Annotated in this window: 99 protein-coding genes, 9 pseudogenes and 2 riboswitches (2 of these 110 only partly in view); of the genes and pseudogenes, 52 read left to right on the top strand and 56 right to left on the bottom strand. The window is 70.0% G+C overall.

Features of this window, described 5'->3' with window-relative positions; translation table 11 throughout:
- The 4 genes in view from ABT114_RS28435 to ABT114_RS28420 are tightly spaced (each overlapping or abutting the next) and all read right to left on the bottom strand, a layout consistent with a single transcriptional unit that may run on beyond the window.
- On the bottom strand, nt 1-543 hold the 5' portion of the coding sequence (locus tag ABT114_RS28435; protein WP_351145723.1) for an NAD-dependent epimerase/dehydratase family protein. Its footprint begins 504 nt before the window's first position; 543 of the gene's 1,047 nt are visible here — the first part of the coding sequence; it begins with the start codon at nt 541-543; its stop codon lies off the left edge, out of view.
- Nucleotides 540-2,138 carry an AMP-binding protein gene (locus tag ABT114_RS28430; protein WP_351145722.1) on the bottom strand — a complete coding sequence of 533 codons (1,599 nt, stop codon included), beginning with the start codon at nt 2,136-2,138 and terminating at the stop codon, nt 540-542. Before ABT114_RS28430 ends, ABT114_RS28435 begins: the two co-directional genes overlap by 4 nt.
- Nucleotides 2,135-3,094 (bottom strand): alpha/beta fold hydrolase, encoded by a 960-nt coding sequence (locus ABT114_RS28425; RefSeq protein WP_351145721.1) that lies wholly within the window; start codon nt 3,092-3,094, stop codon nt 2,135-2,137. Before ABT114_RS28425 ends, ABT114_RS28430 begins: the two co-directional genes overlap by 4 nt.
- Entirely contained in the window at nt 3,088-4,110 is a 1,023-nt protein-coding gene (locus tag ABT114_RS28420; protein ID WP_351145720.1) for a 3-oxoacyl-ACP synthase III family protein, read from the bottom strand. The genes ABT114_RS28425 and ABT114_RS28420 overlap by 7 nt, the downstream gene beginning before the upstream one ends.
- A 160-nt stretch (nt 4,111-4,270) precedes the next feature.
- Here ABT114_RS28420 and ABT114_RS28415 point away from each other — a divergent pair, with 160 nt between their 5' ends.
- The 7 genes from ABT114_RS28415 to ABT114_RS28385 all read left to right on the top strand — a co-directional run bounded on the left by ABT114_RS28415 (nt 4,271) and on the right by ABT114_RS28385 (nt 16,883).
- Nucleotides 4,271-11,647, top strand: coding sequence for an SDR family NAD(P)-dependent oxidoreductase (locus tag ABT114_RS28415; RefSeq protein ID WP_351145719.1), 7,377 nt, complete (start codon nt 4,271-4,273; stop codon nt 11,645-11,647).
- Between the two features lie 509 nt (nt 11,648-12,156).
- Nucleotides 12,157-12,390, top strand: a complete 234-nt coding sequence (locus tag ABT114_RS28410; protein WP_351145718.1) for a hypothetical protein — start codon at nt 12,157-12,159, stop codon at nt 12,388-12,390.
- A gap of 122 nt (nt 12,391-12,512) precedes the next feature.
- The gene (locus ABT114_RS28405; protein WP_351145717.1) at nt 12,513-12,695 is read left to right on the top strand and encodes a hypothetical protein; all 183 of its coding nucleotides are present in this window, start codon (nt 12,513-12,515) and stop codon (nt 12,693-12,695) included.
- Between the two features lie 2 nt (nt 12,696-12,697).
- The gene (locus tag ABT114_RS28400; RefSeq protein ID WP_351145716.1) at nt 12,698-13,150 is read left to right on the top strand and encodes a transposase; all 453 of its coding nucleotides are present in this window, start codon (nt 12,698-12,700) and stop codon (nt 13,148-13,150) included.
- A gap of 853 nt (nt 13,151-14,003) precedes the next feature.
- Complete coding sequence (locus tag ABT114_RS28395; protein WP_351145715.1) at nt 14,004-15,407, top strand: sulfatase family protein; 1,404 nt, start codon at nt 14,004-14,006, stop codon at nt 15,405-15,407.
- A gap of 65 nt (nt 15,408-15,472) precedes the next feature.
- Nucleotides 15,473-16,435, top strand: coding sequence for a formylglycine-generating enzyme family protein (locus tag ABT114_RS28390; protein WP_351145714.1), 963 nt, complete (start codon nt 15,473-15,475; stop codon nt 16,433-16,435).
- Between the two features lie 211 nt (nt 16,436-16,646).
- The gene (locus ABT114_RS28385) at nt 16,647-16,883 is read left to right on the top strand and encodes an aldolase/citrate lyase/malate synthase family protein (protein WP_351145713.1); all 237 of its coding nucleotides are present in this window, start codon (nt 16,647-16,649) and stop codon (nt 16,881-16,883) included.
- 8 nt (nt 16,884-16,891) lie between these two features.
- Here the strand turns inward: ABT114_RS28385 and ABT114_RS28380 are convergent.
- Nucleotides 16,892-17,182, bottom strand: a pseudogene (locus ABT114_RS28380) (MmyB family transcriptional regulator); the annotation flags it as partial.
- Nucleotides 17,183-17,291: 109 nt separating this feature from the next.
- On the opposite strand from ABT114_RS28380, the pseudogene ABT114_RS28375 reads away from it, so the two are divergent.
- The 5 genes and pseudogenes from ABT114_RS28375 to ABT114_RS28355 all read left to right on the top strand — a co-directional run bounded on the left by ABT114_RS28375 (nt 17,292) and on the right by ABT114_RS28355 (nt 21,595).
- Nucleotides 17,292-18,426 (top strand): annotated as a pseudogene (locus ABT114_RS28375) (RNA-guided endonuclease InsQ/TnpB family protein).
- A gap of 304 nt (nt 18,427-18,730) precedes the next feature.
- Entirely contained in the window at nt 18,731-18,916 is a 186-nt protein-coding gene (locus tag ABT114_RS28370; RefSeq protein ID WP_351145712.1) for a hypothetical protein, read from the top strand.
- On the top strand, nt 18,913-19,659 hold the full coding sequence (locus ABT114_RS28365; protein WP_351145711.1) for a hypothetical protein: 747 nt from the start codon (nt 18,913-18,915) through the stop codon (nt 19,657-19,659). The genes ABT114_RS28370 and ABT114_RS28365 overlap by 4 nt, the downstream gene beginning before the upstream one ends.
- On the top strand, nt 19,656-20,573 hold the full coding sequence (locus tag ABT114_RS28360) for a DUF6895 family protein (RefSeq protein ID WP_351145710.1): 918 nt from the start codon (nt 19,656-19,658) through the stop codon (nt 20,571-20,573). Before ABT114_RS28365 ends, ABT114_RS28360 begins: the two co-directional genes overlap by 4 nt.
- Nucleotides 20,570-21,595 (top strand): serine hydrolase domain-containing protein, encoded by a 1,026-nt coding sequence (locus ABT114_RS28355; RefSeq protein WP_351145709.1) that lies wholly within the window; start codon nt 20,570-20,572, stop codon nt 21,593-21,595. Before ABT114_RS28360 ends, ABT114_RS28355 begins: the two co-directional genes overlap by 4 nt.
- A gap of 221 nt (nt 21,596-21,816) precedes the next feature.
- On the opposite strand, the gene ABT114_RS28350 is transcribed toward ABT114_RS28355, so the two are convergent.
- A complete protein-coding gene (locus tag ABT114_RS28350; RefSeq protein ID WP_351145708.1) occupies nt 21,817-22,611 on the bottom strand; it encodes an SDR family NAD(P)-dependent oxidoreductase in 795 nt (264 codons plus the stop codon).
- Between the two features lie 164 nt (nt 22,612-22,775).
- On the opposite strand from ABT114_RS28350, the pseudogene ABT114_RS28345 reads away from it, so the two are divergent.
- Nucleotides 22,776-23,036, top strand: a pseudogene (locus ABT114_RS28345) (RNA polymerase subunit sigma-24); the annotation flags it as partial.
- 242 nt (nt 23,037-23,278) lie between these two features.
- Here ABT114_RS28345 and ABT114_RS28340 read toward each other — a convergent pair.
- From ABT114_RS28340 to ABT114_RS28330, 3 genes are read right to left on the bottom strand one after another with little or no spacing between them, the layout of a single operon-like run.
- The gene (locus tag ABT114_RS28340) at nt 23,279-25,678 is read right to left on the bottom strand and encodes a glycoside hydrolase family 65 protein (RefSeq protein WP_351145707.1); all 2,400 of its coding nucleotides are present in this window, start codon (nt 25,676-25,678) and stop codon (nt 23,279-23,281) included.
- Nucleotides 25,675-26,418: an HAD family hydrolase gene (locus ABT114_RS28335; protein ID WP_351145706.1), complete on the bottom strand. Its 744-nt coding sequence runs from the start codon at nt 26,416-26,418 to the stop codon at nt 25,675-25,677. The genes ABT114_RS28340 and ABT114_RS28335 overlap by 4 nt, the downstream gene beginning before the upstream one ends.
- Nucleotides 26,419-26,427: 9 nt before the next feature.
- On the bottom strand, nt 26,428-26,664 hold the full coding sequence (locus ABT114_RS28330) for a hypothetical protein (RefSeq protein ID WP_351145705.1): 237 nt from the start codon (nt 26,662-26,664) through the stop codon (nt 26,428-26,430).
- Nucleotides 26,665-27,385: 721 nt separating this feature from the next.
- Between ABT114_RS28330 and ABT114_RS28325 the strand changes: the two genes are divergently transcribed.
- On the top strand, nt 27,386-28,054 hold the full coding sequence (locus ABT114_RS28325) for a shikimate kinase (protein ID WP_351145704.1): 669 nt from the start codon (nt 27,386-27,388) through the stop codon (nt 28,052-28,054).
- 559 nt (nt 28,055-28,613) lie between these two features.
- Entirely contained in the window at nt 28,614-29,477 is an 864-nt protein-coding gene (locus ABT114_RS28320) for an alpha/beta fold hydrolase (RefSeq protein ID WP_351145703.1), read from the top strand.
- On the opposite strand, the pseudogene ABT114_RS28315 reads toward ABT114_RS28320, so the two are convergent.
- Nucleotides 29,472-29,962 (bottom strand): annotated as a pseudogene (locus tag ABT114_RS28315) (IS5 family transposase); the annotation flags it as partial. The gene ABT114_RS28320 and the pseudogene ABT114_RS28315 sit on opposite strands and share 6 nt — an antisense overlap.
- A gap of 330 nt (nt 29,963-30,292) precedes the next feature.
- On the opposite strand from ABT114_RS28315, the gene ABT114_RS28310 reads away from it, so the two are divergent.
- Entirely contained in the window at nt 30,293-30,838 is a 546-nt protein-coding gene (locus tag ABT114_RS28310) for a hypothetical protein (RefSeq protein ID WP_351145702.1), read from the top strand.
- Between the two features lie 208 nt (nt 30,839-31,046).
- Here the strand turns inward: ABT114_RS28310 and ABT114_RS28300 are convergent, their stop codons facing one another.
- From ABT114_RS28300 to ABT114_RS28275, 6 genes are all read right to left on the bottom strand, one after another.
- Nucleotides 31,047-31,676: an NADP-dependent oxidoreductase gene (locus ABT114_RS28300; RefSeq protein ID WP_351145701.1), complete on the bottom strand. Its 630-nt coding sequence runs from the start codon at nt 31,674-31,676 to the stop codon at nt 31,047-31,049.
- 224 nt (nt 31,677-31,900) lie between these two features.
- Nucleotides 31,901-32,710: an NADPH-dependent FMN reductase gene (locus ABT114_RS28295; RefSeq protein WP_351145700.1), complete on the bottom strand. Its 810-nt coding sequence runs from the start codon at nt 32,708-32,710 to the stop codon at nt 31,901-31,903.
- A 298-nt stretch (nt 32,711-33,008) separates the two neighbouring features.
- Nucleotides 33,009-34,337, bottom strand: a complete 1,329-nt coding sequence (locus ABT114_RS28290) for an NtaA/DmoA family FMN-dependent monooxygenase (RefSeq protein ID WP_351145699.1) — start codon at nt 34,335-34,337, stop codon at nt 33,009-33,011.
- Between the two features lie 10 nt (nt 34,338-34,347).
- Entirely contained in the window at nt 34,348-35,433 is a 1,086-nt protein-coding gene (locus tag ABT114_RS28285; RefSeq protein WP_351145698.1) for an LLM class flavin-dependent oxidoreductase, read from the bottom strand.
- Nucleotides 35,426-36,760, bottom strand: a complete 1,335-nt coding sequence (locus tag ABT114_RS28280) for an MFS transporter (RefSeq protein ID WP_351145697.1) — start codon at nt 36,758-36,760, stop codon at nt 35,426-35,428. Before ABT114_RS28280 ends, ABT114_RS28285 begins: the two co-directional genes overlap by 8 nt.
- Nucleotides 36,761-36,954: 194 nt before the next feature.
- Entirely contained in the window at nt 36,955-37,197 is a 243-nt protein-coding gene (locus ABT114_RS28275; protein ID WP_351145696.1) for a hypothetical protein, read from the bottom strand.
- Nucleotides 37,177-37,289: riboswitch (SAM riboswitch) on the top strand. (Overlaps the previous gene by 21 nt.)
- 19 nt (nt 37,290-37,308) lie before the next feature.
- On the opposite strand from ABT114_RS28275, the gene ABT114_RS28270 reads away from it, so the two are divergent.
- The 8 genes and pseudogenes from ABT114_RS28270 to ABT114_RS28235 all read left to right on the top strand — a co-directional run.
- Nucleotides 37,309-37,440 (top strand): putative leader peptide, encoded by a 132-nt coding sequence (locus ABT114_RS28270; protein ID WP_351145695.1) that lies wholly within the window; start codon nt 37,309-37,311, stop codon nt 37,438-37,440.
- A 215-nt stretch (nt 37,441-37,655) separates the two neighbouring features.
- Nucleotides 37,656-39,275: an ABC transporter substrate-binding protein gene (locus ABT114_RS28265; RefSeq protein ID WP_351145694.1), complete on the top strand. Its 1,620-nt coding sequence runs from the start codon at nt 37,656-37,658 to the stop codon at nt 39,273-39,275.
- A 3-nt stretch (nt 39,276-39,278) separates the two neighbouring features.
- Entirely contained in the window at nt 39,279-40,238 is a 960-nt protein-coding gene (locus tag ABT114_RS28260; RefSeq protein ID WP_351145693.1) for an ABC transporter permease, read from the top strand.
- Complete coding sequence (locus tag ABT114_RS28255; RefSeq protein WP_351145692.1) at nt 40,235-41,158, top strand: ABC transporter permease; 924 nt, start codon at nt 40,235-40,237, stop codon at nt 41,156-41,158. Before ABT114_RS28260 ends, ABT114_RS28255 begins: the two co-directional genes overlap by 4 nt.
- The gene (locus tag ABT114_RS28250) at nt 41,155-42,843 is read left to right on the top strand and encodes a dipeptide ABC transporter ATP-binding protein (protein ID WP_351145691.1); all 1,689 of its coding nucleotides are present in this window, start codon (nt 41,155-41,157) and stop codon (nt 42,841-42,843) included. The genes ABT114_RS28255 and ABT114_RS28250 overlap by 4 nt, the downstream gene beginning before the upstream one ends.
- Nucleotides 42,840-43,880 carry an LLM class flavin-dependent oxidoreductase gene (locus ABT114_RS28245; protein WP_351145690.1) on the top strand — a complete coding sequence of 347 codons (1,041 nt, stop codon included), beginning with the start codon at nt 42,840-42,842 and terminating at the stop codon, nt 43,878-43,880. Before ABT114_RS28250 ends, ABT114_RS28245 begins: the two co-directional genes overlap by 4 nt.
- Nucleotides 43,877-43,999, top strand: a complete 123-nt coding sequence (locus tag ABT114_RS28240) for a hypothetical protein (protein WP_351145689.1) — start codon at nt 43,877-43,879, stop codon at nt 43,997-43,999. Before ABT114_RS28245 ends, ABT114_RS28240 begins: the two co-directional genes overlap by 4 nt.
- A pseudogene (locus ABT114_RS28235) lies at nt 43,978-44,298 on the top strand (beta-class carbonic anhydrase); the annotation flags it as partial. The gene ABT114_RS28240 and the pseudogene ABT114_RS28235, both read left to right, overlap by 22 nt.
- A gap of 42 nt (nt 44,299-44,340) precedes the next feature.
- Here ABT114_RS28235 and ABT114_RS28230 read toward each other — a convergent pair.
- Entirely contained in the window at nt 44,341-44,847 is a 507-nt protein-coding gene (locus ABT114_RS28230; RefSeq protein ID WP_351145688.1) for a cupin domain-containing protein, read from the bottom strand.
- A 138-nt stretch (nt 44,848-44,985) separates the two neighbouring features.
- Here ABT114_RS28230 and ABT114_RS28225 point away from each other — a divergent pair, with 138 nt between their 5' ends.
- The 13 genes from ABT114_RS28225 to ABT114_RS28165 all read left to right on the top strand — a co-directional run bounded on the left by ABT114_RS28225 (nt 44,986) and on the right by ABT114_RS28165 (nt 57,041).
- Complete coding sequence (locus ABT114_RS28225) at nt 44,986-45,420, top strand: RrF2 family transcriptional regulator (RefSeq protein ID WP_351145687.1); 435 nt, start codon at nt 44,986-44,988, stop codon at nt 45,418-45,420.
- A complete protein-coding gene (locus tag ABT114_RS28220; protein WP_351145686.1) occupies nt 45,417-46,337 on the top strand; it encodes a DsbA family oxidoreductase in 921 nt (306 codons plus the stop codon). Before ABT114_RS28225 ends, ABT114_RS28220 begins: the two co-directional genes overlap by 4 nt.
- A 478-nt stretch (nt 46,338-46,815) precedes the next feature.
- The gene (locus ABT114_RS28215; RefSeq protein ID WP_351145685.1) at nt 46,816-48,384 is read left to right on the top strand and encodes an ABC transporter substrate-binding protein; all 1,569 of its coding nucleotides are present in this window, start codon (nt 46,816-46,818) and stop codon (nt 48,382-48,384) included.
- A 33-nt stretch (nt 48,385-48,417) separates the two neighbouring features.
- Entirely contained in the window at nt 48,418-49,446 is a 1,029-nt protein-coding gene (locus ABT114_RS28210) for an ABC transporter permease (RefSeq protein WP_351145684.1), read from the top strand.
- Nucleotides 49,447-49,449: 3 nt separating this feature from the next.
- Entirely contained in the window at nt 49,450-50,337 is an 888-nt protein-coding gene (locus tag ABT114_RS28205) for an ABC transporter permease (RefSeq protein WP_351145683.1), read from the top strand.
- Complete coding sequence (locus ABT114_RS28200) at nt 50,337-51,215, top strand: ABC transporter ATP-binding protein (RefSeq protein WP_351145682.1); 879 nt, start codon at nt 50,337-50,339, stop codon at nt 51,213-51,215. Before ABT114_RS28205 ends, ABT114_RS28200 begins: the two co-directional genes overlap by 1 nt.
- Nucleotides 51,212-52,060, top strand: coding sequence for an ABC transporter ATP-binding protein (locus ABT114_RS28195; RefSeq protein ID WP_351145681.1), 849 nt, complete (start codon nt 51,212-51,214; stop codon nt 52,058-52,060). The genes ABT114_RS28200 and ABT114_RS28195 overlap by 4 nt, the downstream gene beginning before the upstream one ends.
- 23 nt (nt 52,061-52,083) lie before the next feature.
- On the top strand, nt 52,084-53,424 hold the full coding sequence (locus ABT114_RS28190) for an LLM class flavin-dependent oxidoreductase (RefSeq protein WP_351145680.1): 1,341 nt from the start codon (nt 52,084-52,086) through the stop codon (nt 53,422-53,424).
- A 187-nt stretch (nt 53,425-53,611) separates the two neighbouring features.
- The gene (locus tag ABT114_RS28185; RefSeq protein ID WP_351145679.1) at nt 53,612-54,652 is read left to right on the top strand and encodes an LLM class flavin-dependent oxidoreductase; all 1,041 of its coding nucleotides are present in this window, start codon (nt 53,612-53,614) and stop codon (nt 54,650-54,652) included.
- A 1-nt stretch (nt 54,653) separates the two neighbouring features.
- Nucleotides 54,654-55,421: an alpha/beta hydrolase gene (locus ABT114_RS28180; protein WP_351145678.1), complete on the top strand. Its 768-nt coding sequence runs from the start codon at nt 54,654-54,656 to the stop codon at nt 55,419-55,421.
- Between the two features lie 62 nt (nt 55,422-55,483).
- A complete protein-coding gene (gene ssuE / locus ABT114_RS28175) occupies nt 55,484-56,038 on the top strand; it encodes an NADPH-dependent FMN reductase (protein ID WP_351145677.1) in 555 nt (184 codons plus the stop codon).
- A gap of 332 nt (nt 56,039-56,370) precedes the next feature.
- Nucleotides 56,371-56,619 carry a hypothetical protein gene (locus ABT114_RS28170; RefSeq protein ID WP_351145676.1) on the top strand — a complete coding sequence of 83 codons (249 nt, stop codon included), beginning with the start codon at nt 56,371-56,373 and terminating at the stop codon, nt 56,617-56,619.
- A complete protein-coding gene (locus ABT114_RS28165; protein WP_351145675.1) occupies nt 56,616-57,041 on the top strand; it encodes a DUF6262 family protein in 426 nt (141 codons plus the stop codon). The genes ABT114_RS28170 and ABT114_RS28165 overlap by 4 nt, the downstream gene beginning before the upstream one ends.
- Here ABT114_RS28165 and ABT114_RS28160 read toward each other — a convergent pair.
- From ABT114_RS28160 to ABT114_RS28145, 4 genes are all read right to left on the bottom strand, one after another.
- Nucleotides 57,035-57,547 (bottom strand): NUDIX domain-containing protein, encoded by a 513-nt coding sequence (locus ABT114_RS28160; protein ID WP_502988403.1) that lies wholly within the window; start codon nt 57,545-57,547, stop codon nt 57,035-57,037. The genes ABT114_RS28165 and ABT114_RS28160 overlap by 7 nt on opposite strands.
- A gap of 96 nt (nt 57,548-57,643) precedes the next feature.
- Nucleotides 57,644-59,044, bottom strand: a complete 1,401-nt coding sequence (locus ABT114_RS28155; protein WP_351145674.1) for an ABC transporter substrate-binding protein — start codon at nt 59,042-59,044, stop codon at nt 57,644-57,646.
- A gap of 56 nt (nt 59,045-59,100) precedes the next feature.
- A complete protein-coding gene (locus ABT114_RS28150) occupies nt 59,101-60,399 on the bottom strand; it encodes an O-acetylhomoserine aminocarboxypropyltransferase/cysteine synthase family protein (protein ID WP_351145673.1) in 1,299 nt (432 codons plus the stop codon).
- Complete coding sequence (locus tag ABT114_RS28145) at nt 60,396-61,421, bottom strand: isopenicillin N synthase family dioxygenase (protein WP_351145672.1); 1,026 nt, start codon at nt 61,419-61,421, stop codon at nt 60,396-60,398. The genes ABT114_RS28150 and ABT114_RS28145 overlap by 4 nt, the downstream gene beginning before the upstream one ends.
- A 577-nt stretch (nt 61,422-61,998) precedes the next feature.
- Here ABT114_RS28145 and ABT114_RS28140 point away from each other — a divergent pair.
- Nucleotides 61,999-63,360 carry a bifunctional o-acetylhomoserine/o-acetylserine sulfhydrylase gene (locus ABT114_RS28140; protein WP_351145671.1) on the top strand — a complete coding sequence of 454 codons (1,362 nt, stop codon included), beginning with the start codon at nt 61,999-62,001 and terminating at the stop codon, nt 63,358-63,360.
- Nucleotides 63,357-64,502 (top strand): homoserine O-acetyltransferase MetX, encoded by a 1,146-nt coding sequence (metX, locus tag ABT114_RS28135; protein WP_351145736.1) that lies wholly within the window; start codon nt 63,357-63,359, stop codon nt 64,500-64,502. The genes ABT114_RS28140 and metX overlap by 4 nt, the downstream gene beginning before the upstream one ends.
- Before the next feature lie 36 nt (nt 64,503-64,538).
- On the opposite strand, the gene ABT114_RS28130 is transcribed toward metX, so the two are convergent.
- The 6 genes from ABT114_RS28130 to ABT114_RS28105 form a co-directional block, all read right to left on the bottom strand.
- On the bottom strand, nt 64,539-65,813 hold the full coding sequence (locus ABT114_RS28130; protein ID WP_351145670.1) for a sulfite oxidase: 1,275 nt from the start codon (nt 65,811-65,813) through the stop codon (nt 64,539-64,541).
- A gap of 801 nt (nt 65,814-66,614) precedes the next feature.
- Nucleotides 66,615-67,841, bottom strand: coding sequence for a dipeptidase (locus ABT114_RS28125; protein WP_351145669.1), 1,227 nt, complete (start codon nt 67,839-67,841; stop codon nt 66,615-66,617).
- On the bottom strand, nt 67,838-69,514 hold the full coding sequence (locus tag ABT114_RS28120; RefSeq protein WP_351145668.1) for a dipeptide ABC transporter ATP-binding protein: 1,677 nt from the start codon (nt 69,512-69,514) through the stop codon (nt 67,838-67,840). The genes ABT114_RS28125 and ABT114_RS28120 overlap by 4 nt, the downstream gene beginning before the upstream one ends.
- Nucleotides 69,507-70,469 (bottom strand): ABC transporter permease, encoded by a 963-nt coding sequence (locus tag ABT114_RS28115; RefSeq protein ID WP_351145667.1) that lies wholly within the window; start codon nt 70,467-70,469, stop codon nt 69,507-69,509. Before ABT114_RS28115 ends, ABT114_RS28120 begins: the two co-directional genes overlap by 8 nt.
- 3 nt (nt 70,470-70,472) lie before the next feature.
- Entirely contained in the window at nt 70,473-71,558 is a 1,086-nt protein-coding gene (locus tag ABT114_RS28110; RefSeq protein ID WP_351145666.1) for an ABC transporter permease, read from the bottom strand.
- Nucleotides 71,555-73,195 carry an ABC transporter substrate-binding protein gene (locus ABT114_RS28105; protein ID WP_351145665.1) on the bottom strand — a complete coding sequence of 547 codons (1,641 nt, stop codon included), beginning with the start codon at nt 73,193-73,195 and terminating at the stop codon, nt 71,555-71,557. The genes ABT114_RS28110 and ABT114_RS28105 overlap by 4 nt, the downstream gene beginning before the upstream one ends.
- Before the next feature lie 257 nt (nt 73,196-73,452).
- Nucleotides 73,453-73,562: riboswitch (SAM riboswitch) on the bottom strand.
- 115 nt (nt 73,563-73,677) lie between these two features.
- On the opposite strand from ABT114_RS28105, the gene ABT114_RS28100 reads away from it, so the two are divergent.
- Nucleotides 73,678-74,499, top strand: coding sequence for a DUF1684 domain-containing protein (locus ABT114_RS28100; protein ID WP_351145664.1), 822 nt, complete (start codon nt 73,678-73,680; stop codon nt 74,497-74,499).
- A gap of 213 nt (nt 74,500-74,712) precedes the next feature.
- Here the strand turns inward: ABT114_RS28100 and ABT114_RS28095 are convergent, their stop codons facing one another.
- The 8 genes from ABT114_RS28095 to ABT114_RS28060 all read right to left on the bottom strand — a co-directional run bounded on the left by ABT114_RS28095 (nt 74,713) and on the right by ABT114_RS28060 (nt 83,084).
- Nucleotides 74,713-75,528: a DUF427 domain-containing protein gene (locus ABT114_RS28095; protein ID WP_351145663.1), complete on the bottom strand. Its 816-nt coding sequence runs from the start codon at nt 75,526-75,528 to the stop codon at nt 74,713-74,715.
- A 22-nt stretch (nt 75,529-75,550) separates the two neighbouring features.
- Nucleotides 75,551-76,564 carry a 2-oxoglutarate and iron-dependent oxygenase domain-containing protein gene (locus ABT114_RS28090; RefSeq protein WP_351145662.1) on the bottom strand — a complete coding sequence of 338 codons (1,014 nt, stop codon included), beginning with the start codon at nt 76,562-76,564 and terminating at the stop codon, nt 75,551-75,553.
- 25 nt (nt 76,565-76,589) lie between these two features.
- Complete coding sequence (locus ABT114_RS28085) at nt 76,590-77,408, bottom strand: alpha/beta fold hydrolase (protein WP_351145661.1); 819 nt, start codon at nt 77,406-77,408, stop codon at nt 76,590-76,592.
- Nucleotides 77,409-77,439: 31 nt separating this feature from the next.
- Complete coding sequence (locus ABT114_RS28080; RefSeq protein WP_351145660.1) at nt 77,440-79,419, bottom strand: dipeptide ABC transporter ATP-binding protein; 1,980 nt, start codon at nt 79,417-79,419, stop codon at nt 77,440-77,442.
- Nucleotides 79,416-80,264, bottom strand: a complete 849-nt coding sequence (locus tag ABT114_RS28075; RefSeq protein ID WP_351145659.1) for an ABC transporter permease — start codon at nt 80,262-80,264, stop codon at nt 79,416-79,418. The genes ABT114_RS28080 and ABT114_RS28075 overlap by 4 nt, the downstream gene beginning before the upstream one ends.
- On the bottom strand, nt 80,261-81,217 hold the full coding sequence (locus ABT114_RS28070; RefSeq protein WP_351145658.1) for an ABC transporter permease: 957 nt from the start codon (nt 81,215-81,217) through the stop codon (nt 80,261-80,263). The genes ABT114_RS28075 and ABT114_RS28070 overlap by 4 nt, the downstream gene beginning before the upstream one ends.
- A 3-nt stretch (nt 81,218-81,220) precedes the next feature.
- Entirely contained in the window at nt 81,221-82,858 is a 1,638-nt protein-coding gene (locus tag ABT114_RS28065) for an ABC transporter substrate-binding protein (protein ID WP_351145657.1), read from the bottom strand.
- Nucleotides 82,859-83,003: 145 nt separating this feature from the next.
- The gene (locus ABT114_RS28060; protein WP_351145735.1) at nt 83,004-83,084 is read right to left on the bottom strand and encodes a putative leader peptide; all 81 of its coding nucleotides are present in this window, start codon (nt 83,082-83,084) and stop codon (nt 83,004-83,006) included.
- A gap of 191 nt (nt 83,085-83,275) precedes the next feature.
- On the opposite strand from ABT114_RS28060, the gene ABT114_RS28055 reads away from it, so the two are divergent.
- Nucleotides 83,276-84,061: a winged helix-turn-helix domain-containing protein gene (locus ABT114_RS28055; RefSeq protein WP_351145656.1), complete on the top strand. Its 786-nt coding sequence runs from the start codon at nt 83,276-83,278 to the stop codon at nt 84,059-84,061.
- Between the two features lie 365 nt (nt 84,062-84,426).
- A pseudogene (locus ABT114_RS28050) lies at nt 84,427-84,543 on the top strand (IS630 family transposase); the annotation flags it as partial.
- Between the two features lie 13 nt (nt 84,544-84,556).
- On the opposite strand, the gene ABT114_RS28045 reads toward ABT114_RS28050, so the two are convergent.
- On the bottom strand, nt 84,557-84,994 hold the full coding sequence (locus ABT114_RS28045) for a nucleoside deaminase (protein WP_351145655.1): 438 nt from the start codon (nt 84,992-84,994) through the stop codon (nt 84,557-84,559).
- Nucleotides 84,991-85,809: an LLM class flavin-dependent oxidoreductase gene (locus ABT114_RS28040; RefSeq protein ID WP_351145654.1), complete on the bottom strand. Its 819-nt coding sequence runs from the start codon at nt 85,807-85,809 to the stop codon at nt 84,991-84,993. The genes ABT114_RS28045 and ABT114_RS28040 overlap by 4 nt, the downstream gene beginning before the upstream one ends.
- Nucleotides 85,810-85,902: 93 nt before the next feature.
- Between ABT114_RS28040 and ABT114_RS28035 the strand changes: the two genes are divergently transcribed.
- On the top strand, nt 85,903-86,388 hold the full coding sequence (locus ABT114_RS28035) for an Lrp/AsnC family transcriptional regulator (RefSeq protein ID WP_351145653.1): 486 nt from the start codon (nt 85,903-85,905) through the stop codon (nt 86,386-86,388).
- Nucleotides 86,389-86,511: 123 nt separating this feature from the next.
- Nucleotides 86,512-86,804, top strand: a pseudogene (locus ABT114_RS28030) (transposase); the annotation flags it as partial.
- Nucleotides 86,805-87,200: 396 nt separating this feature from the next.
- Here ABT114_RS28030 and ABT114_RS28025 read toward each other — a convergent pair.
- Genes ABT114_RS28025 through ABT114_RS28000 form a run of 6 tightly spaced genes read right to left on the bottom strand, consistent with a single transcriptional unit; the run spans nt 87,201 to nt 94,003 of the window.
- The gene (locus ABT114_RS28025; protein WP_351145652.1) at nt 87,201-88,940 is read right to left on the bottom strand and encodes a CocE/NonD family hydrolase; all 1,740 of its coding nucleotides are present in this window, start codon (nt 88,938-88,940) and stop codon (nt 87,201-87,203) included.
- Nucleotides 88,937-89,932, bottom strand: a complete 996-nt coding sequence (locus ABT114_RS28020) for an MBL fold metallo-hydrolase (RefSeq protein ID WP_351145651.1) — start codon at nt 89,930-89,932, stop codon at nt 88,937-88,939. The genes ABT114_RS28025 and ABT114_RS28020 overlap by 4 nt, the downstream gene beginning before the upstream one ends.
- A gap of 37 nt (nt 89,933-89,969) precedes the next feature.
- Nucleotides 89,970-90,893, bottom strand: coding sequence for an alpha/beta hydrolase (locus ABT114_RS28015; RefSeq protein ID WP_351145650.1), 924 nt, complete (start codon nt 90,891-90,893; stop codon nt 89,970-89,972).
- A gap of 4 nt (nt 90,894-90,897) precedes the next feature.
- Complete coding sequence (locus ABT114_RS28010) at nt 90,898-92,013, bottom strand: FAD-dependent oxidoreductase (RefSeq protein WP_351145649.1); 1,116 nt, start codon at nt 92,011-92,013, stop codon at nt 90,898-90,900.
- 11 nt (nt 92,014-92,024) lie between these two features.
- Nucleotides 92,025-92,978, bottom strand: a complete 954-nt coding sequence (locus ABT114_RS28005) for a phosphotriesterase family protein (RefSeq protein WP_351145648.1) — start codon at nt 92,976-92,978, stop codon at nt 92,025-92,027.
- A 50-nt stretch (nt 92,979-93,028) separates the two neighbouring features.
- Nucleotides 93,029-94,003 carry a phosphotriesterase family protein gene (locus tag ABT114_RS28000; RefSeq protein ID WP_351145647.1) on the bottom strand — a complete coding sequence of 325 codons (975 nt, stop codon included), beginning with the start codon at nt 94,001-94,003 and terminating at the stop codon, nt 93,029-93,031.
- A 302-nt stretch (nt 94,004-94,305) separates the two neighbouring features.
- On the opposite strand from ABT114_RS28000, the gene ABT114_RS27995 reads away from it, so the two are divergent.
- From ABT114_RS27995 to ABT114_RS27980, 4 genes are read left to right on the top strand one after another with little or no spacing between them, the layout of a single operon-like run.
- Nucleotides 94,306-95,478, top strand: a complete 1,173-nt coding sequence (locus ABT114_RS27995; RefSeq protein ID WP_351145646.1) for a cytochrome P450 — start codon at nt 94,306-94,308, stop codon at nt 95,476-95,478.
- Nucleotides 95,475-95,663, top strand: coding sequence for a ferredoxin (locus ABT114_RS27990; protein WP_351145645.1), 189 nt, complete (start codon nt 95,475-95,477; stop codon nt 95,661-95,663). The genes ABT114_RS27995 and ABT114_RS27990 overlap by 4 nt, the downstream gene beginning before the upstream one ends.
- The gene (locus tag ABT114_RS27985) at nt 95,660-96,802 is read left to right on the top strand and encodes an NAD(P)/FAD-dependent oxidoreductase (RefSeq protein ID WP_351145644.1); all 1,143 of its coding nucleotides are present in this window, start codon (nt 95,660-95,662) and stop codon (nt 96,800-96,802) included. Before ABT114_RS27990 ends, ABT114_RS27985 begins: the two co-directional genes overlap by 4 nt.
- A gap of 11 nt (nt 96,803-96,813) precedes the next feature.
- Entirely contained in the window at nt 96,814-97,737 is a 924-nt protein-coding gene (locus tag ABT114_RS27980) for a LysR family transcriptional regulator (protein ID WP_351145643.1), read from the top strand.
- Nucleotides 97,738-97,839: 102 nt separating this feature from the next.
- Here the strand turns inward: ABT114_RS27980 and ABT114_RS27975 are convergent, their stop codons facing one another.
- From ABT114_RS27975 to ABT114_RS27955, 5 genes are all read right to left on the bottom strand, one after another.
- Nucleotides 97,840-98,448 carry a TetR/AcrR family transcriptional regulator gene (locus tag ABT114_RS27975; RefSeq protein ID WP_351145642.1) on the bottom strand — a complete coding sequence of 203 codons (609 nt, stop codon included), beginning with the start codon at nt 98,446-98,448 and terminating at the stop codon, nt 97,840-97,842.
- A gap of 180 nt (nt 98,449-98,628) precedes the next feature.
- Nucleotides 98,629-99,945, bottom strand: coding sequence for an FAD-dependent oxidoreductase (locus ABT114_RS27970; protein WP_351145641.1), 1,317 nt, complete (start codon nt 99,943-99,945; stop codon nt 98,629-98,631).
- Between the two features lie 34 nt (nt 99,946-99,979).
- Nucleotides 99,980-100,699 carry a maleylpyruvate isomerase family mycothiol-dependent enzyme gene (locus ABT114_RS27965; protein ID WP_351145640.1) on the bottom strand — a complete coding sequence of 240 codons (720 nt, stop codon included), beginning with the start codon at nt 100,697-100,699 and terminating at the stop codon, nt 99,980-99,982.
- Nucleotides 100,696-101,523, bottom strand: coding sequence for a fumarylacetoacetate hydrolase family protein (locus ABT114_RS27960; protein ID WP_351145639.1), 828 nt, complete (start codon nt 101,521-101,523; stop codon nt 100,696-100,698). Before ABT114_RS27960 ends, ABT114_RS27965 begins: the two co-directional genes overlap by 4 nt.
- A 2-nt stretch (nt 101,524-101,525) precedes the next feature.
- A complete protein-coding gene (locus ABT114_RS27955; RefSeq protein WP_351145638.1) occupies nt 101,526-102,686 on the bottom strand; it encodes a cupin domain-containing protein in 1,161 nt (386 codons plus the stop codon).
- 71 nt (nt 102,687-102,757) lie between these two features.
- Here ABT114_RS27955 and ABT114_RS27950 point away from each other — a divergent pair, with 71 nt between their 5' ends.
- Nucleotides 102,758-103,534 carry an IclR family transcriptional regulator gene (locus ABT114_RS27950; RefSeq protein ID WP_351145637.1) on the top strand — a complete coding sequence of 259 codons (777 nt, stop codon included), beginning with the start codon at nt 102,758-102,760 and terminating at the stop codon, nt 103,532-103,534.
- A gap of 224 nt (nt 103,535-103,758) precedes the next feature.
- Nucleotides 103,759-105,393 carry an MFS transporter gene (locus tag ABT114_RS27945; protein WP_351145636.1) on the top strand — a complete coding sequence of 545 codons (1,635 nt, stop codon included), beginning with the start codon at nt 103,759-103,761 and terminating at the stop codon, nt 105,391-105,393.
- 103 nt (nt 105,394-105,496) lie between these two features.
- Here the strand turns inward: ABT114_RS27945 and ABT114_RS27940 are convergent, their stop codons facing one another.
- On the bottom strand, nt 105,497-105,649 hold the full coding sequence (locus ABT114_RS27940; RefSeq protein ID WP_351145739.1) for a hypothetical protein: 153 nt from the start codon (nt 105,647-105,649) through the stop codon (nt 105,497-105,499).
- Here ABT114_RS27940 and ABT114_RS27935 point away from each other — a divergent pair.
- A pseudogene (locus tag ABT114_RS27935) lies at nt 105,605-105,748 on the top strand (DUF397 domain-containing protein); the annotation flags it as partial. The gene ABT114_RS27940 and the pseudogene ABT114_RS27935 sit on opposite strands and share 45 nt — an antisense overlap.
- Before the next feature lie 175 nt (nt 105,749-105,923).
- Here the strand turns inward: ABT114_RS27935 and ABT114_RS27930 are convergent.
- The 4 genes and pseudogenes from ABT114_RS27930 to ABT114_RS27915 all read right to left on the bottom strand — a co-directional run.
- Nucleotides 105,924-106,217 carry a zf-HC2 domain-containing protein gene (locus tag ABT114_RS27930; protein ID WP_351145635.1) on the bottom strand — a complete coding sequence of 98 codons (294 nt, stop codon included), beginning with the start codon at nt 106,215-106,217 and terminating at the stop codon, nt 105,924-105,926.
- A 290-nt stretch (nt 106,218-106,507) separates the two neighbouring features.
- Entirely contained in the window at nt 106,508-107,197 is a 690-nt protein-coding gene (locus ABT114_RS27925; RefSeq protein WP_351145734.1) for a response regulator, read from the bottom strand.
- Nucleotides 107,169-108,422 (bottom strand): sensor histidine kinase, encoded by a 1,254-nt coding sequence (locus ABT114_RS27920; protein WP_351145634.1) that lies wholly within the window; start codon nt 108,420-108,422, stop codon nt 107,169-107,171. Before ABT114_RS27920 ends, ABT114_RS27925 begins: the two co-directional genes overlap by 29 nt.
- A gap of 184 nt (nt 108,423-108,606) precedes the next feature.
- Nucleotides 108,607-108,774, bottom strand: a pseudogene (locus ABT114_RS27915) (transcriptional regulator); the annotation flags it as partial.
- Between the two features lie 216 nt (nt 108,775-108,990).
- Here ABT114_RS27915 and ABT114_RS27910 point away from each other — a divergent pair.
- Nucleotides 108,991-110,007 carry a zinc-dependent alcohol dehydrogenase family protein gene (locus tag ABT114_RS27910; protein ID WP_351145633.1) on the top strand — a complete coding sequence of 339 codons (1,017 nt, stop codon included), beginning with the start codon at nt 108,991-108,993 and terminating at the stop codon, nt 110,005-110,007.
- A 580-nt stretch (nt 110,008-110,587) separates the two neighbouring features.
- Here ABT114_RS27910 and ABT114_RS27905 read toward each other — a convergent pair.
- The 3 genes in view from ABT114_RS27905 to ABT114_RS27895 are tightly spaced (each overlapping or abutting the next) and all read right to left on the bottom strand, a layout consistent with a single transcriptional unit that may run on beyond the window.
- Nucleotides 110,588-111,649: an acetamidase/formamidase family protein gene (locus ABT114_RS27905; RefSeq protein ID WP_351145632.1), complete on the bottom strand. Its 1,062-nt coding sequence runs from the start codon at nt 111,647-111,649 to the stop codon at nt 110,588-110,590.
- Nucleotides 111,646-112,398: a cysteine hydrolase family protein gene (locus ABT114_RS27900; RefSeq protein ID WP_351145631.1), complete on the bottom strand. Its 753-nt coding sequence runs from the start codon at nt 112,396-112,398 to the stop codon at nt 111,646-111,648. The genes ABT114_RS27905 and ABT114_RS27900 overlap by 4 nt, the downstream gene beginning before the upstream one ends.
- Nucleotides 112,391-113,723, bottom strand: the 3' portion of a protein-coding gene (locus ABT114_RS27895) for an amidase (protein WP_351145630.1). 284 nt of this gene lie beyond the right edge of the window; 1,333 of the gene's 1,617 nt are visible here — the last part of the coding sequence; its start codon lies beyond the right edge, outside the window — the gene reads right to left on this strand; its stop codon occupies nt 112,391-112,393. The genes ABT114_RS27900 and ABT114_RS27895 overlap by 8 nt, the downstream gene beginning before the upstream one ends.

The following is a 113,723-nucleotide window of genomic DNA, read 5'->3' as shown; positions in this document are numbered from 1 at the left end:
GGCGCGGGCGAGGGCGGGGACGAAGTGGGGGTCCCCGGGGCCCCAGATGATGTGCGGGCGCAGCGAGACGGTGGCCAGTTCGGGGCTGTGTGCGGCCAGGACGAGTGCCTCGGCATGGGCTTTGGTGTGGGTGTAGGCGGCCAGGTGACGGCGTGGGTAGGGAAGGTCTTCGTTGGCGCCTTCCAGGCCGCCGGGTTGGAAGACGACGCTGGCGGTCGAGGTGTAGATGAGGGTGTGGACCTGGTGGGCGCGGCACTGCTCGATGACGTGGTGGGTGCCGACGACATTGGTGGCCCAGTAGGGCTGCGGCGGGCCGCTGACGCCGGCGAGAGCGGCGTTGTGGATGACGGCATCACAGGCCGCGACGGCGCGGGACACCGCGGCCGGGTCGGTGAGGTCGCCCAGGTGCTGTTGGACTCCCAACCGTTTCAGGGCGGGGCTGGGGCGGCGGCTGAGGGAGGAGGTGCGCATGCCGCGGTCGGTCAGCTGGCGACAGATCTCCTGGCCGAGGAAGCCGCTTCCACCGGTGACCAGTACGTTCACCGGGTCCTCCCGGGCAGGCGCTTGGCGGCCCAGACTGCCAGCCGAGGGCGGTCGATCTTGGAGTTGTGTCGGGGATCGGTGGGGAAGCCGGGATGGAGCAGCAGAGCACCGATGCGGTGGCCTTCTGGATGGCCGCGCAGAGCGGTGCGTACGGCGTCCAGGGCAGTGGCGCGGGGAACGGACGGAAGGGGCTCCACGCACAGGACCGGTTCCTGGCATCCGGCCGGGCCGACACCGACCAGGGCGGTGCGCCTGACGCCGGGTGCGGTGTCGGCCGTCGTCTCGATGTCCTCGGTGGTCAGAGTGAAGGCGGAACCGGTCACGAGGTGGGTTTTGCGGCCGAGGAACCACAGCCGGCCCTGGTCGTCCAACCGGCCCAGGTCTCCGGTGCGATGCAGCAGACCACGGCTGGTGACGATCTTGGCGGTGGCGTTGGTGTCGGGGCGGCCGTGGTAGGCGGGGCTCACGGTGGGCCCGGATACAGCGATTTCACCGAGCCCGGTGACGTCGGCGTCCAGGATGCGGGGCTGGACGCCGGGCAGAGGGTGGCCGAGGCAGGTGCCGGTCTGCCCGGCGGGCGGCTGGAAGGCCGCGTTCCGCAGGTCGTGGTCGGTGATCGCGGAGACGGGCAGGCATTCGGTGGCGCCGTAGACGCTGAGGATCTCGGCGTTGTCCGGCAGTGCCTTGCGCAGGGCATCGGCGAGTTGGGTGCGCAGGGGTGCGCCGAAGGACAGGACCCGGTGGACGGACGGCAGGCGCACGCCGTGGCGGGCGCAGTGCTCGGCGATGAGTCCGAGGACGGCGGGCGAGGCGAGGATCGCGGTGACCTGGTGCCGGAGGATGGGGTCGACCAGTTCCCTCGGTGGTGTGCGTGCCGGGGCGAGGTGGTTCACGGCCGGGGCGACGGTGGTCAGGCCCAGGAGCGGGCCGAGCAGCGCCACCGGCAGGAACCCTGCGAGGAGTACGTCACCGGGCTGGGGGGCGAGCAGCGTGGTCAGGGCGTCGAGTTGCCCGGCCAGGGTGGCGTAGCGGTACTCCGCGCCTTTGGGTCTTCCGGTGGAGCCGGAGGTGAAGGCGATCATGGCCAGGTCGTCGGCGGCGGGCTCCTCCTGGCGCCAGGGTGGTCCGTCACCGTCCGGCACGTGGATCGCCAGCCGCCGCCCGAGGGCGAGGCGCTGGCCGGGCAGCGAACGGCCTGTCACCAAAGGCATACGGACGTGGCCGCGGCCCCAGCCCAGAACACGGCGTCCCAGGTGCGCCAGAGGTTCGCCGATGAACAGGTCCGGGGCGATCTCCCGCAGGCAGCGGCCCACCTCGGCGCGCGGTTCGATCAGGGCGGGGACCGCGCCGAGCGAGCACAGGGCGTACGAGACGGCCGTGAGGTCGTAGGCGTCACGGGTCATGACGACGGCCTTGTGGCCGGGGCGGACACCGGCGCTCTGGAGAGCCGCCGCGGTAATCCGGCAGCCCTGCAGCAGTTCGCCACGCGTGATGATCCGCGTGGAACCGGCACGGCAGCTGATGAGCGCGGTGGCGTCGGGTTGTTCGGCCAGGCGCGCCAGACGGGCAGCGACGCCGGGGGCGGTCACGGTCATCGGGGTCCTCGCAGGAAGTCACGGATGTGGCCGCTGAGTTCATCGGCAGCGTCTTCCATCACGAAGTGGCCGGCGTCACGGAAGCGGTGGATGACGGCGTGCGGGAAACGGCGGGCCCACTCCTGAAGCACCATCGGGGTGAACACCGGGTCGCGCATGCCCCAGCCGATGAGCACGGGCAGGGCGGCCAGGTCGACGCCGGGCGTGGAGGGTTCGAGCAGTCGCCACACCGGGTCGGCGGTGTCCCTGGGGATGGCACGGACCGCATCGGTGATCGCCCTGCGGTCGGCACGGCGGGCGTAGGGTCGCAGGTAGGCGCGGCGTTCGGACGCGTGGAGCGGGTGGTGGACACCGGCGTGCACGGCACTGCGCGCGAAGGCATTGGTGAGGTGGACGAAGTCGGCCACGGGCCGCTGGTCGCGGATCCAGCGTAGGTAGAACGGCAGTTGGTAGCCGACGGGCCAGGGGAAGGCGAGGGTGTTACAGACGACCAGGCGGGCCACGACCCCCGGGTGTCGCAGGGCCCAGGCGATGCCGAGCGGGCCGCCCCAGTCGTGCACGACCAGCGTCCAGCCTTCCTTCGGTACTCCTGTGTCCTCCACCAGGTGGCGGTGGAGGGCATCGAGGTGGTCCAACTGGGCGTGGTAGGGGTCCGGGACTCCCTGCGCGGGCCTCAGATGGCGGGAGAGTCCGAAGCCGGGCAGGTCCGGTGCCAGGCAGCGGGCATGCGGGGAGAGCCGGATGAGCAGCTTGCGCCAGGCGTAGCTCCATGACGGGTTGCCGTGCAGGAACAACACCGGGTCACCGGTGCCGAGGTCGAGGTAGTGCTGGCCGGTGGCCGGTACGCGCCGCCAGTGCCGGGGGGCGGGGTAGCCGGGCAGCAGCCGTTCCAGAACCGCGTCTCGGGTCGGCCAGGTGGGGAGGGCCGGGGCACGGCTGGGGTCGGCGGTCACCATCGGACGAGAGCCAGGCCGAAGCTGAAGCCACTGGCCACGCCGAGCATCGCCACGGTGTCGCCGGGTTCGATGCGGTCGGCCTCCCTCGCCTTGACCAGTTGCAGGGGAAGCGAGGCTGCCGCGCAGTTGCCGTGCTCGGCCACAGCGGGCATGCACCGGCTCTCGGGCAGGGAGAACAGGTCGAGCATCTCGTGGTACTGCGGCATGGCGATCTGGTGGAAGGCGATGAAGGCTCCGGCACGTGCTGCCCGCAGTTCGCCCTCGGCGCCGGCCAGAATCCGCGGCAGGGCGTCGAGCGCGCCTTGGCGCAGATCTCCGTTCAGGCGCAGTGTGGTGTGGTCGTCGTGCACGGAGCGCTCGTGCATGGTTCCCCCGCCGGCCACTGTGCAGGCTTCCCACGCGGCGGAGTTGGCGACGAACTGCAGGGACAGGACGCCGGGATCGTCCTCGCCCGCAGGACCGGCGGTGAGCACCATCGCCGCGCCGGCGTCGGAGGCGGTGTAGCCGGGCAGGGCCCGAAGCAGGGCCTGGCGGTCGGGGGCGTGCCAGCGTGTGACCAGGGAGCCGACTTCCCCGCAGGCGATGAGGACTGTGCGGTAGCGGCCGGCGGCGATGAACGACGCGGCCACCTCCATGGCGTTGAGCACGCTGTTGCAGGCGTTCTTGACGTCGAACACCGGGCAGGAGGCGCCCAGTTTGGCGGCCGCCAGATGTGAAGTGGCGGGTTCGATCAGGTCCTGCGCGGTGGCGGCGAACAGCAGCAGGTCGACGTCGTCGATCTTCAGTCCGGCCTCGTCGAGCGCCTTGCGGGCGGCGGCCACGGCGAGATCGGAGGCGTTCTCGCCGTCCTCGCGCACGTGGACACCCCGGACCCCGGTGAGATCCTCCAGCAGTCCGGGCGGCGGGGCGTAGCCACCGGTCTCGGTGATCTTGGCACGGATCTCGTCCATGGTGCGGTAGTTGGGCGGCAGGTGAGCGGCAACGGCCGTGATGCGGGCACGCGGGGCTTGGAGCACCGCGCCACCGTAGCGGCGCCTCAGCCGCTACGGCCCGGGAAAATCGCCTGGTGAGGAGCGCTCCACCCCAACGAGTGATCCGCATTGGCTTTCCCCACCCGTGACCCTCTTCAATCTGCACCAAAGCCTCCAACTGGCGCGAAAAGGCGGGAACCTGACGATGCAGCGCGAACGATCCGTGGCAGTGGTGGGTGTCGGCTGTCGGCTGCCCGGCGGGATCACCGACCTGGACGGACTGTGGACCGTGCTGCGGGAGGGTCAGGACATGGTGGGCGAGATGCCCGCCGACCGGTTTCCCAGGGAGAGGATGGTCGACCCGGGGACCGTGCGCGCCGGCCGCAGTTACACGGCCGCCGGAGGCTTCCTCACCGACGTCGCCTCGTTCGACGCCGCCTACTTCGGCATCTCCCCCGCAGAGGCCCGGCACGTCGACCCGCAACAGCGCCTGCTGCTGGAGATGGCAGCCGAAGCGCTCGACGACGCCGCCATCCCCGTCGAGGCGCTGGCAGGCTCGGACACGTGTGTCTATGTGGGTGTCTCCGATCCTGCCTACGGCACGAACCTGACACTGATGGGGGACCATACAAGTCCTCACACCATGCCCGGTGCCACGTTGTCCATCACGGCGAACCGCATCTCGTACGCCTTCGACCTGCGCGGGCCGAGCATGGCCGTCGACACGGCCTGCTCGTCCGCGATGGTCGCTCTGGACCGCGCCTGCCGCACCCTGCGCGAGGGCTCCAGCCGCGTCGCTCTGGTCGGCGGTGTCAACGTGCTGGCGAGCCCCTACTCCTTCGCCGGATTCTCGTACGCGGGCATGCTGTCGCGGCGCGGACGCTGCGCGGCGTTCTCCGCCGACGCCGACGGCTTCGTACGTGCCGAAGGCGGCGCGGTGCTCGTCCTCAAGCGCCTGGCGGACGCGATGACCGACGGGGATCGCATCCACGCCGTGCTGGTCGCCACCGCCAACAACACCGACGGCCGCACCACCGGCCTGGTCCTGCCCAGCGCCCCCGCGCAGGAGGAGCTGTTGCGGACGGTCTACGCCGAGGCCGGGATCAGCGCGGACGACCTGGTGTACTTCGAGGCCCACGGCACCGGCACCCAGGCCGGGGACCCTGCGGAGGCCGAGGCCATCGGCCGGGCACTGGGCCAACGCCGCAGCAGCGGCCTGCTGCCGATCGGCTCGGTCAAGACGAACCTGGGCCACCTGGAACCCGCCTCAGGCATGGCGGGCCTGCTCAAGGCGATCCTGGTACTGCGCCACCGGCTGGCGCCGGCGTCCTTGCACGCCCTCCCGCTCAATCCCGCGATCGACTTCGACGGCCTGGGCCTGGCCCCGGCCGTCGCACCGGTCCGGCTGCCCGGCGCGGAACGGGCCGCGGTAGGGGTGAACTCCTTCGGCTTCGGCGGAGCCAACGCCCACGCCATCCTCACTCCGCCCCCCGCTCCTTCGCCGGCCGACCGCGCTGCGGAACCGCACGCACACCGCGTGCCCCTGGTCATCTCCGCCCGCTCGCCCAAGGCGCTGCAGCAGATGGTCACCCGCATGGCGCAGCGACTGCGGGACGCGCGACCCGCCGAGTTCTACGACCTGGCCTACACCAGCACCGTGCGCCGCAGCGCACACCAGCACCGGGCCGCCGTACTGGCCGTCGGCCCGGATGATGCCGTCCGGGAGCTGGAGCGGCTGGCGGCCGGGGAGCCCGCCCACGGAGCGACCGTGCGCAGGAGCGAGCGGGACGGGATCGCGTTCGTCTACTCCGGCAACGCCTCCCAGTGGCCGGGCATGGCTGCCGACCTGTTGGAGCACGAGCCGGTCTTCCGCGAGGCCGTCGAGGAGGCCGACGCGGCCCTGGCCCCGCATCTGGGGTGGTCGGTGGCCAAGGAACTGGCCTATCCGTCCGCACCTGCCTGGCAGCGCACGGAGGTGGCGCAGCCGGCGCTGTTCGCCGTGCAGGTGGGCCTGACCGCGCTACTGGCCTCGCACGGGCTGAGGCCGCGGGTGGTGGCCGGGCACAGCGTCGGCGAAGTGGCGGCGGCATACGCTGCGGGAGCTCTGACCCTGGAGCAGGCGGCGCTGGTCATCGCGGAACGCAGCCGCACCCAGGGCGCCACTGCCGGGCGTGGCCGCATGGCCGCCGTCGGCCTGCCGGTCGAGGAGGCCCGCGAGGAACTGCGCCGTTTCGACGGGGCGCTGGAGATCGCGGGGATCAACAGCGACCGCGATGTGACCGTCGCCGGGTCCGCCGAGGCACTGGCCGTCTGGGGCGCCGAGTTGGCCGGCCGCGGCGTCTTCTTCCGCGAACTGGACCTGGACTACGCCTTTCACAGCAGTGCCATGGACCCCATCGAGGAGCCCCTGTGCACCGCACTGTCCGGCCTGACCCCCGCCGCTGCCCGGGTTCCGTTCGTCTCCACCGTCACCGGCACCCCGCTGAGCGGGCAGGAGCTGGATGCACAGTACTGGTGGCGCAACGTCCGCGAGCCGGTGCGCTTCGCCGAAGCGGCAGCCCACATCGCGGCCGAGCACGCCGACACCGTGGTCGAGATCGGCCCGCACCCGGTGCTACGCCCCTACCTGCGCCGCACGGGCACCACCTGCATCCCCACCCTGCACCGCGACGGAGACGGCCCCCGCGAGACCGCAGCGGCGGTCGCCGCTCTGCTCGCCTCCCGTCCCACCACCGACTGGCGGCTCCACTTCCCCCGCCCGGGCCGCGTGGTCGACCTCCCCTCCTACCCATGGCAGCACGAGCGGTACTGGCACGGCACCCCGTACGGCCTGATCGCGCGCACCAGTGGCAGTGGCGAGCTGGACCACCCGCTGATGGGTGAGCGGATGCCCGCCCCGCACCCCGTATGGCACGGCACCGTCGAGCCTCAACTCGTGCCCTGGCTGGGCGACCATCGGATCGGGGACGACGTGCTGATGCCCGCGGCCGCCTACGTGGAGATGGCGCTGAGCGCGGGCCGACGGGCACTGGACCACCCGGTGGAGGTGCGACACCTGGAAATCGGCCGCATTCTGGCCCTGCAGTGGCCCGACCCCACACCGGTCGCCCTGCAGACCGCGGTCACGCCCGAGGACGGCGCCCTGGCCATCAGCGTCCGCGAGGAACACGGCGGCGAGTGCCAGCCTGTCGTGCGCGCCCAGGTACGCACCCTGCTCGGCGCCGCGCCCGCCCCGCTCGACGTCACCGCGCTCACAGCACGCTGCCGACGCTCCCTCGACGGCCCGGACTTCTACCAGATGTGCCACAGCATCAACCTGAACTGCGGACCGGCCTTCCAGCTCATCGACCACATCGACATCGGGGAAGAGGAACTGCTCCTCTCCTACCGACTCCAGCACGCCACCGACGCCTACACAGCTCACCCGGTGCTGCTGGACGCGCCGCTGCAGGCCACCGTCGCCCTGTCGGAACTGACGGCGGAATCCGCCGCGTTCCTGCCGTCCGTGTTCGGGGCCGTACGCGTGTGGCGCACCCCCGCGTCGACCGGCATTGCGCACCTGCGCCGCCGGCACCGCAGCGCCAACGAGATCTGCTGGGACATCACCTACGCCGACCACGACGGCACTGTCACCGTCGAGATCGACGGCTGCCGCACCCGCCGCAGCCACCTGTCCGAGCACACCCCACTGACCGTTCAGCGCACTGTTCTGCGAGCAGCCCCCCACCCAGTCCCTCCTGCTCCGCCCTCCCCGCTCCCCGCACCCGCCGAGGTGGCCCGAGCGGCAGAACCGCGCATCACCGCGGCCCGCACCGCCCTGGACGACACCGGCCACCACCGGTTCGTCCGCGCGGCCGAACAGGCCGGAGCACACTGCTGGGCCGCTGCGCTGCACGGCCTCCTCGCCGACTCAGCGGCCCCCTTCTCGATGCAGGTCCTCCTGGCCGGTGGCCTTCAGCCCCTGCACCGGCGCCTGGTGCGGCTGATGATGCCTTTGCTGGCCGAGCACGGCCTCGTCCAGCCTGTGGGAGACACCTGGCGGCTGACCGACATGGAGTTCCGCTCCGAGCAACTGCTGCGCGAACTACTGGAGAATCATCCCGGGTTCAGTGCCGAAGCACTCCTGCTCAACCGGCAGCTGCGCCATCTGCCCGCAGTTCTGCGAGGTCGCGTCGACCCACTCGAGCTCCTGTCGGCCGGCGACAGCGCGCACGAGCAACTACGCGAGACCGGTCCCGCGCACCGTTTCACCCACCGTGCCGTCCAGGCGCTGCTCAGCGACCTCGTCACCCGCTGGCCCGCCGACCGTCCGCTGCGCGTCCTCGAAGTGGGCGCGGACACCACCGCGCTGACGGCCGCCGTACTGCCCTTGTTGCCGGCCGAGCAGACCCACTACACCTGCACGGCTGCCACCAAGGCCGGCCTCGCCCGCGCCGAGCACCGCTTCGCCTCGTACGACTTCGTCGACTACCGCACCGTGGACCTGAACACCGATCCGGCCGATCAGGGGCTGCCCCGGACCGGCTTCGACCTCGTCCTCGCGGGCGACGCACTCCACGCCACCGCCGATCTGACCGCCACCCTGCGACACCTGCACGCCCTGCTGGCGCCCGGCGGATACCTGCTGGCCACCGAACCGCACCATGTGCCGCTCCAGGCACTGCTGTTCGGTGCTCTGGAAGACTTCTGGCAGCGCAGCGACCGTACCTTGCGCCCGGCCTTCCCCCTCCTGGCGCGCGATCAATGGGTACCTCTGCTGGAACGGTGCGGCTTCCCCCACGCGGTGCAAACCGATACCGAGGACCGTACCGTCCTGCTGGCGGCCCGCGACCACAGCCACTCCAGGCAGTGCGTCGTACCCCAGCCTGCCCCGGGTACCGCCTGGGTGATCGCCACCGAGAGCGACACGGAGGTACCCACGGCACAGGCACTGGCCGCTCTGCTCGGCGACGCCACCGTGGTCCCCGCATCCGACGAGGCCACCACCTGGACCGGGCTCCTGCCCACGAGCCGTCAGCCGCGTATCGCACTGCTGCTCGGCGAAAGCGGACCCGGCAGGCAGGAGACCGTCGACCTGACCACCCGCCGCGCCGCCGTCCTGCGCGCCTTGGCCACCGCCTGCGAGAGCCTTCAGGGAGGTGCGACGCCCCACGTGTGGCTGATCACCCGCCCCACCGGCCTGTTCCCGGCACCGGAGCTGCCCTCGCATCCGAACGACGCGGGCATCTGGGCGGCCTGCCGCACCCTCGCCCACGAGCGGCCCGATCTGCGCGTGTGCCGCATCTCCTGCCACCGCACCGGCGACACGACCACCGACGCGCAGCGCCTGGCCGGAGAACTCCTGGCCACAACCGGGGACGACGACAGCCGTCAGGAGGACGAGATCGTCCTCACCACACAGGGTCGCTTCGTGCCCCGGCAGATCCAGCACCCGGCGAACGAACCTCCCGTCGCCCCCGCCGGCACACCGTTCGTGCTGGAAGCCCGCGACCCGAGCCTGCGACGACGGTTGATCTGGCGCCAGACGGAGACCCCGAAACCCGGACCGGGCGAGGTGGCCATCGAGATGCGGGCCGTGGCCCTGAACTACCGCGACGCCATGCGGGCCAACGGCCTGCTGCCGCCTGAAGCCGTGGAGAACAGCCCCCTCAGCCGTGGACTGGGCACCGACGGCGCGGGCGTCGTCCTCGCCGTGGGACCGGGCGTGAACCACCTGAAGGCCGGCGATCGCGTCTGCGGCATCGTCCCAGCGGCCCTGGCCTCGCACGCCGTCACCCCGACCGGCGCCCTCCTGCGCGTCCCGGACGCAATGAGCTTCGCCGAGGCAGCGACCATTCCCGTCGCCTTCCTGACCGTCCACCACGCCCTGGTCGACCAGGCCCGCCTGGCCCCCGGGGAGACGGTGCTCGTCCACGGTGGAGCCGGAGCGGTGGGCCTGGCCGTGCTGCAGTGTGCCCGAGCCCAGGGCGCCCACGTCATCGCCACCGCCGGGACCGAAACCAAACGTGACCTGCTGCGCACCCTGGGTGCCTCCCATGTCCTCGACTCCCGCAGCCTGGACTTCGTTCCGCAAGTGCGAGAGCTGACCGGCGGGCAGGGCGTCGACGTCGTGGTCAACTCGCTCAGTGGAGAAGCGATCGCCCACAATCTGGACCTGCTGCGCCCCAACGGCCGGTTCATCGAGCTGGGCAAGCGGGACATCTTCCTCAACAACCCGGTGACGCTGCGCCCCTTCCACAACAGCCTGACCTTCACCGGCTTCAACCTCGACGCCGTGATCGGCGATCCCGTGCGCCGCCCTCGCCTGATGACCGACATCGCTGCAGAGATCGCCTGCGGCACCTACCAGCCGCTGCCCCATACGATCTACCCCGCCGCACGAGTCGACGAGGCTTTCCGTCTCCTGCAACACTCCCGGCACATCGGAAAGGTCGTCATCTCCTTCGACGCTCTGGACGAGCCCGTCCCCGTCGAACCGGCTCCTGGGACACTCGCCCTCGACCCCGACGGCACCTACCTGATCACCGGCGGACTGAGTGGGCTCGGCGGCGCCACCGCCCACTGGCTGGCCGACCACGGCGCCCGGCACCTGGCCCTGCTCTCCCGCCGCGGACCTCACGCGCCCGAAGCGCCGTCCCTTCTCGCCCACCTCACCGAGCGAGGTGTACACGCCACCGCCCATGCCGTGGATGTCACTGACCAGGCCGCGCTACGCCAGGTCATCGACACCGTCGATGCCACCGGGCACCCGCTGCGCGGCGTCGTCCACGCCGCGATGCACATGGACGACGCGCCGCTGTCGCAGCTCACCGACGACCGGTTCGCCGCCGTGCTGGCTCCCAAGGCAACGGGCGCGGCACTGCTGGACTACCTCACCGCGGACCGCGATCTGGATCTGTTCCTCACCTACTCCTCGGTCTCCGCCACCATCGGCAACCCCGGCCAGTCCGCCTACGCGGCGGCCAACGCCTACCTGGAGGCCCTCGCCCGCGCCCGGCGTGCCTCTGGGCTACCGGGTACGGCCCTGGCCTGGGGGCCGATCAGCGAGACCGGGTACGTCGCCCGCAACGCCATGGAATCCGCCATGACCGAACGCGGCCTCGAACTCCTGACCCCGGCAGAGGCCCTGAACACCGCCGGCCACTTGCTGGCCGCCCACACCGACGTCGCAGGCGCAGGCCGCTACCGCTGGGGCGCCGCACGCCAGCTGCTGCCGGCCCTGGCCACACCCCGCTTCTCCCTCGTGGCCCCGGCGTCCTCGGCGGCCTCCGCGGACGCCGGCGACGAACTCCGGCGGACGCTGGCCGACCTGCCCGCGGACGAGGCGCTGCACACGATCACCGACCGGCTCGCCCACCTCCTCGCAGGAGTCCTGCAGACCGATCCGGCCGACATGGATCCCACCCGCCCCGTCACCGACTTCGGACTCGACTCACTGCTCGGCACACAGTTCCTGGTCAACGCCCGCGACCTCTTCGCCGTCCGCCTCGCACCGGCCGACCTGGCCACCGGACGCACCCTGTCCCACTTCGCCCACCTGATCCAGCAACGGCTCAACCTCCGCACAGGCGACGCGGAGTAGGAAGGAGAAGAAGAAGGAGAAGAAGAGGGACGCCGTGCCCGGATGAGCGCACAACGGCGAGGCCGGGGCAGGGCTCGCGGGGTCGCCGTGACGTCACTCAACCCCAGTCCCGCGACACGATCCACGTCGTGCGCCCCTGAAAACAGGTCGGCCCTACCCGCCCGAAACCTGAGAAACCAGCAGTTCAGAGGATCTCTGTGGCGACCTCAAGAATTGCCACGCACTCCACAAGCGAGGTCATCGAGAAGACTTGCACCGAGAGTCCAAAGCGCCACTGGCCGGCGGGGACACGACCACTGCATGAGGAGTTCGGCCATGAAGGCTTCGGAGAGGTAGCGGCGCTCCTCCGGTCGAACTGCCCGTTCACCACGGAGCCTTGCGCGGCGGCTTGCCCCTTGTCCAGGGAGCACTCAATGCCTGCGTCTGATGCCGACATGCCAAGCGGGGGTGCCAGCCATACCTCCACCACCCGCACGGACGGAACGTGCGCAGAATGTATGGTCAGGCATGTGAAGAAGGCTCGCTGGGTGTCTGAGGGTGGTTCCTGGCTCTTCCACTGGGCCGTCGCGACGTTGGCATTCTGGCTGGTGGGAAAGGTGACCGGCGACGAGCCGGGTTGGATGACATGCGCGGTCTTCGCTTTGTTCGCCTTGGCATCCGGTGAGCTCTCCCGTCGATGGCATCGCTACCGTCGATCGAAGAAGCAGGCCCGCGTCCTCTCCGCGCCGTCCAACGAGCAGTGAAGCCAAGCACGTCAGAGCACGCGGCCAACTCGCCTAGGAGCAGGACGCCGGGCCGCGGTTGTGCCGCGGGTTCGGTGGTCCGTTGATGCCGTCGGCGAAGTCGACGGCGGATCACCGTGCGGATGAACGCCTCCGTCAAGGCCGCGATCGCCCGCATCGACGAGGGCGCCTGGACGCCGATCAAGTACCCCAAGGCGGTCTGGGACGAGGAAGGCCAGTGCTGGATCCCGGATGCCGAGATAGCCGAGGTCCCCTACACCGCGTTCACTTCCAAGCCGAAAAACAGCAGGTCACCGCCCGTCTGATCGTGCGCCGCGTCAAGCGCCTGGGCACTGCCACCGTTCCTGCCGGGCAGGGCACGCTCTTCGATACCTGGCGCTACCACGCCGCGTTCACCGACTCTCCGCTCTCCTTGAAGGACGCCGAGCGTGACCACTGTCGGCACGCCGTCGTGGAGCAGGTGATCGCGGATGTCAAGAACAGTGCCTTCGCTCACGCGCCGTCCGGCCATTTCCATGCCAATGCCGCGTGGCTCGCCCTGGCGGTGCTGGCGCACAACCTGAGCCGCGCCGCCGGCGCCCTGGCCGGAACGTTCCATGCCAGAGCGACCACCGCCACCATCCGTGACCACCTGATCAACGTGCCCGCCCGGCTGGCCCGCTCGGCCCGCCGCCTCACCCTGCACCTACCCGAACCGTGGCCCTGGAGCACGGACTTCACCCAGCTCTTCAGCACGGTGCATGGGCTACCAGCCTCCTGACGCTCCCCGACCGACCTGCCCGAAAGGGCCCGACACCTGTGGACAAGTGGAAAGCTGGACAGACCAGCGGCCACCCCATGCCCGAATCCGCGACTCAACCCCGGCACGGCCCGCACAACCCCGAAACGCCCACCCCGAAACCAGCCGGTGAATCCGGGCTGAGCTGTCGGCTGATGACCGCCGAACTCGCCTCGCGTTACGCGCACATGGAACACGCCGTGTTCGGTCGCTCCGGCCGGACGCCCGTAGCAGCCTCCTGACGGCCCCGACGCCGGTGCCGCACCCCGAGTGGCGACAGTCCTGACGAAGTCGTCACTGCCCCGGTGATTTCCGGGGACGTACCAATGTCTGAGAATTCACCGAAGAGCATTGCCTACAAAACGTGGTAACGCGTAATGTCATAGACATGGCAGCACGAGAGACTCTCGTCGGCCGCCGCCACGTCGACTTCGGTCGACTGGCCAGCGGTCTGTGTACAGCCGAGTCGGCGTGACAGCTTTGGCCGACTGCCGTCCGACCAGGCGGTAATCCGGCACCTGAACGCCACATCGCCACCGGATCTTCCGGCAGTCTCCTCTACCTTCATGCTGCCCTCGAACGCCTTCGCCTGCACACTGAGCGGCAGCCGACGCGAGCGGCGACGACCAGCTGCTGCTCGGGGGCAGCGCAGTGACGGTCCCAGGGCACACCTGATCCGGATCCTTCTCGAGAATTCCCGTCGATACTCCGTTTTTCGCATGCACAGTCTCGGAACAGGCATGCGCGAAATCGCCATCGAAGCCGGAGTATTTCGAATTCATGGCACCTCCTGCCTCCTCATGATGCGCGGGGCACCAAAACAGGAGTGAAACCGATGAGTGATACCAGCCAGCCCCAGGTCGGGCGACGTCGTTTCCTCACCAGTGCGGCCGCGGTGGCCGCTGCCGCGACTGTCCCCGGCGTCGCCGGGCTCGCGGCTGCCGGCAAGGCGGGCGCCGCGACCCGCCCGAACATCCTGCTGATCATCACCGACGACCAGCCCAAGCACACCGACTGGGCAACCCAGAAGACCGTCGACTGGCTCGGCGGGCAGGGCGTGACCTTCTCCCACGGGCACGTCACGACCCCGCTGTGCGCGCCTTCGCGGTCGTCCATCTTCTCCGGTCGCTACGCCCACAACCACGGTGTACGGAACAACGCGTCCGCGTACAGCCTGGATCAGAACACCACGGTGCAGCGCCACCTCAAGCAGGCGGGCTACCGCACCGGGCTGTTCGGGAAGTACCTCAACTCCTGGAATGTCGCCGACAACCCGCCGCACTTCGAGGAGTGGGCCATCGAGGTCCCGGTCGTCTACAACGACGGCCAGTACAACGTCAACGGCACGGTCCAGACGATCCCCGGCTACAGCACCACAGTCATCAAGGGCCAGACACTGGCCTTCCTGGACAAGGCCGCGACCGACTCCCGACCGTGGTTCGCGGTCGTCACGCCCAAGGCCTCGCACGAGCCGAACACGCCGGAGGACAAGTACGCCGACACCGCCGTACCGGCGTGGAACGGCCGCCCCTCGGTCCCCGAGGACGACAGGAGCGACAAACCGGTCTACGTGCAGAATGCGGCCAAGACCCTGGCCGACGGCCAGGCGGCGCGGGAACGGCAGCTGCGGACACTGCTGTCGGTCGACGACGCCGTCCAGGCGTTCAGGGACAAGCTGAGAGCCCTGCAGCAGCTGGACAACACCCTGGTCATCTACATCGGCGACAACGGCTTCCAGTGGGCCGACCACGGCCTCCTCGGGAAGGGCACGCCCTACTCCCCGGCCCACGAGGTGCCGTTCTACCTGTCCTGGCCGGCCGCCGGCCTTGCCGCCGGAACCACCGACAACCGCATCGTCGCCAACATCGACATCGCCCCCACCATCCTCGACGCCGCCGGGATCAACCCCACCACCCCGCAGGACGGCAAGTCCCTGCTGTCCCAGTTCAACCGCGACCACCTGCTCGTCGAGTGGTGGAAGCAGGGCACCGCGGGCGTCAAGCACACCTGGGCGTCCTACGTCGCCAAGGACAAGCAGTATGTCGAGCACTACCACCTGCACACCGACAAGAACGGCACCGTGTCCGGCGCCGGGGACGTGACGTTCCGGGAGTACTACGACCTCGTGGACGACAAGTACCAGCTCACCAACAAGCTCTACCAGGCGACCCCGGCCGACGAGCAGGACCTGAGCATCCCCGCACTGGCCGCCCAACTCGCCGCCGACCGCAGCAGTTAGCCTCGCACCGCCGCCGCCCGCCCGGACCTTTCCGGGCGGGCGGCCCGATCCTCCAGGGACATGCCATGCCTTCCTGCTGCACCCCCGGCCACACCCCGGTCACTCTCACGATCAGCCCGTCCCCGACCCCCGCCCGAAGCCGGGCCGCACTCCGGGCCGCCAGACAGCTCCTCAGCCTCCCAGGCGGCCGCTTCCTGATGGGAGCCGACGCCGCCGACGGCTTCCCGGCGGACGGCGAGGGGCCGGTACGTGAGGTGAGCATCAGCGCTTTCCGTATCGCGCCGACGACGGTGACCAACGCCCAGTTCTCCTCCTTCGTGAAGGACACAGGCCACGTCACCGACGCGGAGAAGTTCGGCTTCTCCTACGTCGTCGAAGCTCATCTGCCCGCCCGCGTCGCGAACATCTCCCCGGCCGTACCGGGAACTCCCTGGTGGCGCGCGGTCTCCGGCGCGAACTGGCGCCAACCGGAAGGCCCCGGCTCGTCGTTCGCGGACCGGCAGAACCATCCCGTGATTCACGTCGCCTGGAACGACGCGCAGGCATACTGCGCCTGGTCCGGAACCCGGCTGCCCACCGAGGCAGAGTGGGAGTACGCGGCCCGCGGCGGACTCGAGCAGCGCCGCTACCCGTGGGGTGACGAACTGACCCCCGGCGGACAGGACATGTGCAATATCTGGAAGGGCGACTTCCCCGTCCGCAACACCGGGCCCCATGCCCGCACCGGCACGGCCCCGGCCAAGTCGTACCGCCCCAACGGCCATGGGCTGTACAACACGGTGGGCAACGTCTGGGAATGGTGCACCGACTGGTTCAGTCCCGACTTCCACCGAACCGGCCCCCGCCAGGACCCGACCGGCCCGGCCACCGGCACCGCCCGCGTCATGCGCGGCGGCTCCCACATGTGCCACGACTCCTACTGCAACCGTTACCGGGTCGCCGCCCGCAGCTCCAACACCCCCGACAGCTCCACCGGCAACATCGGCTTCCGTGCGGCGGCAGACGCGACGGACCCCCCTCAGGGCTGAACCGGGTGTACGGCCGCGCTCGTGCGCATCGGCAGCGAAGAGAACCACGTGGGCTGTCACCTGACTACCAGGAGACAGCCGTGGACCGCAAGGCCGGTTCGGACGAGGTCGGGTCGCCGGTGGCCTCACCCCCGGCGACCCGACCAACCCATAGCTTGAGACCGCCGCAACCCGTGCCCGAGTGACCCACGCCCGGTGGTCAACGAGCGCGTTGCTTGCGCACCTGGCACTGTCCGCGGCTCGCTCCCACCTGGTCCACACCTCAGCAGCCGCCGCCGGCGCTCCGCCCATCGACGGCGTCACGACGTCAGTGAACGCCCCGGAGACGCTCAGCGCCGACACCCGGCACGCGCGCGAACTCGGGTTCACCGCGAAACTACTGATCCATCCGTCCCAAGTCAGCACGGTCGCCGAACACATGAGCCCGTCCACGGCGGAGATCCGGTGAGCGCGCGACCTGCTGGATTCCTCGGCCTTGAGCAGGAGCTCACCCACCAGGCTGGTGAGATCCGGGGCGTCCGGGTCGGTGCCGGCCACGGCGCGGAGCCGGGCCACACAGCCCCGGACCTGGTTGTCCCAGTCGGGGAAGAGAGTGGGCGCCGTGGGGTGGAGGAACAGGTAGCGGGCCAGGTTGCGCTGGGTGGCGGGCCAGTCGGCGAGGCCCGCGTAAAGGGCGAGGCAGCCGGGGTTCCAGGCGAGCAGGTTCATGCTGCGGCTGACGATGGAGGCCTGGCTCGGTCGCAGCGTCTGTGGACGACTGTTCTGCCCCTGCGAATATTGGGGTTTGATTCCCAGCCTGGTGACATAGATCAACGCTACGGTCACGCCCGTGAAGCTCGTTGTGCAGGTGAGGCTGATGCCAAAGGCCGAGCAGGCCGCCGCACTTGGCGCGACCCTGCGCGCGGTCAACGAGGCCGCGAACTGGGTGTCGGCGGTGGCGTTCGAGCAGGATGTGCCGCGCGAGTACGAGCTGCGCAAGCACACCTACGCGGAGTTGAAGTCGCGGGGGCTGGGAGCGCAAGCAGCCCAGCACACCATCAAGAAAGTCCGCGACGCCTACACGACACTCAAGGCCAACATCAAAGCCGGGAACCTCGGCGGACCGGGCTCGAAGCGGCGCCAGAAGGCCGAGTCCAAGCCCGTCGCCTTTTTTTCGGCCCGAGGCAGCCCAGCCCTACGACGACCGGTGCTTGTCCTGGCAGTACGACGCGCAGACGGTGTCCATCTGGACCACCGCCGGACGCATCCGGGGTGTGCGGTTCGTCTGCTCCGCCGACGGCCTGAAGATGCTCCAGCAGTACCGCAAGGGCGAATCGGATCTGATCGAACGCGACGGCGCGTTGTATCTGATCGCCACGTGCGAGGTGCCCGAGGCTGAAGAGTACGAGCCCGACGGGTTCATCGGCGTCGATCTCGGCATCGTCAACATCGCCACCACGTCCACCGGCTACCAGGCCGCCGGACGCGGCCTGAACCGGCGCCGCACACGCGAGCGTGACCTGCGCGGCAAGCTCCAGAGGAAGAACACCAAGTCTGCCAGAAGGCGGCTCAAGGCCCGTGCCCGCAAAGAGCAGCGGCATGTGAAGAACACCAATCACGTCATCGCGAAACGAATCGTGACCGAGGCTGAACGCACCTCGGCCGGAATCGCCCTGGAAGACCTGGGCGGCATCCGGCAGAGGGTACGGCTCCGCAAGCCCCAACGGGTCACGCTCCACTCCTGGTCCTTCGCCCAGCTCGGAGAGTTCATCGCGTACAAGGCACGCCGTGCGGGCGTGCCCGTGGTTCACGTCGATCCTGCCTTCACCTCGCAGACGTGCTGCGAGTGCGGGCACGTCGACCGGAAGAACCGGGTAGAGCAGGCCCTTTTCATCTGCCGGAACTGCGGGGTCGTTGCCCACGCGGACCGGAACGCTTCCCACAACATCGCCCAACGTGGCGCTGCGGTGTGGAATGCGGGGCGTGAGTCACGCGTCCCTGCCACCCCATAGGGGTGTCTGGACGGAGGAGTCCACCCAGCAGCCAACTGGACACTACCTCCAAGCCCGGCCCTTCAGGACCGGGTCAAGTTGACGAAACCACACAGGTGTCGCTTGTCACTCCCGGTCCTCTTGGCCGCGTCGAGGACATGGCACTGGTTGCACGCCAGGTCAATAGGTCACTCAAAGGGAGGGTTTTCGCGCTCCGTCTGAGTTTTCGCGCTCCGTCCGCGGAAGGCATGGTAGGACCACCCAACCTTCCAGGGGAATCACCGTACAAGCGGTGACATGTCTCTCGAGCAAGGAGGTACTGATAATGCTCGCCCAGGAAACCGTCCGTCTCGTCGCGACTCCGGCCGAGGTGTCGGCGATCGGCTCACTGATGGTGGAACCGGAAGCCGTCGTCAGCGGCGCGCCCCTCCCCTCACCGGAGGCGGGAGGATTGCTCCTATTGCAGCTTCTTTTGTCTCCCAAGGAGCCGAGGGAGCCCAAGGGCAAGTGAGTTCCCGGGCCGACTTCGCCACGGCTGCCGACGGTCTGGCGACCCGTGTCCTCGGTGCCCTTGGTGGAACTGGGGACACGGTGCTCGTCGCGCGGCATATCGACACTTCACCCGACGCGATGGCGGCTTTCGCCGCGGTCCGGTTGATCGGCGCGGACATCTTCACCCCGCACGTCCTGACCGGCACACTGTTCTGCCCTGAGGATGCGGCTGCTGTGGTCAAGTCCTTCGCCGCGTTCCCCTCGCCGGGGGCCGGGTTCACGGCGGGCTCGGACGGGCTGCTCACCATGGCCTGGCGCGACTGGGCGACCGCGCAGCTCCTGGCCCAGTACAGCACCGACGGCGCCCACCACGTGGCTGCCGCTCAGCCCGAGGAGGACAGCGCCCTCCGTGACACCGCCGACTGGCAGCGATGGTCCGTGACCATGGCCCAGCTCGCCCCGCTCGCCATCCCCGGTCTGGACAGTCCGGTCCACGAAGCGGCCCGCGGCGCAGCCCTGTCGCTCAGCCGAGGGGTCACCCGCTCGGTCCTGCGCCGTGATTTCCCCACCGCGGCACGGCTGACCCGATGGCTGGCATGGCTCCACCATGAGGGCATCGCGCTCCCTCTGGACCCGGTGCCCGTGGAGGAACACGTACGGCTGCTCGGCGGTGAAAGCCCGCGCGACTCACTCGACCTGGCCGTCGCGCGTCATCTACTCGAAGGGGATTTCCCCCAGGACGCGGAGGCGGCACGGACATGACGGTTCCCGAGCCCGTGGTGGTGGCGGCCCGGCGTATGGCCGACCGGGCCCTGTCCTGGCTCCATGCGAACCGTGCCCTTGGGGCCCTGCCGCCCGGCACCACCATGGAGATCGCCGACCCCAACAGCGTTTACAAACCGCTGGGCGAGACCGCGCTCGCCGCGTCCCTCATCCTGCGTGACGCCGTCGCCGGACCCGGGCAGCTGGCTGCTGCCCAGAGCCTGATGGAATTCACCTGGCAGCAGTTCCGCCAGGGCGACATGCTCTACGAGCGCCAGCTCCGGCACACGCTGATGACCGACCCGCTGGAGACGTACGCGCCCTTCGCCCGCTGCGGTTACCGCCATCCGCACCTGGACCGGCTGCTGGCCCACCACGCCCGGCTGCGTTCAGTGCACGGCATCGAGCACACGCCCAACCGCCGGCTCGCTGTCGCCAACGCCGCCCGCATCTGCGGCCTCAACCACGGCGACGACTGGGCCACGCTCACCCGTTCCACTTGGCTCGGCGCCAGCCCCGAACCCTGGGCGATCAACTGGATCACTGCTTACTCGATGACCCATACGGTCTTCCACCTCACCGACTGGGGTGGCTTCCCACAGGGCCTGCCAGCTGAACTCACCTCCTACGTGAGGACCTGGCTGCCGGTGTGGATCGACATCTGGCGCGAGGTCGAACAATGGGACCTGGTCGCGGAACTCCTCATCGTCGGCGCCTGCCTCGACGACCCCTACTGCGATCCTGCGGACTGGGAAACCATCGCCGCCCTCCAGCACGAGGACGGCCTACTCCCACGGGACAGCGACCCCGTCGACGACGATCCCGAGCAGCGGTTCAAGGACCACCAGCACACCGTCGTCGTCACCGCCGTCGCGGGCACCATCGCACTCGCCCGGGCAGCAGGGGAACCGTGAGTGGGCCGCCGCTGGACACCTGCATGCACCCGCTGCTGGAGGCAGCCAAGGGCACCGGCACGGCCGTAGCGGCCGTACGCGGTGACGAGCGCGTGGTACTGTGCCGCGGGCCCGTGGAGCCCAGCACCCGCTTCGAGACCGGCTCCCTCACCAAGACCTTCACCGCCCTGCTGCTCGCGGAACTCGCCGCCCGCGGCGAGGTGCGCTACGACGACCCGCTCACCCGATACCTGCCGCACAGCGTCCCCGGTCCGATCAGCCTGCTCCACCTGGCCACCCACACCTCCGGACTGCCCCGACTGCCGCCTGGAATGCTCTCCCGCGCGGCCCGCAGCGGTTGGTTCAGCAACCCCTACGCCGACTACTCACCCGACGACGCGCTCGCCGCGCTCCCCCGCACCCGGCTGCACCATCGCCCCGGTACCCATGTGCACTACTCCAACTACGGCGCCGGCCTGCTGGGGCACGCCCTCTCCCACGCCACCGGGACCGACTACCCCATCCTGCTCGCCGAGCGCGTCCTGGCCCCACTGGGCCTCGCGGACACCGACTGCGACCCCAACCACCCCCAGGCCAGCGGTCATTGGCGAGGCCGTGCCCGCCCTCCCTGGCGCATCCCCGGCCTGCCCGCCGCCGGAGCCCTGCGCTCCAGCGCCCGCGACCTGCTCAACACGCTGACGGCACTGCTCGCCCCGGAGACCGCCGGGCCCCTGAGCCTGCGGACCGCTCTCACCGAGGTGCAGCGCCCACGGCTGGCGCTGCCCCGAACCGGCAACCGCCTCTGCCTCATCTGGAACCTCCGCCCCCGTCAGGGCCGGCCCCTGCTCCACCACTCCGGCGCCACCCGCGGCTTCACCGCCTTCGCCGGCTTCCTCCCGCACTCCGGCACAGCCCTCGCAGCCCTCACCAACACGGCACCAACCCCGCTGGCGCCCTTCGTCCAGGCGTCATACGAAACACTGTGCCTCCTGGACGAACAACCTGCAGGCTCGTCACCTCCAACCCGGCCGCAGGGCTACTGACCCTTCCCGGCCAGCTTGTCATTGGCGACCGAAGTCGGCGACGACGCGAGTATCGCCCGCTGTCTCGAAAGGCTTGCGGCGGTGGCCCAGCGGCAGAACGACACCGACAGAGCCGGGCGCCTGCACAGGGCGGCGGAGAGACTGTTCAGGACAGCCGGCGGTGGCTGGCTGCAGGCGATCGGTGCCACCCCGCAACCGGATGTGCAGGCATAGGCGGGGAGTCACACCGTCTTGACCTGGCCGCCGTCGATGGTGAACTCGGCTCCTGTGATGTTGCCGGCGAGCGGCGAGGCGAGGAAGAGAGCCAGATCGGCGACTTCGCGGGCTTCGGTGACACGGCCGGTGGAGATGCCCATGCTCTGCGGCACGACGACGTCAATGGCTTCCTGCGCGGTGGTACCCGCCTGGGCCGCCGTGGCATCGGCGAAGCCGCCCGGCGCGGTCCAGAAGGGAGTGCGGACCGGTCCCGGGGCGATCGCGTTGACCCGGACACCTCGGGGTGCGAACTCTTCGGACAGTGACTTGGTCAGGCTGCTCAGGCCGGCCTTGGCTGCGGAGTAGTCCACGACTGCGGGGAATGGCAGGCGCGCGTTGATCGAGCTGATGTTGATGATGGACCCCCCGTCCGCGTCCAGCAGGTGGGGAAGCGCCGCGCGGCTGGCCCGGACCGCGCTGAACAGGGTCATGTTGAAGATGCGTAGCCACTCGGTGTCGTCGATGTCCAGGAAGCTCGGACGGGGTGTCGCGGCACCCAGGTTGTTGACCAGGACGTCGACCCTGCCGAACTCGTCCACCGCGAGCCGGACGATTGTGTCTGGTCCGTCTGCGGTGGACAGGTCGACGGGGACCGCGGTGGCGCCGTACTTCTCGTGGAGCGCTTCGAGCTCGGGAGTGATGCTCCGGCTCCCGGCGATGACGTGTACGCCTTCACGGGCGAACGCGGCGGCGATGGCGAGGCCGATGCCCTTGCTGGCCCCAGTGACGACGGCGACCTTGTTCTCGAGCTGGAGGTCCATGGCGCTCCTTCTGGATTGATCACCGCATATGTCGAGGGTAAGCGGAACCGGCGCCGCCGGCTCGGGCAGGCAGCCGGCTCCCATCTCCGGGCGATCCCGCATTCGTAGCCGCGCATGTGGACGCCGTACGGGAGCTGTTCCCGCACCTGCTGCTGCACTCGGAGGACTTCCCGGTCGTCCGGCTCGACCGCGTCGTGGCCGTCGGCGAGGCCGACGGACCGCGCGCCGGCCTGGCGGCGCTCGAGGCGCTGGACGACTCGCTGCCCCACCACGCCGCGATGGCGGCGTACCTCCACGAGCGCGACGGCGACCTGGCGACGGCGGCACGGCTGTACGCCGAGGCGGCCCAAAAGACACCCGACCTCGCCGAGCGCGACCACCTGACGCGCCAGGCCGCCGGGCTCAACGCCCACCGGCGTCGCTGACAGGTCGCGGTCACATCGACGGCCATGCCGATTTCACCCGATTGCACTGGATGAGCTGGCTCGGCGTCACCGACGCGTGAAGCTGTTGCCGCCGTAGGGTCTGAGGGCTGAGGGCCGCTGCTGAGGGAAGGCGAGAACAGAATGGCCGGCCGCCGGAGCAGCGTCAGCGGCATACGCGGAGTGCGCTCCGCATGCGAAACCGGTGACTGCGCTCCGCAGCCTGCGATACACGCTCCCATGTACTACTCGAGTGGTGTCCCTGTCCGGGACTCCTCCCCGATGGGCAGACCCATCGGCCGGCGGCCCTGCGGCTGTTGCGGCTCGGGGCGCGTGGGCGTCGGAGGCACCCGGCGGTCGACCGACGCGTCGGTGAGTACGGTCGTCGGCTCTCCGTGGTGCAGTACGACCAGCGGTTCTCCTTCTATCAGCTGGTACCGCGCATGGGTCTGGCCGATGTCCACCTTCAGTCTGCGTCCGCGGATCAGCACGGTGAACGCCACTCTGGACAGCGCTTCCGGCAAGCGCGGTGCGAACGCCAGCCGGTCCGACGTGCCGTCCTCGTCGACGTACCGGCGCATGCCCCCGAAGCCCGCGACCAGGGCGATCCAGGTCCCGGCGAGGGAGGCGATGTGCAGCCCGTCACGGGTGTTGTGCTCGAGATCGTCCAGGTCCATCAGCGCGGCCTCGCCGAGGTAGCTGTAGGCCAGCCGCATGTGCCCGGTCTCGGCGGCGAGCACCGCCTGGCAGGACGCCGACAGGGAGGAATCGCGCACGGTCAGCGCTTCGTAGTACGCGAAATTGCGGGCCTTCTGCTCGTCGGTGAAGGCGTTCGGGCACTCCATCATCGCCAGCACAAGGTCCGCCTGCTTCACCACCTGCTTGCGGTAGAGGTCGAAGTAGGGATAGTGCAGCAGCAGCGGGTAGTTGTCGGACGGGGTCGCGTCGAAGTCCCAGTGCTGGAAGGTCGTGAAACCGGCCGACTGTTCATGGACGCCGAGAGACTCGTTGTACGGCACCGCCATGCGGGCCGCGGCGTCCCGCCACACCGCGGCCTCCTCTTCGTCGACACCGAGTTCGGTGGCCCGGTCCGGATGACGCAGGGCCGCGTCCGCGGCAGCGAGCAAGTTCTGCCGGGCCACCAGGTTGGTGTACAGATTGTCCCGGGCGAAGGCGCTGTACTCGTCCGGTCCGGTGACCCCGTCGATGTGGAAGACGCCTTCCGCGTCGTGGTGACCGAGGGATCGCCACAACCGGGCGGTGTTCACCAGGAGGTCGAGGCCCTCGCCCCGTTCGAAATCCTTGTCTCCGGTCACCATGACGTACCGTACGACGGCCATGGCGATGTCGGCGTTCACATGGAAGGCGGCCGTCCCGGCGGGCCAGTAGGCGGAGCACTCGGCCCCGTCGATGGTTCGCCAGGGGAACGTCGCCCCCGACAGTCCGAGTTGACTGGCGCGTTCCCGCGCCGCCGGCAGCGTCCGATGCCGCCATCTCAGCGCCGACGCGACGGCCTCCGGCGCCGTGAACGTCAGCACCGGCAGCACGTAGGACTCAGTGTCCCAGAAGGAGTGCCCGTCGTACCCGGTTCCGGTCAGGCCCTTCGCGGGGATCGCCCGGTTCTCGCCGCGGGCCGCCGCCTGGAGGACATGAAAAAGCGCGAATCGCACCGCCTGCTGGATCTCCGCGTCGCCCTCCACCTCGACGTCCGCTCCTGCCCAGAAGCGGTCCAGGTACGTCCGTTGGGCGGCAACCAGTCCGTCCCAGCCGGTGCTGACCGCGGCCGCCACCGCCCCGTCCACCTGATCGTGCACGGCCGACAGCGAACGGTCGCCCGACCAGCCGTACGCCACGAACTTGACCAGCTGCAGTGGCTGACCGGGCGTCAGGTCCGCGGTCACGGTCAGACGGGCGACGTCGGGCTCGCTCTGCGCCGTCCAGCTCGTGCTCTCGGGCCCTTCGACGAGGTGGTCGGCCGCCGCCGCCACCCGCAGTGCGCTACGGGTGGTGCAGTGCACGAGCCGCAGCCGGGTCTCCTGCGCAAAGTGCTCCTCGGGCGCCAGCGGGGACTCGGTCGCCGCCGCGACGCGCGGGTCGCCCTCGAAGCGGGGCAGCTGTTCGTTGGCGACCAGCTCGGACTGTACGGCCACCGTGCTCGGTCCGTCGATCGGCTCCACCTCGTACACCACCGCGGCCACCGCTCGCTGGGTGAAGGACACGAGCCGGCGTGAGGTGATGCGGATGGTGCGGCCGCCGGGCGAGGTCCACCGCGCGGTCCGACTGAGCACACCGGAGCGGAAGTCCAGAACCCGCTCGTGCGCCAGCAGCCGGCCGTAGCGCAGATCGCACGGGTGGTCGTCGACGAGCAGCCGGATGATCTTGCCGTCGGTAATGTTGATCAGCGTCTGGCCGGACTCGGGATATCCGTAGCCCGCTTCCGCATAGGGCAGCGGATGCCGCTCGTAGACGCCGTTGAGGTACGCGCCGGGCAGTCCGTGCGGCTCGCCCTCGTCGAGGTTTCCGCGCCACCCGATGTGCCCGTTGGACAGCGCGAACACCGATTCGCTCTGAGCGAGCACGTCGAGGTTCAGCTCGGTCTCGCGCAGGCACCACGGCTCGACTGTGAAACTGGGATGAGTGATCACCGGGACTCCAGCAGGTCAGCCAGGTCCCGGACAACCACATCCGCCCCGTGCGCCCGCAACTGCTCCGCCTGGCCCACCCGGTCGACCCCCACGACCACGGCGAACCGGCCCGCCCGGCCCGCCTCGACGCCGGCCAGGGCGTCTTCGAACACGGCAGCCTCGACCGGGTCCGTTCCCAGACCGCGGGCCGCCTCCAGGTAGGTGTCCGGGGCGGGCTTGCCGCGCAGATGGCGCTCGTGGGCCACCACTCCGTCGATCCGCTCGTCGAACAGGCCCTCGATCCCGGCCGCCACCAGGACGTCCCGGCAGTTCGCGCTGGACGACACCACCGCGCACCGCAGGCCGGCTTCCCGCGCCGCGTGAACGAAGCGGACCGAGCCCTCGTAGGGTTCCACGCCGTCCTCCCGGATCTGCCGCAGCACCAGGTTGTTCTTCCGGTTGCCCAGCCCGTTCACGGTCTCCGCCTCCGGCGGGTCGTCCGGTGATCCCTCGGGCAGGTGCACCCCGCGCGCGGCGAGGAATGTGCGCACCCCGTCCTCACGGGGGCGCCCGTCCACGTACTCGTCGTAGTCGTCGACCGCGTCGAAAGGCACGAACGAGGTCCTCTCCCGGGTCGCGCGCTCGCGGAGAAAGCCGTCGAACATCTCCTTCCAGGCGACCGCGTGCACTTTCGCGGTCTGGGTGAGCACCCCGTCGAGATCGAACAAGCAGGCGCGGACGCGAGCAGGAAGCCCCAGCATGCGCCGAGGCTAGAAGGCGCGCGCGGCCGGCGGCGGCAAGATACCGCTCGGCACGCCGGAAGGCACCCGCTCGGTCGAGGCCCGAGCAGCAGCCAGGGGCGTCGCCGTTGCGTACCCCTCCAGCCAGGTCGCAGCGACATCGACGGGTCCTTTCCGTGCGGGCCGCTCCTCCTGGTCGAAGAGAAGCAGCTGCGCGGGCATCGAGGCCTGCTGGTGCGCGAAGACGTCGTACGGGTCACGGCCCATGCAGCGGGCGGTGCGCGGCCACGCCCTCAGCACGGCGGCAGCGACGGCGACACGGTCGTAGCGCAGCGGGTCACGGGGGATCGGCCACTCCCCCTCGTCCAGCGGAAGGTGCGGCGCGCCGGGACGACCGACGGCTTGCGGTCGTGGTCGGGAGTGGCCTCAACTGTGGGCCTGAGACGAGGCCCGCACCGCACCCCGAACCACCTGACCGCAGGCAAGAGCAACGGCCCCTCGTCGGAGCGCCTATGGGTAAGCCTCTGGCCTGGGCAGGGGGACCACGCAGGCGTCCGTGCCGGAGGCAGCCAGGGCTGCGTTTTCAAGGGCCAGAGGGTTGGCGGCTGCCGCGTAGCTCTGGAGGCGTTCTTCCAGTTCAGCGCAGTGTTTGATCAGCTTGGCGTGTTTGTCCTTCAGCTCGTCGAGCTCGCTGAGGCGCCTGGCGAATACTCGCGGTGTGGTTGCTGCAGTCTTCGCCCGCGCCTCGAAGAGCTCCTTGAGGTCGAGGTTGTCAGCCTCGTCGGCGCCGAGGCCAAGCTCGCCAGATCGATCAGCGAACCACCGTGATTCTCGGTTTGCCCGATCTCAGCCGAATCGCCGGGCGAATGGTCACTACCAACGGCCCGGAAGGGCCTGGCCAGCCCTCCGGACTGCAGTTCAGAGAAAGCCGCGAACAGCGACGACCACAATGAGGTTCGCCTTGGTCGTCCCATTGGATCGGAGAGAGATGCAGCTTGAACCGTATGAAGGGGCGGCCGACACCGCAGAGCTTCCGGCACGGCTGCGGCACGTTTTCTGGATTGGTGGCGGGAGCGGTGCAGGCAAGTCGACGATCGCCCGCCGACTCGCCGACCGCTACGGTTGGCGCCTCTACGGGACCGACGACGTGATGCGGGATCACGCCGGGCGGACCACCCCCGATGAGGCCCCCTTTCTGCACCAGTTCGTCGCCATGGACATGGACGAGCGATGGGTGAACCGGTCTCCGAAGGTCATGCTCGAGACGTTCCATTGGTTTCGAGGTGAGGGCTTCGGTCTGATCGTTGAAGACCTCCTTCGCCTGCCGCAGGAGCCGTGCGTCATCGTCGAGGGATTCCGGCTGCTGCCGCACCTCGTGAAGCCTCTACTTGCTGCTCCTGAGCACGCCGTCTGGCTTCTTCCCACACCCGATTTCCGCCAGGCCGCCATCCGGAGTCGGTCGGTACCAGGGGAAGGGTTCGTATGGAAGACCAGCGATCCAGTAAGGGCCGGCCGCAACATTGCCGAACGTGACGGCATGTTCACAACACGCCTCAAGAAGGAAACCGAGCGTCTCCAACTGCGCACCATCCAGGTCGACACCACGACGACGGAGAACGATCTCGCTGAGCAGGTGACGACGGCGTTCCAACTCTGACGTCGGCCGACACAACGAGGTGCAAGGCTTGGTTCAGAGATCCGAAACGCTAATCGCCTGGGCCGCCATCACCCTCATGACCCGGCACCTAGGGGGCGTCTCTTCGATCTTCGGCGGAGAGGCCCCCCCAGAGGCTGTAGTCGGGCTGCCCGATCACAGTGGCCTGGGTTCCACCGGTTTCACACCTGATTGCCCGCAAACCTGGCCGTGGTGGGAGGGGTCCCCGCGCAATAGCGGTGATGAGAAGGCCCGTCCGTCGAAGCCGAGGCCGTGCGGGGGTGGGTGGCGAAGTGCACGGATGGAAGGGGTCGTTCGGGTAGTGCGGACGATCTTTCACTGAGTAGTGTGAATCATCGGATAGTGGGCAGCCGTTCGCACGCTGCCCTCGTGACTCCGCGCTCGACCGCTGCCGCTTGCCATGCACGAAGACGTCTCTGCGGCTGGATGGTGCGCCGCAGGACGACGTCTCGTTCCTCGGCCGCGAGGTGGTTCGCGGCGTCGGGGAGAGCGACGCGCGTGCCGCCGACGCCGCAGAGGACCAGAAAGTGAGTGTAGACAGATGCAACCGACGTTCGTATTGGTTCACGGAGCTTTCGCGAACTCTTTCTCCTTCGCACCACTCCAGGCCGAACTCGGCCTCCTCGGACACCGTTCGGTCGCCGTCGATCTTCCGGGGCACGGGTTCGCCGCGACGTACCCGCGGGCCTATCAGGCGCCGCAGGATCTCGGAGGGCTCGCCACCGCGCCCGGGGCCATCAAGGGCGTCACGCTCGCCGACAACGCCGCGCACCTCATCGGGATACTGGAGCGGGCCAAGCGGAACGGGCCCGTCATCCTCGTCTCACACAGCCGCGGCGGCATGACGGCCACCGTCGCAGCCAACCAGCGGCCCGACCTGATCGACCGCATTGTCTATGTGTCCGCCTGGTGCCCCGTCGACCTCGATGTCAGCGCCTACTATGCCGAGCCCGAGATGGCCACGGTCGACGCCACAGGGCTGGCATCGGCGATGGTCGGGAACCCTGCCGAGCTCGGGCTGCTGCGCTCCAACTTCCGCACCGCCGACCCTGACATCCTCGCGGCCTTCAAGGCGGCTTTCCTCGCCGACGGGACGGACGAGGAGTTCATGGTTTTCCTCAACACCTTCCAGCCCGACGAGAACCTCGACGCCGGCACACCCGATGACCGGGCGCAGCCCGACAGCTGGGGGTGGATCCCCAAGACGTACGTCCGGCTGGCTGAGGACACCAGCCTGCCGCTCGCCATGCAGGACCGGATGATCCGCGAGGGCGACGCGCTGACGCCGGAGAACCCCTACGACGTCCGTACGCTCACCAGCAGCCACCTGAAGTGGCTGGTCGACCCGGCACCGGCGGCCCGAGTTCTGGGTGAAATCGCCGCACTCTTGCCTGCCGAATCATGATCGGAGCCAGCCGAGGAGAGCGGCGGCAGTGACCGTGCCGAGGTAGACGTACCCTCGCTTGTGATATCGGGTAGCGACGGCTCTGAACTGCTTGAGCTTGCCGATGGCTCCCTCCACCGTGTTGCGATCCTTGTACCGGTCCTTGTCTAAGCCCGGAGGCCGTCCGCCGCGTGAACCCCGGCGCAGGCGGGCGGCCTTATGGTCTTCTTCTCCGGGATGACGTGTCGGATGCCGCGTTTGCGGAGGCAGGTGCGGATCTTGCGGTTGCTGTACGCCGTGTCGGCGCCCACGCTGTCCGGAGTGCGGCGGGGACGTCCGAGCCCCATGCGGGGAACGCGGATCTTGTCCATCACCGGCTTGAACTGGGTCCAGTCCGCCCGCTGCCCCGGTGTGATGAGCGGGGTCAGCGGGCGGCAGCGGCCCTCCGCGACGACGTGGATCTTGGTGGTCAGTCCGCCGCGGGAACGGCCAAGGGCCTCGCCTGGCGCACCGCCTCCTCCAGCAGGGGCCGCAGGGTGATGTGCGCGCGCAGATGAACTGATCTTGGTGCCCCTTTTGAGGAGCTGCGTGGGGTAGGCGGCGGCTTGGAATGAGACAGGCGCACGTCACAACCCGCCCCAGATGTCACCCCAGCCGACTCCCACAACTCCCTCGCACCGAGAACCTCACCAGCACCGGCTACCTATGACTCATAATCCATGATATATAGGCGCAATCATGGTGAAAACAACCTCTGACAGAGTGTTTTTTGAACCAGCAGTGTTCCGCCGGTGTGTGGGCGAGCGATCGCGCCTCCATGGAGCGAAGCTGAGGGCGTGAGTATCAGAAGTGAACGTCCGGTGAGTGCTGAACAGATCCATGCAGCATTGGTCGCTCTAGGGGCTGAACCGGTGGCGGATCCGGAGGCGCGGGCCGAAAAACCGCAGGAAACGGACCGTCTGCGACTGCTGGGCAAGCTGCTGGCCAAAGCAGAGCTGGAGATCACCACCGCGACGCGTCTGAGTGAGGAGGGGGAGATCGAGGACGTCCTCGACACGATGCTCGGTTGGACAGACCAGCTAAGTCCTGACGCCGGCCTTGCGGTCAACGTCCTGACGAACAGGCTGCAGCGCACTGCCATGCAGGTCTCGGAATCCGAGGAAGAAGAACCGCCTCCGGGCCGGGAGGCATCCTTCGCTGCCTCGATGACGGCGTTGTACACCCTCAGCGCCCAACTGCATGCCGATCGAGGTGATGTGGAGGGAACCCGGCGGGCTCTGAGTGGGGCAGAGGAAGCCCTCATCGACATCATGCAGGGCATGCATGACCTACGCGTGGCCATCGGCGACGCGGCCGGGGAGGACGAGGGATCAGAGGGCTGACGGCAGTACCGCCGGCCCACCCCGCCAGACGCCACAACCCAGATCATCCAGGCGTACGGACGCCGCTTGACGTTCTGGCCCGGTCGAGAGCACTGCTCTGCGACGATCGGGCCGCCGACCTGCTGTACCGCGAGGCCATCGAGCGCCTCGAGCGCAGCCGGATCGCCGTCCACCTCGCTCGCACCCACCTGGTGTACGGCGAGTGGCTTCACCGCGAAAGCCGGCGCCTCGACGCGCGCGAGCAACTGCGCACCGCCCACGAAATGCTGCACGGTTTCGGAACCGCACACGGCCACGCCGCGCCCGAAAAGCCCGTAAACCACAGGCACACACAGAGTTCTAGAGACGCTATCTGCACGGCGAACGAGCCGACGCCCCCCGCCCCGCCCTGGATCAGGACATGCTGTCCGGCCTTCACAGAGGCATGGTCCACCAGCGCCTGCCGGGCGGTGAGCGCCGTCAGTGGAAGGGCCGCCACCTTGTCGTGTTCCAGCCCTGCGGGTTTGGCTGCCAGAACATCGACGGGCACGCTGACGTACTCGGCGGCCGCACCGTCACGTGTGAACGGGATGAGCCCGTAGACCTCGTCCCCCACGGCCACACCGGTGACACCGGGACCGAGCTCGGACACCTCATGCGAGGGGATGATGGGGGTTCGGTCTTTGCCTGTCCCGTCGAGGCGGTCGGTCCAGGTGGCGTCCCAGGTGAGCTCGTCCGAGGTGATGGAGGCCGCCCGAACGGCGACGAGCACCTCGCCCGGTGCAGGCCGCGGACGCGGCGCCACCTCGTACACGAGCTGCTCGGGTCCGCCACGGCTGTGGGCCCGTACGGCGTGCATGGTGTTCACGAGGTGATCACTCCAAGAAATCGAGCAACACCGAACCGGCGGTCCACAGGGACCCGCCCACAGCAACGGCATCGTGAGTTCGGCCGCTCGGGCGATGTCGTGGACTCGTTCGGCCGGTCAGCTCCAGGATCGGACGGCTGGCCTGGGCCCGCATCTTGTCTTCATGGTCGCTCACGGAACGTGCTCTCGACCCGATCAAGGCCGCGCGGCCAGGTTCAGCCTTCGGCCCGTTGGGTGATGGGGGCCTCTGTGCGATCCCCCAGGAACTCGTACCACCGGCGCTCCAGGCAGACGTATCGGGTGTCCGCTTCGACGAGGCTCAGGAAGGCCGCCACGGTTTCGGCGAGACGTTGCTGCAGCCCGGGGTCGGCAAGCGTCCCGTCCTCGGCGAAGGCCTCGTAGCAATTGGCAAGGCTGAACATGTCCGGATAGACGCGGGTGCCCAGGTGCTCCAGGGGAACCCTCAGCGTCCACAGCCCTCGGTTGCCGCCGACCATGGACGGCGAGGCGGAGACAAGCATCGCGTGCTTGGTCTTGAACGGCTGCGGCCGGACACGCGAGACCCAGTCGATCGCGTTCTTCAGCACCCCCGGCACGGAGCCGTTGTACTCGGGGGAGGAGATCACGAAGGCGTCGCACTGCTCCAGCCGCTCCCGCAGCGCGAGCGCGCCGTTCGGCAGCCCGTCGGCGGTCTCCACGTCGCCGTCGTACAGAGGCATGTCGAACTCGTGCATGGTGGCGAGGTCGACGGTGGCACCGGTGTCGGCGATCAGCCGGCTCACGAGAGAGGCGAGACGGGCGTTGCTTGAATCGGCCCGTAGCGCGGCGCCGAAGGCAAGCACCCGCAGTGGGCCGGGGGCGGCGGCATCCCTGGGCATGGGCACGTCCTTCCGTCGTACGGACTCGCGCCCTTGGGTAGGGCGCCACGCGATCAGTGTGGTCCCGGCAAGGTTGACGCGCGACAGGAGCCAGGCCTTTCCGACCAGCGCCCTTCGCCGGTCGGCGGCGTCTGGGGTCGTCGTCATGGCGGGCAACGTCAGCCAAACGTCCGGATGACGATCAATCCGTTTCTGCACTACAGCGCGTGATCACCCCGTACCAAGATCCACTTTCGATGCACGCCCTGGTCGATCCGGCTGCGTCCGCTGCCGCATGGCTTTCCACCGCGCCGGGAGGGGGCATACGCAATCTTCAGGACGGTCCCGTGGAGTGGACCAGGATCCGCCGCAGGGTGTGCACGGACCGTGTTTGCGGGGCCCGGCCATGACGTGGACGTCCTCCGGGACCCGAGTGGTGACCGCCGACCGGCGGTTTGCCGTTCGCTCAGTCGCCCTGCGGGGCGGCGAGCGGTGGCAGATCCAGGTGGTCGCGCAGGGTGCTGCCCCGGTACTCGGTGCGGTAGACGCCTCGGTTCTGGAGTTCCGGTACGAGCTTGTCGACGATGTCGGTGACCGACGACGGGAGCAGGTGGGGCACGATGTTGAATCCGTCGACGGCGCGGGTGGTGACGTAGCGGGTCCACTCGTCGGCGACGGCCGACGGCGTGCCGACGAACGCCGGGTGGCCCGGTGCCACCTCCAGCACCAACTGTCGTATCGACAGGCCGCGTTCGGTCGCCAGCTCGCGCCACTTGCGGATCAGGGCCGCTTTGCCGGTGCGGTGCGCGATCGCGATCGTGCCGCGTGAGGGGTCGAGTTCGTCCTCGCTGGGCTCGATGTCGGGCAGTGGTCCGTCCGGGTCGTAGGCGGACAGATCGGTGCCCCAGTACTGCTCCAGGAAGGCGATCGCCCGCGGCCCGTTGATCTGCTCGCCGCGCACCCAGCGGGCCTTCTCCTCCGCCTCCGCCGGGGTGTCGCCGAGGACGACGCTCGCGCCCGGCAGGATCCGCAGCGAGTCCGGGGACCGGCCGTGCCGGGCCAGCCGGTCGCGCAGGTCAGCCGCGTAGGCGACGGCCTTGCCGTACTCGGTGTTGGCGGAGAAGACGACGTCGGCGTGGCGGGCGGCGAGTTCGCGGCCGCCGTCGGAGTCTCCCGCCTGGAAGAGCACCGGCCTGCCCTGTGGGCTCACCGGTACGGTGGCGGTGGCCCGCAGCCGGACCAGGTCGGTGTCCCTCTCGACCAGGCGGGCAGGGCCCCGGCCGTCCCAGGACGACCACAGTTCCTTGGCCGTGTCGACGAACTGTCCCGCGCGGTCGTAACGGCGTTCGTGCTCCAGCCAGCCTCCCTGCCGGAAGTTGGCTCCGGTCCAGGCGTTGTCGGTGGTGACGATGTTCCATCCGGCCCGGCCTGCGGACAGCAGGTCGAGGCTTGCCAGGCGGCGCGCGAGATCGGCCGGGTAGTTGTAGGTGGTGTTCTGGGTGGCCACCAGGCCGATCCGCTCGGTGACGGCGGCCAGCGCGGACAGTTGGGTGATGGCGTCGGGGCGGCCGGCCACGTCGAGGTCGAAGATCCTTCCCCGGTTCTCGCGCACCCGCAGTCCCTCGCCGAGGAAGAAGGCGTCGAAGAGTCCCCGCTCCAACGTTTGCACGACGTCGACGAAGGTCTCGATCGCGGTGTGCGAGGGGGCGTCGGGGTCGGTCCAGATCAGCTGGGGTCCCACGCCCGTGAAGAAGAGGCCGAGGTGGAGCTGGGGACGGGAGGAGGGTTCGGTCATGTCGGTCACCTCAGGCGTTCGTGGTCGCGGCGGCGAATCGGTTGGCGGGGCGGGGCAGGCCGAGCGTGTTGCGCAGCGTGTCGCCGGGACGGGGCGGGTGGTGGAGTCCGGCGGCGGCCAGGGCGGGCAGCACCCGGTCGGCCAGGACGGGCAGGTCGTCGGCGAGGACGGCAGGGTGCAGCCGTACGCCGTCGACGGACCGGGCGAGTTCGGTGAGGAGTTCGGTCAGCGCTTCCGGGGAGCCGGTGTGGCGCAGCCGTCCGGTCTCGGGCCACGCGGCCGCGCCGTTCAGCTCGGCCAGCCGGTCGGCGGCCGGGACGGCGGTGTCGAGCACCACCTCCACCTCGGCGAAGACCAGGGGTGCGCCGCCCTCCCGGGCGGTGGCCGTGCGGGAGGCGATTTCGGCGATCGTGGGGCGGGCCACCAGGACCACGTCGGCGCGTTCGTCGATCTCCAGCGCGTCCGGGGCGAGGACGACGATCTGCCCCTGTGGCGGGCGGGGCGTGATCAGGGGACCCTTGACGGTGAAGGAGGCGCCTTCGAAGTCGATGTGGTGCACGCGGTCCGGGTCCAGGAAGCGGCCGGTGGCGACGTCCTTGATGATCGCGTCGTCCTCCCAGGAGTCCCACAGGGCGCGGGCGGTGTCGACGACGTCCGCGATCTCCCGGTGCAGGGCGTCGGCGGGGAGCAGGGATCGTCCGACGGTGGCGAGGTCGTCCGCGCCGGCCGCCGCTCCCACCAGCCAGGCTGCCCGGCCGTGCGATGCGTGGTCGAGGCCCGCCAGTTGGGTGGCGAGGTGGAAGGGCTCGGTGGTCGTGACGTGCAGCGTGGGCGCGAGCCCGATGCGGTCGGTGAGGCTCGAGACGTACGCCGCGCGGGTTCCGGCCTCCATACGGCCGACGGGCTCCGGGCCGGTGCCGGGCGGCCGCGGCGTGTCGGCGAAGGTGACGAGGGCGAAGCCGGCGTGCTCGGCGGCGACGGCCGCCTCCCGCACCGCCTGCGGGGTCGGGGCCGCTTGGGCGGCGGGGTGGGCACCGCCCCCGTCGGCCTCCAGGGCGAGGTGCAGACCGGGCAGCCCGGTGTGGCGGTCAGTCATGGGGAGTTCCTCCGGTGGACGGTTCGGATTCAGGTGTGCGGTCAGGAGCAGTGGGGCGACCGGTCGCCACGGACCGGGAGATCGGCGGCGCGGCCGGGGCGGGCGCCGAGGGGGACGCCCGTGCCAGCCACAGCGCCACGCCGACCGCCGCCAGGACGGCGGTCGCGGCGCCCGTGGCCAGTCCCCAGCGCACCCCCGCGTGCTGGGAGATCCAGCCGATGACGGGGGCGCCGACCGGGCTGCCGCCCATGGAGATCACTGTGTAGACCGCCATGACCCGGCCGCGCATGGCGTCGCTGACCTCCGACTGGACGAAGGCGCTCACCGCCGTGTTCAGCGTCATCAGCGTGAAACCGGCGGGCAGCAACAAGGCGAGGAAGGCGGGGTACGTGGGCATGACTGCCGCCAGTGCCTCGAAACCGCCGAACAGCAACGCGCCGACCACGACGGTCCGCACCCGGGGCGAGATACCGCGCGTGGCGGCGATAGTGCCGGCGACGGTGCCGATGGCCAGGGCCGTGTTCATGATGCCGAGCCCCCGGGAGCCGACGTCGAAGACCCGGCCGGCGAACAGGGTCAGCGTGGTCGGGAAGTTGACCGCGAAGGTGGCGACCAGGCCGAAGATCGTGAACACGCCGACGAGTTCGGGCCGCGCGGCCACATAGCGCAGCCCCTCCGCCCCCGCTCCCGTCCACGGGGGCCGGGAGACGGCGTGTGTCTCCGGCGCCCGTGGGCGGATCGACAGCAGACCCGCGAGGACGACGGTGAAGGACACGGCGTTGAGAGCGAACACCCACCCGGTACCGATCGCCCCGATCAGCACACCGGCGATCGCCGGGCCGATCAGGCGGGCGGCGTTCAGGGACAGGATGTTCAGGCCCGCCGCCTTCGGGATCAGTGCCCGGCCGACCAGTTCGGTGACGAAGGACAGGCGAGCGGGGTTCTCCACCGTGAACACGCAGCCCAGGGCGAAGGACAGGACGTACAGAAGCCACAGCGGGGCATGGCCGCAGAGCACCATCACCGTCAGAAGCAGGGCCTGCACGGCGTACAGCGTCTGGGTCCACAGCAGCAGGGTCCGCCGGTCGTACCGGTCGGCTATGACCCCGCCCCACAGACCGAACAGCAGCACTGGGGCGAACTGAAGGCCCACGACCCAGCCGAGCGCGGTCCCGCTGTGGGTGAGCGTCAGGACGTACCAGTCCAGCGCGACCCCCTGCATGGCGCTACCGACGTTGGACACCAGTCCCGTGCTCCAGTAGATCCGGTAGTCACGGACCCGCAGCGCGGCGAACACCCCTGCCGGGGCGGTGCTGTTGACGGCCATGCGTCTCTTTCCGATGGGTCGGCCAGGTGGTGCGCGCGACGGACGCGTCGCAGCGAGAGCCCCGGGGCGGCCGGGGCGGGCGTGAGAAGGGCCGCACGACATGTTCGCCGCGGAGGCGGCCGGCGATGCCGGTCCGGATCCGCGCGAAGGCACGGCGGTGCACGGGCGCAGAAAGGACTGAAGGGAGCGAGTGGTCAGCGACAGGTCTGGTCGAACTGATCGGCGCGGCGGCCCACCCAGAAGGGATCGAGCAGCACGGTGCGTGCCTGACCTGCGGTCTCCATGGCCGGATCAAAGCACACGGCGCGAGGAGCGTCCACCACGCGTCCCGGCACGTGAGACGGCCCCGCCTTCTCGAACAGGGCGCCCGATTCCGGCATTGACGTACGACGAGACCGCTCCGTAGCATCGCGACCGGCATTGAGTGTCAGCGTCAAGCCCTGGCTCGCTGACCGGCAACCCTCCCACGCGGTGGGGTGCTCCAGGTGAAAGCCCGGCGGGATCACGACGATTCCCGCAAGCGCGTGGCCCCGGGACCGGGGCCGGAGATGGGGAGGACCGGCATGCGGCACTGTGGTGGCCCAGCTGTCTCCTCCGCCGACGCCACGGCGTTCTCCCGGCTCTCGCGCCGACGCCACATCGATCTGAAGCGCTCGACCAGCTGCCTCTGTCAGGCCTGACGAGCTCGGCCGACGTCGGCTGACGTCCGCTACCCAGCCACGGCTCCTTCCTCCCTTTCCCCTTGCCACCGCTCTCGGTGTCATCCCCCCTGACCCCTGTCTGTACAGCGCTCCCCCGCTGCCGGTGCCGATCCGGCCGGGCCCGCACGCCCATGCACGGCCGTGCCTCGCACGGCACCCCGTGCCTGGTGAACACGAGTAGGAGAAACCCCTCCGTGACAGCACTCCCGGATTTCAGACTCTCCCGATGGGCGCCCCTGGCCGCCCTGCTGACCACCAGTGTTCTGCTGACCGCCTGCGGGTCGGGCGGTGACGACTCCGGCAGCGGAAGCGGCCAGGCGAAGTCCGGCGGCACCTTGACCTTCGCGGTGGGTTCCGACGCCGGCTGCGTGGACCCACAACAGTCCGGCAGCAACGAAAGCATCTACTCGGTGCGCCAGACCGTGGACTCCCTGACCGACCAGGACCCCGAGACCGGCAAGATCGTGCCGTGGCTGGCCAAGAGCTGGGACATCGACTCCGAGGCGACGACGTTCACCTTCCATCTGCGGTCGGGTGTCACCTTCAGCGACGGGTCCGAGCTGACCGCACAGGTGGTCAAGGACAACTTCGACGCGGTGCCCAAGCTCGGCGCCCTGGGGACCCTCGCCCAGGGCTATCTGAGCGGCGTCAAGAGCACCACCGTGGTGGACCCGCTCACCGTCAAGGTGACCTTCAAGGTGCCCAACGCCCAGTTTCTCCAGGCGACTTCGACCCATACGCTGGGCATCGAGTCGTCGGCGAGCGTGAAGAAGACCCCGCAGCAGAAGTGCAGCGACGGCGTGATCGGATCCGGGCCGTTCGTGCTGAAGCAGTATGTGCAGAACCAGTCGATCACCCTGGTCAAGCGCACCGGCTACGGCTGGGGCTCCTCGCTGTGGTCCCAGAAGGGCGAGGCCTACCTGGACAAGCTGGTGTTCAAGGTCGTGCCCGAGGCCGGTGTCCGGGCCGGCAGTCTCCAGTCCGGACAGGTGGACGCGATCAGCAGCGTCGGCAAGGCCAACGAGGCCGCGCTCAAGGGCGGCCAGGTCACTCTCCAGCGCCGGGCCAACCCCGGCGTGGTGTTCGGCCTGGGGCTCAACAACTCCCGGCCTGCCCTGAAGGACACGAAGGTGCGCCAGGCGATCCTGTCCGCCATCGACCGGCAGCAGATCGCCGACACCGTGTTCCCGACCGGCACCCAGCCGGCGACCAGCGTCCTGGCGCACACCACACCCGACTACACCAACCTCGCCTCAGACCTCGCCTTCGACGCGGCCAGGGCGAAGTCCCTGCTGGACGCGGCCGGTTGGAAGGCGGGCAGCGACGGCATCCGCACCAAGGACGGCAAGAAGCTGAGCCTGACCATCACCTGGTTCCCCAACTCCGCCACCAACCAGCCCGCACTGGAGCTGGTCCAGCAGCAGCTGAAGGCCGTCGGGGTCGACGTGGTGCTCAAGCAGCTCCAGGTCAGCCAGTTCTCCACCACGCTCCAGTCGGGTGACTTCGACGTGGTGTGGGGCAACGTGACCCGCTCCGACCCCGACATCCTGCGCAGCTCCTTCTCCACCCAGCTGGCCAACCTCTACCACCTGTCTGCCAGTTCACTGGACACGGCGCTGTCCGCGCAGGCCGCGACCACGGACACCGCGAAGCGCAAGCAGCTGGTGGGCGAGGCACAGAAGCTGCTCGTGCAGAACGCGTACTACGCGCCGGTGGTGGAGCTCCAGACCCAGCTGGGCGTGTCGAAGAAGGTGCACGACCTCGACTTCGACTCGGGCAGCCGGATCCAGCTGCACGACACCTGGATCGGCTAGCGCATGCGTCGCTATGTGTTCAAGCGGCTGGCGCAGGCGGTCGGGGTGCTGTGGGCGGCCTACACGGTGTCGTTCCTGGTACTGGACTTCCTGCCCGGTGACCCGGTGACCGCGATGGCCGGTGCCGGGATGGACTCGGGGCAGGTCGATCCGGCCCAACTCGCCGCGCTGCGGCACGAGTACGGCTTCGACAAGCCGGTGCTGGTGCAGTACGCCGAGTATCTCGGCCGGGCGGTGCGCGGCAACTTCGGCGACGCGGTCTCCACCGGCCGCCCGGTGACCTCCACCCTGGCCGACGCGCTGCCGCAGACAATCCAGTTGACCGGTGCCGCGCTGCTGCTCGCGGTGGTGCTCGGCGGCGGTCTCGCGGTGGTGGCGACGTACACCGGTCAGCGGTGGCTGCGGCAGCTGCTGCTGTCGCTGCCCCCGCTCGGGGTGTCGGTCCCGACGTTCTGGGTGGGGCTGCTGCTCGTCGAGGCGTTCTCCTTCCGGCTGCGCTGGTTCCCGGCATTCGGCAACGACGGGCTGCGAGGCCTGGTACTGCCGGCCCTGACGTTGGCGATCCCGACCGGCGCTCAGGTCGCGCAGGTACTGGCCAAGAGCCTGCTCACCGCCCTGGACCAAGCCTATGTGGAGACCGCGCGCGCCAAGGGCGCCGGCCGGTGGCGGGTGCATCTGCGGCACGCGCTGCGCAACGCGTCACTGCCCGCGCTGACGGTCGTCGGCCTGCTGGTCGGGCAGCTGATCGCCGGTTCGGTGGTCGTCGAGACGGTCTTCTCCCGCGACGGCCTGGGCCGGGTGACCGCGGCGGCGGTCACCTCCCAGGACATCCCGCTGGTCCAGGGGGTGGTGGTGTTCGGGGCGCTGATCTTCGTGGCGACGAACCTGGTCGTCGACCTCGTCTATCCCCTGCTGGACCCGCGGATCGTGGTGGCCTCGGACAGGAGGGCGAGCTTCGCATGAGTCAGAGCCTTGTCGACGATCAGGCCGAGGCCGCCCTCGGCCTCGCCCGGCCGGTCGAGGCGGGATCCCCTGCGCAACCGAGCCGCCGTGCCGACGTACGGCAGGTGCTGCGGTTCCTGCTGCGCCGCCCCGGTCTGCTGCTGTCGGCCGCCGTCCTCGCGCTGGTGGTCCTGGCCTCGTTCTGGCCTGATCTGCTCACCTCACAGGACCCGCTGAAGGGGGTGCCGTCCCAGAACTTCCGCGGCCCGAGCGGCAGTCACTGGTTCGGCACGGACGAACTGGGACGCGACGTGTTCTCCCGCGTGGTCCACGGCGCCCAACTGTCCCTCAAGGCCACACTGATCGCGGTCCTGGTCGCGTTCGTGGTCGGCGGTCTGCTCGGCGTGGTCGCCGGGTTCGTGGGCCGCTGGGTGGACGACGTGCTGATGCGCTTCATCGACGTCCTCCTCTCCATCCCCGCGCTGTTTTTGTCGCTGGCCCTCGTCACCGCGCTCGGGTACGGGACGGTGAAGGTGGCGGTCGCGGTCGGCATCGCCAGCGTCGCCTCCTTCGCCCGGGTGGCGCGCGCCGAGGTCCTGCGGGTACGGCAGGCGGTGTTCGTCGAGGCGTCCCGCTCCTGCGGTGCCCGCTGGTACTCGGTGCTGGGACGGCACGTCCTGCCCAACGCCGCCGGCCCGGTGATCGTCCTGGCCACACTGGACTTCGGCGCCTCGATCCTGGCCGTGTCGGCGCTGAGCTTCCTCGGCTACGGCGCGCCGCCGCCGGCCCCCGAATGGGGGACGTTGATCTCCGACGGCCGCAACTACCTGGCCAACGCCTGGTGGTTGACCGCGCTGCCCGGCCTGGCGATCGCCGCGACCGTACTGGCCACCAACCGCATCGCCAGGGCGCTGGACGGCGAATGGTCCCAGCAACGATGACCGACGAACGGGAGAACGGTGAGGACGTGACCACACCACTGCTGGAGATTCGCGGCCTGTCCGTGTCGTACCGCACCCGCAGCGGTCCGGTACCGGCGGTGCGGGGCGTGGACCTCGACGTATGGCCCGGGCAGGTGACCGCCGTGGTCGGCGAGTCCGGCTCCGGCAAGAGCACCACCGCGCACGCCGTCACCCGGCTGCTGGCGGCGAACGGCGCCGTCGACGCGGGTACGGTCCGCTTCGGCCGGCATGACCTCGCCACGCTGTCGGAGGCGGAGCTGCGCACCGTGCGCGGCGCGCAGATCGGGCTGGTCCCGCAGGATCCGACGGTCTCGCTCAACCCGGTCAAGCGGATCGGCGAGCAGGTCGCCGAGGTGCTGCGCATCCACGGTCTCGCGACCCGTCGTACGGCAGCTGCCGAGGCGGTCGCCGTGCTGGACCGGGCCGGGCTGCCCGACGCGGCCGTCCGCGCCCGGCAGTACCCGCACGAGTTGTCCGGCGGCATGCGGCAACGGGTACTGATCGCCATCGCCATCGCCGCGAAGCCCAGGCTGATCGTTGCCGACGAGCCGACCAGCGCGCTCGACGTCACTGTGCAGCGCGTCATCCTCGACCATCTCCAGCACCTCACCGAGGAGTCGGGCACCGCGATCCTGCTCGTGACCCATGACCTCGGGGTGGCCGCCGACCGGTCGCAGCGCCTGGTGGTCATGGAGCAGGGCAAGGTCGTCGAGGCGGGTGAGACCCGTGCCGTCCTGGCCGACCCCCGGCACGAGTACACCCGGCGGCTGCTGGCCAGCGCCCCGAGCCTGAACACGGCCCGGCCCCGTACCCCGGTCTCCGCCGTGCCGGCCGACGCGGCACCCCTGGTCGAAGTACGTAACCTGGTCAAGGAGTTCAGGCTGCCGCGCGCCGGGGGCGAGGCCCGCACCCTGCGAGCGGTCGACGACGTCAGCCTCACCCTGCGACGCGGGCAGACCCTCGCCCTGGTCGGGGAATCGGGCTCGGGCAAGTCCACCACCGCCCGCCTGGTGCTCCGCCTCACCGACGCGACCTCCGGACAGGTCCTCTTCGACGGCACCGACGTCACCGCCGCCAAGGGTGCCCAGGCCAGGCTGCTGCGCCGCCGCGCCCAGCTCGTCTACCAGAATCCGTACGCCTCGCTCGACCCGCGCTTCTCCATCGGCGAGGTGATCACCGAGCCGCTGCGGGCGTTCAAGGTCGGCGACCGCGCCTCCCGGCTCGCCCGTGCCCGCGAACTGCTCGACCGGGTCGCGCTGCCTGCCTCGACGCTGGAGCGCCGCCCGGCGGAGCTGTCGGGCGGACAGCGTCAGCGCGTGGCCATCGCCCGTGCCCTCGCCCTCTCACCCGACCTGGTGGTGTGCGACGAACCCGTCTCCGCGCTCGACGTGTCCGTCCAGGCCCAAGTCCTGGACCTGCTGGCCGAGTTGCAGGCGGCCACCGGCGTGGCGTACCTGTTCATCTCCCACGACCTGGCCGTCGTACGCCAGATCGCGCACCAGGTCGCCGTCATGCGGGCCGGACGTGTCGTCGAGACGGGTCCGCCCGAGGAACTGTTCACCGAACCCCGCCACGAGTACACCCGCGAACTGCTCGCGGCGATCCCCGGCGGCGATGTCCCCTCCCCCGTCGCGAAAACCACCACGAGCCGAGGACTGGCATGAGCACTCCCACCATCACCTCGCTGGCCTTCCTCACGCCAGGCAACTTCGCCGACGAGGACCCCTACCCGGGCCTGGAGGAAACCCTCCGCCTGTTCGAGCACGGCGAACAACTCGGCTACGACGGCGCCTGGATCAGACAGCGCCACCTCGAACACGGCGTCGGCTCGGCGGCCGTGTTCCTCGCCGCGGCCGGCCAGCGCACCGAGCGGATCGAGCTCGGTACCGCGGTCATCCCCATCGGCTACGAGAGCCCGTTCCGCCTGGCCGAGGACCTCGCGCTGGCCGACATACTGTCCCGGGGCCGGCTCCAGATCGGTTTCAGCACCGGGATGCCGCACGCCGACCTGCTCGGCGACCTGGTGTACGACGGGGACTGGCGCGGCTTCGACCTGTCGTACGGCAGGATCGCCCGGGTCGTCGAGAACCTGCGCGGCGACTACCTCGGCGCCCCGGACGCGGTCATACACTCGCCGGGCAACGTCCAGCGCCCCCGTCTGCAACCGCACAACCCCGGGCTGGCACGGCGGATCTGGTACGGCGGCGGGAGCCTGCGCTCGGTCCGCTGGGCCGCCGAGAACAGCCTCGGTCTGCTGTCCGGCAACATCGTCACCGGCGAGGGCACCGACGACTTCACCACGGCCCAGCTGAACCTGCTGTCCGAGTACCGGCGCACGCTGTCCGGGGACCGTCCGGCGCGCGTGGCCCTGGGCCGGGTGATCGTGCCGCTCGACAGCGCCGACGCGGCCACCCGGGCCCGCTATCGCGCCTACGCGGCAAGCCGCCACGAACGGACCCTCGCGCCCCAGGGCCTGAAGCGCACCCTGTTCGCCCCGGACGTCGTGGGGACCGCCGAGCAGATCCTGGAGCGGCTGACCACCGATCCTGTGGTCGCCGAGGTGTCCGAGCTGCGCCTGGAACTGCCGTACGAGTTCCACCGGGAGGAGTACGAGCAGATCCTGCACGACGTACGACACCTGATCGCACCCGAACTGGGCTGGCACCCCGCCTCCTCGGCGGTTCAGCAGGCGGCCCGATGAGTCCCCGTCCGGAGCCGGCCGTCCGGCTGGAGGTGCACACCCGCGAGCCGTTCGCCGAAGGCCACCGCTTCGCCGGCACCGGGGCGTACGAGGTGCCCGCAATGCGGGCGGCGTGGTGACCCAGGACGAGATCCGCTCGCTCGCCATCAGCCAACGGCTGCTCGGCACCGAGGAGATCATCCTCATCCACCACACCGACTGCGGCATGCTGACCTTCACCGACGACGGGTTCAAGGACACGGTCCAGAAGGACACCGGGATCCGTCCGCCCTGGGCGGCGGAGGCGTTTGCCGATCTGGACACCGACGTGCGGCAGTCGATCGCGCGCATCAAGGGGGACCCCTTCGTCGTGCACAAGGACGGCATCCGCGGCTTCGTCTTCGATGTGGCCACGGGCAGGCTCGACGAGGTCCGCTGACCGGACGCGGTCCGCCCGACGTCCGAGGCCGCGCGCGGCCGTTCAGTGTTCCTCGTGCCCCAGGACGTACAGGCGCGGAAGGTTGACGACGATCGCCTCCTGGGTGCTGCGGGCGATGACCACGACGGCCTCCTCGGTGGGATCCGGGTTCTCCTCGCGGTGCGGCACGAACGGGGGGACGAAGATGTAGTCGCCGGGAGAGGTGCGCAGCCGAATCTCCTGCGGAGTGCCGTCGGAGTCGTCGAGGAAGACGAACTCGGGGTGTCCGCTGACCACATGGATGGCGGTCTCGGACTCGCCGTGGTGATGGTCCGAGGAGGAGGTCGAAGGGGCGACGTGCGTCTGGCCCATCCACAGCTTCTCGGAACCGACCGTCTTTCCGCTGACGGCGGCGAACCTGCGCATGCCTCCGGTCTGGGCGGTGTCGCCGTCGAGTTCGTCGGCACGGATGTGGTGCAGCCGGGCGCGAAGGGGCGTCGTCGGGTGGCCGGCGCTGTCGCCGAGATGTGGATGGAAACCTTCGCCGGGGGTGGTCAGCGGCTCGCTCATGGGTCGGACGCTAAAGCGACCCGGAAAAGGATGTCAAGAGGTGTCCATTGCGCTTCACCTGCGGCAATGTTCCCGCAATGTAAGTGGGAGAAGGGTGGAAGCCCTGGCGGCGGCCCGCCCGTCGGGCATCATGTGGGCATGCATATCTCCGCGAAGGCGGACTACGCCGCGCGGGCCCTGTTGGAGCTCGCCCGCGAACCCGACCGCCCCCTGACCTGCGAGGCCATCGCCTCCTCGCAGCAGATCCCGTTCCGCTTCCTGAAGTCCGTGGTAGGCGAGCTGCGGAGGGCCGGTCTGGTGCGCAGCCAGCGCGGCTGCGAGGGCGGCTACTGGCTCGGCCGGCCCGCCGACGAGATCACCCTGCTGGATGTCGCGCGCGCCGTGGACGGTGAGTTGATCACGCTGCGGGGCGAGCCGCTGGACGGGCTCGACTACCCGGGTCCCGCCACCGGACTGCCCGGGGTGTGGCGCCGTATCGAGGCGGATGCCGCCGCCGTTCTGGGCGGGACCAAGCTGACCGCGCTGCTGCCCGAGAAGGTGGGCGAACCGCTGGACCGGAAGGGAGCCGCGTGACGGACGAAACGGGCCGCGCGCCGGTCGAGGTGGTGGAGTACACCGATCCGCTGTGCCCCTGGGCCTGGGGGTCGGAGCCCGTCTTCCGCGGGCTGCGTGCGGCACTCGCCGGCCGGGTCCACTGGCGACGCGTGTACTGCATCCTGTTCGACCACGACGACGACCCGGCACCCGATGCGGCCGCCGAGACCGCCTGGTACTCCCGCTACGTCGAGGACATCAGCGGGCACACCCACGCCCCCAGGGCGTTCAGGCTGAGCCGGGTGGCGGCGAGTTCATGGCCCGCCTCGCTGGTCGCCAAGGCCGCCGAACTGCAGGGCCCCGATGTGGCCGAGCGGGTACTGCGCCGACTGCGGGAGAGCGTCTTCGTCCTCGGTGAGCCTGCGGACACGCCCGCGCTCGCGTTGTCGGCGGCACGGGGGATACCGGGGCTGGACCACGAACGGCTGACGGCCGACGCGGCCTCGGCAGCCGTCCTCGAACGGGTGCGCGCCGACCACGCCGAGGCCCGTCGGCCGGTCCGCGAGGTGCTGTCCGTGCCGGACGGGTCCTCCCCGCATCCCGGCGCCGCCAAGGAGACCCCCGACGGCGGGCACCGGTACGCGCTGCCGACACTGCTCGTCCGTTCGCCCGCCGGTGTCCGCGCAATGCCCGGCTGGCGGCCCTACGAGGAATACACCTCGGCGGTCGACGGCCTGGAGCCGGGGCTGCCGGCGGCCCCGGTACGGCTGGATCCGGTCGAGGCGCTCGCGCGCTACCGGAGCCTCACCGAGCCTGAGCGCCGGCTGCTCACGGAGGGTCCATGGCCCCCGGCGGGCGCCGTGCGGGTGGAGACGGGCAACGGTCCCGTGTGGCTGCATTCCGAGGAGGCAGAGACGCACCCGGCCGTCGGGCGCAGCTCTCCTGCCGTGCCCTGACAGGGCTCTGATCAGCACTCAGAGGCCGTCCCACCGAATGAGACACCTTTTGGTGTCCATTGACAGCGGCTGACGGCTGACCCCAGGATGTGCAGCATGCTTACGACGCACCCCGGTGTGGTGTGCCGCTACGTGGACCTGCGGCGCACCTGCAGCGCCCTCTGTCGCTGACCGCCCGCCGCCCACGGCCCACAGGCGCCTGACCGCCGGCACCGGCCTCACGCCGCTTGGCCGCCCAGTGCTTGTCATGGCGCGCCCCTTCCTTCGCGCCTCGTCGCCTGCCTCCCTCTCACATCCCGGCTCTCCCCCGCGACTCCGCCGACTTCTCATGCCCTGAGATCGGCATGCCCCTGCGCGCACCGCAGCGCGTCGGCGTGCCCGTCCCGGCATGCGCCGACGTCCGATGCCGCGCCCACACCGCCCTCGTTCCCGAGCCCGCAGCCCTGACACGGCCGGAGCCCTCGAAGAAAGAATTGAGATGTTCGGACGACTCACGCCGCACCGCCCCAGACTGAACCTCCTCTCCCAGCACCGGGCCCGGCTGCGTGCAGCCGCCCTGGGGACCGCCCTCGCCACCGTGCTCGTCCCGGCACTCAGCGCCTGCGGCGGTGACACCGCGTCCGCGAGCGGCAACGCCGCCCTGAAGTGGACCTCCTCCTACTTCCCCACCCACTGGGACCCGGTGGTCGGCGGCAGCGGTGCCCAGTTCCGCGAACTCGCCCTGGTGTATGCCTCGTTGACCCGCACCGACGAGAACGGCAAGGCCGTGCCCGACCTGGCCAAGAGCTGGGAGTACAACGCGAAGGGCGACCAGATCACCTTCCATCTGCGCCCGGGCCTCAAGTTCAGCGACGGGGAGCCGCTCGACGCCGCCGCCGTGAAGGCGGCCATCGAACGCGCCAAGAACCAGAAGAACTCCGCACTCTTCGGTGACCTGACCTCCATCAAGTCGGTGGACGCCGAGGGACTCGACGCGGTCATCCATCTCAGCCAGGTCGACTACCAGATCCCCCAGCTTCTCGGGGAGCGCGTGCTGCAGATCGCCAGCCCGAAGGCGGCGAAGTCCCCGCAGAAGCTGGACCAGAACCCGGTCGGCGCGGGCCCGTTCGTCGTCACCCAGATCGTGCCGGGCACCAAGGCGGTCCTGAAGAAGAACCCGGACTACTGGGACGCCGAGAACATCCACATCGACAACGTCGAACTGACCTCGGCCCCCGACGCCTCCACGGTGGTCTCCGGCCTACAGACCGGCGTCTACAACTTCGCCGACATCGACCCCAGTCAGGCGGACGCCGCCAAGAAGGCCGGCCTGGACGTCTTCGTCCAGCCCGGGTTCAACGCCTCCAACATCAGCCTGAACATCAACAAGGCGCCGTTCGACAACGACAAGGTCGTCGACGCGGTCCGCTACGCCATCAACCGTCAGGAGTTCGTCGACAAGCTGACGTTCGGCTATGGCGAGGTGACCGACCAGCCCTTCCCCAAGGGATATGTGGCCTACGACCCCGAGTCCGCGAACGGCTACCCCTATGACCCGGCGAAGTCGAAGAAGCTCCTCGCCGAGGCGGGATACAAGTCCGGTGACATCAAGCTGAACCTGGTCATCCCGGCGGACGACCCCCAGGCGGAGATCGTCCAGTCGCAACTGGCGAAGGTCGGCATCACCGTCAACATCAAGATCGACAAGAACTGGGCGACGCCGTTCTTCGCCAAGGACCTGACGTTCTCGCTGTACAGCACCACGGGTCGGGACTCGGCGGTGCAGACCCTCACCGCGCACTTCGGCCCCAACGGCCCCCTCAACCTCAGCTCGCCCTACGAGCCCTCCGGCTTCGAGGCGGCCGTCGCCAAGGTCCGCCAGACCCCGCTGGACTCGCCCGACTACACGAAGGTTCTCCAGGCCGCGACCCGCGCCGGTCTGCAGAGCAAGGCGCTGGTGTTCACGTACTCCCAGCCCAACCTCATCGCCAAGAGCAAGTCCGTCTCCGACCTGCCGAAGAACCCGGCCCACATCGACTGGACCGGCGTGACCATCGGCGGCAACTGACCACCTTCGTCCACCACTGAGAGGGGGCACCCCATGACGACGACGGAAGCTCACGCCACACCCGACGTCCGTCGCACGGTCGCCGCGGCCAGGACGCGGCACACACTGGGCCGCGTTCTGGCCACCCTCGCCCGCTCGATCGCGATCTTCGTGCCCGTCTTCCTGGTCGCGACGTTCGTGACGTTCGCGCTGCGCTCGCTCAGCGGGCTCAGCCCGGCGCGGATCCAGCTGGGCGAGGAAGCGACACCCGAGGCGATCGCCAGGGTCGAGGCACAGTGGGGCCTGGACCGGCCCTTCCTGGTGCAGTACGGCGACTGGTTCAACGGCGTCCTGCACGGACAGCTCGGGGTGAGCTGGACCAACGGCGCCGACATCTCCACCCTGATCGGCCTCGGCCTCGGCGTGAGCCTGTCGGTGGCGACCTTCGCGCTGCTGATCGGCGTGGTCGTGGGCTTCGCCCTCGGCACGGTCGCGGCCCTGCGCCGCACGACCTGGATCGACCGCGCCATCACCGGCTTCGTCACGGCGATCTCGGTGATGCCGGCCTTCGTCGTGGGGATCGTGCTGGTCGCGGTCTTCGCCGTCCAACTGAAGCTGTTCCCCTCCGCCGGGTACATCCCGGCGGAGCAGGGACTGGGGCCGTGGCTCGCCCACATCACCCTGCCGGCCGTCGCGTTGAGCTTCGACGTCGTCGCCGACGTCGCCCGCCAACTGCGCTCCAGTCTCATCGCGGCCTACCGCGAGAACTACGTGACGGGCGCCGTCGTCAGGGGTCTCAGCCCACGCCGGGTCTTCTTCGGCCACGTGCTGCGCAACGGTCTCGGGCCGGCGCTCGCGACCCTCGGCCTGAAGTTCCCCTCCCTCGTCGGTGCCTCCGTCGTCACGGAGTGGATCTTCGGTCTCCAGGGGTTCGGCCGGTTCGCCAACGACTCCGCGCAGGCCGGCGACGTACCGGCCGTACAAGGCGTCCTCGTCGTGTCGATCGTGCTGGTCGTCGTGTTCAACCTGCTCGTCAACCTGGTGCTGGCGCGTGTGACGCCCGCATCGCAGCGGGGGGTGTGACCCATGGTGCGCCGTGTTCTGGCCCTGCCGTCCGGGCGGATCGCCGTGGCCGTTCTGGCCGTGATCGCCGTCCTCGCCGCGCTCGGCCCGCTGCTGGCTCCCCAGGATCCGCTGGCGACCAGTGACAACACCCTCGCCGCCGCTTCCGGCGCGCACTGGCTGGGGACCGACTACCTGGGCCGGGACGTGCTGAGCCGGCTCCTCGACGGTTCCCGTGTCAGCGTGCTCGGCTCACTGGAGGTCGCGCTCACCGCGCTGGTGGTCGGTGTGGTCCCCGGCATCCTGTCGGTCTACCTGGGCCGGGCCTTCGAATGGATCACCCTCAGGCTCGCCGACACCCTGGTCGCCCTCCCCTTCCTACTGTTCGCCGTCGCCGTCGTCGCGCTGCTCGGCAACGGCATCACCCAGGCGATGCTCGTCACCGGGGTGCTGGTCTCCCCGCTGTTCTACCGGGTCTCCCGCGCCGCCACGCTGGCCGTGGCCCGCTCCCAGTACGTGGAGGCCGCGCTCATCTCCGGCGCCTCACTCGGCTGGGTCGTGCGCCGCCACGTCTGGGTCAAGGTGCTGCCGCCCATCGCGGTCGCCCTCGCCCAGACCATAGGCGTCGGCTTCGTGATCGTGTCGAGCCTGACGTTCCTCGGCATCGGCGTGCAGCCACCCGCTCCCACCTGGGGCGGTCTGCTCGCCTCGGACCTCGGCTACCTCAGCCACCGCCCGTGGGCGCCGCTCACTCCGGCCCTGCTGATCGTGGTCACCGTCTGGGCCTGCAATCTCCTCGCAGACGCCATCCGCGACGTCTCCGGCGAGGCGGGCCGCGCACTGCTCAACAGCCGTAGGGCCCGCGCCAACCGGCTCGACAAGGCCGACCCCGCTCCCGCCGGAGGTGCGTGATGAGCACGCTGTCCGAGAAGCTCCAAGCGCCCGCCGAGGACACCGAAAAGCGGGCCCAGCCGTCGGCGCCCGTGCTGTCGGTGCGCGACGTGCACATCAGCGACCAGGTCGGCGGACGGGAGATCGTCCACGGGGTGAGCTTCGACCTCACCCCGGGCAGGACGGTCGGCATCGTCGGCGAGTCCGGCAGCGGAAAGACGCTCACCTGCCGGGCCGCCCTGGGCATCCTGCCCGCCCACTTCGAGGTCACCGGCGGCTCGATCGAGCTCGACGGCCACGACATCACCGGCTTCTCCCCCGCCGAGTGGACCTCCCTGCGCGGCTCGACGATCAGCGCGGTCTTCCAGGACCCGGCTTCCTACCTCAACCCCTCGATCCGCGTGGGCGCACAGGTCGCCGAGGTGATCCGGGTCAAGAAGAAGGTCAAGCGGCGCGAGGCACGCCGACGGACGATCGAGCTGCTGCGCGCCGTGCACCTGCGGGATCCGGAGCTGGTGTACGGCCAGTACACCTACGAGCTGTCAGGCGGCATGCTCCAGCGGGTGCTCATCGCCGCGGCGATCGCCGCCGACCCGCGCGTCCTGATCGCCGACGAAGCCACGACCGCGCTCGACGTCACTGTCCAGGCCGAGATCCTCGACCTGCTTGCCGACCTGCGCGAACGGACCGGTCTGGCCCTCGTCGTGGTCTCCCACGACCTGGCCGTCGTCGCCCAGCTGTGCGACGAGGTCCTCGTCCTGCGCCAGGGCGAGGTGGTCGAACAGGGCCCGACCCACGAGGTCCTCCACCATCCCCGCCACGAGTACACCCAGCTCCTGATCGCCGAGCACGAGCAGTACGGGCTGGACAGGTTTCTCGCCCCCAAGGAGGACGCGTGAGTATCGATCCGGCCCAGGAACCCGCCGCCCCGGTCCTGGCGGTCGAGGGGCTGGAGGTGCACTACGGACCGCGCCGCCGACGCCGCCGCGCCCTGCACGAGGTCTCCCTGAGCATCGCGCCGGGCGAGACGGTCGGCATCATCGGCGAGACAGGCTCGGGCAAGTCCACGCTCGCGCGTACCGTGCTCGGCCTCGTGCGCGCCTCCGCCGGCTCGATCGTCGTCGGCGGCGAGGAGGTCAGCGCGTACGGTCCCCGCCAGTGGCGCGCGCTGCGCCGCCGGGGCGTGATCCAGTACGTCTTCCAGGACCCCCTGCGCAGTCTCGACCCGGATGTCACCGTCGAGGACTCGTTGGCCGAACCGCTGCTCGTCCAGGGTGTGTCCCGCGCGGAGGCGGCCGGCCGGGTGCGGGCCTTCCTCTCCCGGGTCCGCCTCGCCGAGGACCTCCTCGACCGGCTGCCCGGCGAGCTCTCCGGCGGGCAGCGCCAACGCGTCGCGGTGGCAAGGGCCCTGGTCACCGAACCGCGCCTGGTCATCCTGGACGAGCCGGTCAGCGCCCTGGACTCCGCCAACCGCGTCCAGGTCCTGCAGATCCTCAAGGAACTCCGCGCCGACGGCGTGGCCCTCGTCTTCATCTCCCACGACCTCGGCTCCGTGGCCGGTGTCGCCGACCGCATCGCGGTGCTGTACCAGGGCGAACTGGTCGAGGTCGGCGCTGCCGGTGACGTCATCAGCACACCGCAACACCCCTACACACGCCTGCTCGTCAGGTCCGCTCCCACCCTGCACAGCGCGCCCGCCGGCCGGGCCGAACGCGAAGCGCTGCGTGCCCTGTTGCACGCCTGAGCCCACGACAGACAGGAACAGCCATGCCCCGCACCATCCACCTCGCCCTCCACCCCTACGGCGTCGGCGGCCCGGGCCAGCACGGCCTGTGGAAGGACCCGCGCGTCGCGAAGAACGCCAGCATCGACATCGACTACTACATCCGGTTGGCCCAGGCGGCCGAACACGCCCTGTTCGACGCCTTGTTCATCGTGGACAGCCAGTTCATCAACGCGACCTACCCGGCGCACTACCTCAACCGCCTGGAGCCGCTGACCCTGCTGTCCGCGGTCGCCACTCACACCCGGCACATCGGCCTGGTCGGCACCGCCAGCTCGACGTACAACTCGCCGTTCAACCTCGCCCGCCGGTTCGCCTCGCTCGACCACATCAGCGGCGGCCGCGCGGGCTGGAACGTCGTCACCAGCTTCGACACCGGCACCTCCCGCAACTACGGGCTGGACGAGCACCTGGACTACACCACCCGCTACGGCCGCGCCCTGGAGTTCGTCCAGGTCGCCCGCGGGCTGTGGGACTCCTACGAGGACGATGCCTTCCCCGCCGACGTCGAGCGGGGCGTCTTCCTGGACCCGTCCAAGCTGCACGAACTCGACCACGTGGGCGAGCACTTCAAGGTGGCCGGGCCGCTCAACCTCTCCCGTTCCCCGCAGGGCCAGCCGGTGATCTTCCAGGCCGGGGTGTCCGAGGAGGGCCGCGATCTCGCCGCTCAGGTCGCCGAGGGCATCTACGCGCCCGGCGGCACCCTGGAACAGGCGCAGGAGTACTACGCCGACATCAAGAAGCGCACCGCCGCCTACGGCCGCGACCCCGACCACATCAAGATCTTCATCCACGGCGGCCCGGTCGTCGCCGCGACCGACGAGGCGGCCCGCCGCCGCGAGCGGGAGATCTTCGAGGAGGACAACGACTTCGACCGCAACCTCGCCCTGCTGGGCCGTTCCTTCGGGGCCTACGACTTCAGCGTGCACGACCTGGACGCGCCCTTCCCGGATGTCACGCACCTCGCGGAGAAGGGCGGCCGCACCGGCGCGGCGAAACTTATCGAGCGGGCCCGCGCGGAGAACCTGACGCTGCGTCAAGTAGCCGAGTCGGTGAACCAGTTCCGTCAGTCGCCGTTCGTCGGGGACCCGCGCACCGTCGCCGACACCATCGAGCGGTGGTTCGACGCCGGGACCTTCGACGGCATCAATCTCGCCTTCCGCACCGAGGAGGAGCTGCACCTCTTTGTCGACGGTGTGGTGCCGATCCTCCAGAAGCGCGGCCTGTTCCGTACCGAGTACGCGGCCGACACCCTCCGCGGGAACCTCGGACTGCCGGTCCCGGTCAACCGGCACGCCCGCGAGCCGCAGCTCGTGCAGGACTGAGGCGGAGCTGTGAGCGACCTGTCGGTGACGGGGGGCCGTGACGTCCACACCGTCCGCTTCCCGTCCGCCACTCCGCCGTCGGCGGTCGACGTCCGCCCTGGCGGCGAATCCCAGCCCCCTGCCCTGCTTCGCAGGAGTTTCGTTTCCTCCCCCGGCTGAAGCCGGGGGTATCCACGAAAGGAATCCGATGACGAGCGAGAAACCTCGGCTCCGGCTGGGCTTTCTCACCCATGTCCAGGGCCGTGACGGCGGCTTCGCCCGCACCTATCGCAACGCCCAGGAACTGTTCACCGTCGCCGACGAACTCGGCTTCGACGTCGGCTGGGTCGCCCAGCACCACGTACCGCTCAGCGGCGGTGGACTGTCCTCCCCGTGGACCTTCCTCGCCCACGCGGCGGCGCGGACCACCCGTATCCGGCTCGGCACCGCGGTCACCGTCCTTCCGCTGGAGAATCCGGTCCGCCTCGCCGAGGACATCGCCACCGTCGACACCCTCAGCGGCGGGCGGGTCGAGATCGGCGTGGGCAGCGGGTCGAGCGATCTGGAATACGCCGCCTTCGGCCAGGACGTCGCCCGCAAACGCGAGTTGACCAGCCAGAACCTCGACGTCCTGCGCCAGGCCTTGGCCAACCGGGAGGTGGGCACGCCCGGATTCCGGATCCAGCCGGAGGCGGGCGACTTCACCGACCGCATCTGGCAAGGCGTGTTCAGCGCGCAGGGTGCCGCGTACGCCGCGGAGCGCGGTTCGAACCTGTTGCTCAACCGGGCGGCCTACGGCTTCGACGCTCCCACCGACGAGGTGCAGCGCCCCTGGGCCGACACCTATCTCGGCGCCTGGAACCGGCCGCGCCGCCCGCGCATCGGTCTCTCCCGTTTCGTGTTCCCGGCCAAGGACCGGCGCACGGCGCTGCGCCACATCGGTGACGACGTCCACCGCGCGGCACTGCGCATGGCGGAGCACGGCGCATTCCCCAAGGGCCTGGACGCGGCCGAGGCGCTGCGCCGTTTCCACTGCTTCTACGGCCACCCCGACGAGATCGTCGCGGCGCTGCGGCAGGAGAGGGTCCTGCCCGTCGCGACGGATCTGATCGCCCAGTTCAACCCCGCCGTTCCCGACCACGACGCGACCGTCCGCGCGCTCGAACTCATCGCGACCGAAGTGGCCCCCGCGGTGGGCTGGACACCCGCGCACCAGGCCGCATCCGCATCCGCATCCGCAGGAGTGTGACATGACCCAGTACAGCGACTACTACGGCCCCGAAGGCCTGCGCACCCGTGGCACCGTCATCGTGGTTCCCGGCCGGGGCGAGACACGCGCGACCTACGCTCGCTTCGGCAGGCGGCTCGCCGCGGACGCCTACCGCGTGCGTGTGATCGACGGCCCGGACCTCGCCGCCGAGGACCTGGGGGCCTCGTTGGACGGCTTCGCCGCCCAGGTCGCCGACGCCGTCGAGGGCACCGTGTCCGAGGGCGATGTGGTCCAGCCCGTCGTGCTCGTCGGAGCAGACTCGGGTGCCGCCGCGGTCGCCGCGCTCCTCGGCCGGGCCGGGGGGTCGGCCGCTCGGCAGCCCGACGCCCTCGTCCTCGCCGGCCTGCCCGGGCGGGCCGCGGGCGCTGCCGAGACCTGGGACGACGAACTCGCCATCCGGACCTCCTGCCCCGCCCACCGGGGCGTGCTCACCGAGGATCCCCAGGTGCGGCGGGGCGCGCTCGACGACGCCCTGCCGGATGCCCTGCTCACCGCCGTCCACGACGGCGACGTCGACGTTCCGGTCCTGCTCCTCGTCGGGGACACCGATCCCCTCGCCGACCACGAGGTGCTGGCGCGCACGGCGAAGTCACTGCCCCGCGCCCGCCTGTCGGTCGTGCACGGCGCCCATCACGACGTCCTCAACGACCTCCAGCACCGTTCGGCGGCGGCCGAGGTCGTCTCGTTCCTCGAAACGCTCCGCAACGAGCTGCGCCCTGTGGTCACGGTGCGGTCCAGCGCGTGGTGAGTAACCGCCGTACGAGTCGGCCTTGTTCGCACGTCTGAACCTCATTCCAGAAAGGTCCCCGCGTGGCTGCCATACTGTCCGTTTCCGGAAGCCCCTCCCCCACCTCCCGTACCACCCGGCTGTTGCGCCATCTGGACGACCGGCTGCGGCGGCAGGGGCACGAGGTGACCCCGCTGGAGGTGCGCACCCTGCCACCCGAGGCGCTGCTCGGCGCGGACTTCGCACATCCGGCGATCGTCGCCGCCACGGATCTGTTCGCACGGGCGGACGGGGTCGTGATCGGCACGCCTGTGTACAAGGCCGCCTACTCGGGCCTGTTGAAGTCGCTTCTCGACCTGCTCCCGCAGTACGCGCTGACCGGCAAGACCGTGCTGCCGCTGGCCACCGGTGGCAGCACGGCCCACGTCCTGGCCATCGACTACGCCCTGCGCCCGGTTCTGAGTTCCATGGGCGCGGCGCACATCGTGCCCGGCTGGTTCACACTCGACCAGGACATCGCCGCGGAAGGCGCCGCGTCGATCGTCGCGCCCGCTGCCGCCGAGGCATTGGAGCAGGTCACAGACCAGTTCTCCGCCGCGCTGGGCGGACGTACGGACACCCTCGCCGCCACGGGGTGACGCCATCGGAGGGCAAGTGCCTCGCCCAGTCGACCGGGGCCAACAGCCTCGCGATCCACAAGCTTCACCTGACTCTTGCGAGGAGGCCCCGGCGTTCACGCCGGGGAGGAATCGCGTCCTGCGGCAGCGACGCGGAGTGTCGCCGCATCCGGGCTCTCGGGCACGGAGCGCCCGTAACGGCCTGCCCGGCGAAGCCCGGGACGGCGAACGCGTGTGCCTGTGTTCGCCGTTCGAGGTGATCGTTGCGAGAAGGACGTGCGGCTGTGCGGATATCGTACGTACGCTCCCGCGGTGGGGTGGGAGTCGACCGGGACACGGGCGGGGGTGAGGGCATGACGCCAGAGGCAGAGACCGTCGCTCTGATCGAGCGCACCACCACCCAGTTCCAGAACCGCCACGGCCGTCCCATGCCCGACGACAACATCTGGCTCATCCAGCGCGCCGCCGAACGCGACGCGCTCACCCGGCTCCTCACTTCCATGCAGTCCGCCCCCGGCCGAGCCCTCCAAGGCGCCGGGAGCCCTACCAGCCCGACGCCCGTGTCCATCGACCTCACCCGCCACCGGCAGACACAACCGTGACCGACAACCGCCAGCGCCGCACCGAGACCCTCGCCCAAGCCGCCCGCCACAAATCCGAGGCAAAGACCAAGGCCGCCGAGGCTGCCATCCGCGCCCTGACCAAGCGCGGCGAACCGATCACTTTCCAGGCCGTCCAGCGCGAGGCCGGCGTCTCCCACTCCTTCCTCTACACGCACCCCACCCTGCGCGAACGCATCTCACGCCTCCGCCGCCAGAACCTGCCGACCCCCCGGCCCCAACCAGCGGACAACAGTGAGAGCAACCTCGTCCTGGCCCTCACGACCGAGGTCGCCCGCCTCAAAAAGCAGATCCGCCAAGAGACACAGGCCCTGCGGGACGCGCTCGCACAGGCCCACGGCGAGAACCTCGAACTCCGCCGCGAACTCGCACGTCGCGGCGGACCCGAGGCAACTCCTCAGTGACGGCCCATCCGGCCAGCCAACCATGCCGCGTGCTGACGGATACGCAACAGATCATCGGGAAAGCAGCTCTCCCAGCCCTCGTCCAAACGCGTCCATGCCACCGGCTGCCCGTCCTCCGCGACGAACGGGGTTGCCGCATCAACGACCGTCGCATACGACAACCCCAGAGTGACCGGATAGCCCGGGTGATACGAGCGAACCGCAACCGCCGCCGGGTCAGGCAGCAGTTCCGGCTGAAGACCCGTCTCTTCGAGCAGTTCCCGGCTCGCACCCTCGCGGGGCGTTTCTCCGGCTTCGACCTTCCCGCCCGGCGGAACCCACCCCCGCCAGCGGTGCTTCACCAACAACACCTGGGCAAGGGTCGTGTCGAATACCCAGACCTCGGCCCCAAGTGGCTCCATCGGCCCCTGCCGGGCAGCGGCGAGCCACTGGCGGGCCCCGTCGAACTCGGCCACCGCCCGTTGAGCATCCACGACCGCGGCCTCGACGGCACGCTTGTCGACCACGTTCCGAATCATCGAGCCAAGATACGGTCACCCACTGACATCGCCCACGTCCCATCGATCTCATCAACGTCACACGCTGCGGCAACATGCCAACCCTCATGGCAAACCGCCGATAACTGAAGGGAGGGGAGGATTCAATGGTGGAGTGGCCATCGGTACGGCCGTCCTGGCTCCAGCCCCAGGTCGTGGCGTACGGCCGCGACCTGGGCTGGCGTGGCAGCGGGCCTCGGCGTGGTCGACAAGGCTGAGCTGGAAGTCGTGCTTGGTGTAGACGGCGTCGAGCCAGGTCTGGAACTCCACCTGCCGGACGGTGAGTCGGATGCCGACCTGCCCCAGCTGGGAGGCGAGGTAGTCGCCGATCTCGGTCGGGTAGATGTTGGGAATCTTGACGGTGAGCTTCAGGCCGTCGCCGTAACCCGCCTGCTTCAGCAGCTTCTTGGCGCTGTCCGGGTCGTACGCGTCGATCGAGGTGAGGTCCTCGTAGCCGGGGTCGGTGGCCGGGACGGGTCCGCCGACCTGCTTGGCGGCGCCGCCGAGGGTCTTGATGAGACCGGCGTTGTCGATGGCCTGGCGGATGGCGCGGCGGACCCTTATGTCCTTCGTCGGGCCCGAGGTGTTGTTCAGCGCGAGCGTGAACTTGTCGGTGGTGTCGCCGCGCAGCACCGTGTACTTGCTCTTGTCGGAGAATGGCTGGAGCAGGTCGGCCTGGGCCGCCGTCTCGACGTCGGTCTGTCCCGTCCGCTGCGCGTTGTTGGCAGCGTTGTCGTCCTTGATGTAGTGGAAGACGACCTTGGCGACCTTGGCCTTCTTCCCCCAGTAGGCGTCGTTGCGGACGAAGGTGATGGAGGAACCGCGCTTCCAGCCGCTGAGCTTGAAGGGCCCGGTGCCGTTCTCCTGGCCGGCGAGCGTGGAGAAGTCGGTGCCCTTCTTGAAGACGATGCCCGCTCTGCCGGTCAGGCCCCAAGTGAGGCCGGTGTCACGGTGTTTGAGCTTGACGACGACGGTGTGGTCGTCGGAGGCGGACACGCTCTTCACCGACGCGAGCGCCGCCGCGTCGGGGTTCTTCGAGCCGGCCTTCGTGACCTGCTGCAACGACCAGACGGCGTCGGCCGCGGTGACCTTGCTGCCGTCGTGGAAGGTGGCGTCCTTCGCGAGCTGGAAGGTGTAGGTAAGCCCGTCGGACGACTCCTCGTACTTGGTGGCGAGGCTCGGCTCGACCTTGTTGTCCTCGTCGCGGGTCAGCAGACCCTGGTAGATGTTGTCGAGCAGGATCTGGTCGAGCGCCGCGCCCGCTGTCGAGGCGATGTCGAGGCTCGTCGGCTCCAGCACGAGGCGTACGTCGACGGTGGCGCCGGTGTCGATCTCGGTCGGCTCGGCGGCCTGGCTGGTCTGTCCGGCGTTCGCCGGGTCGTCGGCCGAGCCGGTGCCGCAGGCGGTGGCGGCCAGGCCGACGAGTGCTGCGGTGGCGGCGAGCCGGGCGGCGGTGCTGCGGCGCATGGCGGATCGTGCTCCTTGGCTGTCGGCGGTGCGTGGATCGCAGAGGTTGTCGGTGCTCATGCGGCGGCCGCTCTCAGGCCGGTCTCGAGGTCGGCGATGAGGTCGTCGACGCCTTCGAGGCCTACGGAGAGCCGCACCAGGCCCGGGGTCACACCGGCCGCCGCCTGCTGACCGGCGTCGAGTTGGGCGTGGGTGGTGGAGGCGGGATGGATGACCAGGCTGCGTACGTCGCCGATGTTCGCGAGATGGCTGAACAGCCGTACGCCTTCGACGAAGCGGCGGCCGGCTTCCAGTCCGTCGGCGAGTTCGAAGGCGAGGACAGCTCCGGCGCCGCGCGGCAGGTACCGCTTGGCCTGGGTCACCCAGGGACTGGACGGCAGGCCCGCATAGTGGACTCGGCCGACCTGTGGCTGTACCTCCAGCCATGCGGCCAGTGTCTGTGCGTTCGCGACGTGCCGCTCGATGCGCAGGCTGAGTGTCTCCAGTCCCTGGAGGAGCAGAAAGCTGTTGAAGGGTGAGACGGCCGGTCCCAGATCCCGGACCAGCCGGGTGCGCAGGCGCAGCGCGTAGGCGAGTCCGAGGTCGGAGAAGGAGTCCCAGAAGGACAGCCCGTTGTACGTCGGGTCGGGGCGGGTCAGGCCCGGCCACCGGTCGGGGTCCGCCCCGAAGTCGAAGTGGCCGCTGTCGACGACGACCCCGCCGATGCCTGTGCCGTGTCCGGACAGGAACTTGGTGGTGGAGTGCACGACGATGTCGGCACCGTGCTCGAAGGGGCGCAGCAGGTAGGGCGTGAGCACGGTGTTGTCGATGACGAGCGGGACGCCTGCTTCGTGGGCGATGCGGGCGACGGCCTCGATGTCGAGGACGTTGCCGCGCGGGTTGCCGATGCTCTCGCCGAAGAAGGCCTGGGTGGTCGGGCGTACGGCGGAGTACCAGGCGCCCAGGTCGTCCGGGTCGTCGACGAAGGTGACATCGATGCCGAAGTCGGCGAACGTGTGTTCCAGAAGGGTGCGGGTACCGCCGTAGAGGGAGGACGAGGCGACGATGTGGTCGCCTGCGCGCGCCAGGTTCAGGAGGGCCAGGGCGGTCGCGGCCTGTCCGCTGGCCACCGCCACGGCCGCCGAACCGCCCTCCAGGGCCGCGATGCGCTCCTCGGCCACTGCGGTGGTCGGGTTCGACAGCCGGGTGTACGCGTGCGTGGTGAGGTCGGCGAGTTCGAAGGCCGCGGCGGCGTGCGCGGTGTCGCGGTAGACGTAACTGGTGGTCTGGTGGATCGGCACGGCGCGTGCGCCGGTGGTGGGGTCCGGTACGGCGCCCGCGTGGACCTGGCGTGTCTCGAAGGCCCAGTTGCTCATCGTCCCTCCCCCTTGGCCAGGACGTCGGCCCACCAGCGTTCGGCGACCCGCGGATGCGAGCGGAGCCAGCCGACCACGGCGTTCTCCCCGAAGGCCGCCAGGAGCGGGTTGTCCGGGTCGTCGGTGACACCACGGCTGCGTGCCGCCAGCTCCGGCGGCAGTTGGAGGGGCTTGACGACCGCGTCGAGGCGCGGGCCGAGGAAGAAGGGGATGGAGTAGCGGTCCACGCCCGGCTGCGGGCTGACAACCCGGTGTCGAGTGGCCTTCAGATAGCCCTGGGTGGCGATCTCCAGCATCTCGCCGATGTTGAACACGAAGGCGTCCGGGACGGGTACGGCGTCGATCCAGCCGCCGTCCTCGCGCTGGACCTGAAGCCCGCCGACCTCGTCCTGCTGCAACAGGGCGAGATAGCCGTAGTCCTTGTGGGCGCCCACTCCCTGGTCGGCGTCGGCCGCGGGGCGCGGCGGATAGTGCACGATCTTCACGTGCACGGCAGCCTCGTCGTCGAACCACTGGTCGAAGTAGCCCTGGTCCTGTCCGAGCGCGGCCGCCAGTGCCCTCAGCACCTCCCGGCTCACCCGCAGCGCTTCCGCCTGCCAGCGCAGCACGATGTCGCGCAACTCCGGTCGCATGGAGGGCCATTGGTTCGGCCCGACGAGCCGGAGGTAGTCGGGATCGCCCGGTCCGACGTCCACGGCAGCGCGCTCCGGACCGATGTCGATCTGCTCACGCCAGTCGGCACTGCCGGCCGTGTACTCGGTTCCGGTGCGCGTATATCCGCGGAACTGGGGCGAGTTGAGGTTCTCGATCTCCAGCCGCAGTTCTTCCGGAAGAGCGAAGAAGGCGCGGGCCGCGTGCAGGGCCTCGTCCCGTACGGACGCGGGAACGCCATGTCCGGTGACGTAGAAGAACCCCACTTCGTGGGCGGCGGCGCGGAGTTCGGCCAGGAAGGCGTCGCGATCGGTGCCGGGATCTCGGAAGCGGGAGATGTCGATGACGGGCAGGTGGGTGGGCTGTGCCATGGGTTTCCTTCGCGGCGGCGGCTGACCCGGACACGGCGGCGCGCGTGGCGACGGCCGTACGGGAACGGCCGATTGCCGACAGGGAAGAGGGGTGCGCCGAGAGCGGGTCGGGGAAGGCAGGGGCGAGACGCGAGCCGTTACACGGCGGTCAACGACAGATCTGGTCGAACTGGTCGGCGCGGCGGCTCACCCAGAACGGGTCGAGCAGCACCGTGTGTGCCTGGCCAGTGGTCTCCATGGCCGGATCAAAGCACACGCTCGCAGGTGCGTCCACAGGGTGTCCCGACGGGTGAGACGGCGACCGGGCGAGGCACCATCTTCCTCCGTGTCGTGCTGGTGCGACCTCACCAACTGTGGTTACCTGACCTCATGACCGTGCTTGTGACCCGCCGCCACGTTGACTACGTGCGTGTCACCACCACGCGTTGTTCCGCCGTGAGCTGACGCCCCCGCTCCGGCATCCGATCCCCCTCTTCACCACCGCGCCGCGGTGTCCTTCGCCCTGCCCTCTTCCGGTCGAGGACAGCACAACCGCGGTCCCTTCAGGCACCCCGCACGCCCCGTACAAGGGAGAACCATGAGCCAGCCGATCGACTCCGTCACCGCAGGCCACACCCCCGAGGACGAGCCAGCCGGCCCCGACACCTCGGCCTGGTCGTTCGAGACCAAGCAGATCCACGCCGGCGCCGCACCGGACCCGACGACCGGCGCACGGGCGACGCCGATCTACCAGACGACGTCGTTCGTCTTCCGCGACACCCAGCACGCCGCCGACCTGTTCTCGCTCGCCGAGCCGGGCAACATCTACACCCGTATCCACAACCCGACCCAGGACGTCTTCGAGCAGCGGATCGCCGCGCTCGAAGGCGGGATCGCGGCAGTGGCCCTGGCCTCCGGGCAGGCAGCGGAGACCCTCGCCATCCTGACGCTGGCGAGCGCGGGCGACCACATCGTCTCCAGCACGTCCCTGTACGGCGGCACGTACAACCTGTTCCGCCACACCCTGCCCAAGTTCGGCATCGAGGTGTCCTTCGTCGACGACCCGGACGACGTCGAAGCCTGGCGAGCGGCGATCCGGCGGAACACGAAGGCCCTGTTCGCCGAGACACTCGGCAATCCGCGCGGCAACGTGCTCGACGTACGGGCGGTGGCCGACGTCGCGCACGAGGCGGGTGTCCCGCTGATCGTGGACAACACCGTGCCGACCCCGTATCTGCTGCGGCCCATCGAGCACGGCGCCGACATCGTCGTCCACTCCGCGACCAAGTTCCTCGGCGGCCACGGCACCACCATCGCCGGCGTCGTCGTGGACGGCGGCACCTTCGACTTCGGCGCGCACGCCGAACGCTTCCCCGACTTCAGCGAGCCGGACCCCAGCTACCACGGCCTGCGGTACTGGCCCGCCCTCGGCCCGGGCGCCTTCGCCATCAAACTGCGCGTCCAGCTGCTCCGCGACATCGGGCCCGCCCTCTCCCCGCACTCGGCCTTCCTGCTGCTGCAAGGCGTGGAGACGCTCAGCCTGCGCATCGAACGGCACTCCGCCAACGCCCAGGCCCTGGCCGAATGGCTGGAAGGGCGCGACGAGGTCGCCGCCGTCCACTACCCGGGCCTCGAGTCCAACCGGTGGTACGAGGCAGGTCGGCGCTATCTGCCGCGTGGCGCCGGCGCGATCCTGGCCTTCGAACTGCGGGACGGGGTCGAGGCCGGCAAGCGGTTCGTCGATGCCGTCGAGCTGTTCAGCCATCTCGCCAACATCGGCGACGTACGCAGTCTCATCATCCATCCGGCGTCCACCACCCACAGCCAGCTGGACGACGCGCAGTTGGCGGCGACCGGCACCTCGCCCGGCCTGGTGCGCCTGTCGGTCGGCATCGAGAACCTCGCCGATCTCAAGGCCGACCTGGAGGCAGGCTTCCGCGCGGCGAAGGGCGCGTCCTGAACACCGTACCGACGACCTCCGAGGTCCCCCTCCCGCCGGCCTCCGGGGCCTGGCGGGAGGGGGACCCTCCGGGGCGCCGCCAATGGCACGTCCGGGAGAAACCGCTGCCGTTGGAGGCGGGAGGTGAACTGCCCGGCGTGCGGCTGGCGTTCGAGACCTGGGGGCGGCTCGCACCGGACCGTTCCAATGCCGTACTGGTGCTCCACGCGCTCACCGGCGACAGCCATGTCGCCGGACCGGCCGAACCCGGTCACCCCACCCCCGGCTGGTGGGACGGGCTCATCGGGCCTGCTCTGGCCTTGGACACGGACCGCTGGTTCGTCGTCGCTCCCAATGTGCTGGGCGGCTGTCAGGGCAGTACCGGACCGTCCTCGACGCGTCCCGACGGACGGTACTGGGGAGGCGCCTTCCCCGCTCTGACACAGCGCGACCAGGTCGCCGCGGAAGCCGGCCTGGCCGACGCACTCGGCATCGACCGCTGGGCCCTGGTGATCGGCGGCTCCATGGGCGGAATGCGCGCCGTGGAGTGGGCCGTGTCGTATCCGGACCGCACGAGCGCGCTCCTGTTGCTGGCCACCACGGCGGCGGCGAGCGCGGAGCAGATCGCCTGGGCAGGCATTCAGCTCCACGCCATCCGCAGCGACCCGCACTGGCGCGGCGGCGACTACCACGTCACGGGCCGGGGTCCGCACGCGGGACTCGGTCTGGCGCGCCGCCTCGCCCACGTCACCTACCGCAGCGAGCCGGAGTTGCAGGTCCGCTTCGGTCGTACGCCCCAGGGTACGGAGGACCCCTGGAACGGCGGTCGGTACCAGGTCGAGTCCTATCTCGACCACCACGCCGCCAAGCTGGTGCGCCGCTTCGACGCGGGCAGCTATGTCGTGCTGGCGGACGCCATGAACACGCACGACATCGGGCGCGGTCGCGGCGGTACACGCGCCGCCCTGCGCCGCGTGACCGCCAGAACGCTGGTCGCCGGAGTGAGCTCGGACCGCCTGTATCCCCTCACCCAGCAGGCGGAACTGGCTGCCGGGATCAACGCAGTGGATCACCTCCGGGTGATCGAATCGCCCTACGGTCACGACGGCTTCCTGATCGAAGTGGAGCAGGTCGCCGCGCTCGTGGGCGAACTCGTCGAGTGACGGCGGCCGTTGAGATATGGCTGTGCCGGTTGTCCGTCACACCACGCTCACCGGATGCCGGACCACCGCGTCGAACAGGTAGCCCTGTGTGTTGGGCACCGCGATGTCCGGCTGCGCACGGCCGGCCGTGTCCGTGGCGCGGGCCAGCAGGTGAGAGGCGCCGGGGGCGTCGGGCTGCCAGCCTAGGGACCAGCGGGTCCAGGTACCGGCACGGGGCCGGTCGTGCAGGCGGGCGGGCCGCCAGTTCGCCCCGCCGTCGGTGCTGACGTCGACCCGGGCGACGGCGCCCGCACCCGACCACGACCGTCCGTGCAGTACGTGCCTCTGCCCCGCCGTGAACGTGGCCCCGCTCGCCAGCTCGAACGCGCTCTTCGTGGCCTGCCGGGTGAGCGGCGCGCTGCCTCCCTCCGGGTAGGAGGGGCCGAACAGCCGGTAGAAGGTGGTGTTCCAGGGCGAGTAGAGCGGCTGCGCGGACACCTCGATGTCGCCGACCCACTTGATCGAAGCGATCCCCACCCAGGAGGGCACCAGCACCCGCACCGGATAGCCGTGGTCGTACGGAAGCGGCTCGCCGTTCATCTCGTACGCGAGCAGTACGTCGTCCAGCGCCTTGGCCAGCGGCAGCGGACGGCGTACCCGGCCCAGGTTCTCGCCGCCGCTGACGTACTCGGCGTCCAGGCCGCGCGGCTGCACGTCCACGGCGTACGGGGACAGCCCGGCCCTGCGCAGCACGTCGGCCAGGCGCACCCCGCGCCAGCGTGCGACGCCGATCGCTCCCAGGGTCCACGAGGTTCCGGTGACCGTCTCGCCCTGCTGTGTCGTGTAGTAGGAGCGGCCGTTTCCGGCGCACTCGACGAAGGCGGTACGGGTGACGGCCGGCAGGGCTCGCAGATCGTCGTAGCCGAACTCCACCGGCCGGTCCTCGCCGGGGGTGCCACGCAGCCCGCTCCCCCACAGCCGCAGCCGCCAGTCGTCGGCTTCCAGGACAGGGGTGGCGGTGTGGTTGCGCACGAAGAACAGCTCGTTGGGGGTGTGGTGGCCGGTTCCGCGCAGCGCCTCCCAGCGGGTCTCGGCGTTGGTGCCGCGCTCGATGAACCACTCGGGCGGCAGGGGCTTGACGATCGTCCCGACGGCGGCGTGGGCGGGCCGCGTGCCGCCCAGTGCGGTCCCGGCGGCGGTGGCGGCGAGCAGGGTGAGGAGCCGACGGCGGCTGACCCCGTCGGCCCTCGCCTCACCGGCGAGCCACTGGCGCAGTCTGCGGCGGTCGTAGTCGGTTTCGTAGCGGTGACCGGCGGGGGTGGGAGAAGGCATGGCGGGTCCTCGTCATGAGGGGCGAAAATTGCACGAGAAGGGCCGGTGCGGGCCCAAGCATCCGTCGGTGCGGTCGCCACCTACACAACTGGCGTGTTTGGCACGACGGTTGACAGAGAGATCAGGAAGCGCGTGATCAGCCGGTCGTCCGACACAGCGCGGCGGCCACGCGGACGAGGTCCACGGCGCGGCGGCGAGTCAGAGGCTTCGGCGACGGCATGGCGGGATGCAAGCACGTGGGGTGGAAGGTGTCAATGGAGCGCTCGCGTAGACACATTACAGCTCGGGGTCCCGCCAGTGATCGTCTCGGATGGTGGCTGTCCGTTGACGCCTCCGAGTCACCCATGCTTGCATCGCCGCATGCCGCGCCAGTCGCTGACCTGCCGCCGCTGCGTCGACCTGGTACGTGTCGCAGCCGCGCTCTGTTGCGCCACCACCCGCTGATCACCCGTCAGTCCTGGCGCTGAACGTCTCGCGCTTCACGCCGAGTTCCTCGACCCGGCCCCACCGGTGCGCCGCCGAAGACGTCCGCGCCCCGCATCCTCCTGTTGGCTGTACGAGGAGAAAGGGTTCAGGGCGGACCAGAGTTGCCGTTCCACGTCCGTCAGCGGTATGTGTGCGGCAGGGCACTCCGGGTGGCCGGGGCAGCCGGCGTCCCGCTCTCGCGTGCACCCAGGCTCCTCACCGCTGACAAAGGCCCGGGACGCCGGAAGCCCCCACAAGCAGCATCCGACCGCGAGGAGTCCCGGCGTCCACCGGGCGATGACGTCGGCCCATCGGCGTTCGCGTTTCACTGCGCGCTCACCGCAGGGGGGCCGTCGGCCACAGCGGCTCGGTCGCACGCAGTTCTGCCTCACGCAGGACGCGGAGCACGTTGCGGCCCGTCAACGCCTCCAGGTCGGCACGGGACCAGCCGCGGCCGGCGAGTTCACGCAGCAGGGCCGGGTAACCCGAAACGTCCATGAGGCCGGTGGGCTGGTGGTCGACGCCGTCGTAGTCGCCGCCGAGGCCGATGTGGTTCACGCCGGCCACCTCACGGGCGTGTTCGACGTGATCGGCGACCTGGGCCACCGACACCTCGGGGCGCGGGTGGGCCTCGGTCCAGCGCCGTAGCCGGTCGTCGACAGGCGCGGTGAATACCGCCGCGTGCTCCTCGGCGACCTGGGCGGGATCCTCGCCCGGCCTGGGTGCGCGCGGCCAGGTCCAGGGCCTCTCCGGCAGTCCGAGGCGTTCACGCTCGGCCTGGAGCCCCTGCGCCCACTCGGCGACCTCGGCGGAGATGAAGTACGGGACGAAGGTGAGCTGGATGACGCCGCCGTTCTCCCGCAGCAGCGCCAGGACTCCGTCGGTGACGTTGCGCGGATGGTCGTTGAGGGCGCGTACGGAGGAGTGGCTGAAGAGCACCGGAGCGGTGGAGGCGGCCAGCGCCGCCCGTTGAGTGGACTCGGCGACGTGGGAGAGGTCCACGAGCACGCCGGTGCGGTTGAGTTCGGCGACGATCGCACGACCGGTGTCGTTGAGGCCGCCGACGCGCGGCTTGTCGGTGGCCGAGTCCGCCCAGGAGGTGTTGTCGTTGTGAGTGAGGGTCACATAGCGGACGCCGAGCCTGGCGTACGACCGCAGCACGCCCGGGGATTCGGCGAGGCTGTGGCCGCCCTCGACGCCCAGCAGGGAGGCGATCCGCCCATCGGCAACCGCACGCTCGACGTCGGTTGCGGTGTAGGCGATCCGCAGCGTGTCGGGGTAACGGGCGACGAGCCGGTAGACGGCGTCGATCTGCTCCAGGGTCGCCACCACGGCCTCGGGCTCGGGCAGCTTCGAGGAGACGTACACCGACCAGAACTGTGCGCCGACCCCTCCGGCGCGCAAACGGGGTAGGTCGGTGTGGAGGTCCGGGCGGCCGTCGGCGAGGCCCTCGACGCTGTTGCCGGAGCGGGCGCGCAGCGCGACGGGTAGGTCGTTGTGGCCGTCGAAGACCGGCGTGCTGCCGAGCACTTCCTCGACCACGTCCGCCACGGTGTCGGTCATGGGCTTGCCACTCCTTCGTCGAGGGCGTCAAGGGTTCGTTCCTGGCGGCGGGCCTGCCGGACCGGGTCGGGGACGGGCAGGGCTGCGACCAGCCGCCGGGTGTAGTCGTCCTGCGGATCGCCCAGCACCTGGGCCGTGGAACCCGAGGCGGCGATCCGGCCCCGGTGCAGGACCACGACACGGTCGGCGACCTGCTCGACCACCGCGAGGTCGTGGCTGATGAAGAGCGCCGCGAAGCCCAGTTCCCGCTGGAGTTCGGTGAACAGGTCGAGCACCTTGGCCTGGACGGACACGTCGAGGGCCGACGTGGGTTCGTCGGCGATCAGCAGCGGGGGCCGCAGGGCGAGTGCGCGGGCCAGGGCGGCTCGCTGTCGCTGGCCGCCGCTGAGCTCGTGGGGGTAACGGTCGGCGTAGGAGCGGGGCAGATGGACGGACTCCAGCAGCGCCTCGGCCTCGGCCTGGATGGCTTTCGCCCCTGGTTCGCGCAGGTGGACGATCAGGGGTTCCGCGATGCTGTCGCCGATGGTCAGCAGCGGGTTGAAGCTGGCGGCGGGATCCTGGAAGACGTAGCCGATGTGGCCGGCCCGGCCGCGTGTGCGGCGTCGATCCGTCAACTGCTCGCCGAACACCTCGAGTCGACCGCCGGTCGCGGCGGTCAGTCCGGCGACGGCCCGGCCGATGGTGGTCTTACCGCTGCCGCTCTCCCCCACCAGCCCGAGCACCTCCCCCAGCCGGATATCGAAGCTGACGCCGTCGACCGCCCGGAAGCCCTTTCTCCCCAGCCGCCCGGGGTAATTCACCACCAGACCGGCGGCCCGTACGACGGGCTGCTCGTCCTGAGGCGCGGACGTCTGCGTGCGGTCGCCCTGGCCGAAGACCGGTACGGCGGCCAGCAGATCGCGGGTGTACGGATGCGAGGGCGCCGCGAACAGCTCGCGCACCGCGGCCTGTTCCACGATCTCGCCCTCACTCATCACCGCCACCCGGTCCGCGAGGTCGGCGACCACGCCCATGTTGTGGGTGATGAGCAGGACAGCGGTGTCGAAATCGGTGCGGACGTGGTGCAGGAGTTCCAGTATCTCCGCTTGGACGGTGACGTCCAGGGCGGTGGTGGGCTCGTCGGCCACGATGAGTCTGGTGCCGAGGGCCAGGGCCATGGCGATGACGGCGCGCTGTTTCTGGCCGCCGGAGAGCTGGTGCGGGTAGTGGTCGACGCGCGTGGCCGGGTCCGGGATGCCGACCTTGTCGAGCCATTCGACGGCCAGGGCCCGTCGTTCGGCCTTGCTGCCGCCATGGCCGTGGGCGCGCAGGCCCTCGGTGAGCTGCCAGCCGATGGTGAAGACCGGGTTCAGCGCGGTGGACGGCTCCTGGAACACCATCGCGGCGTGGGTGCCGCGCAGTTCGCGGAGCCTCGGGGGAAGCGCGGTGAGGATGTTCTCGGTCGGGTCGGCGGTGCCGTCGCCGAGCAGGACGCGGCCGCGGGCGGTCGCGGTGGCAGGCAGCAGGCCCAGGACCGACTTGGCGGTCACGGTCTTGCCGCTGCCGCTCTCCCCCACCAGGGCCAGCACCTCTCCCGGTGCGACGGACAGGTTCACTCCCTTCACGGCCGGGACGGTTCCGGTGTCCGTGGCGAAGGAGACGTGCAGGTCCTCGATGCGCAGGAGGTCAGTCATCGTGCGCGCCTCCTTCGGGGCCGGAGATGTCCGTACGGGCAATGGTCGAGGCGCCACGCCGCCGCAGCCGCGGGTCGGCCAGGTCGGTCAGGCTCTCGCCGAGCAGGGTGGTGCCGAGCACGGTGAGCACGATGGCCAGGCCGGGCGGGATCGCCGTCCACCACAGGCCCGAAGTGACGTCCGCGACCGAGCGGTTGAGGTCGTAGCCCCACTCGGCGGCCGAGTTGGGTTCGATGCCGAAGCCGAGGAAGCCGAGGCCGGCGAGGGTGAGGATGGCCTCCGAGGCGTTGATGGTGAAGATCAGCGGGAGGGTGCGCACCGAGTTGCGCAGCACGTGCCGGAACATGATCCGCCAGGTCCCGGTGCCGATCACCCGGGCCGCGTCCACGAAGGGCTCCGCCTTCACGCGGATCACCTCGGCCCGTACGACACGGAAGTACTGCGGCACGAAGGAGACGGCGACCGCGCAGGCCGCCGCGCCGAGGCCGCCGACCAGGCTCGACTGTCCGCCGCTGATCACGATCGACATGACGATGGCGAGCAGCAGCGGCGGGAACGCGTAGAGCGCGTCGGCCACGCCCACCAGGAGCCGGTCCAGGCGGCCGCCGAGATAGCCGGAGGCCAGACCGAGAACCGTGCCGGGGACCACCGAGAGCAGCAGCGCGGCGAGGATGATCTCCAGAGCGGTGCGGGCGCCCCACACCGTGCGGGACAGCACGTCGTAACCCGCGATGGTGGTGCCCAGCGGATGCCCCGCGCCCGGCGGCTGCTGCGAGCCGAACAGCCCGCCGGAGTCGTGGAGTTGCGCGTAGTCGTACGGCGCGACCAGCGGCCCGACCAGTGCGGTGAGCACGAACAGTCCCGTCAGGACCACCCCGGTAACCAGCATGGCCCGTTGTACGCCCGCACTCGCCCGCAGGGGCAGCGGCAGCCGTCGTAGAAGAACCTGCGCCACGGCTCAGTACCTCACTCGGGGGTCGATCAGGGCCGCGACGACGTCGACGAGGAAGTTCGTCACCGCCACGACGACGGCGCACAGGGCCACGATGCCCTGGACCGCGGGGAAATCACGGACCGTCAGGTAATAGGCGAGTTCGTAGCCGAGACCCTTCCATTCGAAGGTCTTCTCCGTCAGCACCGCTCCGCCGAGCAGCCCGGCGACCTGGAGGCCGAGGACAGTGACGACGGGGATCAGTGCGGGTCGGGTGGCATGTCGGGTGACCAGGCGGAAGGGGGCTACGCCGCGGGAGCGGGCGGCTTCGACGTAGTCGGCGTTCAGCGTGCCGATCAGGTTCGTGCGGACCAGGCGCAGGAGAATGCCCGCGACGAGCAACCCCAGCGCCAGGCCCGGCAGTACGGCGTGCTTCAGGACGTCGGCGACCGCCGCCCCACTGCCGCTGCGCAGGGCGTCGACGAGGTAGAGACCCGTCGTGCTGGTCTGGTTCTGGAGGAAGAGCTGGACGTCGGTACTCGCCCGGCCGGAGGCGGGAAGCCAGCCGAGCTGGATCGCGAAGACGAGCTTCAGCAACAGGCCGACGAAGAAGACGGGGGTGGCGTAGGTGAGGACGGCGAACAGCCGCAGGGCCGCGTCGGGGGCGCGGTCCCGGTAGGAGGCTGCCACCATGCCCAGCGGGACGCCCACGAGCAGTGCCACGAGCAGGGCGTAGAAGGCGAGTTCGGCGGTGGCGGCGCCGTAGGTGCCCAGCACGTGCGTCACCGGCTGGTTGTCGGTGACGGTGTGACCGAAGTCGCCGGTCGCCAGGGACTTCAGGTAGTCCAGGTACTGGGTGAGCAACGGCCGGTCGTAGCCGGCCTGGTGGAGCTTGGCCTGGAGCTGGTCCGGGGTGAGCCGGTCGCCGAAGGCAGCGCTGATCGGGTCGCCCGTGGCGCGCATCAGGAAGAAGACCAGGCTGACCAGGATGAACACGGTGGGGATGATGAGGAGGAAACGGATCACCAGGTAGCGGGCGAGTCCGTGCCCGGCGGCGGCGTCGGCGGGGCTGCCGACGACGCCGGGGGCCGTCTCCTGGGGCAGGGCGCTCACTTCTTCGAGAGCCCCGCCCAGCGGAACGTGTACGCGCTGGTCAGCGCGTCCGGCACCCCGCTGACGTCGGTACGGGTGACGATCGCTGTGGACCCCTGGAGCAGCGGCAGCAGCGGCACCTGCGCAGCGGCCTTGTCCTGCGCCTGCTTCAGCAGTTCGGTCCGCTTGGCAGCGTCGGTCTCCGTCTCCTCCTTCTTGATCAGCTCGCGTACGGCGGGGTCGGAGTAGTCGTTGGCGACCCAGCTGTTGGCCGAGTAGAAGGGCGAGAGGTAGTTGTCGGCGTCGAGGTAGTCGGCGTACCAGCCGAGTTGGTAGAGCGGGTACAGGTGCTTGATGCGGTCCTTGCCGTACTGGGTCCACTCGGTGGACTGCAGGTTCACCTTGAACAGGCCGGTGGCCTCCAGCTGGGTCTTGATCAGCGCGTACTCGTCCGCCGAGGACGAGCCGTAGTGGTCGCTGTTGTACTGCAGGTTGAGGGTGACCGGGGTGCTCACCTTCGCCGCCTTCAGCCTCGCCGCGGCCGCCGCCTTGTCGGGGCCGCCCTTCTTGTCGCCGTAGAGCGACTTGAAGGAGGGCGCGGCTCCGGTCAGGCCGTCGGGCACGGAGCTGTAGAGCGGCTGGTAGCTGTTCTTGTAGACCTGCTGGGCGAGTTGGGCCCGGTCGACGGAGTCGGCGACCGCCTGACGGACCGCCAGCGCCTTCGCCTTGTCGGCGTTCTTGGTCTTGGTGCCGTACGGCTGGGTCTGGAAGTCGAAGACGATGTAGCGGATGCCGTTGCCGGAGCCGGTGTGGACCTTGACGCCCTTCTTCTTGGCCAGGTCGTCGAGGTCGGCGGTCGCGAGCGTGCGGTAGACGGCGTCGATGGTGCCCTGCTGGACGTCGAGCTTCAGGTTGCTGGCGGTGGTGTAGTACTTGAGCTGGACGTTCTTGGTCTTCGGGGTGCCCTGTTGGCCCTGGTAGGCACTGTTGGCGGTGAAGGAGACCAGCGAGTTCTTGTCGTAACTGGTAACGCCGTAAGGGCCGTTCCAGGGCTTGCCCGCGACGATCGACTTGTCGTCGAGGATCTTGTCCGCCGGGTAGACCTGCTCGTCGACGACGTAGCCGGCCGCCGTGGACAACACCTGTGGGAACAGCGTGTCGTTGGCCGACTTGAGGGTGAAGACGACGGTGGTCGGCGTCGGGGCGGCGACCGAGGCAAGGTTGTACAGCAGAGACGACGGGCCGTTCTCGTCGGCGATCTTCAGCGTGCGGTCGAAGCTGAACTTGACGTCGGAGGACGTCAGTTGATGCCCGTTGGCGAACTTCAGACCCTTCTTGAGGGTGACCGTGTACTCCTTGGGCCCGGTCAGCCTGATCCCGGTGGCCAGGTCCGGGGAGGCCTCCGTGGAGCCGTTCTTCACGCTGAGCAGGGTCGAGTAGACCTCGCTCTCGATGGTGCCGGAGCCCGCGTCCCAGGCGCCTGCCGGGTCCAGGCTGGTCACCTGGTCCGTCGTGCCGATGGTGAGCGCCTCGGTGGGGGCCGCGTCACTGCCGTCCTTGGTGCTGGTGCAGCCGGTCAGGGCCACGAGGAACGCCGCGCTGAGGGAAAGGACGCCGAGGCCGGATCGGAGCGGTCTGGGCGTGATGTGTTGTGCCATGGCTGGTCTCTGCTTCCGCATGGGTGGGTACGCGAAGGAGCCGCGCCGGGCTGTATCTGCCGGACGGCGCGCGTCGTCGCGTGAAGGCGCAGGAAAAGGGAGTTGGTGAAGCGTCGGCGCGTTTGCCGCCGACGGCTCAGTCAGTTCTGACAGAGACAGCTGCAGACCAGCAGCAGATCCACATGACGTCGGGAGCACAGCACGAGGCCACGTGCCACGTCGTCCTCCTGGGAGTGTCGTCGGCCCTCGGGCCGAAGGAAACGCACTTGCAGAACAGGGAAATCCGCCGAGCTTTCACCTGGGGCACCCCACTGCGTCGAGGGTTGCCGTCCGGCCAGCCAGGGCTTGATCACCGGAACTCGTAGCTCGCGCTCACCGTAGATCGACAATTCTCTCGGCGTCAAGAGTTCCCTCTGGCGGGATGACCTGCGCAGGCCCGGTGGTTGCACGAAGAACGACCAGTGCTGCGAGAAGGAGCCGATATGACCGTCCAAGACGTCGACCGGGTGAGCTTCGTGCAGGAGTGGGAGGAGTGGCACCGGCAGAAGGAAGCGGTGCTGTCCGGCCCGCACGGGTTCCTCGCGATCACCAGCCTCCGCTGGCTGAGCGAGGAGCCCACCCGGTTCGAGGACGCGCCCGGAGCCTGGTCGAGCACCGCCGACGGGGTCGTGGTCGAACTCGACGAGGGCGAGGAGATCACCGTCGACGAGCAAGTGGTCCACGGCCGCCACGACTTCGGTGTCCTTGCCGAGCGCAGCAGTGTGTACATCGGCTGGGGCGACGCGGTGATCGAGGTTGCCAAGCGCGGCGGGCACGACATCGTGCGGCCCCGCCACCCTGGCAACCCGCTGCGTACGGCCTTCACAGGCACGCCGGCCTACGAGCCCGACCCGCGCTGGGTCCTCTCCGGCCGCTTCCTGCCCTTCGACTCCCCGCGCCCGGTGACCGTCGGTGCCGCCGTCGAGGGTCTGGAGCATGTCTACGACTCCCCCGGCCAGGTCGAGTTCGAACTGGACGGCACACCGCACCGGCTCACCGCCTTCAACGGCAGGACGCCCGGCGCCCTCATGGTGCTGTTCACCGACAAGACCTCCGGCGTGACCACTTACGCGGCGAACCGCTCCCTCCAGCTCCCAGCCCCCGACGCCGAGGGCAGGGTGACGATCGACTTCAACCGCGCCGCCAACCTGCCCTGCGCCTACACGGATCTGGCCACCTGCCCGCTTCCTCCGACCGAGAACCGGCTGCCGGTCGCGATCGAGACGGGCGAGAGGATCCCGCTGGAGCGCGGCGGACGACTCTGACGGGACGCGCGTCTCCTGGCCCCCGTCATCGCCGTCGTCCGTGGCCGTTGGCGGGGGCAGGATGCCGCCGTGGGCGCTGAGCCGGCCGTCGACCGGGACGGTCACTACTCCGGGGCCGCGAAGACAGCGAGCCGCCCAGCCGATGCGCCCGTGCGTGAGGTGGTCGGGCCGTCCCGGAAGACCTCCAGCGGTTCGAGCGCGTCGCTGTGAACGTCATGTGCGCTGTTGCTCCGAGAGCGTCCTGGTGAAGTGGGTGACGGGGCGCTCCACCCGTTCGCCGTCGAGGGTGATGTCGACCGTCTCGTTGTAGAAGGCGAGGAGCCCCTGGATGGCGCCGACCGCGGGCAGCGGGTCCGGGTAACTCCAGACGAGGTTGGGCGGGACGTCGGCCTCACCGCGCCACGACCAGTACTCGGCGGTGCCCTTGTACGGGCAGCCGGTGTGATGGTCGGTGGCTTCGAGCAGGTCGAGGCGGACGTCCTCGCGCGGGATGTAGTAGCGGGTGGGCAGGCCGGTCTCGAAGAGCAGGACCGGCCGGTGGGTGTCCGCGACGAGCGTGCCGTCGATCTGGATCACGAGGTGACGGCTGCTGGGGAGGGCGTCCACCCGCTTGTGCGGGTCACGGGGGTGGATGAAGATCTCTTCCTCCTCCTCGTACCAGTGGTCCAGGCCCCGCCCGACGCGCCGGAACCACTCGAAGGCGATGTGGCCGGCCAGGTCGTCGGCCGGGTAGGTCCAGGCGGCGTTCTCCAGCGACTCGCCGTCGACTTCGACGTCGTAGAAGATCTGCGAGCCGGTGTGCGTGCCGGTCGGTGGGTTCTTCGCGGGACGGAGGAGCTCCTCGCGTACCTCCGCACGCGGGAACGCGTACAGCGGTACGGGAACACCCGGCTCCCAGACGAGGACGGGGTGGCGGCTGTCGACGACCGTCACCTCACCCTTGCGGCCGCGTACCCAGCGCTCGCTCGGCTCCCACAGGAGCCCCTCGGGGGTGGTCCGCACGGCTTGCGCGGTGGGGAATGTGGTCATGAGCGGCTCTCCTTCGGCTGGTTCACGCGGTGACTTCGGCGACGTAGGGGCGGTTCTCCCGCCAGGCCTCGAGTTGCTCGGGGCGGCCGAACACCCGCAGGTACTCCTCGACGTTGCCGCTGGCCCGCTCCCACACCGAGACCGGTTCGAAGTCGGAGCCGTCCGGGTCGGCGAAGGCCGGCAACGGTTCCACGACCGTGTCCAGGCTCGGGTGGACGAACACCGCGGAGGAACGGCGCGTGACCGAGCCGCCGGCCACCACGCGGTGCCGTCCGGGGCGCAGCCGCCCTTCCGTCCAGTTGGTCAGCAGGGTGCCGGTGAACACCTGCAGGGCGTCCGGCCGGATCGGTACGGGGGTCCAGGTGCCGTCGGGACGCTGGCCCTGCAGCCCGGCGTAGTCGCCCTCCTGGTGGAGCACGGTGATCACGGAGCTGTCGGCGTGTTCCAGGAGGAGGAGCTTCTCCTCGTCCGAGGCGCCTTCGTGCGGCCACTTCGGGTAGTTGTTGACGACCAGCGTCGTGTAGGCGTCGTCGCCGAGCGGGAAGGTCTCCGCGGGCACGTCCAGCACGCGCGCGTACAGGCCGAGGACGCGGCGCGCGACGTCCACGAACGCGTCGTGGTAGCGGTGGGTCGCGGTACGCAGGCCGGGCTCCTGCGGCGGCCACACGTTGGCGTGTGCGTAGAGGGTGGCGTGCTCAGGGGAGAGCCCGGCGGCCTCGGCCGCGTCCGTGTCGTCGTACTGGGCGATGCTGAATCGTTCGAGTTCCAGGCGGCCGAAGTCGTCGGGCCACTGCCGCCAGCCGCGGTAGGGGTGTCCGGTGGGGCTGGCCAGCTGCTCCTTCTGCTCCCGGGGCAGGTCGAGGACGCGGCCGAAGCCGTCGTTGAACCCGGCGATCACCTCGGTGGGGACGCCGTGGTTGACGACCTGGATGATGCCGATGGTCTCGGCGGCGCGGCGCACGGTGCCCAGCAGGTCTTCGGGGGCGTCGTCGGCGAGGGCGGCGGCGAGGTCGATGACGGGGATGTCGTCCGACATGGCGGGTGCTCCTTCGGTCGTGGGTTCAGTGGGTCAGGGGGCGCAGGACGTCCGCGAGGGCCTGCGGATCCGTGTGGACGGTGACGATGTCGCCGTCGGGTGCCTGGGCTCGGAAGCGGTCGAGGGACACCGCGTCGAGCGGGCCGCCCTCGGTGCGGACGAGCAACGGGGCGGGGACGGTGGCGAGTTGCTCCCAGAGCGTTTCGTCATCGAGCGCGGTGGGCGCGTCGGCAGGCAGGCTGCCGAGGTGGTGGCGCCAGGACCAGGTACCGTCCGCCGCCTGCTCGGTCTCCAGTTCGGCCGTGCGGGCGGCGTCGGTCGCACCGCGCCCTTCCAGCCAGGCCGCCGCCGCGTCGCGGGTGGTGAACTCGGGGCTGGGCGTGGGCCACAGCCGCAGGCCCGGTGACAGTGTGCCGGGCAGTGCGTCGACGAGGACGAGGCGCCCGGCGCTGTGCGGGAACTTCGCCTTCAGGGCGATCGCGGCCAGCGCGCCGAACCCGACCCCTACGACAGGCACGCCTCCCGGCGCGAAGGAGCGGACGGTCTCCTCCAGCGTGGCGGCCAGTCGTCGGGGACGGTAGTCGCCCCGGCCGCGCCTGCTGGAGCGGCCGTGGCCGGGCAGGTCCAGGGCGACGGCGGGCCGGTCCAGGGCCAGCAGGACGTCGTCCCAGGCGCGGGCGCTGGAACCGGCGTCGTGGAGCAGGACGATGGCGGGTTTGTGCGTGTGCCAGAAGACGCCGCCGACGTGGCCGCCGGTGGCCACGGTCACCCAACGGCGCTGGATGACGGGGGCGTCCGGCAGGTCGGCGAACTCCTCGGCGGCGGTGCTCGTGGTTGTGGGCATGAGGGCTCCCGGTGCTCGGGCGGTTATCGGGTCACAAGGGGTCGGCCACGCTGAGCGCGGCAGTGGAAGGGATCCCGGCCGGCAGGTCGGAAGGGTCGAGATGGCAGCGCACGACGTGGCCCGTGCCCAGGTCGCGTTCCGGCGGCGGTACGTCCTCGCACAGCCCGGCGATCCGGCGGGTGCAGCGGTCGGCGAAGCGACAGCCGCTCGGTCGTGGCGGGGCGTTGTCCGGTGCTTCGGGCGGGCTCGTGGCCACCGGGCGCGAAGCGGCCTCGACGAGCAGGGCCGTGTACGGATGCGACGGACCGCCCAGCACGTCGGCCGCGGGCCCCTCCTCGACGATCACGCCCTGGTACATGACGGCGATCCGGTCGGAGAGATAGCCGACGACCGCGAGATCGTGTGAGATGAAGAGGTACGACGTCCCCGTACGGTCCCGCTGGTCGGCCAGCACCTCCAGCACCGCCGCCTGCACGCTGACGTCCAGGGCGGACACGGGTTCGTCGCAGATCACCAGGTCGGGGCGGCCCGCGAAGCTGCGGGCGATCGAGACGCGCTGTTTCTGCCCGCCGGACAGCTGGGTGGGGTGGCGATCGAGGAGGTCGACGTCGATGCGGGTGCGGTCCAGGAGAGCGTCGAGGGACGTACCCGAGGGATCTCCGAGGGTGGCGAGCGCTCTCCTCAGGACGGTGCGCACGGTGTGGCTGGGGTTGAGGGAGGCGTCCGGGTTCTGGAAGACCATCTGGATGCGCGGGCGCAGGAGCGCGTCGCGCCGGGCGAGGCGCGCGGGCAGTGGTTCGCCGCGCAGCCGTAGGGCTCCCTCGCCGTCAGGGGCGAGACCCGCAATGGCACGGGCGAGGGTGGTCTTGCCGCTGCCCGACTCCCCCACCAGGCCCAGGACTTCGCCCTCGCGGATGGTCAGATCGACGTGGTCGACCGCGACGGTGTGCCCGAACTGCCGTACAAGACCCTGCACTTCAACAAGGGCGGCAGGTGTTTCTCGCGACCGTTCGCTCCCTGCCGCCGCGCCAACCCCCACCGTGGCCTCCCCCGGGTGCAGGCAGCGCACCGTCCGGCCCGGCATGGCCTTCGCGTCCAGCGCGGGTTCGGCTGCCCGGCAGGCGTCCTCGGCCCGCACGCAGCGGGGTGCGAAGGCGCAGCCGGTCGTGGTCTCGCCCGGCAGCGGCAGCCGGCCGGGCAGGGGCCGCAGCGGGCGCTCGTGGCGCGCGACACCGAGCACCGGTACGGCCGCCAGAAGTCCGGCGGTGTATGGGTGGGCGGGGGCGGCCAGGACCTCACCGACCCGCCCGGTCTCGACGAGGCGTCCCGCATACAGCACGCCCACGCGATCGCACATGCGGCCGATCAGGCCGAGGTCGTGGCTGACGAAGACCACCGCGGCGTTCAGTCGGCCGCGCAACTCCTTGAGCAGGCCCAGTACTTCGTGCTCGACGGAGGCGTCGAGCCCCGTCGTCGGCTCGTCGAGGATCAGCAGGCGCGGCTGTACCGCGAGCGCGGCGGCGATCACGACGCGTTGCTGCTGCCCTCCGGACAACTGGTGCGGGTAGCGGTGCACGAGCCGCTCCGGGTCGGGCAGCCGCACCGTGCGCAGGAGTTCGACGGCGCGCTCGGCACTCTCACGGCGTGACAGACCGCGGCCGCGCAGCACTTCGGCCAGCTGCTTGCCGATCCGCATCGTCGGATCCAGGGAGCCCACGGCGTCCTGGTGCACAAAGGCGAGCCGGGAAGCCCGCCACTCCCGCAACCGCCTCCCGCTGAGGCCCAGTACGTCGGTGCCGTCCAGCCGCACACCGCCGCCGAGTACCCGCCCGCCCGGCGCGAAGTGGCGGGCCAGCGCGTACGCCAGGGTCGACTTGCCGCAGCCCGACTCGCCGACCAGGCCGAAGATCTCGCCGGGGGCGACGGTGAACGACACGTCGTACAGGACCTGGGCGGAGTCGTACGCGGTGCTCAACCCCTGGACGACGAGTCCCTGTTCAGTGGTGTTCATTCGGCCGCACCTCCAGCCGCCCGCCGTGAGGTGTCCGCGACCAAGGCCACCCCGACCACCAGGGAGACGATCGCCAGGGCGGGCGCGAGGACCGTCCAGGGCGCGTTGTTCAGCCACACCCGGTTGTCGGCGACGGCCGCACCCCACTCCGGTGAACCGGGTGGCTGGCCGAGGCCGAGGAAGGAAAGAGTCGCGGCGGCGAACACCGCGTCGCCGAGCCGGGAAGTCGCCTCCACATACACGGTGGAGCGGACGTTGGGCAGGATCTCGCGGCCGAGCAGCGACCACAGGGGCTCACCGCGGAGCCGGGCGGCCTCGACGTACGGCTTCTCCCGTTCGACGAGGGTCGCCGCCCGTACGCTTCGCGCGACCAGCGTGGTGAGAGCGGCCGCGACGACGAGCACGAGCACCGGCGTGGAGCGGCCCAGGAACGCCACGAACAGCACCGCCGCGATGATGGCCGGAAAGACCACGACAGCGTCGACGATCCGCATCACCACATCGTCCAGCCAGCCGCCCACCCCGCCCGTGACCAGCCCGATCACGGTGCCCGCCAGGACGGCCAGCGCGGTCGCGGCCGGTGCCACCTCCAGGACGGGGCGTGCCCCGGCGAGGGTGCGGGAGAACACGTCGCGGCCGAACTGGTCGGTGCCCAGCCAGTGTTCGCCGCTCGGCGACAGGAACCGGTCCTGGGGACGCTGCACGTCGGGTGCGTACGGCACCAGGTGCGGCCAGAACAGGGCGACCGCCGTCCACAGCACGATCACGGCGGCTCCGACGGCGGAGGCGACCGGCAGCCCGCCCAGTCGTCCCAGCGGCCGCAGGGCGATCGATACGGTACTCACGCCGCACCCCCGAGCCGTATGCGCGGATCCAGCAACCGGTGGACGAGGTCGGCGAGCAGCACGACCAGCATGTAGAGGGCGCCCAGCACCAGGGCGCTCGCCTGGAGCGTCGGCAGGTCCTTGTCCTGCGCCGACTGCAGCAACAGGGCTCCGGCTCCGGGGTAGTTGAAGAGCAGTTCGACCACGACGATGCCGCCGAGCATGTACTGCAGCTGGACGCCGAGGGCGCTGGTGGCCGGCACCGTGGCGTTGCGCAGCACGTGCCGCAGGACGATCCGTGCTGGGCCGGTGCCCCGCAGCCGGGCCGCACGGACGTAGGGACCCTCGACGACGGCAATGGTGCTGGCGCGCACGTGCCGGGCGACATAGCCGGTGCACACCAGCACCAGCGAAATGGCCGGCAACAGCAGGTGCCACAGGGTCTGTCCCAGGCCGTCGGCCCCCGGCTGGGTCTGCGCGGACGCGGGCAGCCAGCGCAACTGCACGGAGAACACCACCAGCAGGACGACCCCGGTCACGAACTCCGGTGTGGCGCCCAGCGCCAGGGTCGTGGAGGTGATCGTCCGGTCCAGCACCCGGCCGTGGTACAGCCCCGCGATCACGCCGAGGGTGAGCGCGACCGGAACCAGCAGCACGAACGCGAACACCGCCAGGAACAGCGAGTGCCCCAACCGCTCCAGGAGCAGCCCGCGCACGGACACATGCAGCGTGTACGACGTGCCCCAGTCGCCGGTGACGAAGTGCCCGAGCCAGCTCCCGTACTGCACGGCGAGCGGCCGATCCAGGCCGAGTTCGTGGTTGAGGGCGCGCACCGAACCGTCGGAGGCCTCCCGGCCCAGTACCGTACGGGCCACGTCGCCGGGCAGTACCTGGGTGGCGAGGAAAACCAGGAGGGAGACCGCCAGCAGGGTCAGCGGGACGGCGGCGAGGCGGCGAAGCAGAAATCGGGTCATGGCTCAGACCCGGGAGACGGTGGTGAAGTCGACGTACTGGCTGGGGTGGGCCTGGACGCCCCGGAACTTGCCGCTGTTGTAGGCGCGCGCCGCACCGCTCCAGTACGCGATGACGATCGGCACGTCCTCGTGCAGGGTCTTGGCGATGATCTCAGCCTGCTTGCGGCGCTCGGCGTCGCTGGTGGCGGCGTCGTAGGCCTCGGCGGCCGCGTCGAGGGCCTTGTTGGCGTACTTGGAGCCGTTCCAGACGCCGTTGCTCTTGACCATGGGGATGATGAACTGGCTCGGCACGGCCCGCCCGGCCCAGCCGACCAGGTTGGCGGTGGTGAAGAGCCACGGCGTGTCCTTGGCCTGGTCGCCGCCGTAGAACTCCTTCGAGGAGCGCTGGTCGAGGTCGACCGTGATGCCGACTTCCTTCAACTGGCTCTGGACGGTGACCGCGTAGTCCTTGTTGGGCGGGTCGAAGGTGAGGGTGAAGCGCAGGCTGTCCAGGCCGGCCGCCTTGAGGAGTTCGGTGACCTTCGCCTTGTCCTTGGCGCGCTGCGTGATGTCGGCGGGGGCGGCCGGGAACAACGGCGCGAACAGGTGGTCGTTGCCGAGGTCGCCGAGTCCGCTGCCGGCGGCCTGGCGTACGGCGGGCCGGTCGAGGCCGTAGGCGACGGCCTGGCGGACCTCCTTGCGGTTGAAGGGCGCCTTGTCGACGCGGAGGGTGAGGACCGTGACTCCGGTGCCCCTGACCTTGTCGACGGCGATGCCGCCGCTGTTCCCCAGCGGTTCGACGAGCGCGGGCCGGCTGAGGAACTGGGCGTCGATGTCACCGGACTGCAGGGCCACGAGGTCGGCCTGGTCGTCGGCGTAGAACTTCACGTCCACGCCGTCGAGGTAGGGCTTGGGGCTGTCCCAGTATGTGGGGTTACGGACGAAGGTGGCGCCCGTGGAGACGTCGTACGACTTGAGGGTGAAGGGGCCGGTGCCGATGCCGTGCTTGGTGAAGTCCCCGGCGTAGTCCTTCTTCAGGATCACCGCGTTGTAGTTGCCGGCCGAGACCAGGTACGGGAAGTCGGAGAAGGGCCGTTCAAGGGTGAAGACGACGGTCGAGTCGCCCTGGGTGCGAACGCCGCCGGCCTTGAGGACGGTGTCGAAGGCGGACAGGGCCGCGGATTTGTTCTTCGGGTCGAGCAGCCGGTCGAAGGACGCCTTGACGGTGGCGGCGTCGAGCTTCGTGCCGTCGGAGAAGGTGACGCCCTCGCGCAGGATGAAGGTCCACTTGCGGCCGGTCGCGTCCGAGGTCCACTTGGTGGCCAGCCGCGGCACCAGCTTGAAGTCCTTGTCCAGCCAGACCAGGTACTCGGCGACCAACTGGTAGAGGGCGATCGCGGTGCCGTCGTACGCCGTCACCGGGTCGACAGCGGTGGGCGGCGGCGGGGTACCCACGCGAAGTGTGCCGCCGCGCCTGGCCGGGCCCGAGGCCGAGGCCGTCGCCCCGGCCGACGCGTCATCCGTGGCGCTCGGGGCGCAGGCCGCGATCAGGGCGGCCAGGGTGCCGCCGCCGGCGAGGGTGAGAAAGCCGCGTCGGGAGGGTCCGGCGGGCAGGAGGTCCTGCCAGTGCTGGGGCAGCGCGCCGTCATCGGGTGCAGGCATGGGTTCTCCAGGGAATGACCGACGGCACGGCACAACCGTGGGGAGCTGTACGCGGGCGTGGGCGGAGCAGGCAGGAAGGCGGGGGGAAGGTGACGAGGGGCCGAGGGCCGTCAGACGGCCGGCGCGGTTCGCGCGGTCGGATGCCTCAGCGCTGCGGACAAGCACACGTGCCGACGCGCGCCAGATCCACGTGGATCCTCCGGGTCAGCAGCGTGTTCGCGGTCACGACTCATTGATAACAGTGGAAATCGGAGGCAGACAATGCGGGACGTGTTTCAAAATCGAGAAACTCTCCCGCAAAACTCCGCTCGTACACTTCCGGCATGACCGACTCCACGCGCTTCACGGCCGGCTGTCGCCGCCCCGGTTCCGACGACCACCGGCCGTCCCCGAGGCACGACACAGGAGTTGCACCCCATGCAGTCACCAGCACACATACGGCTCGAAGGTCCGCCGGACACTGACGCCAGGAACCGCGCCCCGTTCAGCCACCCGTCGATCGAGGACCTGCTGGCACGGGCCCGCACCCGCCTCGACCGGCTCACTCCCGAGGACGCGGGCCGCGAACTTGCCGAAGGCGCCCTGCTGGTGGACGTCCGCGCGGACATGGTGCGACGGGCAGAGGGAGAGATCCCCGGCTCCCTCGTCATGGACCGGAACGTGCTGGAGTGGCGGCTCGACCCCTGCAGCACGTGGCGCATCGAGGAGGCGGCCGACCACTCCCTGCGCGCCATCATCGTGTGCTCCCAGGGCTACATGTCGAGCATGGCCGCCGCCGGACTGCACGACCTCGGCCTGTTGCGGGCCACCGACATCATCGGCGGCTACGACGCCTGGCGCACCGCCGGCCTGCCGGTGGTGCCCGGCGGCACGATGCCCGGATCGTACGTGGCCACCACACCGTCCCCGATCAGCCTCGACCCGGGCGGGCAGCGCATGCTGGTCGACGGCGCTCCCGTCGCCCTCACCCCGCTGGAGTTCCGGCTCCTCACCGCGCTCCTGCGCGGCAACGGCCGCGTGATCCCCCGCGAGGACCTGCGCGCGGGCTTGGGCGAATGGGCCGGCAGCCGCAGCCGCTCCGTCGACCTGCACATCCACCGCATCCGCCGCAAACTCGGACCGCGCGCCGCAGCCTTGCTCACCACGGAGCGAGGCGTGGGCTTCCGCCTGCGCGCGACACCCGCACCGGTCAACAGCCTCTGATGGCACCGGCCACGACCGCCACCCGGCGCGGGCCCCGACGCACCACGGCTGCGCCATGTGAGTCGCTTCTCGCCGGGCGGAGCGGCTTCGCCAGACGCCCGGCCAGGGTGCGAGGCCCGGGCGGATCCGGGACGACAGGCGCATGGGATTCCTGCCTTGAGCTGCCCCGGAAGTCGCAGCATCTCGTCCACCCACGCCGTCAGCGGTCTTGGTCCAGGTGAACGGCCTAGGGTGATGCCGTGCCGCAGGTAGTCGTGGGTGCGCCGTTCGGGCATGCCCGGCACCATCGCCAGCACCGGCTGCAGCGCGAGTTCGCCCGCGGCCGTGCGCTGGCCGATGTGGTCGGGGTGGTTGCCCTTGGAGACGACCGGCTCGAAGCCCTCGTGCGCAACCGGCTCAAGCGCCTGCAGTACCGGCCCGGCACCCTGGACGGCTTCATAGCCGGAACCGGTCTGTCCTTCGACACATCAAGGTCAGCTTGACGAGCCGATGTCGTCAGTTTGGTCGGTAGTAGGCGTCGATGGGGACGCGCGCCTCCTCGAACAGGGCCGGGCCGTCCTGGGACACCGTCGGCCAGTCGCCCGACTGCGGGTTGAGTTCGACGAGTTGCTCGGTGGAGAGCGCGTAGACGACCCGGCCGATGCCGGAGCGGACGATGCCGCCGGCGCACATGGTGCAGGGCTGGCAGCTGGTGTACATGGTGGTGCGGGCGGCCGCGTCCGGGTCGAGTTCGCGGGCCGCCCAGCGGGCGAGCTTCAGTTCCGGGTGGGCGGTGATGTCGTTGTCGCGCCGTACCGTGTTGTGGACTTCGGCGAGGATCGCGCCGTCCGGGCCGGTCAGCAGGGAGCCGTACGGTGCGTCGCCCAGGGTGACCGCGTGGGCCGCGATGCCGATGGCGCGCCGTAGGAGGGTCTCGTCGGCAAGGGTGATCACGATGGGGTCCTCCAGTGTGTGGCCACGGCGGTGAGCGCCTGCCAGGCCGCGTGGGGCCGACGGGTCTCCTCCGGATCTCCGTGGTAGGGGTCGAGTACGACGGTGTCCGCGCCGAGCAGACGGAGCTGGTCGAGATCGTCGAGGATCTGCTCGATGGTGCCGACACCGGCGGGCCGCTCTCGGTCGTCGACCGGTGTGCCGGTCATCCGCAGGGCGATCCGGGGCGCGAACGCCGGTAGCGAGTGGTTCGTCAGGACCGAGCGCATCAGGGGGAGGGAGAGCCGCAGCGGGTGCCAGGCGTCGCCGAACCTGACCGTGCGTCGGATTGCCGCCTCGCTGTGGCCGCCGACCCAGACAGGTATCGGGACGGTGCCGTCCCCGATCTCCGTGTGCCAGGCATCCCGCAGGACACCCAGGTACTCGTCGGTCAGTCGGCCACGCGCGGTGAACGGCACGCCGAGCGCGTCGAACTCCTGACGCGCCCAGCCGATGCCCACTCCGAGAACGAGTCGGCCGCTGCTGAGTTGGTTGAGGTTGGCAGCCATCCGAGCTACCAGCAGCGGATGCCGATAGGGCAGGACGAGCACCGTCGTGCCCAACCGCAGCCTCGTGGTGAGGCCGGCCAGCCACGACAGCGTGGTGAACGGCTCGTAAAACGGCTCCGGGTACCGCTCGGCCACGTCCGGGGTGACGGCCACGTGGTCCGACACCATGAGGAGGTCGAAGCCGAGGCCCTCAGTGATCCGCGCCCATTCGCGCAGTACGCCGGGATCGGTTCCGGGCCCGAAGTTCGGTACGTTGACGCCGAGTTGCATGATCTGAGGCTATCCCGGTGATCACGGCATACGGAACCGAATCCTCCCGGCGACCGCGGCATTCCTCCGTGGTTCTCCCGGTAGAGTTGCGACATGGCCGCGAATCTTGACGACGTTGACTGGGCGATCATCGGGCAGCTGCAACGGGAGGCTCGCATCTCCCTCAGCGAGTTGGGGCGGCGCGTGAATCTCAGCCCGTCGGCCACCACGGAACGGGTGCGGAATCTGGAGTCCCTGGGCGTCATCACCGGCTACCACGCCGTGGTCGACCTGGCCAAGATCGGTTATCCCGTGCTCGCCGTCGTCCGGCTGAAGTACCCGGGCAACCGCCACCAGCCGTTGCGCCGACTGCTCGCCGAGCGGCGAGAGATCCTGGAGTGCCTGCGCACCACCGGCGACGACTGCTACACCCTGAAGGTGGCCGCGACCTCCATGGAGCATCTGGAGACGCTCGTGGACGAGCTGGCTGGCTTTGGCAGCACGACCACGAGCGTCGTCTACAGCCAAACGCTGCCCTATCGCGCACCGACCGGCCCTGACCAACGGCCGACCCACCACCGCATTCCCGCAGATCGGTAGTGGAGCGCCGGCGCGGTCCGGGCCCACCAGGCCCAACAACATTCGCCAAGCTCACACTGAAGCTGATCCTTTGGAGTGGACACCCTGACAATGGATCTTGATGGTCCAGGGAGGGATGTCCAGGTGGGACGCAAGTCTCCGTACCCGGAGGCGTTCAGGAGGGACGCGGTCGCGCTCTACCGCGCCGCGGGCGGCAAGCGCACATACGCGGCGGTGGCGGCGGACCTCGGCATCACCGCCGCATCCCTGCGGACGTGGGTCCGCAAGGAGAACGAGTCCCAGGCACTGCCCGAGCGCCGCGAGGCCGACGGGAGTCCGGCTGAAGAACTAGCCCGGTTGCGGGCGCAGAACGCCCGGATGCTGAAGGCAGAGAAGGAGTGGCAGCTGGAGCGCGGGATCCTGCACCGGGCAGCCGCGGGCCGCTGACCCCGGCCCCGCCGGCCAGCCACGACAACGGACCGGCTTCCACCACCTGCACGCCACCCCGGCCCACCCCTCACCCCGAGGATCGGACCACCGGACCGCAACCGCACACGGCCACGCCGCGCCCGAAAAGCCCGGACACCCCAGGCACACACAGAGTTCTAGAGACGCTTGCTCTACGCCTCCGCCGTGAAGTGGTTGACAGCTGTTCAGCCGGGGACTGGGACTCTGTGGTTGGGTCGAACGGCAGGCGCCCGAAAGCTTGCGCCGTCCCGACGCCCGCGGAGAGCCCTGAGCCGACCGGGGGCACGGCGGTCCCCCCGGTCGGCGTCGTGATGGGCGCAACAGGAGCCGCTGTGCTGGTCTCCCTCGTGGTCGCGCGCGGAGCCCTACCGCGCCGCGTCCGTCGCCGTGACCGTCGTGAACGGCAGCACAAGCCGGGAGGGGTGTGCGGCGTCGCGGTAGATCTTGTGGGTGACGGGGCGGCCCACCGGCAGGTGGAAGGCGTCCGGCGGCAGCAGCGCGTTGTGCTCGTCGGCCAGCGGCTCGTCGTTGGAGAGCTCCATGACCAGCTTGTGGCCCGGCAGGAACGTCGCCGCGAACGGGTAGACGCGCAGCACGTACTCCTCGATCTTCCCCGGCTCGACCGGCACCGCGCGGGTGTGCGGGTGGTGGGGGTCGCCCTCCGTGGTGCGCTCCTCGTCGAGCTCGCGGTGCGATGCCTTGAGGTAGGCCGTCGTGATGAGCTGACGCTTGCCGTTCGGGGCCTCGTCCCACATGCGCAGGATGAAGTTGGTGTCGGGCTGGTCGATCTCCGCGAAGAGGTGCGCCGCGCCCTGGCCGATCATCTCGGTGGGCTCGGTGAACGGGGCGGTGCTCCAGTTGAGGATCTCCACCTTGTCGGTCACCGTCAGCGGCGCCTGGTAGAAGCCGTCGGGGGCGGCGTACTCGGCGCCCATGAGCTCGGGCTCGAAGGAGAGCGCGCGGCGCGGGCGGAGGTAGAGCGACTTGTACTCCACGTCCTTCGGCGGCCACTGCGCGCCGGTGAGGGTCTCGCGCGAACCTTCGACGTGGACGGTGACGGCGGGCTCGTCCATGATCCCGTTGTCGATGCCCTTGATCCAGTACTCGTACCAGCGGAACATCTTGTCGTGCTCCTCGATGAAGGGGCGCGACTGCATCGGCGGGTAGGGGCCGATGTCGAGCTTCTTCGGGCCCTTCAGCGAGTTGTAGAGCTCGATGGTGCCGTCTATCGTCCAGCCGCGGCCCTGGTCGATCTGGAGCCAGACGGGGATGTCGATGTTGGGCGCGAGCGTGACCGGGTTGCGCTCCTCGTACCAGTCGCCGTAGACCTCGTTCATCACGATGTCGAACCAGGCCTCGTGGTTCTTCGGGTAGTTCAGCACGTGGACCAGGTTGGGCCAGGCGGCCACGTCCGGGTCCTGCAGGCGCTTGGCGACGCGCTCCTTGATCTCCTCGGGGGAGAAGGTCTCGAGCATGCGGGACTTGACGCCGTCGGTGAAGGCCCAGCCGGAGTCGCCACCGCGGCCCTCGCGGGCGGCGCGCGGCATGAACCACATGACGCCGCCGTGGTAGGTGGTCTCGTAGAAGTCGTAGTGGCCGCCGCTGACGAAGATCGCCTTGAGGCTCGGCGGCCGCTCGGCTGCCGCCAGCACCTGCATCGAGCCGAAGTAGGAGATGCCGATCATGCCGACGTTCCCGTCGCACCACGGCTGCGCCGCGACCCACTCGATGAAGTCGTACGCGTCCTGGCCGAGCGAGACTCCACCGGCGTTGTAGTTGCCGATGTGCTCGCCCTCGGCGGCGCCGGAGCCGCGCAGGTCGCCGATGACGTGGACGTAGTCCTCCGCGACGACGCGCGCGATGTCACCGGCCTCGATGCAGCCGTCCCACATCGGGCTGGGGCGCCGCTGCGGCGGCGTGGTGAGCGCGAGGGCCTGCAGCTCCTTGCCGTACGGGCTGAGCGCCACGAGCGCCGGACGCGGCTTGTCGTCGACGCCGCTGTAGGTGTCAGCGGCCAGCATGACACCGTCGCGCATCGGCACCCGGAGATCCTTGCGGACGGCGATCTTCTGCTCGCCCGCCTGGATCGTCTGAAAGTCAGTCATGAGTGCGAAGCTCCTGTGGGGGTCTGGGGGTCATCCCCGGGGACGGTGTAGTACGAGTTCTGGTCGAGGTGGGTGCGGTAGCCGTGCATCGAGGTGAAGAACGGCGAGGGCTCGAGCGCGGGGTCGCCTGTGTAGCCGAGCTCCTCTGCGGCCGGGGCGAACGGGGAGTACGGCGAGTCCGTCTCCTGCAGGCCGGCCTGCAGGCAGCCGCAGGCGGCCGCGCCGACACGGCCCTCTGCGGCGAGACTCTGGTCGAGTGCCTCCTGGGCCTGGGCGGCGTCGAGTTCGACGCCGTACGGTGTGCCGTCGGCGCGGCGGTACGGGTGCCCGAGGTACAGGTGGCGCGGACGGATCTCGTCACGCACGTACTCCAGGCTGGAGCGGTAGGCGACCGGGTCCACGTAGCCGGGGAAGCCGTTGGCGGCACCGTGCACCTGCACCGCGTCGCCGACGAACACCGAGCGCTGACCGTCGATGGCGTAGGCCACCGATCCGGGCGTGTGGCCCGGGATCGAGTGCACCGAGACGGTGACGTCGCCGCCGAGAGAGAGGGTCTCGCCGCCCTTGACGAGCAGGGAGGGCTCCATCTCACCGGAGATGACGGCATGCGTGGCGGCCGTCACCTTCGCCTCGCCCTCGGGGTCGCCCAGGTACTGGCCCCGTCCCGCGAGGTACTCCTCCACGTGGGCCCGCCGCGAGCGGAGCATCGGCGCGTCGGCCTCGTGGATCACGACCTTGGCGCGCCGGCCGGTGAGCTCCCACAGGGCGTGCGCCCCGCCGAGGTGGTCGATGTGACCGTGGGTCAGCAGGATCCAGCGCACGTCCTCGATCCGGCGTCCGATCGCCTCGAGCGCGGGAGCCATCCCTTCGGCGGGCGAGGAGGCGATCCCGGTGTCGACGATGGCCGGCTCGGGTGCGTCGATGAAGAAGCTGTAGAGACCGAACCGACCCCACGGCGAGACCAGGGGATGGACGTTGACTGCGTGCGTCATGGCTCTCTTTCTGAACTCGTACGCGGGGCCGGGCGGTTCAGTGCCGGTTGAGGAAGTCGCGTGTCTGGGCGAAGACCTTGTGGTACTCCGGGATCCAGGAGAAGTGCTGGACGAATCCGTGGCCCGCGCCCTCGTACCGGCTCACCGTCGCCTCCACGCCGGCCTCCTGCAGCTTCCGGCCGTAGAGCTCGCCCTCGTCGCGCAGCGGGTCGAGCTCGCCGGTGACGATGAGGGCCGGCGGCAGCCCGGTGAGGTCCGTCCGCTTGATCGGCGAGACGAGCGGGTCCGCGGGGTCGGCGCCGCTGTCGATGTAGAAGGCGTTGAAGGGCTTCAGTCCCGCCGTCTCCAGGCCGTAGCCCACGGCGTTCTCCCGCAGCGAGGCGTAGCGGTCGACGTCGAAGTCCAGGTCGAGCGAGGGGTAGTAGAGGACCTGGTGCGTGATTCGGTGGAAGCCGTCGTCGTGTGCCTTGGCCGCGACCGCGGCGACGAAGGTGCCGCCGGAGCTGTCGCCGGCGATGGCGAGGGTCGTGCCGTCCCAGGCGAGGTTCTCACCTTCCTCGGCGGCCCAGCGGACGACCGCGTAGCAGTCGTCGAGACCGGCCGGGAAGGCGGCCTCGGGCGCCAGGCGGTAGCCGACGGAGATGACCTTGAGCCCGGTCTCCTTTGCCAGGGAGCGCGCGACGTGGTCGTGCGTCTCCAGGCTGCCGAGGAAGAAGGCGCCGCCGTGGAAGTAGACCAGGACGCCGTAGGTGTCGGCCTCGACCGGCGTGTAGATCCGCACCGGTACCTCGCCCGACGCCGTCCGCGCGGTCACGTCCTCGACGGCGTGGAGCGGCAGGCGCTCTTCGAGGGGAGCGACGTGCGCCTCGTCCCCTGCGCGCAGGGCGACCGGGTCGAGCGGGCCTTCGGGCGGGGTCGGCAGGCTGGCGAGGACCTTGGCGATTTCAGGATGCAGTGGCATGGCGTTACTCCTGCGGGGCAGTGGCTGCGGGCTTCTGACCGGGGAAGACCTCATCGATCTCGTCCTCGGTCCACCCCTGACGGGAGATGCGCTGCAGCTCGTCGGTCACGGGCTTGCGGGTGGCCTGGAACAGGGCCAGCGCCTCCTTCACGGAGTCCGCCTGCCGCAGGGCGTCGGCGAGCGCTCCGGCGTCCTCGATGGCCGAGTTCGCGCCCTGACCCTGGTGGTGCAGCATCGAGTGGGCCGCGTCGCCCACGAGGACGACGGAGTCCGTGTGCCACGTGTCGATCGGGTCGATGTCGTAGACCGCGCGGATGTTCACGGTGTCCATGTCGAGGTCGCGCGTGATGTTCACGAGGCGCTCGTCGAAGCCCTCGACCGTCGCCAGGAGGTCGTCCTTGGTGACCTGCGGTGCCCAGGTGCTGTCCGGGCACAGGGCGGTGATGTCGAACGACACCTGGCCCCGGTGGCGCAGCGGCAGCAGGTAGATCTTCGTGCCCCGGCCGATGTACATCCGCAGCTGGTCGTCGGTGACCATCCCGTAAGCGTCGTCGACGGAGATCACCGTGCGGTAGGCGTGCTCACCGGAGAACACCGGGCCCTTGTCGCTGAACAGCTCTCGGCGCACCACCGACTTGATGCCGTCACCACCGACGACCAAGTCGGCCTCGACGGTCTTGCCGCCCGCGAAGGTGAGGACGGCGCTGTCGCCCTTGTCCTGGACGGTCTCCAGCTTGTGACCGAGGTGCACCATGCCCTCGGGGAGTACGCCCAGGAGCGCGTCGATGAAGTCACCGCGGTGGATGAGGTGGGTGTGGGTCTGCTCTCCGGCGGCCGGCCACGCCTCCTTCATCATGTGTTCACCGGTGGCCGTGAGGATCTCGAAGTAGTCGCTGGGCGAGCTCACTTTCGCGATCGCGTCGAAGATCCCCCACTGGCGGAACCGGTTCATGGTGGAGGGACGCAGGCCGATGCCGGCGCCGACCTCGCCGATCTGGCTCGCCTGCTCGTAGACGTTGACGTCGGCGCCGAGCAGGCTCAGGGCCTTGGCCGCCGCCGCGCCGCCGTACCCCGCGCCGACGATGGCGATCTTGAGGTTCTTCAGGTCTGAGAGCTGCATGGTGGTTCTCTCTACTTCTGGATGGTCAGGAAGTCAGCGGGGTTGTCGACGAAGATCGTCTTGATCGCGGCCTCGTCGAGGCCGGCGGCGCGGAGGTCCGGGATGAGGTCGTCGAAGATGTAGTTGACGGTGTGGCCCTTCACGCCCGGCCAGCCCAGCGGGCTGCAGTTGGCGTCGGCGGAGGCGAGGACCTGCTTCAGCCGGCCTTCGCCGATGAAGCGGAGGAAGTGGTCAAGGCGTTCCTTGCGGGGGCGGGCCCAGAACGGCGGGTCCGGCAGCTCGGTCTCGTAGCCGAAGGTGTCGAAGCCGATGCGACCGCCCTGCTCCGCGATCCAGATGTCGCGCGTCTTGTCGGCGTTCACGCCGTCGTCGACGTGCCCGAAGAGAACGCGGTCCAGGGGAAGGCCCTCTTCGTTGAAGATCGCGATCGCGTTCTCGGCGTCGATCGCGAGGTGGGTCAGGATCGGTACGCCCGTGGTGAGCGAGGCTCGGGCCGCGGCGCGGTAGATGCGCTTGTCCAGTTCCGTCATACGGCCACCGCGGCTCACCCCGACCTTGATGACACCGGCGAGGCTGCCGGTGTTGCCGATGCCGACGGTGATCTCGTGGACGAACTGCCGGGTCAGGTAGTCCACGTCGGCCTGGGCGAAGTGCGCCAGGGCGGTGTCGCCGCCGACGAAGCCGGTGCAGGCGACGATGTGGACGCCGGTCTTCGCGGACAGCGATTTGTAGTAGTCGACGTCACGGCCGTTGCAGATCCCGGTCGCGTCGACGAAGGTGCCGCCGCCGTGCTCGTGGAACGTGCGCAGTTTCGGGACGGTTTCCTCGTACCGCTGCTCGGGGGCCTTCCACCACTTCGTGTCCAGCTCGGAGCCGGGCATGCCGTAGCCGATGTGCTCGTGGATGGCCACGAGACCCAGCTCCTCGGTCGGGATCGGCCCCAGGACGGTATTCACTCGCGACACAGAACTCACCTTTGAGAAAAGGAACTTGATGGGCGTTCGCGTCGGCGCGCTCAGCGCACCGACAGCAGGTCGCGCGGGTTCTCCACGAGAATCCGCTGCACGTCCTCGTCGCTGAGGCCCTGTGCCTTCAGGAGCGGGACGAAGGTGGTCAGGACGTAGCTGTACGGCAGGTCGTTGGCCAAGTGGCCCTTCGCCACCCCGGTCGCGTTGCTCGACAGCAGGATCCGGTCGCCGAAGCCGGCCTGCACGAGGTCGGCGACCAGGGCGGCGCGCTCTGCATCGGCGATGTGGGCCTCGTCCTCCACGCCGACGTGGTCGAGTACGACGTAGGCGCCGCGGCGGGCGATCTCGAGGGGCGCACCGGCGGCGACGGCGTCCTTGCGGTCGAGTCCGCCGACGACGACGCGGTCGGCCGGCAGCTTCTCGTCCAGGACGACGTCGAGGTCGTGGACGGCGTCGCTCCCGTAGCGGATGGAGACCGCGACGCCGGTGCTCAGGGCGGTTTGGGCCGCACCGCGGAACAGGCTCTCGTCGGTCGCGGTCATGCCCTCGGTGGTCGCGGTGGTGGCCACCAGTCCGGCGGCGCCGCGTCGCTCCACACGGGGGACCACCATGCCCTCGGTGACCTCCTTGGTGAAGAGATCGGCGAACTTCTCGGCCGGCCACGGCGTCGGCGGGTTGGTCTGGGGCGTGAGGAAGTAGCCGCCGAGCAGCTCCTCCGGGCCCTGACCCGTCGAGGCGACGATGTGCACGCCGGTCGCACGGGAGAGGCTCTCGTACAGCCGGACATCCCGGCCGTGGAACATGCCGGTGCTGTCGACGATCGTGCCGCCGCCCTGGGCGCGGAAGTCCTTCAGCTTCGCGGCGAGTGTCTCGAAGATCTCGGCGCGGTCGATGGTGATGTCGAAGGCGTACTCCGCGCCCGGAACCACCGACAGCAGTGCCTCGTGGACCGAGACGACGCCCAGTTCCTCAGTCGGCACCGGGCCCAGGACGGTGTTCGCGGTGTTGCTCTTGAGGCTCATGCCTGCCCTCACATGTCCGGGGTGGGGTGCACAGCACCCCGTGGCTGCTGTCACGGTAGCCATTCGGTTTACATGCCGTCAATGAAATGAACGCTTAGAAAAAACATTTCACGGAGGGTAGGGCCGGCAAGCCGGGCCGCCTGGCGGCCGCCGTCAGGTTGGACGGCCGAGAAGCATCTCCTCGACGGTCGTCGCGGAACCTCCCGCACGAACCCACGTCGGCCCGACATGCACCGCACGCATGTAACGGCATGTAAATCATTCACTTGCTGAATGTGAGGACCGGCCACTTCACTGGCGACATGACCACCCCGCCTACCTCCGACATCGACCTCTTCGCCGACGAGGTCGTCCTCGACCCCTACCCCGCCTACGCCGAACTGCGAGAGCAGGGCTCTGCCGTCCACCTCTGGAGGAACGATGTCCATGTGCTGACGCGGTACGACGCCATCCGTGGTGCACTCGCGGACTGGGAGTCGTTCTCCTCGACCTCGATCGGGTTCAACCCGGTGGTCAACGAGGCGCTTACCGGCACCTCGCTCGCATCCGATCCGCCGATGCACACCCCACTGCGCGCCACGCTCACCGAGAATCTCTCGCCGCGAGCGCTGCGTGGTCTGAAGGGGCGGATCGAGGCGAAGGCGGACACTCTCGTCGCCGAGCTTGTCGAGAAGGGCTCCTTCGAGGCGATCGACGCCCTCGCTCGATCATTCCCACTGGAGGTCGTTGCGGACCTGATCGGCTTCACGAGCCACGTGCGCGACAACATGTTGCGCTGGGGACAGGCCGCCATGCAGGTCATCGGTCCGATGAACCACCGCACGGCCGAGAGCTTCCCGATCGCCGGCGAGCTCTACAGCTGGTGCTCCCGAGTCAGGGCCACTGACCTGACCGAAGGGTCCGTGGGTCGCGGCATCTTCGACGCCGAGGCACGTGGCGCCATCCCGCCGAACACCGCCGGCCACATCATCCACCAGTACCTCGGCGCCGGCGTCGATACCACCGTGGCGGCGATCGGCAACATCGTCGCCCTCCTCGGCTCGCACCCCGACCAGCTCGACCTGATCCGCAAGGACCCGTCGCTGGCGTCGGCGGCATTCAACGAGGTGCTGCGCTACTGGGCTCCCGTCCACGCCTGGGGCCGACGCGCCACCAAGGACATCGCCCTCGACGGGGTCGTCATCCCCGCAGGTGCGCAGATCGCGATCCTGTTCGGCGCCGGCAACCGCGACCCTCGGCACTACGAGAACCCGGATGCCTTCCTCGTCGAGCGCAATCCGATCGACCATCTCTCATTCGGCTATGGCCCTCACGGCTGCGCGGGCCAAGGACTCGCCCGCATGGAGGCTCACGCCGTGATCGAAGCGCTTTCCCGACGCGTCAAACGCCTAGTCGTCGGCCCCGCGGTCAGTGTTCCCAGCAACATCACGCGGAGCATCGAAGAGCTCCCCGTCCTGGAAGTGATCCCCGCATGAAGATCGTTCTCGACCGCCCCCGCTGTGAGGGCCACGGCCTCTGTGAGGAGGCTGCCCCACAGCTCATGCACCTGGACGACGACGGCGAGCTCGTCATCGACCGCGAGCAGGTCGACGACGCGGACGCCGCCCCGGCGAACGCCGCTGTCCGCGTGTGTCCGGTCGCGGCGCTGAGGATCGTATGAGCAGCGACACGATGGACCGCGTCGTTGTTGTCGGCAACGGGATTGCCGGGCTCACCGCGGCCGATACGCTCCGTGAGGCCGGCTTCGACGGCGAGCTGACCATCATCGGTGACGAACCGCACCCGGCGTACAGCCGCCCGGCCTTGTCGAAGGCGCTGCTGCTCGACGGCGATGACATGTCGTCGCACGAGCTTCCGCCGACCAGCCACGAGGCGACCGAACTTCTGGGCGTACGTGCGACCGGACTCGATCTCGATCATCGGCTCGTCACGCTCGACGATGGTACGGCCCTGCCGTACGACGGCGTCGTCCTTGCCACTGGCTCCCGGGCACGACGGTTGTCCGACCTCCCCGAGGAGCTCACCCTGCGCGGACTCGATGACGCGCTGTCCCTGCGAAGCCGGTTGGCGGGCCGGCCGTCGGTCATCGTGGTGGGCGGAGGCCCGCTCGGAATGGAGATCGCCTCGGGGTGCTTGGCCGCCGGCTGTCGGGTCACCCTCGTCTCCCAAGGGGTGCCACTGACTGTCCAGCTCGGTTCATATCTCGCTGACGTCTTCGTCAAGGCTGCGCTGGATATGGGGCTCACCATCGTCGAGACCGGGTCGGCACGGCTTGAACGGCATGAGGGGAGCGCTCGGGTCGTACTTGACGACGGCGCGGTCTTCGAGGCAGAGACTCTCCTGACCGCCGTCGGCGACGTGCCCAACACGGAGTGGCTCGCGGACACGGGACTTGCGGCGAAGGGTGCCATCCCGGTCGACTCGCGCGGGCTTGTTCGCCCCGACGTCGCGGCCGTCGGTGATCTCGCAGCCTTCCCCACGCCGTACGGCCTGCGCCGCGTCCCCCTCTGGAGCAGTGCGATCGAGCAGGCGAAGGTCGCCGCAAGGGCACTGGTTCGCGGCGACGATTCCTCGCCGCTCCACTTTCAGCCGTACTTCTGGACCGAGCAGTTCGGACTGAGCCTCAAGGCGGTGGGCTATCTACCGCTGGAAGGGGAACCGTCGTACCTCGACGGAGGGCCCGGAGGTGGGCCGGCGTTGATGCGCTGGTCACGCGGTGACGGAACCGGGGTGGCCGCGGCGCTCAGCTACCGGATCCCGATTCCCCGGCTGCGTCGTACGAGCCAGGCAGCCTCGTAAGCTTCGTCTCCATGGGATACGACGGAGAGGGCGCCACAGGTTCGGGACTGGATCGACTTGCATCGGTCAACCTCAATCTGTTGGTGCCGCTCCTCGCCCTCCTCGAGGAGCGTTCGGTGACCAAGGCGGCGGAACGTGTCGGTCTGTCCCAGCCGGCGATGAGCCACGCACTCACGAGAATGCGGCGTCTGCTGGGTGACGACCTCGTCATCCGACACGGGACGGGCGTCACGCTGACCCCACGGGCGCTGCAGCTGATCGCGCCGCTTCGCAGCGCCCTGCAGCAAACGGCGCACATCGTGAACTTCCCCTGCTTCGACCCCGCCACGGATCAGAGGGTCATCACGATCGCCATGACGAACAGCACGGCGTTCGTCGTCGGCCCTCAATTGGCGCGGCTCATTGCCGAGCGTGCTCCTCGCGCCACGTTGCGTCTGCGGACGATTACGGTGCCGACCGAGTCCACGTTCACCGACAAGGGTGTCGACGTCGTGCTGCTCTCCGAGGGGCACTTCTCACCGTATCCGCGCGAGCGCCTGTACAACGACCGCTGTGTGGTGGTGGCCTCCCCGGACACGCCACCGGAAGCAAGCGCGCTCGACCTCCTGACCACACAGCCGCACATCGTCGTCGACACAGACCGGCGGGTCTTCCCCTATTCGGTACTGGAGGAAGAGGGTGTCCCCTATCGCGTCGGTCAGTTGGTCTCCGACTTTCTGTTGGTACCCATCCTGGTCGCACGTGCGGGCGGTGTCGGTCTCTTTCGCTACCAAGTTGCCGCCGCCATGCGGACGCTTGCGGACCTGCGGATCGAGGAGTTCCCGTTCCCGATTCCCGGGCTCGGGATCGACATGGTCTGGAACCCGCGACTGGCTGACCAGTACTTCATCGAGTGGCTTCGGACGCTGCTGTTCGACGTCGCAGCGCAGCTCTGATGCCCACTACGCCTACAGCGCCGGACTGAGCCAGGGACCGACCCGCGCGGCTGGTCCGGCAGTCCGTCTCGCGCCCGGTCCCGCGGGCCTGGTCAGGTCAGGTCAGGTCAGTAGCCGTACCCAACTGGCGCTGAGCTCGTCGACCATCTGGTCACGTGTGAGCTTCCAGTCGGCACGATCCCCGTTCTGGGCGACGAAGTCGAGTTCGGCCATCGCGAGAACGCCCCGGAAGCGGCGCTGATGGGGCTCGAAGCGCCCAGCCATCGCCAGTCCGTCCTCGATGTCGCTGATGGCCTCCCCCATCCATCGCTCGACCAGGTCGGTGAGTTCCGGGTCGACCACCGCGGCATCGCGGCCGATGCGGATGATCGGTCGGATGGCCGGCCAGCTGTCGGCGGTTCGCCGCACCCACGCCATGATCGCCTCCGGCGTTCCGTCAGCGACTGTGGCAACGAGGTCCTGCGCCGTGGAGCCGTGCTCGGGGGAACGGACGCGCTGCAGCGCCTCGTTGAGCTGCTCGTCGATGAGTGCCTTCATCAATTCGCTGCGGGAAGAGAAGTATGCGTAGAAGGTCACTCGTGTGGTGCCCGCCGCGGTCGCGATGTCGTCGACCGTGGTGGCGGCGTACCCCTTCGTCTTGAAGAGTTCGAGTCCTGACTCCAGCAGCAGACGGCGCGTCATCTGCTTCTGCGCCTCACGAAGGTTCGCCATGACTGGATCTTAGCGCGCCACTGTACGTCGAGCGCACATACCGGCTTCATGCAATACATGCTGTACTATATACTGACGCGCCGTACACCGATGTGTCGCCGTTCGCTTCGGGCCGCACCCCGGCCAGGGTTGTTGAACCGGTCAGCGGGGTGCGGGCCGCCGCTTAGAGCTAGGCGTCGCTCACGCTGTGCCGCTCGCCGTCACCATCAGTGGTTCGTCTCCGGAGTTCTCGACGACCGCCGAGGACAGCGGGATCGGCGTGAACATGGCGGGCTCCTCGTCCGGCGTCAGCGCGGTCGGGCCGTACACCCAGTCGGTGAAGGAGTAGTCATAGGTGTCCCGCGCCCGCATGATCGCGTTGCGCTGGAGCCGGGGCTCTCCGACGAGGTGCCACAGCTCGCCCCAGGCGCGGGCCGTGGTCTGCACCCGGGCGCAGTGCTCCACCCGTACCGCCTCGTACGCCGTCAGCGCGGCGTCCCAGTCCGGTCGGGTGCCCGCCGGAGCGGCCTCGGCCAGCCGGGCGTACTGCCGGGCGAGCACCCAGCCGTCCTCGATCGCCATGATCGCGCCCTGCGCCATGTACTGGAGCGGCGGGTGGGCGGCGTCGCCGAGCAGGGCGATCCGCCCGTGCACCCAGGTCTCGATGGGGTCGCGGTCGTACATCCGCCACCAGCGGTCCCGCCACATCAGCGGAATGCCCTTGCGCACGGTGTCGCAGGTGGCCTCGAAGGCCGCGTCCAGCTCGTCGGGGGTGCCCCAGTCCTCCTGACCGGCCATGGCCTTGGGCGACTCGAACACGGCGACCTGGTTGAACATGTCGCCGCCGCGCAGGGCGTACTGGACGAAGTGGCAGTGGGGGCCGACGTAGACGGTGACGTCCTGCTCCGCGATGCCGTTGTCCCGGACCTGCTCGATCGGGACGGCCGCGCGGTAGGCGACGTAGGAGGAGCTGACCACGTCGTCGCCGATCAGCTGGCGGCGGGCCACGGAGTGCAGTCCGTCGGCCGCGATCACCAGCGGGGCGGACTCGACCCGCCCGTCCTCGAGGAGGACCCGAGCGCCGCCCTCGGTGTTCTCGTAGCCGACGACGGTCTGGTCGGTCAGCAGCTCGACACCGGCGCGTTCGCAGGCACGCAGGAAGATGCCGTGCAGATCGCTGCGGTGGATGACCATGTACGGGAAGCCGTAGCGGCGTTCGAGGTCGCGCAGATCCAGCCGGGTCAGTTCCCGGGAGTCGAGCGCGTCCCGCATCACCATGTTCTCGGGAACGACGCCAAGAGTCTTGGCCTCCTCGAGCAGGCCGTACTCGGCGAGGATGCGGGTGCAGTTGGGTGCGATCTGCAGGCCGGCGCCCACCTCGCCGAACTCCTTGGCCCGTTCGAGGACGCGCACGCGCAGTCCCTGGCGGGTCAGGGCGAAGGCGGAACTGAGGCCGCCGATGCCGCCGCCGACCACAAGGACGTCGGGCCGCCCGGCGGGGCTGGATTCAGAATTCATGATCTGTTCTTTCGGTCACGGGGCAGGCCCCGGGTCAGAGCCAGGCGCCCAGCGCGGGGGCGGGTGTGCCGTCGGCGGTGAGCGGGCCGGCACTCCGTCCGGTCAGGTAGGCCGCGATGTCGTGCAGCTCGCCCGTGACCAGGGCGGCTTCGCCGTCGCCCGGCAGGTCCCAGGCGGCGCCGGTGGCCGGTGCCCGCAGGGTCAGGGCCGGGCCGGGGGCCGCGGCGCGCTTGGTGACGACCTCGTCGCACAGGGCGGTCAGGAAGCCGGCCGGGAGGTCGGCGAAGCCGGCGCCGGTACCGAAGTCGACGGCGTGGATGCATACCTCGCGGGCGCGCATCCACGGGAGCTCGGTGGCGGGGACGGTGCGGCCCTGGGCGGTGACGACCTCGTGCTGCCACTGCTCGTCGGTGAGCCGGTCCCATCCCTCATCGAGCGCCTGTGCGGAGGCGGTCACCCAGGAGCGGAGCTCCTCGGCCGACATGGCCGCGCCCTTGGCGATGCCGGCGGCGCGCTCCTCGGGGGAGGCGTACATCGGCGTCTCTTCGCCGGTGGCCGCCCAGTGCACCAGGTTGCACAGGGCATCGGCGTTGGCGGCGACGTGCGCCGCGAGGTGCCCCCGGGTCCACTCCGGCAGCACGCTGGGGGCACAGAAGCCGGCCTCGTCGAGTCCCGCGACGGCGTCGAGCAGCAGCTTGGTGCCCGTGCGGGCCCACTCGCGCGCGTCGGCGAACGTCCGCGTACCGTCCGTCATCCCTCGACCACCTTGTTGGTGCAGGCGCCCAGGCCGGCGATCTCGGTGACCACGGTCTGGCCGGGAAGCAGGAACACCTTGGGGTCGCGGGCGTTGCCCACGCCGGCCGGGGTGCCGGTGGCGATGATGTCGCCGGGCTTCAGGGTGATGACGGTGGAGATGTACTGCACCAGGAAGACCGGGTCGAACAGCAGCGTGCCGGTGTCGTCCTGCTGCATGACCTGGCCGTCGACGACCGTCTTGACCTCGAGCGCGGGGCGGACGCCGCCGACCTCGTCGGGGGTGACGACGTAGGGGCCGACCGGGGTGGAGGCCTCCCAGATCTTGCCCTGGGTCCACTCGATGGTGCGGAACTGCCAGTCGCGCACCGAGATGTCGTTCATGACGGTGAAGCCGGCGATGGCGTCGGCGGCCTGCTGCTCGTCGGCTCGGCGCACCGACTTGCCGATCACGACGGCGAGTTCGACCTCCCAGTCGAACGCCTCGGTCTCGGCGGGCTTGACGATGTCGTCGTGGGCGCCCAGCAGGGTCTCGGCGAACTTCGGGAAGAGGGTCGGGTAGTTCGGCAGCTCCCGGCCCATCTCCTTGATGTGGTTGGTGTAGTTGTGGCCGACGCAGACAACCTTGGACGGGTTGGGGACGACCGGCGCGAAGTTCGCACCCTCGACCGGGTAGGTGGTGCCGGAGGCGGCAGCGGCCTTCGACTGCCAGTCGGCCTCGGCGAACAGCTCGCCCAGGTCGGCGTACCCGAGGTCGACGAGGACCTCTCCGTCGAGGCGGACCGCCCGGGTCCCGTCGGCGGTGCGGATGGTGGCGAGCTTCATGTTCAGGCGTCCTTCTGGGTGCGGTTGAGGTTGAGCGCCTCGAAGACGGGCGCGTCGGAGAAGCGGAAGAGGTCGAGGGCGCCCTCGTCGGAGTCGGTCGCGCCGGCCTCGGACTTGGCGGAGAACGGCTCCCAGGACGGGACGACGAACAGGTCGCCGCGACTCACCGTCCAGGACTTGTTGCCGACGGTCACCACGCCGGAGCCGTCGAAGACCTGGTAGACCGACGAGCCGGTCTCGCGCACCGGCGCGGTCTCGGCGCCGCGGACGATGCGGTGGAAGTCGGCGCGGATGGTCGGCAGGACGTCGGAGCCGTCGTGCGGGTTGGAGTAGCGCACCGCGGCGTGGCCGGGCTCGACGGTGCCGCCGAAGCCCTCCTTCTCCAGCAGGAGTTGGTCGGCCAGAGCGGCGTTGGTGTACTCCCACTTGTAGGACAGCAGCGGGCTGCCCGGCGTGGCCGGGACGGCCGACAGCGGACGCAGGCCCGGGTGGCCCCACAGGCGCTCGGAGCGCGAACGCTCCGGCGTGATCCGCTCGGCGTCGCTGATCTCGTCGCGGCCGAACTCGAAGAACTGCGCCTCGGTGACGTACTGGAAGGGGATGTCCAGACCGTCGATCCAGGCCATCGGCTCGGCGGTGGCGTTGTGGTGGGCGTGCCAGTTCCAGCCGGCCTGCGGGAGGAAGTCGCCGCGGTTCATCGGCACCGGGTCGCCGCCTACAACCGTCCACACACCGGAGCCCTCGACGACGAAGCGGAAGGCATGCTGGGTGTGGCGGTGCTCGGGGGCGTCCTCGCCGGGCATGAGGTACTGGATCGCCGCCCACAGGGTCGGGGTGGCGAACGGCCTCCCGCCGAGGGAGGGGTTGGCCAGCGCGATGGCCCGGCGTTCACCGCCGCGACCGACGGGAACGATGTCACCGGCCTGGGCTGCCAGCTCCCGCAGCCGCTCCCAGCGCCACAGATGTGGCACGGCGCGCGAGCGCGGGTGGGCCGGCATCAGGTCGCCGATCTCGGTCCACAGTGGTACGAGCAGTTCCTGTTCGAAACCCCGGTACAGCTCTTCGAGCGCCGGGGTGACCTCGGGTTGCCCCTCCGCGGAGACGGCCTGGAGCCGGACCGGGGAACCCGTAGCGGTGTCTTGGGCGATGGAGGACTCAGTCACAGATCACAGCGTGCATCGCGTCTCGCAGAAGAACATGTTAATTCTGGAGAGCAGAACCAGAGGGGCATGCCATGGATAAACCGCTCAAGACACCGCCGCCCTACCCCATCGCCACCGTGGACCACGCGCTGCGGGCGGCGACCATCCTGCAGATGGAGGGCGGCGCGACCGTGTCGCAGATCGCCGAGCGGCTGGGCGTCGCCAGGTCGACCGCCCACCGGGTCCTGGCGATGCTCGTCTACCGGGACTTCGCCGTGCAGGGCGAGGACCGCGTCTACCGTGCGGGGCCGGTGCTGGAACTCGCCGCGCACTCCCAGTCCCTCGTGTCGCGGCTGCGCGCGGCGGCCCCGCCCCATCTGGACCGGGTCGTCGATCTTCTGGAGGAGACCACGAACCTGATCGTGCGCACCGGGGACACCGCCCGGTTCATCGCCAGTGTCGAGTCCCGGCAGGCACTGCGGGTCGGTTCCCGGGAGGGCATGGTGTTCCCGGCCCACCGCACGACGGCGGGGTTGCTCCTGCTCGCCGACCTCGCCGACGAAGAACTGGAGGAGGTCTACGCCCCCGAGCGTTACCGCGACCGTCCGGCCGATCGCCCGGATCTCGCCCGGCTGCGGACGGAGCTGAGGCGTCTGCGCCGCAACGGGTTCGCCGTCAACAAGGAGCGATCCGAACGCGGTCTCGTCGCCGTCGGCGTGCCGGTGCGCGACCGGGACGGCACCGCGCTGGCCGGTCTGTCGGTGTCGATGCCCAGCGTGCGCTACGACTCGCACCGCCTCCAGTCCATGGTCGCCACCCTGAACGCCACGGCGCACGCGCTGGAGAAGGACCTGGCCGAGCAGTACTGAGCCTGATCGCACGACGTTGCGGATGCTTACCTTACAACCATGCTGTTTGCCTTTAATTGTGAACAGATCATTGACGCTACGTAAAGCGAGTGTCATTCTCCCGACACACGCCCGACTCGCGTCGTGCCCCTCTCCCCCACCGCGCACGCAGAGCCGAGCCCTTCCACGCTCTCAAGGCTCCCGCTTCCAGGGACGCCCATCTTTCCCAGCCAGGGAGAACAGCAATGACGCTCAACAACGGGACGACGATGTCCCAGGGCCCAACCGCGGGGGCCGTCCGGACACCGGGCTACGCGGGGACACTGGCTGCCGCCTGCTGCGCGGTCTTCGTGGCCCAGGTCGCGAACGCGCTGCCGGCCTCGCTGAACGGGCTCTTCCAGGAGGACCTGAACACCCACGGATCCCAACTCACGTGGATCACCGCCGCGTTCATGGTCGCCGTGGTCTGCTTCGAGTTCACCTTCGGCGTCCTCGGTGACCTCTTCGGACGGCGAAGGCTCGTCGCGGCCGGCACGGCCCTGGTCGCCGCGGGCAGCGCCGTGGCCGCGCTCGCACCCACCGTCCAGGTGCTGTGGATCGGCGCCGCCCTGAACGGACTGGGCGCCGGCGCCATGTTCCCCGGCTCGCTCACCGCGAACACCGCCTTCACCCGCACCCTGCGGCAACGGGCGCACGCGGTGGCGGTCTGGAGCGGCTTCCTGTCCGCCGGTGCCGCCGTCTCACCTCTGCTCGGCGGCATGTTCGCCAAGATCGGGTCGTGGCGCGGTTCCTTCTGGGTGCTCGTCGGACTCGCCCTGGTCAGCATGGTGCTCACCCTGGTGCTGGCCACGGAGTCGAAGGCTCCCGAGGGCCGCAAGCTCGACATACCCGGTCAGATCACCTTCACCGCCGGTATCGTCCTGGTGCTCTACGGCGCCGTCGAGGGTCCCGAGTCAGGCTGGACCACGCTTCCCGTCATACTCGCCTTCGTCCTCGGCGCATGCTTCCTCGCCGGGTTCGTCGTGGTGGAGCTGGGGGCCGAATCCCCGATCTTCGACCTGACCCTGTTCCGCAACCGGGCCTTCACCGTGTCGTCCGTCGTCGCGGTCATCGGCATGTTCTCCTTCCTCGGCGCCTGCTTCGCGACGAGCATGTGGCTGGGGCCCGTGCAGCATCAGGACCCGATCCGCGTCGCGATCCCCTTCCTGCTCCTCCAGGGACCCGCCTTCCTGCTCATCCCGATCGTCTCCCGGCTCCTCCACCGGGTCGCCGCGGCCTGGCTGCTGACCTCCGGGTTCGTCCTGATGGCGATCGGCTGCCTGCTGTGCACCCGGCTGGACGTCGCCGACCCGGGACTCGGCGCGTTCGTCACGCCCGCCCTGCTGATCGGCATCGGTTTCGCCCTGACCGTCAGCTCGGTGACGGCCGTGGCGCTGAACAGCGTGCCCCCGAACCTGGCGGGCATGGCCAGCGCCACCACCAACATGCTGCGCGACCTCGGCTTCGCCCTCGGCCCCGTCGTCGTCGGCGCGGTCGCCCTCAGCAACGCGGGGTCGGCGTTCGCGGCGAACCTGTCCGGGACGGACCTGCCGGCCAGTCAGACAGCGGCGGCACGCGCGATCGCCGAGGCCGGAGGGCCCATCGCCGTGAACAGCCTGCCGTCCGGCGCCCCTGGATCCGCGGCGCACGGTCTGGCCCTGGACGCCCTGGGCAGCGGCTACAGCAACGCCTTCCTCATCTGCGGCATCGCCGCCGCTCTGGCCGCGGTCCTTACCGCCGTCGGCATGATCGGCGTCCGCCCTGACCGCTCCCCCGCTCAGTCACCGGCCGCACCCTCCGCCACCGAGCGGGGCGGCGCGCCGGAACCCGCCGCGAAGTAGCAAGCCCGGCGGACAGGAGGACAACGCCGCCCGCCGCCGACGGAGCGGCGCTGCCGGGGCCGGACACGCCCCGGCAGCGCCGCTCTCACGCGTGCGCCGGCGCTCAGTGAGCTGCGGCGATCACTACGTCCTCCTTGCCGTCCTTCGCCTCCTCGGCGCGGCTCTTGACGCCGACGACGGCGGCCACGGCACCGATCAGGCAGAGGACTCCGGTCACGATGAGCTCGAAGTCGCCGCCAGTACGGGAGTTGTGCACGTCCGGGACTCCGAGGCCGTGGCCGGACCGGTCATTCGTGTGTCGCGTGAGGCGTGGGCGGGGTTCGTCGGGTTGGCCTCGTCGGAGCGGGACGCCTGACGGACGGTACGTACTCGAGAGCCCTGCCGGACCACGACACGTAGAGCCCGTCCCGGGCCCGGGCGCAGGCCACAAACAGAAGACCGGACCTGATCCACGCCCGCCCCTCGGGCCCTGCTGACGCTCCGCCCAGTCGCGCGTCGTCGAGAGGGGTACGCGGAAGCCCTGGCTGCCTTCACCTCGCCGCTGCGCACGCCTTGGAGTTGCCCCATTGTGCGAGCGTGAGGGGCGTGGTCCGTGCCGGGCGGCGTCGGCCGAGCCTTGGGCGGCGCGATGCGTCGGCCAGTGCCTCCCGGAGTGGAACCAGATGAGCCGCCACGGCTGCCAGGCAGTAGTGCTCGTCATGGCAGGCGGAACAGGTCGCCAAGTGGGCGGTGACGGCACCGGCCTCTTCCTTGACGAGTGCGTTGAGTGCGTATCCGGCCAGTCGTTCACGGGCGGTGTGGCATTCCTGGAGGGAGCTGAACATGTCGAGACGTCCTCTCTGGGCTGCGGCACGCGCCGCAGGGGCGCGCAGCTACGGCACGATGAGGCGGAAGTGGGCTGCGGAATGAGCCCGCAGCGCCACGGCGGACCGAGGGCCGGACGTGCGGCAGGGGCACTGCGGGCTCTCGGGCCTGGTTCCGTTCACAGGTCCAATGTCGCCGAAGCTGGGGCGGTCGCGCGTCGTCCCTCTGGAGCGAATCGCGCCTACCACATCCGTGGTAGGCGATGCCTGACCCTACGGCCGACGTCGTCCCGGCCTGCCCCGTGCGATCTTCACCGCCGTGGACGAGAGGCTTCCGCCGCCGGGCTGACCAGGCCGCACTGGTAGGCCATGACCACGAGCTGGGCCCGGTCACGTGCCGCCAGCTTGGTCATGGCCCGGTTGACGTGCGTCTTGGCGGTCAGCGGGCTGACGAACAGACGTTCGGCGATCTCATCGTTCGAAAGGCCCAGCGCCACCAGGCACATCACATCGCGCTCCCGTGGCGTCAGATACTCCAGGCGTTCCTGGACGACTGCCGGACACAGTTCGGGCTGCGCCAGAAATCGGGAGATCAACGCGCGGGTCGCCACCGGCGAGAGCAAGGCCTCACCGGCGGCCACCGTCCGGACGGCGTCGAGCAGGACCTCCGGCCGTACACCCTTGCCGAGAAAGCCGCTCGCCCCCGCGCGCAGCGCCTCGGCTACGTGCTCGTCGTCCTCGAAGGTGGTGAGGATCAGGACCTTCACCCCGGCGAGGCCTTCGGACTCACTGATCAGTCGCGTGGCGGCGAGGCCGTCCATCTCGGGCATGCGGATGTCCATCAGGACAACGTCCGGATGCAACGCACCCGAGAGTTCTACGGCCTCCCTGCCGTTGGCGGCTTCGCCCACGGTTTCCATGTCGTCCGCGGAATCGAACAGCATCCTGAAGGTGCCCCGTAGCAAGGCCTGATCATCGGCGAGCAGGACACGAATCGTCACGCTCATCCTCCTCGTCGATGCCGTTCGATGCCACATCGCGCTCCTTGATGCCGGACAGCAGCGGGAGTTCGGCGATCACGGTGAAACCGCCCTCGGAGCGGGGTCCCGCGTGCACCTTGCCTCCCACGGTGCCGGCCCGCTCTCGCATCCCGATAAGCCCGTGGCCAGTCCCCGAGTCGGAGCCAGAGAGTTCCGAGTCCCCGTCGTCCTCCACCGTGATCGTCAGCCAGTGCGGGCGGTAGCACAGGTCCAATCGGGCGTGGTCCATACCCGAGTGCTTGCGCACGTTGGTCAAAGCCTCCTGAACGATGCGGTACGCCGCCAGGTCGGCCGCCGGCGCCAGGGGCTCGGGGACGCCGCTCAGCGTCTGCTTGACGGCGAGCCCGGCACGTTCGAAAGAGACCAGAAGGGCTGCTACCTGAGCCATGCCCGGCGTCGGATCACGCTGCGCGGCGGTCTCATCCGGCTGCCGGAGCAGGCTCACGGTCACCCGCAACTCGTCCAGCGCGGACTGACTCACGTCGCGGATGCCCTCCAGGGCGGTGAGTACGTGCTCGGGTCGTTGTTCCACGAGATGCACGGCGACACCCGCCTGGGCGTTGATCAGGGCGATGTGGTGAGCCACGACGTCGTGCAACTCACGTGCGATCCTCATCCGTTCGTCGGCCACCCGCTGACGAGCCTCCTGCTCGCGGGTGCGTTCCGCGTGCTCCGCACGTTCTTCCACGGCCGCCACATAGGCTCTGCGTGATCGCACCCCGTCCCCGACCGCGGCCGGCAGAGCCGTCCATGCCAGCATCGCCGCATTGTCCGGGGACACCCATGTGTGGGGATCGGACACCATGGCCGCTCCCACCACCACGGCCGCCGACACGCACGCTGTGGTCCAGGCTGTACGCCGGTCGGTGCACACGGCGACGGTGTAGACGGACAGGATGACCGGGCTCGTCTCCAGCGGGCCCTCCCGGAACCCGAGCCCCTGAAGAACCCCCGCGCAGCCGACGGACACGACGAGTACGCCAAAGGGGTGGCGGCGGCGCCACATCAGCGCGAAGCAGCTGACCCCGAGGAGCAGCACGGCGGGCCACCGAAAGGAGAGCCGGTGCTCGTCATGGACGACCGAGACCGCCACCACGGACAGCACGAACAGCACGGCCGACGTCAGGACGTCCACGACGCCCGCCCGAGCCTGCGCTCCCGGACTTCCAGCGGTGATCACTGCCATGCCACCAACGTAGGCCCGATGACCGGACCGGGCATCGCGTCGCAAGCCACGCGGGGGCCTTGTGGAGCCGCCGCTCTGCTCGACCGGCAGCGCCGCACAGCGGGTGTTGCGTCCGTTCGGTAACACGTTCCCAGCGTTGGACACCAGCTTTGGATGCCGAGCCATGGGCCCCGGAACGGGGTGATCATTCGGCCGTGGGCGGCTGTGTGGGGGTGTCGGCCTCTTGTGCGGCGGCCCAGGAGGCGAGCAGGCGCAGTCCCTCTTCGGACGGGGAACCGGGTTCGGCGGCATGGATCGTGAGGGTGAGGCCGGGTTCGGCGGCCCTTTCCAGACCCTCGAACGCGAGGGTGAGCTGGCAGCACACCCCTTGCTGGTGACTCGCTGCCCGCGCGGAAAGCCGGTTACCTGGATGACGTGGCACTCCCGGCCCGCAGCGATGAAGACAGGGAAAGGGAGGCCCAGCCCCGGGCACGCGGGCGTCGTCCTTGTGCTCTCGGCACGCAACTGCACTCGGTGATTGCCGGTATCGCCCCCCGTGCCGGCCGCCTCAGCACGGAAGGAACCCCTCATGCGCGGAACAGTGATCCACGCCCCCGGCGATGTGCGCTTCGAGACGTTCGACGACCCGAAGATCCTCCAGCCGACCGACGCCATCATCCGCACGGCCGTCACCTGTGTGTGCGGCTCGGACCTGTGGGCCTATCGGGGCCTGGAACCGGTGGACGAGCCCCACCCGATGGGGCACGAGTACGTCGGCATCGTGGAGGAGGTCGGCAGCGAGGTGACCTCGGTCAAGCCGGGCCAGTTCGTCGTCGGCTCGTTCGCCACCTCGGACAACACCTGTGCGAACTGCCGTAACGGCTGGCAGTCCAACTGCCTGCACCGCGAGTTCATGAGCACCTGCCAGGCCGACTACGTCCGTATCCCCAACGCGCAGGGCACCCTGGTCGCCACCGACGGGCAGCCGGCCGATGAGTTCCTGCCCGGTCTGCTCGCCGTCTCCGACGTGATGGGCACCGGCTGGTACGCCGCCCTGGCCGCCGAGGTCAAGCCCGGCTCCACCGCTGTGGTGGTCGGCGACGGTGCGGTCGGTCTGTGCGGTGTGATCGCGGCCAAGGAACTGGGCGCGGAGCGGATTATCGCCATGAGCCGCCACGAACCCCGACAGAAGCTCGCGCTGGAGTTCGGCGCCACCGATATCATCGCCGAGCGCGGCGAGGAGGGCATCGCCCGCGTCAAGGACCTCACCGACGGGATCGGCGCCGACTCGGTCCTGGAGTGCGTCGGCACCGCCCAGGCCATGCAGCAGGCCCTGCATTCGGCACGGCCCGGCGGCAACGTCGGCTTCGTCGGCGTCCCCCACGAGGTGGCCATCGACGGCCAGGAGCTGTTCTTCTCCCACGTCGGCCTGCGTGGTGGCCCCGCCCCCGTGCGCCGCTACCTGCCCGACCTGATCGACGGGGTCCTGACCGGCCGGATCAATCCGGGCAAGGTCTTCGACCTCACCCTGCCGCTGGAGCAGGTCGCCGAGGGCTACAAGGCGATGGACGAGCGCCGCGCCATCAAGGCCCTCCTCACACCCTGACCCACCCCCGGCGCCCGGGTCCGGGCGCCTGCTGCCCGGCCCTGGACGCCCCCGCGAAGGACTCACCGTGACCACGTTTGTTCTCGTCGGCGCCGGCCCCGGCCTGGGGCCGGCCACCGCCCGCGCCTTCGGAACCGCCGACCACGGCGTCGCGCTCATCCGGCGCCGCGCGCCGAGGAGGCCGGCCTGGACGCGCCGCCAGGCGGGGTGCTCGGCGGCATGGCCATCGCGGGCATGGCCCCAGCCGCCGTCGGCCCTCCGATCGGCGCACTGCTGGTGAGCGCCGCGGGCCGGCGCTGGGCCTTCCTGATCAACATCCCGGTCACCGCGATCGCCATGGCGATGGCTCTGCGCCGGCTGCCTGCACACCCTCGGCATCATGTTGGTCGCGGCGGGCCTCGCGGTCCTCCTGCTGACCGTTCTCGACCGCCGCCGGCGGAGTGCGTCGCGGTGACGACGACGTGCTCGGCGGGGATGCCGCGTTCCCGCTCGATCCGCTCGTGCACCGGCGTGATGTCGCCTGCGATCGGGACCTGGGATCCAGGCTCGCTCCCCCGGGCAGAGCGCGAGCAGTGTGGCGTCAGAGGGTCAGGTCCGCCTTGGAAATGCGGCAGTGGACGCCCTTGACGATGTCGACCACCTGGGAGACCTGGAAGTCGGCGGCCGCGCTGAGGTAGGCGAGGGCAACCGGGCCGGGGACCGAGAAGCGCTCGTCGAGGAGGGTGAGGGCGTCGCGTACGGCATGGCGCATCGCCTCGTCGAGGTCGGTGTCCAGGCCCATGACGATGTGCTCGGTGTCGGTCTCTGCGAAGGGGGCGCGCAGGCGGGATGCGAGTCGGCGGAGGGCGGGGTCGCGGTGGACGGTGAGGCGGAGGGTCGCGCGCAGAGGGGCTTCGAAGGCGGTGAGGGCCACTTCGCCGTCGCCCTGGGAGAAGTGCGGGTCGCCGGCGTAGAAGAGGGCGCCCTCGACGGCAACGGGGAGGAAGAGGCGGGCGCCGACACCGAGGTGGCGTACGTCGAGATTGCCTCCGTGCGGGCCGGGAGGCACCGAGTGGACCGGGGCCTCGGTGGCGGGGGAGGTGCCCATGATGCCGAGGAAGGGGCGGAGCGGGAAGCGGATGTCGCGACCGTCGCCCACGGGGAGGCGGCCACGGCCGTCGTCGTCGACGGTGGCGACCAGGCTGACCGGGTCGGGGCCGGGGCCCTGGGGGTATTCGCCGGGGAGCGCGCCCTTGCCGTGGCGGTTGCTGATCACCCCGTAAGGGGCGCGGCGGCGCAGGCGGAGGACTTCCACTTCGAGTACGTCGCCGGGCTCGGCCCCCTGGATGTGGACGGGTCCTGTGACCACGTGCGGGCCGTGGACGGCGGGGTCGTGAAGGCGGGTGGAAGCGGCGAGTTCGGCCGTGTCGTGGAGGATGCCGTGGATGCCGGCCGCGGCGAAGAAGGCGGCCGGGTCTCGGCCCTGGTCGGCGAGGATGCCCTCGTGGCTGATGGTGTCGAGGCTGACGATCGCGCCGGAGGGGACCGAGAGGGCCGGCTTAGAGCGGGCGTTGGGGAGCAGCCCCCAGTGGACCGCGGCTGGGTCTGCGGGCAGGTAGTGGTCGCCGTCGACGGGGCCCCGGTGGGGTTGGAGGAGGGTCACAGGGCTTCCTGGAGGTCGGCGGCGGTGAGGGTGAAGCCGAAGCACTGGCGGACGTTGTAGACGGTGGCGTCCATGCAGTACGCGGGTGAGGTGGTGGCCACCGCGTCCTCCAGCATCAGCACGTCGTAGCCGAGGCTCGCCGCGTCCATGAGGGTGGCGAGGACGCACTGGTCGGCGTTGACTCCGGCGAACAGGAGTGTGTCGGCGCGGAGATTGCGCAGGACGCTGTCGAGTTCTGTGTCCTGGAAGCCGCTCATGCGGTACTTGGCGATGTGCAGGTCGCCGGGTGCCGCGAAGAGGGGTGCGGTGATGTCGGCGGACGCGCTGTCGCGTTCCAGGACCCTGGCCCCGGTGGGCAGTTGGGAGCCGAGGCCGCCTCCGGTTCCGTCCTGGTCGTAGACGTGGAGGACGCCGGGTGGGAGGTTCGCGCGGTCGGGGCGGTTGCCCCAGTTGAGCCAGACGACGGGGACGTCGGCCGCCCGGAGGGCGGGGAGGAGCCGCTGGAGTACGGGGATGGGGGTGCGGGCCGGGGACACGTCCACGCCGATAGAGGCCAGCCAGCCGTCGGGCGAGCAGAAGTCGTTCTGCATGTCGATGACGACGATCGCCGTTGAGGCCAGGTCGAGCGTCAGGATTTGGGGCTGAGCCTCCACGGTCACGGGGCGGGCCGGGCGTTGCGGGCGGCGGAGGTCGACGTGTGTGGCGTCCGCGCGCCAGGAGTTGCGGGAGTTGGGGCCGATTTCATGCATGGGTCAGCTCCAGGAGGGCGTGGTCCGTGCCCGGTGCGCCGATCGCGCAGAGGCCGACCGGGAGGTCGCGGACCCGCAGCCGGGGCATGGTGACGGCGGGCAGCCCGGCGAGCGAGGCGAGGCAGGTGAGGCGGAGGGTTGCGGCTCGTACGGTCTCGACCTCGGCCGGTGTCGCATCGGCGTGGGGGGCTGGGCTGCTCGTGGCGGGGAGAAGGAGTGCGGTGCCGGGCGGGAGGGCTTCGACGATGACCGAACGGGCGGACAGGAGCCCGTAGGTGGCGTCACGCACTTCGTCCTCCGTGACCTGGCTCCCCGCGGCGAACCGGGCCTCGATGTCGGCCCCCAGCGCGCCCGGGTGCTTCTCGATCCACTCCCCGTGCGCGGCCCACGCCTCGGCCGCCTGGACGGTACGGAAGGCGGGCAGCCACTCCTCCAGGTGTGGGGCCATCCCGGTGTCGGTCCGTACGAGGTCCAGGCCGGTGCGGAGGGAGAGCGCCCGGCATGCCGCCTCGAAGGATGCCCGGACCTCGGGTTCGGCGAGCGCGGTGAGGGCGTCGTCGACCAGAAGCGTGGTCATCGGGACTTCGCCGTCCCGGGGCAGGAGCACCTTCGCCGCTGTATGCAGCAGGTAGGGGTCCCGGGCGAGCAGTCCCGCCGTGTCGAAGGACGGGGCCAGCGGGAGCAGGCCGCCGGTGGGGACGGCTCCGTGGGTGGGGCGCCAGCCGTAGAGGCCGCAGTAGGAGGCGGGGACCCGGATCGAGCCCGCGGTGTCCGTGGCCAGCCCCAGATCCACCCAACCGCGGGCGACCGCCGCCGCCGGGCCGCTGCTGGAGCCGCCGGTGATCCGGCCGGGGGCGGCGGGGTTGACGGGGGTGCCGTAGTGGATGTTGGTCCCGGCGAGACTGAAGGCGAGTTCGTCGGTTTGGGCGATCCCGGCGAGCTGGGCGCCCGCGCTGAGCAGTTCCCTTACTGCGTCGGCATGTCGGGGCTCCATCGGCGCATCGGCCAGCCACTGCGGGTTGCCCCCGCCGATCCGCTGTCCGGCAACGGCGAAGAGGTCCTTGACGGCAGTACGTACACCGGCGAGCGGCCCCTCCTGCGCCCCGGCGACCAGCGGCTCGCCCACGACCCGCCACACCGCGGGGTCCGGGGTCTCGTCCGCCGCCGGATCCGGCACCGCGCTGACGTGCGCGGCCGCGATCCGCCAGCCGTCCCCCGTCAGCCGCCACACCTGTGTCTGCATCCCGCGCGCCCCGCCGGCCCGCAGTGTTTCGGCGGTCAGTACGGCGATGTCCTCTGCGATCCGCACCTCATGGACGCGCTCG

This window comes from Streptomyces sp. NPDC002088 (assembly GCF_040296605.1).
In the GTDB taxonomy this organism is placed as follows: Bacteria; Actinomycetota; Actinomycetes; order Streptomycetales; family Streptomycetaceae; genus Streptomyces.
Note: the sequence above shows the minus strand (reverse complement) of the source record. Positions and strands in the feature narration are given on the sequence as shown.

Bases quoted from the DNA above. Each gene is read 5' to 3' on its own strand.
- ABT114_RS27965 (WP_351145640.1), bottom strand. From the start codon at position 100,699: ATGACGGACGGTACGCGGACGTTCGCCGACGCGCGCGAGTGGGCCCGC.
- ABT114_RS28080 (WP_351145660.1), bottom strand. From the start codon at position 79,419: ATGAACACCACTGAACAGGGACTCGTCGTCCAGGGGTTGAGCACCGCG.
- ABT114_RS28190 (WP_351145680.1), top strand. From the start codon at position 52,084: ATGCCCCGCACCATCCACCTCGCCCTCCACCCCTACGGCGTCGGCGGC.
- ABT114_RS28130 (WP_351145670.1), bottom strand. From the start codon at position 65,813: ATGCCTTCTCCCACCCCCGCCGGTCACCGCTACGAAACCGACTACGAC.
- ABT114_RS28040 (WP_351145654.1), bottom strand. From the start codon at position 85,809: ATGCAACTCGGCGTCAACGTACCGAACTTCGGGCCCGGAACCGATCCC.
- ABT114_RS28095 (WP_351145663.1), bottom strand. From the start codon at position 75,528: ATGACCACATTCCCCACCGCGCAAGCCGTGCGGACCACCCCCGAGGGG.
- ABT114_RS28140 (WP_351145671.1), top strand. From the start codon at position 61,999: ATGAGCCAGCCGATCGACTCCGTCACCGCAGGCCACACCCCCGAGGAC.
- ABT114_RS27990 (WP_351145645.1), top strand. From the start codon at position 95,475: ATGAAGATCGTTCTCGACCGCCCCCGCTGTGAGGGCCACGGCCTCTGT.
- ABT114_RS28100 (WP_351145664.1), top strand. From the start codon at position 73,678: ATGACCGTCCAAGACGTCGACCGGGTGAGCTTCGTGCAGGAGTGGGAG.
- ABT114_RS27975 (WP_351145642.1), bottom strand. From the start codon at position 98,448: ATGGCGAACCTTCGTGAGGCGCAGAAGCAGATGACGCGCCGTCTGCTG.
- ABT114_RS28330 (WP_351145705.1), bottom strand. From the start codon at position 26,664: ATGGGCCGTGACCCGTACGACGTCTTCGCGCACCAGCAGGCCTCGATG.
- ABT114_RS28335 (WP_351145706.1), bottom strand. From the start codon at position 26,418: ATGCTGGGGCTTCCTGCTCGCGTCCGCGCCTGCTTGTTCGATCTCGAC.
- ABT114_RS28010 (WP_351145649.1), bottom strand. From the start codon at position 92,013: ATGCAGCTCTCAGACCTGAAGAACCTCAAGATCGCCATCGTCGGCGCG.
- ABT114_RS28215 (WP_351145685.1), top strand. From the start codon at position 46,816: ATGTTCGGACGACTCACGCCGCACCGCCCCAGACTGAACCTCCTCTCC.
- ABT114_RS28185 (WP_351145679.1), top strand. From the start codon at position 53,612: ATGACGAGCGAGAAACCTCGGCTCCGGCTGGGCTTTCTCACCCATGTC.
- ABT114_RS28295 (WP_351145700.1), bottom strand. From the start codon at position 32,710: ATGACGACGACCCCAGACGCCGCCGACCGGCGAAGGGCGCTGGTCGGA.
- ABT114_RS27930 (WP_351145635.1), bottom strand. From the start codon at position 106,217: ATGTTCAGCTCCCTCCAGGAATGCCACACCGCCCGTGAACGACTGGCC.
- ABT114_RS28390 (WP_351145714.1), top strand. From the start codon at position 15,473: ATGCCTTCCTGCTGCACCCCCGGCCACACCCCGGTCACTCTCACGATC.
- ABT114_RS28090 (WP_351145662.1), bottom strand. From the start codon at position 76,564: ATGTCGGACGACATCCCCGTCATCGACCTCGCCGCCGCCCTCGCCGAC.
- ABT114_RS28395 (WP_351145715.1), top strand. From the start codon at position 14,004: ATGAGTGATACCAGCCAGCCCCAGGTCGGGCGACGTCGTTTCCTCACC.
- ABT114_RS28150 (WP_351145673.1), bottom strand. From the start codon at position 60,399: ATGAGCAACTGGGCCTTCGAGACACGCCAGGTCCACGCGGGCGCCGTA.
- ABT114_RS28065 (WP_351145657.1), bottom strand. From the start codon at position 82,858: ATGCCTGCACCCGATGACGGCGCGCTGCCCCAGCACTGGCAGGACCTC.
- ABT114_RS28055 (WP_351145656.1), top strand. From the start codon at position 83,276: ATGCAGTCACCAGCACACATACGGCTCGAAGGTCCGCCGGACACTGAC.
- ABT114_RS27995 (WP_351145646.1), top strand. From the start codon at position 94,306: ATGACCACCCCGCCTACCTCCGACATCGACCTCTTCGCCGACGAGGTC.
- ABT114_RS28250 (WP_351145691.1), top strand. From the start codon at position 41,155: ATGACCGACGAACGGGAGAACGGTGAGGACGTGACCACACCACTGCTG.
- ABT114_RS27980 (WP_351145643.1), top strand. From the start codon at position 96,814: ATGGGATACGACGGAGAGGGCGCCACAGGTTCGGGACTGGATCGACTT.
- ABT114_RS28285 (WP_351145698.1), bottom strand. From the start codon at position 35,433: ATGACTGACCGCCACACCGGGCTGCCCGGTCTGCACCTCGCCCTGGAG.
- ABT114_RS28245 (WP_351145690.1), top strand. From the start codon at position 42,840: ATGAGCACTCCCACCATCACCTCGCTGGCCTTCCTCACGCCAGGCAAC.
- ABT114_RS28405 (WP_351145717.1), top strand. From the start codon at position 12,513: ATGAACGCCTCCGTCAAGGCCGCGATCGCCCGCATCGACGAGGGCGCC.
- ABT114_RS28180 (WP_351145678.1), top strand. From the start codon at position 54,654: ATGACCCAGTACAGCGACTACTACGGCCCCGAAGGCCTGCGCACCCGT.
- ABT114_RS28425 (WP_351145721.1), bottom strand. From the start codon at position 3,094: ATGGTGACCGCCGACCCCAGCCGTGCCCCGGCCCTCCCCACCTGGCCG.
- ABT114_RS28125 (WP_351145669.1), bottom strand. From the start codon at position 67,841: ATGACCGACACCGTGGCGGACGTGGTCGAGGAAGTGCTCGGCAGCACG.
- ABT114_RS28225 (WP_351145687.1), top strand. From the start codon at position 44,986: ATGCATATCTCCGCGAAGGCGGACTACGCCGCGCGGGCCCTGTTGGAG.
- ABT114_RS28205 (WP_351145683.1), top strand. From the start codon at position 49,450: ATGGTGCGCCGTGTTCTGGCCCTGCCGTCCGGGCGGATCGCCGTGGCC.
- ABT114_RS27945 (WP_351145636.1), top strand. From the start codon at position 103,759: ATGACGCTCAACAACGGGACGACGATGTCCCAGGGCCCAACCGCGGGG.
- ABT114_RS28370 (WP_351145712.1), top strand. From the start codon at position 18,731: ATGCTCGCCCAGGAAACCGTCCGTCTCGTCGCGACTCCGGCCGAGGTG.
- ABT114_RS28105 (WP_351145665.1), bottom strand. From the start codon at position 73,195: ATGGCACAACACATCACGCCCAGACCGCTCCGATCCGGCCTCGGCGTC.
- ABT114_RS28025 (WP_351145652.1), bottom strand. From the start codon at position 88,940: ATGACTGACTTTCAGACGATCCAGGCGGGCGAGCAGAAGATCGCCGTC.
- ABT114_RS28210 (WP_351145684.1), top strand. From the start codon at position 48,418: ATGACGACGACGGAAGCTCACGCCACACCCGACGTCCGTCGCACGGTC.
- ABT114_RS28070 (WP_351145658.1), bottom strand. From the start codon at position 81,217: ATGACCCGATTTCTGCTTCGCCGCCTCGCCGCCGTCCCGCTGACCCTG.
- ABT114_RS27950 (WP_351145637.1), top strand. From the start codon at position 102,758: ATGGATAAACCGCTCAAGACACCGCCGCCCTACCCCATCGCCACCGTG.
- ABT114_RS28325 (WP_351145704.1), top strand. From the start codon at position 27,386: ATGCAGCTTGAACCGTATGAAGGGGCGGCCGACACCGCAGAGCTTCCG.
- ABT114_RS27960 (WP_351145639.1), bottom strand. From the start codon at position 101,523: ATGAAGCTCGCCACCATCCGCACCGCCGACGGGACCCGGGCGGTCCGC.
- ABT114_RS28255 (WP_351145692.1), top strand. From the start codon at position 40,235: ATGAGTCAGAGCCTTGTCGACGATCAGGCCGAGGCCGCCCTCGGCCTC.
- ABT114_RS28015 (WP_351145650.1), bottom strand. From the start codon at position 90,893: ATGCCACTGCATCCTGAAATCGCCAAGGTCCTCGCCAGCCTGCCGACC.
- ABT114_RS28085 (WP_351145661.1), bottom strand. From the start codon at position 77,408: ATGCCCACAACCACGAGCACCGCCGCCGAGGAGTTCGCCGACCTGCCG.
- ABT114_RS27985 (WP_351145644.1), top strand. From the start codon at position 95,660: ATGAGCAGCGACACGATGGACCGCGTCGTTGTTGTCGGCAACGGGATT.
- ABT114_RS28000 (WP_351145647.1), bottom strand. From the start codon at position 94,003: ATGAGCCTCAAGAGCAACACCGCGAACACCGTCCTGGGCCCGGTGCCG.
- ABT114_RS28350 (WP_351145708.1), bottom strand. From the start codon at position 22,611: ATGGACCTCCAGCTCGAGAACAAGGTCGCCGTCGTCACTGGGGCCAGC.
- ABT114_RS27900 (WP_351145631.1), bottom strand. From the start codon at position 112,398: ATGCATGAAATCGGCCCCAACTCCCGCAACTCCTGGCGCGCGGACGCC.
- ABT114_RS28145 (WP_351145672.1), bottom strand. From the start codon at position 61,421: ATGGCACAGCCCACCCACCTGCCCGTCATCGACATCTCCCGCTTCCGA.
- ABT114_RS28415 (WP_351145719.1), top strand. From the start codon at position 4,271: ATGCAGCGCGAACGATCCGTGGCAGTGGTGGGTGTCGGCTGTCGGCTG.
- ABT114_RS28270 (WP_351145695.1), top strand. From the start codon at position 37,309: ATGGGGAGGACCGGCATGCGGCACTGTGGTGGCCCAGCTGTCTCCTCC.
- ABT114_RS28200 (WP_351145682.1), top strand. From the start codon at position 50,337: ATGAGCACGCTGTCCGAGAAGCTCCAAGCGCCCGCCGAGGACACCGAA.
- ABT114_RS27970 (WP_351145641.1), bottom strand. From the start codon at position 99,945: ATGAATTCTGAATCCAGCCCCGCCGGGCGGCCCGACGTCCTTGTGGTC.
- ABT114_RS28170 (WP_351145676.1), top strand. From the start codon at position 56,371: ATGACGCCAGAGGCAGAGACCGTCGCTCTGATCGAGCGCACCACCACC.
- ABT114_RS28230 (WP_351145688.1), bottom strand. From the start codon at position 44,847: ATGAGCGAGCCGCTGACCACCCCCGGCGAAGGTTTCCATCCACATCTC.
- ABT114_RS28320 (WP_351145703.1), top strand. From the start codon at position 28,614: ATGCAACCGACGTTCGTATTGGTTCACGGAGCTTTCGCGAACTCTTTC.
- ABT114_RS28120 (WP_351145668.1), bottom strand. From the start codon at position 69,514: ATGACTGACCTCCTGCGCATCGAGGACCTGCACGTCTCCTTCGCCACG.
- ABT114_RS28290 (WP_351145699.1), bottom strand. From the start codon at position 34,337: ATGACCGAACCCTCCTCCCGTCCCCAGCTCCACCTCGGCCTCTTCTTC.
- ABT114_RS28240 (WP_351145689.1), top strand. From the start codon at position 43,877: ATGAGTCCCCGTCCGGAGCCGGCCGTCCGGCTGGAGGTGCACACCCGC.
- ABT114_RS27920 (WP_351145634.1), bottom strand. From the start codon at position 108,422: ATGGCAGTGATCACCGCTGGAAGTCCGGGAGCGCAGGCTCGGGCGGGC.
- ABT114_RS28280 (WP_351145697.1), bottom strand. From the start codon at position 36,760: ATGGCCGTCAACAGCACCGCCCCGGCAGGGGTGTTCGCCGCGCTGCGG.
- ABT114_RS28430 (WP_351145722.1), bottom strand. From the start codon at position 2,138: ATGACCGTGACCGCCCCCGGCGTCGCTGCCCGTCTGGCGCGCCTGGCC.
- ABT114_RS28260 (WP_351145693.1), top strand. From the start codon at position 39,279: ATGCGTCGCTATGTGTTCAAGCGGCTGGCGCAGGCGGTCGGGGTGCTG.
- ABT114_RS28155 (WP_351145674.1), bottom strand. From the start codon at position 59,044: ATGCGCCGCAGCACCGCCGCCCGGCTCGCCGCCACCGCAGCACTCGTC.
- ABT114_RS27910 (WP_351145633.1), top strand. From the start codon at position 108,991: ATGCGCGGAACAGTGATCCACGCCCCCGGCGATGTGCGCTTCGAGACG.
- ABT114_RS28035 (WP_351145653.1), top strand. From the start codon at position 85,903: ATGGCCGCGAATCTTGACGACGTTGACTGGGCGATCATCGGGCAGCTG.
- ABT114_RS28300 (WP_351145701.1), bottom strand. From the start codon at position 31,676: ATGCACGCCGTACGGGCCCACAGCCGTGGCGGACCCGAGCAGCTCGTG.
- ABT114_RS28020 (WP_351145651.1), bottom strand. From the start codon at position 89,932: ATGACGCACGCAGTCAACGTCCATCCCCTGGTCTCGCCGTGGGGTCGG.
- ABT114_RS28360 (WP_351145710.1), top strand. From the start codon at position 19,656: ATGACGGTTCCCGAGCCCGTGGTGGTGGCGGCCCGGCGTATGGCCGAC.